Below are 81,051 nucleotides of genomic sequence, written 5' to 3'. Positions count from 1 at the left end.
GGTAGACGTCCTTCATCGACACGGTGGGGAGGTCGTCCCGTTTGCGGACGCGGGCGCAGAACTGGGCCATGACGAGGGAGTCTGCGCCGAGGTCGGTGAAGAAGTTGCCGTCGGCGGGGACCTGCTCGGTGCGCAGGACGCCGGCCAGCACCTCGGCGAGCAGCGCCTCGACGGGCCTGTCCGCGCCGCCTCCGTTGTCGGCCGGTGCCTCCGCCCGGGGTGTCGAGCCGATCCCGGCGGTGGTGGCGGGCCGTTCGAAGCTGTTGCAGGTCACGACAGTTCCTCCCGGATACGGCGGCTGCCGTCGGCCAGGAGCGCCGTCGCCGTGCGGCGGTCCCTGCCGTGCCCGGGAGCGGATGCCTGCGGACTGGACGTCCCAAGGTCATCGGTCGCCGGGCGGTCGTGTATCCATGAATTCATGAGTCGTTCACCTGCGGTCGTGCGACCCTCGCTCTGCCTTCTTCGGGGCTCGCATGTCGGATTCCTGTCGGAGGCGGTGGTGGCAGACGCCACGTTTTGCGTTTCAATCGCCTTCTTATTCCAGTAGGCACGATCGAACGATTTCTGTCCTGCTACTGGAGTTCGTGGCTTGACACGGGTGACGGGATATGTGGCCCCGTCTGCCGGGCGGAACCGCCGGCTTGCGCGACGTGCTGCCCCAGGGCTGTCCCGCAGTCGCCTGCGGGCGCACGACGACAGCTGAGGTGCCTCCCGCCGCGTTGTCGCATCGCCCGACTACACCCGGCATGGGGACGACTCTCCGGCTTGCGATGCACCGGATCCGACGCCGCGCGCTGGTCCCCCGGGATTGCGGGACGGTCCTTACCGGCCGCGCACGGCTCTGGCGAGTCCCGAATTGCGGTGGCATGACGCGGGACTCCCCGCCCCGTTCACTGGTGGCATTCCGAGCCGCCCGGCTCCCGGATTTCCCGCGGCCGTACCGGGGACCCGCCGGTCGGCGGGGGAGTTCCGGCCGACTGCCGGATGGTTGAACCGGCATGTTCCTCGAATTGTGGTGACCAATGGGACACGTATCCGCTCCGGCCGTGCCGTCCGCGACGACCGCGGACGACTCGCCCTTCCGCGCGCCGTCGACGGGCCGGATGATCGGCCTCGACCTCGCGCGCGGACTGGCGATCCTCGGCATGTTCGCCGCGCACGTCGGTCCCGATCCGTCGGTGGGCGGACCCCTGGGGTGGGTCATGGAGGTGGCCCGCGGCCGGTCGTCCGCCCTGTTCGCGTTGCTGGCCGGCTTCACCCTGGTCCTCCTGACGGGCCGCCCCCGGCCGCGCACGGGACGCGGCGGCCGCCAGGCGATCGGCCGCGTCCTGATCCGTGCCGCCCTCCTGATGGCTCTGGGGTACGCACTGGTCCTGCTGGACACCGACGTCGACGTCATCCTGTCCTTCTACGGTCTGCTCCTCGTCCTCGCCCTGCCGCTGTACCGGCTGAGCGCGGGGGCGCTCGCGCTCGTCGCGGCCTCGACCGCCCTCGTTTTGCCGCAGGTGCTGTACCTGCTGAGAGCCGCGGTCGACGGCGGGGACTGGTCCGACGCAGTCGTCGGTCTGGACCCCCTCGCACGGATCACCGGCTCGGACGGCTTCCTGGAACTCTTCGTCACCGGCGAGTACCCGGCCCTGACGTGGTTCCCCTTCATCGTGGCCGGAATGGCGGTGGCCAGGCTCGACCTCTCGCGCCGCGACGTGCTCACGAACCTCGCCTGCACCGGCGGGGCACTTGCCGTGATCGGTTACGGAGGGTCGTGGCTGGCCCTCCACGCGATCCCGGGGGCCCAGGCGGCTGTGAGCGCGGCCACGGACGGAGGCCCCGCCGCTTCGGCGTGGTGGTCCGACGCCGTCGGCGAGGAGTTCGCCCCCGGGCACCCGGCCTGGCTGCTGGTGGCCTCCCCGCACAGCCAGACCACCTGGTCCGTCGTCGGCAACACCGGCGTCGCGCTGGCCGTCCTGGCGGGATGTTTCATCGCCGTGCAGTTCGCGGGCCCCCGCGTCCGGCTGCTCGCACCGCTCGCCGCGGTCGGCTCGATCTCCCTGACGGCCTACGTCGGCCATATTTTCGCCATCCGTCTGCTGGGTACGGTCGACGGTGAGGACTGGGCGGCTCTGTCGGTGCTCCTCGGGTTCGCGGTCGTGGCCATGGCGACGGCCTTCCTGTGGACCCGCTTCTTCCGGCGAGGCCCGCTGGAGTACCTGCTGTACAACGCCACCAAGCCCGCCCGATGGATCGGCTGACCGGGCCGGCCGTGTGCCGTGCCGATCGGAGAAGGAGGCCGGAGTCATGAGTCTGCGCCTGACGTTCCTGTGCGCGTCCTCCGTCGAGGGAACCCGTGGCCCGACGTTCGGGGACGGCTCCCTGGACGGGCGTGCCCGGCGTGCGGCCGCGAACGCGAAGGCGGCCCTTCCGCCGTACTCCCTGGCCCTCAGGGCACCGTCGGCCCGCTGCGCGCAGACCGCCGAGGCCCTCGGTGTGGCGGCGGCGCCCGAGGACGCCCTGCGGGACATCGACCGCGGTACCTGGAGCGGGCGCACACACGCGGACATCCGGGCGGAGGACCCGCACGGCCTCTCCGCCTGGCTCACGGACCCCGATGCCGCACCGCACGGCGGCGAGTCCGTCGGCAGGCTGTGCCGCCGGACCGCGTCCTGGCTGGAGGCCCTGCCGGACGACGCGGGGCGCGTGCTGGCGATCACCGAGGCGTCCGTCGTCCGAGCGGCGCTGGTCCACGCCCTGTCGGCACCCGCCCGCGCCTTCCTGCATCTGGACCTGCCGCATCGGTCGGCGGTCACTCTGACGAGGCGCGACGGCCTCTGGCACGCCGGGCTCGGCGACCCGGAGGTCCCACGACAGCGGGCGTCCGCCGACGGCATCGCCTTCGTCGGCACGACCGCGTACGCCGCTCGCCGGTAGTCCGGGGCGGGCCGCGACACTCGGGCGAGCGTTCGATTTCCGTACCGGCCTCCTGCGCCTCCGTGCCCCGGTCCCGCCGTCCTGCGAGGGCCGACCCCCGACCCGTCAGCCTGCCGGTGGTGCACCTTCCGGCTGTGAACCGCCACGCCCGATCCGCACGCCCAGCCCGTCCAGCAGCACCTCCAGTGCCGCCCGGAACACCCGCTCGCCCGTCATCGTCGCCATGTGCGCCGAGCTGCGCGCGATCGACGGGTAGCGGGACGGGTCGGCGGTCACGTACTCACGGGTCCAGGCGGCCTCGTCACCCGCCTGCGCCGCCGGGTCGAGGGTGGCGAAGGCCGCGTCCATCCCGGACCAGGCCAGGGTGAAGTCGCCGTACACGCGGTGCAGGAGCGCGGACTGCCCGGGGTCGCAGCCAGCCTCGGCGAAGGCGGTCAGGATGTGTTCGACGATCCGCATCTCGGCGGGCCGCCGTGTCGTGCGGTACGTCGCGACGACGGCGGCCGCCGGATGCCGCAGGGCCGTCTCCCGGGTGGCGACCGCGAGGTCGCGCAGCGTCCTCCGCCAGTCACCGGGGGTCGGCGCGAAGGTGTGGAGGATCTCCTCGAAGAGTCGGTCCGCGAGCAGCAGATGCAGTTCGTCCTTGTCCGCGACGTGCCGGTACAGCGACGACGGGTCGACGCCGAGCCGTGCCGCCAGCTTGCGCACGGTCAGCGCCTCCGCGCCCTGTTCGTCGCAGAGTGCCAGGGCCGCGTCGACGATGATCCGCGCGTCCAGGACCACCTTGGGCGGCCGTCCCCTGCCCCGTACCGCCGTGCCGTCCGATGCCATGCGCTCGATCAGACCAGCCGACGGCGCCCCGGGGCAAGCCCGCGCCGTCACCCGGAACATATTTTTCCCACAGTGTTGACTTATTCGCTCGGTGGGCGCTTTCCTTCCCTCACCCCGGACCGAGGAGGACCGCGCATGGACGACGGCCAGATCCCCCGTCATGACGAGTTCCGCAAGTCCCTCCGCACCCGCCACGGCGTGGTCATCGCCCTCGCCAACATCAGCCCCACCGTCTCCATCGGCATCGGGCTGGGCTTCCTCGCCGCCGTCGCCGGCACCTCGCTGCCCGCCGCGTTCCTGCTGGCCGCGCTCCCGATCCTGGCGGTCTCCGGCGGCTACGCCCGACTCGCCGCCCGCGACCCCAACTGCGGGACCGCGTACGTCTGGGTCCGCCGCGCCCTCGGCCCCTGGACCGGCTATCTCACCGGCTGGACCGCGGTCGCGACCAACATCATGTTCCTTTCCTACGCAGGTCAGCTGACCGGGCAGTTCACTCTCCAACTCGCGCATGAGGCAAGGCTGTTCAGTGCGGAGTCGACCCTCGCGGTCACCCTCACCGGGCTGCTGTGGACCGGTCTGATCGTGGTCGGCGCGGTGCGCGGTGTGAAGGGCGCGACCGCCGTGCAGTCGGTACTGCTCGGCTTGTCCGCGGTGGTCGTCCTGACCGTCGTCGTCACCGCCTTCGCCCGCGGGGACGCCGCGCCCGTTCAGCCGTCCTGGTTCTCGCCGCTCGCCTTCCCCGACCCACTCACCCTGCTCGGGGCGACGGTCCTCGCCGCGTACATGTTCTGGGGCTGGGAGAGCGCGTTCAGCGTCGTCGAGGAGAACGCCGAGGCGCGGTCCTCGGGCCGGGCCGGCCTGATCGCGATCGTGGTCACACTGGTGCTGTTCCTGATCGGCGCGACCGGCTTCCTGCACGCCCTCACCCCGGGGCAGCTCGCCGACCCCCTCGCCGGGATCACCGAACTCTCCCGCACCTTCTACGGAACCGGCGGCGCGATCGCCGCCACGACCGCGATGCTCGCCGCCACCGTCGCCTGCATGCAGTCCTCGGTGATCGCCGGATCCCGGCTCACCCTGGCGATGGGCCGCGACGGGGTCCTCGGCCCCGGCTGGGCCCGGCTGCACCCGACCCGCAACACCCCGGTCACCTCCACCCTGCGCACCGCCGGGATCGCCGTCGCTCTCTCCCTGGCCGGACTGGGCGTCGGCGAACTCTCCGAGGTCGTCCTCGCGGTCGTCAACTCGGTCGGCATCCTGGTCTCGTTGATGTACGGCATCGGCGGCTGGGCGTGCGCGGTCACCTTCCGGCACGAACTGCGCGGCGGGCGCCTCCGCGACATCCTCGCCGTGGGCGTGCTGCCCGCGCTCGGCGGGACGACGCTGCTCCTCCTCGGCGGACTGGTCGCCCACCAGCAGTGGACGTCCGTCGACCACATGGCCCTCGACCCGGAGAACGGGCGCTTCCTGACGGCCCTCCCGCTGGGCACCGTCCTCCTCGGCGTCCCCGCCGCGCTCTGGACCCGCTACCGCCGCAGGGCGGCCTACTTCACCCGGCCCGCACCCCCGCTCGCACCCGCGTCGGCGTCCCGGCCCGCACCCCCGTCCCCGCCCGCACCCCTGCCCGCGCACCCGTCCCCGTCCGCACCCCTGCCCGCGCACCCGTCCCCGTCCGCTCCTCCGTCCACGTCCAGCACCCCGCCCCCCGGAGTCTCCGCATGACCACCGCACCCGATCTCGTCCTCCTCAACGGCACCGTCTGGACCGCCGGGCCGGCCCGCGTCCGCCACTCGGCGCTCGCGGTCAGCGGCGACCGGATCACGGCGGTCGGTGGCGACCGCGAGATCCGGGAGCTCACCGGAGCCCGCACCGAAGTCGTCGACCTGGAAGGGCGGTTCGTGCTCCCCGGGTTCACCGACGCGCACGTGCACCCCGTGATCGCCGGCATCGGGATGCTCGGCTGCGACCTGTCGGACGCGCGGGACGCGGACGCCTACCGCAGGATCGTCCGCGAGTACGCGGACGCGCATCCCGAGGAGGAGTGGATCGTCGGCAGCGGCTGGTCGTTCGACGCCTTCCCGGGCGGGCTGCCGCCGCGCGGACTGCTGGACGACGTCGTCCCGGACCGGCCCGCCTACCTCGCGGTCAGGGACGGGCACTCGGCGTGGGCCAACGCCCGCGCTCTCGCCCTCGCCGGCATCGACCGCGACACCCCCGACCCGGCCGACGGCCGGATCGAGCGCGACCCGGGCGGCGAGCCGACCGGTGTGCTGCACGAGGGCGCCATGGGCCTGGTCGGCGACCTCACCCCGCCCGTCACCGCAGCCAGGGCCCGCGCCGGACTCCTCGCCGCCCAGGCACACCTCCACTCCCTCGGCATCACGGGCTGGCAGGACGCCCTGGTCGGCGCGTACGGCGGCTGTCCCGACCCGCTCGGCACCTATCTGGCCGCTGACGCCGACGGATCGCTCACCGCACGCGTCCGCGGTGCGCTCTGGTGGGACCGGGAGGCCGGACCGGAGCAGATCGAGTCGCTCGTCTCCAGGCGGGCGAAGGCCGCCGCGGGCGACGGGAGGCGGTTCACCGCGGGCAGCGTGAAGATCATGCAGGACGGGGTGGTGGAGAACTTCTCCGCGGCCATGCTGGAGCCCTACCTGGACTCCTGCGGCTGCCCCGGCGACAACCGCGGACTGTCCATGGTCGACCCGGCACTGCTGGTCGAGGCGGCGGTCCGCCTCGACGCCGAAGGCTTCCAGATCCACTTCCACGCCCTCGGCGACCGCGCCGTCCGCGAGGCCCTGGACTCCCTGGAGGCCGCCGTCGTTGCCAACGGCCACACCGGCAACCGGCATCACCTGGCCCATCTCCAGGTGGTCCACCCCGACGACATCGCGCGCTTCCGCACGCTGCGTGCCACCGCCACCATCCAGCCGCTGTGGGCCGCCCACGAACCCGCCATGGACGAGCTCACGCTGCCCTTCCTCGGTGCTGAGCGCGGCGCCCTCCAGTACCCCTTCGGCGCGCTCCACGCGGCGGGGGTGACGATCGCGGCCGGCAGCGACTGGTTCGTCTCCAGCCCCGACCCGATGCACGGCGTCCACGTCGCCGTGAACCGCCGGGTCTGGCCCGAGGAACTGGGGGAGCCCGAGCCGCGCCCCCCGTTCCTGCCGCACCAGCGCCTCGCCCTCACCGACGCCCTCGCCGCCTACACGGCCGGCTCCGCCTGGGTGAACCACCAGGACGAGGCCGGCGTCCTCGCTCCCGGGCGGCTCGCCGACATCGCGGTCCTGGACCGGGACCCGTTCGCCGTCGACCCGGCCGAACTGCACGCCGTCCGCTGTGTGACGACGTACGTGGGCGGCGTCCGGGTGCACACCGCGGACTGAGACGGCGGCCGGGCGGGCGACGGGAGGAGCGGGCACGGCCGGCCGTGGATCCCGCCCGGCCGCGATGCCCGGACCGCGCCCGGCCGGACCCGGCGCCCCGGCCGAGCCCGGGGGAAGGGGACCGGACCGCTCCGGCCGACACGGTCAGCCTGCGAACGACTCCGCGTACGCGGCGAATGCGTACGTGGCATCGAGGCTGCCCGGCCGGGGCGGGTCGTCGGGGTCCCAGCCCCGGTCGCGGTCGTCCATCACCTGTGTGAGCAGCGGACGCCACCTCGCTTCCAGGTTCCGGCACGCCCACTCGAGGGCACCGCGCTTCGACGCCACCCTCCCCGTCTGCAGCGAGTACAGCACGCGGCAGTAGGTCGTCACCGTGTAGCGCTGGGTCCACGCCAGATCGAAGGACGCCCAGGTCCTGATGCCCCGCAGCACCTCGGGCAGATCCGCGCGCATGGCGGCGCGCAGTGCGTCCGGCGGCACCTCGTCCACCAGATCCGCGATGGGCGGACCGGCGAGCGTGATGCCGTGGTTTCTGAGGATCCAGCGGGTGTGAAGGTTGTTGCAGTGGGTGTCCCAGATCAGCTCACGGTGCCCGTGGTCGCAGAACAGCCACGGCACGCCGAGCCCACCGGCGTCCCGCAGGGACGCGGTGTCCGCGTACGAGCCCTCGATGTGTTGTGTCCAGAACCCCGGACGGGCCGGGATCCCGTCGTGGAGACGGCGGAGCTCCGTCTCCGCGTCCCCCCGGGGAAGTTCGGTGGTGGCGACGATGAAGTCGCAGTCGCTGTGCGCATCGCCGGCACCCAGCGCGAAGGAGCCCTGGACGTAGGCGCCGACGAACGTGTCGCCGAGGAGGTCGCGTACCGCGTGGGTGAAGCCGGTCAGGAGCGCGTTGAGTTCCGGGAAACGCGTGAACATGGGGGATCTCCGTGCCCGTTGGAAGGAATGGACTGACGGGCGCGGCGAGAGTGAGAAGGCCGTCGCCGCGCTCAGGCGCGGCGGACGCGGTTCGCGGAGAAGCAGTGTGACGTCACGCTGCGGACGGTATCCATCGAGAGCCCGGCGGTCAAAGGGCTTTCCGAGGCCGAAGCCCGGGCCGGGGTTGAAGTCCGCGCTCCGCGCTCCGCGGTCCGCGATCCTGTCCGGAAACCGCCCGTCCGGCCGTTCGCCTCGCCCGGGACACCGCTCACCGCAGCAGGAGGGGCGACGGCCGGAGGAACGACACTCCGAGAAACGGCGGCCGGGCGGCCTGTGGCTGGATATCCACGGCCGCGGTACCCATAGGGTGATTCCATGTCTGACAGGTTGAGTCCCACGAGGGCCCGTGCCGCGCTCGGAACATCGGCCNGATATCCACGGCCGCGGTACCCATAGGGTGATTCCATGTCTGACAGGTTGAGTCCCACGAGGGCCCGTGCCGCGCTCGGAACATCGGCCCGGGTGTCGGTCGAGCTGCTGCTCGTCTCCGTGATGTCGGCGGTGGCCCTGTGGCTGCTGGGCCGGATGTGGTCGATCGTCTGGCCTCTCGTCGTGGGCCTCCTCCTCACCACGCTCACCTGGCCCTCGGCTCGGCTCCTGCGCAGGTACGGGTGGCCTCCCGCCCTCGCCGCGTCGGCCGTGACCGTGCTGTTCCTCCTGGTCGCCGCAGGCGTCGTGGCCCTGATCGCGGTGCCGGTGGCAGCTCAGTCCGGCGAACTGTCGGAAGGCGTCGTCCAGGGCATGCAGAAGGTGCGTGAGTGGGCCGCCGGACCGCCGCTGAACATCGGCGACGACCAGATCACCGGTGCCTTCGACGCCGCGGTGGAACGCATACAGGACAGCGCGGGCAGTATGGCCACCGCCGTCGTCACCGGTGTGGGCACCGTGGTCAACGGTGTCGTCACGGCGGTCCTCGCGCTCTTCCTGATGTTCTTCTTCCTCAAGGACGGCCCCCGGTTCCTGCCGTGGCTCACTCGTCAACTGCCCGGCTCACTGGCCACTCACGTCCCGGTCGTGGCCGCGCGCGGCTGGAACACGCTGGGCGCGTTCGTGCGGTCCCAGGCGTTCGTCGGCCTGATCGATGCCGTCTTCATCGGTATCGGTCTGTGGATCCTGGGAGTACCACTGGTCCTCCCGCTCGCCGTGCTGACCTTCGTGTCCGCGTTCGTGCCGATCGTGGGTGCCCTGTTCGCCGGCATGGTCGCGGTGCTCATCGCGCTGGTGTCGAACGGACCGACGGACGCGCTGATCGTGCTGGCGATCATCGTCGTGGTGCAGCAGCTCGAGGGCAACGTGTTCCAGCCGATGATCCAGGGACGGGGCCTGGGCCTTCATGCCGCGGTGATCCTGCTGGCGGTGACACTGGGCGGCAGCCTGGCGGGCATCGTGGGCAGTCTGCTCGCCGTACCGGTGGCCGCGCTGATCGCGGTGGTCTGGAACTATCTCCGCGAGCAGTTGAGCGAGCCGGACCCGGCCGCGGAGCGGGAACCGGTACCCAAGGCCGCACCCGGGCCGGAGACGGAACCGGGACCCGGCGAGCCGCGGACCGGCGCCGCCGCCGTCGTGTCGTAGCACCTCCGGTCGGCCCGCGTCCGAGCGGGCCGCCGCCACAGGCGCCCGCTCGGACCCCCGCCCCGAGTCCTTCGGGAAGTCCTCCCCGCAGCCGTCTCCGCCGCCCTGTCCGAGACCCCTGCCGAGGTTCGTGGTCCGCTGTCCGTGACACAAACCACAGAGGCCGAGTGACCTCTTTAATGAGAATCCTGAATGCGTATTTGATAGCGTCCTTGGTGTGCGACTCACCAAGTTCACCGACCTGGCTCTCCGGTCCGTCATGCGCCTCGCGGTCTGCGCCGACGACGAGGTGCTCACCACCCGAGAGGTGGCCGAGGCGATGGACGTGCGGCACACCCATGCCGCGAAGGCGATCACGCGCCTCCAGCACCTGGGAGTGGTCGAGGCCCGCCGGGGTCGCGGGGGCGGGCTCGTCGTGACCGACTTCGGCCGGCGGGCCTCGGTGGGCTGGTTGGTGCGCGAGCTCGAAGGGGAGGGGGAGGTCGTCAGCTGCGACGACCCGCCCTGTCCGCTGCGCGGGGCCTGCCGGCTGCGGCGGGCGCTGCGTGACGCCCAGGAGGCGTTCTACGCCACGCTGGACCCACTGACCGTGGCGGATCTCGTCACCTCGCCGACCGGGCCCGTGCTCGTCGCCCTTGCCGGACCTCCGTCGCGGTAGCCGCTTCCATCGGGCCGGCGCCGTCCCGTCGCGACCTCGCGGGCTGAGGCGCACCGCCTTCTAAAACACGAAGATCGTTTACCTATTTAGGAGTCATCTGTGCTCTCGGAACAGGCCACGCCCGTCGTCCGCGCCACTCTGCCGGTGGTCGGAGCCGCCATCGGAGACATCGCCGAGCACTTCTACCGCAGGCTGTTCGACGCCCGTCCCGAGTTGCTGCGGGACGTGTTCAACCGCGGCAACCAGGCCAACGGGGAGCAGCGGAAGGCGCTGGCGGGTTCGATCGCCGCCTTCGCCGGAATGCTGCTGGAGAAGCCGGACGCCCGACCCGACGCGATGCTGGCGCGGATCGCGAACAAGCACGCCTCGCTCGGGATCACCTCCGACCAGTACAAAATCGTCCACCGGCACCTCTTCGCTGCGATGACCGACGTGCTCGGAGAGGCGCTCACGGACGAGGTCGCCGCCGCCTGGGACGAGGTGTACTGGCTGATGGCCAACGCCCTGATCGCCCTGGAGACGCGGCTCTACCAGGAGGCGGGCGTCGCCGAGGGCGAGGTCTGGCAGTGCATGGAGATCACCGAGCGCCACCAGGAGACGCCCGACGTCGTCTCCTTCCTCATCCGTCCCCGCGACGGCCGCCCCGCGGGGCCCTTCCGGCCCGGCCAGTACGTGAGCGTCCAGGTCGAACTCGCCGACGGTGCCCGCCAGATCCGCCAGTACAGCCTCTCCGCCGCCCCGGGCCGGCGTGACTGGAGGATCAGCGTCAAGCGGGTCCGTGACGGGGCCGGACCGGACGGGGAGGTGTCGTCCTGGCTCCATGAGCACGCGCGGCCGGGCGACGTCCTGACCGTGTCGGTGCCGTTCGGCGACCTCGTGCTGCCGGAGGACGACGGGCCGCTGCTGCTGGCGTCCGCCGGGATCGGGAACACCCCCGTACTGGCCGTGCTCGACCATCTGGTGTCCACCGGGGCGGGCCGCGCGGTCGTCACGGTCCACGCCGACCGCACACCCGCCGACCACGCGCACCGCGAGGAGCAAGTCGCCCTGGCGCGAGCCCTGCCGGACGGCCGGCTCCACCTGTGGTACGAGTCCCCCGGCGACGGAACCCCGGAGGCCGCGGTCGGCCGGGCCGATCTGGGCGGCCTGGAACTCCCGGAGGACCTGACCGCGTATCTGTGCGGTCCGCTGCCCTTCATGCGTGCGGTGCGCGGCGAGTTGCTGCGTCGGGGAGTGCCCGCCGAGAGGATCCACTACGAGGTCTTCGGTCCGGACCTCTGGCTCGGCCGGTAGAAGCCGAGCGGTGGAGCCGGTGTTCCGGAGCCGCGGTACACCGGCGGCACGGTACTCGCCTTGCCCTGCCGCGGACGGTCCTCGCCGTACCGCGAAGTCCTCGCCGTACAGTGCGAGGAGAAGCGTACTCCGGCCGGCTCGAGGGCATCGTGAGGACCGTGCCCCATCGGGAACGGCCGCCGGGCGCCGAAGGCGCCGTGCGTCACGAGGCGTCGTGGGGTGTCGGCAAGCCCCCGCAGCCGTCGCCGGTCGCCGGGATGCCTCGGCGTCCGAGGAGTCGCATCGTCCGCGTCGGGCGTGAGAGCAGGAGGAGCCGGGCGCGAGAGTGGAAGGAAGAGGTACGCCGCGTATGAACCCCACCTGGGCGGCCGTGGCCGCCGCGGCCGCCTTCGTCTGGTTCGGAATGGTGCTGGCCATCTCGTTCCTGGAGGCACCGCTGAAGTTCCGGGCGCCCGGAGTGACCCTGCGGATCGGTCTCGGTATCGGCCGGCTGGTCTTCCGCGCGCTCAACCGCGCCGAAGCGGTCCTCGCCGCCGTGCTGGTCGTGGCGGTCGCCGCCGGAGGCCCCGCCGCACCCGTCGTGGCCCTGACGATCGCGGCCGTGACGCTGCTCGCCGTACAGCTCGCCGCTGTCCGGCCCGTGCTGAACCGCCGCTCGGACCGGGTGCTGGCGGGGGAGGACGTCCCACGCTCCCGTGCCCACCTCGTCTACGTCGCCTGCGAGGCGGTCAAGGCGATGACCCTGCCGGCGCTGGGCGTCGCGCTGATGCCGGTCTGAACCCACCCAGGCGTGTTCCGAGTCCGACGGTGCGAGCGGACGTCCGGCCTTAGGTCTCGTACACCGGGGCGGTCGACCTCCGCGACGCCGGAGGGACACTGGGCGGCGACAGTGCATGTCGCACTGTCACGCCGCCGGGGACGTCGAAACGCCCCGGCCCCGCGCGTCGCGTGGCGCGGGCCGGGGCGGGCTGGGTGGGCGTCAGCCGGCGGCGCAGCCGTTGCCGCTGGCCGGGTTGAGCAGGCTGACGACCCCGAGCGTGTTGCCGCAGACGTCTGCCGGTACGTGCACCGGGGCCTGCAGGGCGTTGCCGGACAGGACGCCCGGGCTGCCCACTGCCGCGCCCTGGGCGCCGGAGTCCGCGACGGCGCTGCCGACGCCGGCGACGGCACCGGCCAGGGTGAGGGCGGTCAGGACGGACGCGGTTCGCTTGCTCATGCTCGATCTCTCTCGTTGGGGAGGGGTGGAACAACGGCTCCGATCCCACCGCATTCCGACGGCATATGACGGGCAATTCACCGGATCCCGGGCGTGTCAGCGCGACTGGTGTTGATCTGAATTCTCCCCGTGCCGAGGTGGTTCTTCACCCGTGCCGCCTCTGGAGGGACTCACGGGAGGGACGGGGCGCGGCGGCCGTGCTCCACGACGAAGTCCCGCCCCAGGCACGGGAGTTGTTGGGTGAGTGTGTGGGAGAGCCCTCTGCTCGGTCATCCGCCCGGGTCGTCGCCCGGCTGCCCGGTGACGCGTCAGCGACGCCCGCGCTGCGGGTTCTGCACCGACATGCACGTCAACGACGCCTACCCATCTCGACCCCCTGAACCTCGTCGCGGTCTGGCGGGAGGCGACGGTGTTCACCGACGCCGAGCGTGCCGCCCGGGAACTGACGGAACAGGGCACCGCATCGCCGACGCGGCCGGCGGTGTCACGGACGAGGCATGGGCCGAGGCCGCCAAGCACTTCGACGAGGAGCCGTTCGCCGCCCTCGTCAACGCCTTCAACCGCGGGAACGTCATGGTCCGGCAGCCCGGCGGCGACTACCAGCCGGGCCGGTTCACATAGCCGGAAGCGCCCGGCCGGTATGCCGGGCGACTTCATCCACCTGCTCCGGCACCTGTTCCGGGACCGTCCCGGGCACCCGCCCGTCGGTGCCCGGATTTCCGCTCCCGTACAGCGGTGAACCCCTTCAGCGCGGGACGAGAGGTAGCCGGAGACGGAACGGGAGACCTCGGGGTACCCGTCGTGGCGTCGTTGGTCGACGCCGTGTGGTCCGGCCTCGAACCCCAGTTGGCGGTCACCGCCACGGTCCGCCGTTCACCCGCTGATCAGCCCGGTCGGGCGGCGCGAACACCTCCCCGGCGGCCTGCTCCGGCCACCGCGAAGCACGGGGTCGCTCGCACGAGTGACGATTTCGGCCTCCCCTCCGCTGGGACAACCGTGACCCGAATATCCCTCCGCTCCTGGCTGTTTCTCGCCGCTCCCGTGACCACGCTGCTGCTCCTCGCCGCGTTGCTCATGCTCCCCTCGGACACGTCGCTGCGTCCTCTGGTCCAGCGCCTCGCGCCAGTCGCGACCTTGCACGACGCGCCTCTGCCCGGCGGGGGCACAGCCCAGTTGACGAAGTGCGCGGTGGACGACGGCCCCCGGCCCCGGCCGCGAGGAGAGGGTGAGCGTGGCGACGACCCCACGTTGGTCCTCACGGCCTGGGACGTTCGGGACCCGGGCCCGAAGGGACCCGGCCGCCCCACCTTCACGATTCACCTCGCGATCCATGTCGACGACGAACCGCTCCTCCTGGAAGCGCCGTTGACGAAGGGTAGCGTCACGGTCGACCTCTTCGGTCCGCACGGGGAGGGCCGCCGTGCCAGCGCCCGCGGGCTCACGGCGACCGTCGTCCACGGCGGCTTCGAGGGCAGGCCAGTCGCCGCGCCGCCGTCGGGACGCTTCCGGGTGGCCCCCGGCAAGGACCTGCTCCTCGACGTGGCCCTTCCGGCGGGGGCGATCTGCCCGGGGCGCAGCATGCTCGATGTGGTCAAGTGCAGCCCTGAGACGACGAACGACGCCGCGGACTGCCCTGTCGTCACCGTGACCTTGTCCGACCCGGCCATTCGTGCCTACCGCACGGCTCGGGCGGGCATCCACGCAGAGGACGGAGTGCCTTCCGAAGCTCGGGAGCCCTTCAGTGACCGGCTCGTCGCCGTGTCACTGGAGCCGGACGTCCGCGGCACGTGAGGAGCCCCCGACGGCCCCGGAGACGTCCCTCAGATCGAATCGATCAGCTCCGCCAGCGCCGCGCCCAGGCGCTCCAGACCCGGACCGGCCGGGCCTCCGGGTTCGGTCATGTAGACGTCGCGTCGGATCTCGATCATCAGGGCGCTGACGCGGGGGTCCTTGCCGTGGAAGCCGAGGGGCACGTACGCACCCGCGAAGGGGCTGTCGAACCCGGTGCCGCCGAAGCCCGCGAACGCCCGCTCCGCGGCGGCGAGGAGGTCGGGTGGGGTGTGGAAGGGGTCCGTGCCCAGGCAGATCGGCGGCCGGGGTCCGTCGCCGTGCAGTTCGTAGGGCAGCGGCTCGGTGGGGTACGAGTGGACGTCGATGACCACCGCACGTCCGACGGTTCCGAGACGGTCGGCCACGGCAGCGGTCATGCCCGCCGCGTACGGGTGGAAGTAGCGCTCGACGAGCGGCCGTGGGTCCGTGTCCGCCGGTCGGAGGCGCTCGCGGTGCGTGGTCCTGGTGTAGACCGCGCCCATGCCGACGGCGAGCATCTCCTCGCGCTCGTCGGGGAACCGCTCGGGGTCGATCACCAGCCGGGAGAGCCCGTTGACGAACTGCCACGGCCTGACCGCGGCGGCGTCCGCCCCCGCGGCGGCGAGGGCGGACGTGTGGGAGTCGGTGATGTGGTCGAGTTCGAGTGCCAGCGCGGCGTCGTCCAACTCGATGCCACGACGCACCCACTCCGGGATCTCGCGCGAGGAGTGCGGGACGTGCAGCACGACGGGTGAGTCGCCGGCTCCCGGGACGAGGCGGAAGGAGGACATGGAGAATGACCTTACGGTCGGCGGTCGGCGGAGGGCTCGACCGCGCCGACTTCGGCGCTGTGCGCGACGAGTGTGGGGTCGGTCGCGTACCGGGCCCGGCCGAGCGGGAGGCCATGGGCGCCGGCGGTGTACGAGCGGCGCCCCGGCGTGCCCTCCGGCACGGACCCACGTCTCCCGACCCGTTCCTTGGCTCCTCGCGGACCGCCCTTTAACATCGAACTGATTTCTGACGCAACCTCTCTTTTTTCTGGGTGTGGCTGGTTATGATCGGGCTCCTCATCCTGGTCCCGACCTGGGCCGGAAAGGTGTTTCCCCAGTCCCGGGGCAGCACTCCGGCCCGTCGACGGTCCGTCACGCTGCCCCCGTTTCCGAGGACTGATGTCACCGATACAACCCATCGGATCACGAGGCCCGTCAGCGGGGCGCCGACGGCGCACCCTGCGTCTGCGTACGCTCCTCACCTGGCTCGCGGTCGTCCCCATCGTGGCCCTGGGCGTCCAATCGGCGCTGGCCGCGAACCGGTTGCTGGAGCAGTCGGGACACCTGCGCGCCGACGTGGAGTCCGGTGAACGGCTGGGCGTACCCCTGTACCGGCTCATGGTCGCGATGCAGGCCGAGCGGACGCTGACCGCCGCGCGCTGGGCCGGCACCACGGTGCCCGAGGACGTCATGGGGGAGCGGCGCGCGGCCACCGACCAGGCCGCGACGGGATTCCGCCGGTCGTGGGCGCCCGGCAGCGCGGTGTCCGAGGTGGCGGACCGCCGCCTGCTGGAGGTCTCGCAGGAACTGGACGACCTGAAGTCCTACCGCGAGCGCACGGACAGCGGCATCGGAAGCGCCGACAGCACACTCGTCTACTACAGCGGCGTGATCGGCCAGATGATCCGCTTCTACCAGGACCAGCTGACTCACTCGGAGGACGGCGGGCTCAGCGAGGACAGCCGCGTCGTCACGGCCATGTTCGCGGCGTCCGAGATGGTGGCCCAGGAGGACATGATCCTCGCGCAGGCAGGGCCGTCGAGGACGCTGACCACCTCCAAGTTCGCCGACTTCGTCAACGCCGTCGGTGCCCAGCGGCACCTGTACGACGCGTGGATCGTGCCGTACCTGCCGGACGCGCAGAACGACCTCTACGCGAAGATGGTCCGCTCGGGAGCGTGGCAGACCAAGATCCGCATCGAGAGCGCCGTCCTGGCCGAGCAGTCGATCACCGACGACGGAGTGAAGCTGCCCCGTGACATCAAGGGGTGGAAGGCCGCGCAGGAACAGTGGGGGCCGCAGCTCAGCACGCTGAACGCCGACCGGTCCCGGGCCCTGCTGGCGCGCGCCGACGCCCGGGCGACGGAGCTCGAGGCCGAGGTCGCCTGGCTGATCGCGGGCAGCGCGGCCGCACTGCTGGCCGTCGCGACCGTCGTCGCCCTCACCACGCGGTCGGTGCTGCGCAGGCTGAACCGTCTGCACGACCGGACGGTGACCGTCGCCGAGAGCACGCTGCCGGACGTCGTGGACCGGCTGCAGAGCGGCCGGCCCGTCGACTCCGAAGCGCTGCCCACGGTCCGCGGAGAGCAGGACGAAGTGGGTCGCATCAGTGACTCGTTCGCGCGGGTGGTCGCCGTCTCCGTGAGCGGTCACCGGCAACTCGCCGCCGAGCGCCTGGGCTTCGGGAAGTTCGCCGCGGGCATTGCCTCCCGCACCGGAAACCTGGTCAGCCGCCAGCTGAGCCTCACGGAGGAACTTCAGGACGCCTTCGGGCACGACGAGGCGCTCCTCGCCGAGCTGATGCGGGCCGACCAGCTGACGGTCGGAATGCGCCGGCAGATAGAGAACCTGCTCATCCTGGCAGGCGGCGAGATCCCCGACCCCCACACCGGACCCATGCGCATCGCCGACCTTCTGCGCGAAGCGGCGGCCGAGGTCGAGGACTTCCGCCGCATCGAGCGGCAGGCCCTGGACGAGATCAGCGTCGAAGCAGCCGTGATCAGCCAGGTCAGCCATCTCCTGGCCGAGCTGCTGGACAACGCGACGCGGTTCTCCCCACCGAGGTCGAAGGTCGTCATCCGGGCCGAACTCGTCGCCGACGGGCTCTCGGTGGAGATCGAGGATCGTGGACCGAGGGTGGCACCCGCGACCTACGAGGAGATGAACGGGCGCCTGCACTCGGCGCCGCCGTACGCCGTGCTGGCGGAGAACGCCCACCGGCTGGGCCTCTTCGTGGTCGGCCACCTCGCCGACGGGCTCCGGGCCACGGTCGTTCTGCGCAGGTCGGTGTACGGCGGGACGTCGGCCGTGGTGATCCTTCCCAAGGCGCTGCTCGTACCGACGAAGGGCGAGACGGGAGGTGCGCCGCCAGTGGCGTCGAGGCACGGCGAGTCCGCGCGGACCGAACCCTCCCGGGGCGAGGCCCACACGGTCGAGGCTTCCCGGGGCGAGGCCACTCGTGAGGAGGGGGAGCAGCCGGCGCGTTCGGCCCGGGCCGACGGCGAGACCGGCCGTGTCGAGCCTGCCCGGGAGGCGCAGGCGGGTCCGGAGACCGCGAACATGGTGCCGGCACCCGTGGTGCGGGAGCATGTCGGGCCGGCCACCCTGGTGCAGGAGCATGTGGAGCACGAGCCCCTGGTGCCGGAGCACATGGAAACGGCCCCCGTGGAACCGGAGCGGGCGGACGCCGCACTACTTGGAATCGCCGTCCCCGCGCCGCGCGGCCCGCGCGACGGCAAGGCGGAGACGGAACCGCACACGGGTGCCGGGCTGCCGGTTCGCAGGGCGCAGCAGTGGTCGAACCCGCGCCCGCACGAGGAGGCGTCCCGCGACCAGCCCTCCCGTGAGCGGCCTCCGTCCCACGAGTCCCCGCGTGACCAGGCGCCGCTCGACCGGTCGTCCCGTGACCGAGCCTCGCACGAACGGCCTTCGCACAAGCAGTCGCCGGAGGCGTCGGCACGCCCCGCCCGCCCCGCCGAGCCGGCCCGCGACAGACGTCCGGCGCTGCCCGAGCGGGTCCCGCAGACGCACATGGCCGAACAGCTCCTGGGGCCGTGCCGCCCGACGGAGGCGGCGGCCGTGCGGGATCAGGACACCCCCGAGGAGGTGGCCGACGCCTGGGCCGACTACGAGCAGGGAACCCAGATGGTGGAAGAAGAGCTCCGACAGGATCGGCGATGACGACGACATCCAACGACATGATCTTCAGCGTCCTGGACAACAACCTGAGCAGGATCGCCGGCATCAAGGGCGCCGTGCTGCTGTCCAACGACGGGATCATGCTCAGCTCCTACTTGCTGGACCGCCCCCAGGGCGAGCGTGTGGCCGCGGCGTCCTCCGGGATCGCGTCCACGATGAAGGCCATCTCCCGGGAGGTCGACGGCGGGCGGGTCATCCGCCAGCTGGTCGAGATGGACGACCGGTACCTCTGCATCGTCGGATGCGGTGAGGGCAGCACCCTCATCGTCGTGACGTCCCGCAAGGCCCGGCTCGGCGAACTGGGCGGCGAGGCCGTACGCACCGCGCAGGCGCTCGGGGAGTGGTTGAGCACACCCGAGCGCACCCAGGCGCCGACGTCGTAATGACCGACGCGCCGCGCCGAGGAGGCGGCCGCCGGACGCGGTTGTACGCCCTGACCGACGGGCGCACGACCGCTCCGGAGGACTCGCTGACCATGGACACCACGGTCACGGCGGCGGTCTCCCCGGACACCTACGACGGCCTGCCCAGCGAATGGCAGGCCGTCCTGTCCCTGTGCATGCCTCCGAACGGCCGGGCGGTCGCGGAGATCGCCGCCCGTATGCACATGCGTCTGACGCCCGTGATCCTCCTCCTCGGCGAACTGGAGGACCGCGGGCTGGTACGGCACCGGTCGCCCCTCGAGGAGGCCGAGACCAGCAATGTCCACCTGCTCAGGAGAATCAGGGACAACCTTGCCCGCATATGACACCTCTGCCCAGGAAGTCGCGCCCGTCAAGATCCTCGTGGCCGGAGGATTCGGCGTCGGCAAGACGACTCTGGTCGAGACGATCTCCGAGATCGAGCCGCTGCGCACGGAGGAGCGGCTGACGGCCGCCGGCGTCGGCGTCGACGACCTGGACGGGATCGAGTCCAAGACGGTCACCACCGTGGCGATGGACTTCGGCCGCATCACCCTCACCGACGCCGGAGTCGTCCTCTACCTGTTCGGGACACCGGGCCAGGAGCGCTTCTGGTTCATGTGGGACGACCTGCTCAACGGCGCCCTCGGAGCGGTCGTGCTGGTCGACACCCGGCGCCTCGACCGCAGCTTCCCCGCGGTCGACTTCTTCGAGAGCCGCGGGCTCCCGTTCGTGGTCGGCGCGAACTGCTTCCACGGCGAACAGCTCTACACTCCCGAGGAGATCGGGTCGGCCCTGCACCTCCGCGACCCGGACACGCCCGTCCTGATGCTCGACGCCCGCACCCGTACGGACGTGCGCTCGGCGCTGCTCGCGCTCCTCGACGTGCTGATCGCCAACGCGGGGACGGCGACGCGGGTGTGACGGTCCGGTCGTCCCCCGGGCGGCGTCCCGCCCAGCCGTCACCCTCCCCGCGCCGCGGATTCGACCGGTCGATGTGCCGAGTCCGCAAGCGAGCCGTCGGCTCGCACTTCCCGCCGCCCGGACTCCGCGTGGACCGCGCGGTGCACGACGGGCCAGTCCTGCACCTTGACCAGCAGGCCGACACGTGCGAGACCGCGGAGGATCTGGCACGCCCGCTTCGGCTCCGCCTCATGCCCGGCGTCACCCAGCGCGGTCGGGGCGCGCTGCGTGTCCTACAGGCCGCGGTAGGTTCGGACGGCCGTTTCCGCCCGCACGGGCTGAGGGACGGCCCGGCGACGGGGAGCGCCGCCGCGCCCGGGCCGGCAGACCCCGGCCGGGCGACGCTCCCCGCGCCGTCAGGCTCCCGGCGGTAGGTGTGCGGGGCGGCCGTTGCCGCGAGTGAGGCGGTAGCCGCAGATGCCGGCCAGTGCGGCGAGCACCGCGCCGCCGGCAGTCCAGAGGATGCGGGACGACCACCGGCCCGACGACCAGCCGCCGTCCGGTGCGACCTCACGGCCGGAAGCGGGGACCAGCGGGGTGGCGAGCCGCCCGTCGACGGCCGTGGCGCCGCCGGAGTCCTCCGCCGTGATCTCCACGGACGCGTCGACCGGCTCGCCCAGGTCCTCGGCGGGTGCTCCGACGACGGTCAGGCGTACGTAGTACGTCCCGGGCAGGGGGTCGTCGGCCCATGGCTCCGACCAGGCTCGTACCGTGCGCAGCGCGCAGCTCAGCTCGACCGACGGGGCCTCGGCGGGGGCCGACCGGACGTCGCTGCCGTAGCGGCACGCCTGGCGGCGCCTCAGCCCGTCGTACACGTCGAGCCGCCAGACGTGGGTTCCGTGGCGTGCTTCGGAGCGGGGCAGGTCGACCCTGGCCCTGACGGTGGCCCGCTGCCCGGCGTCGGCCGGGAACTGCCAGTACAGGTAGTCACCGGTCGACCCCTGCGCCGTGGCCCGCTGTCCGGGGCGTACGACGGTGGCGGTACGGAAGGACGTGCCGGCCTCGGTCGGCGCGGCGGCCCCGTCATCCGTGCTCGCGGTCGGCGACGGCGAGTCGGCGGCGGCGACGCCCGGGAACGGCAGTGTGAACAGTGCGGCGGCGGACAGCAGCGCTGCCGTGAACATGCGTACGGTACGCATCAGTTGCTCCTCCAGACGGCGATGCGCCAGCGAGAGACCCAGCCCCACAGCCCGCCCGCGGCGAAGCCGGCGAGCGTCAGCAGGCCGAGCAGCCACCAGCCGTGGCCGAGGCCGAAGAACGCCGCGTCGCCGGCGTCACGGGGTCCGCTCGTGATGTCGATCGTCAGCTCCAGGGGCAGGCCGGGGGTCGTCTTGACGGAGGCGGGGGCGGAGAAGGAGTTGCTCACCCGCAGGCAGACGGTCTCGGCGGCGGGACCGCCGTCGCCGGTCCCCGTACCGTCGGTGTCGCCCGCACCATCCGTGCCGTCTGCGGTGCCGGTGTCCGTGGCGCTGCCGTTGGTCTCGGGCCTGGGGTAGCGCAGGCCCGTGGAGACGACGTCGGTCCGTCCGTCGCCCGCCGACTCGCCGCGAACGATCTCTCGGCCGGCCAGGGTCGAGGCGCGCAGCAGCACACCGTGGTCGCGGTTGACCGGGCGGTCGGCCGCGATGCTGACCGAGGCGCGCAGCTCCTGTCCGGGCAGCAGGTCCACGCGGTACCAGCGGTGCTGTCCGAAGGTCTCGCGGTCGGCGTAGAGTCCGGCCTTCAGCCGCGGCGCGTCGGCACAGCGTACGCCGCCCTGGGTGGCCACCGGAGTGACGACCGGCTCGGCTGCGCGGTCGACCAACTGGCTGACCCGGTCGGACAGTTCCTCCTTGTGCTGCACGGAGGTGTACGTGCCGCCGGTGGCCTCGGCGATGCACATCAGCTGGGCGCGCATCCTGGCGTTGGGGACGAGGCCGAGGGTGTCGACGGTGATGTCGACGCCCTTGGCCGCGATCTCGCGCGCCACCTCGCACGGGTCGAGTGGGGCGCAGGTGTCCTCGCCGTCCGTGATGAGCACGATCCGCCGGGTGGTGTTCCCGCCCTCCAGGTCGTCGGCGGCGCCGAGCAGCGCGGGGCCGATCGGGGTCCAGCCGGTCGGGACGAGCGTCGCCACCGCCGTCTTCGCCTCGGTCCGGTCGAGTTCGCCCACCGGGTAGAGCTGCTTGGTGTCCTTGCAGCCCTCCTTGCGGTCCTTGCCGGGGTAGTCGGCGCCGAGGGTGCGGATACCGAGCCGTACGTCCTCCGGGACCGCGTCCAGCACCTCGTTGAACGCCTGCTTGGCCGCGGACATCCGCGACTGCCCGTCGATGTCGCGGGCCCGCATCGAACCGCTGACGTCGAGGACGAGTTCGACCTTGGGCGGTTCCTTCGCGGTCGCCCGGTCGGCTGTGCCGCCGGAGTCGGCGAGGGCGGCGGAGGGGAGGAGCCCGCCGGTGACGGTGACCAGCAGCGCGCCGCAGAGGGCGGCTGCCAGTCGCTTTCGTATGATCATCGGCGGATCATAGTGAGCCCGAGCGGTCCGGCCCAATTCCGCGCGCACACGCGGGAGCGAAGACGCGCAACAGCGCAGGACCACCGCGGTGTCGGGGCGCAGGCCGGCCCGGGTGGGCAACGTCGCCGGTGCATCCGCTGACGCCACCGCCGCGCGATGGAAGGACTGCTTCGTCCGACGGGGCAGGGGGCATGGCGCATCCATTGAGCATTCGACGTGTACTGGGTGACCGTCCTTTCGCCGAGATCGGCGATCCGAGCGTCGTGGCGGTCGATCCCCGGCACGGCGGCATCGTCGTGGGCGGCGACCTCGGATCGATCCGGTGGCCGCCGCCGGGAACGGCCGCCGTCGACCGCTGGCCGCAGCACCGGATCGGCGTGTTCAGGGCCGGTGATCCCGCCTGCCGTCACCTCCACCTCTCCCACTGGCCGGTGAACTCGGCCGGCATCCATCCGTCCCTTCCGCTCGCGGCCGTCGGAACCGGCCGCTGCGACGGCAGTTGGGACTTCCACGGCGAACTCCTCCTGGTGGACCTGGAGTCGGGTGCGGTCAGGACCGCACTCGAGGAACGACGCGAGGTGCTGGCCGTCGAGTGGCTGGAGGACCGCAGGCTGCGGGTCATGGTGTCCCCGGAGGACCGCGACTCCGACCTTGCCTTCATCCACGCCTTCGAGACGCTGATCGAGCGCGAGGACTGGTCGGCGGCGGGGGACCGCACCATGGGGATCCGTGAGTCGGCCGGTCCGCGCGAGCGGAGGGTACGCCCGCCGGACGCGGAACGGGCACGCCCGTTCCTGCGGGACCGCGGAGCTGCGGCGGGGTCCTCCTGGGAGCTGCGCCGGCAGGTGTGGGCGGCGGAGACGCTGGACGACGGGCGGGTGCCGGCCGCGCTCCCGGGCACACGAACTCGAGTGCCGGCTGCCGTCCGGTGAACTGCAGTGGACGGTTCCGGACCTCCACGGCGGACGGCAGATCCACGTCTGCGCCGACCAGCGCTCCGCCTGGGTCCATGTGCGGCACACCGGGCGGGTCACTGAACAGGGCTGGCGCCGGGCGGGGAATCCGGCCCAGCGCACAGCCCTCGACAGCGGGCGCTCCCTCGACGAGTACGACCCCGGCACGCCGTGACGTCCAGCGGCGGCGCGGTCGGCACGGTGGACGGCCGGATCCTGGACCGCGAGACGTCGGCGGGGTCCTGACCGGTCCCGGGTACCGTCGGTCCGCCGCCCGGGGCCGGGGGCTCCGCGGTGCGGGCCGCCCCGCACGTGGGTGCCGTGCGCAGGGCGTCTGACGTCCGTGCCGATGGCGGGCGGGCCGTCCGAGGTCTCACGTCCGCGTTCGGCGGCGGTGCGGTCGGCGTATGGCACCGTCGGACAGCGCGTTGTCCGACGACGGGACGTCAGGAACGCGGCGCCAACGAGTGGGGCTGGGTGGGGTCGGGCGCGTTCGCCGGATGCCCGATCGCTCCGAAGGTCTGGACAAAGCGAGCTCGCGGTGGTGTCGTAACGAGGCGGTGAGAGCGCTCTCTTCAGCTGGTGCACCACCCCCACCACTCCCGGGACGAGCGAAGCAACTCCGGGACGACCGAAGGGTTCACCGTTGTGAGACACACGACCGGATTACGTCCACGGGGCCGTGAGGCAGCCGGCGCGGCCACCCGCACCGGCCGACCACCCGGCCCCCACCGCCGCGCATGGCGCCGCATCGCCCTGTCCGCCGCGCTCGTACTCGGCACCTGGGGCGGCGCCGCACTTGCTCCCGCGGCCGCCGACACCCCCGTCGAACCATCTGTCCAGGCTCCCGCGTCGCCGGAACTGCTCACCGCCCTGCAGCGCGACCTGGCGCTGACCGAGGCGCAGGCCCGTCACCGGCTTGCCCGGGAGAAGGCGGCCTCCGCCGTCGAGCCGAAGGCGGAACGGGCGGCCGGGTCCGCGTACGCGGGCTCCTGGTTCGATGCCGCCACGGGAAAGCTCACGGTCGCCGTGACGGACCGTCACAAGGCAGCCGCCGTGGCGGCGGTGGGCGCCGACACCCGGCTCGTACGGTACAGCGCCGCCCGGCTCGACGCCGCGATGAAGCACATCGACGGCCTCGGCGCACCCATGGGTGTCGCCAACTGGTACGTCGACCCCCGGGACAACGCCGTCGTCATCGGCGTCGTCCTGGGCGAGCAGTCCGACGCGGCCGTCCGCGCCTTCCTCGACCGGGCCCGCGAGGCCGGTCCGGTGAAGGTCGAGACCGTACGGCAGGCACCCGCCACGCTGGCCGCGGGTGTCGTCGGCGGAGACCCGTACTACACCGGCAACGTCCGCTGCTCCATCGGCTTCTCGGTGCACGGGGGATTCGTCACCGCCGGGCACTGCGGCCGGTCCGGGAGTTTCGTCCGAGGCTGGGACGGCTCCGACATGGGCACGTTCCGGGGCTCGTCCTTCCCCGGCGACGACTACGCCTGGGTGAGCACCGGCCACGGCTGGTGGACCGTCCCGGTGGTGCTCGGCTGGGGGCAGATCCCCGACCGGCTCGTCCGCGGCTCCCGGGAGGCCCCGGTCGGTACCTCGGTCTGCCGCTCCGGCTCGACGACCCGCTGGCACTGCGGCACGGTGCTCGGCAGGAACGAGACCGTCAACTACAGCCAGGGGGCCGTCCACCAGATGACGAGGACCGACGTCTGCGCCGAGGGCGGCGACTCGGGCGGCTCGTTCATCAGCGGTGACCAGGCACAGGGTGTGACGTCCGGTGGCTGGGGCAACTGCGGTACGGGCGGCAACACCTGGTTCCAGCCGGTCAACGAGATCCTCGGCCGGTACGGGCTGACGCTCCACACCGCGTGACCACCGCCCCTGACGCGTTGCGTGCCCCGGCACGTCGTGCACCGCTGCAGCGCATGCAGGAGCGCACACCACGCGATCCGTCCGCCCACCGAGCCGTGAACACCTGCGAACACCCCTGATCCCCGCACTCCGTGGCGCGGCCGCCCCGACCGGGACGGCCGCGCCACCCGCCACCTCCGTCCGCGCACCGGGAGATCGCGTGATCAGGGGATCAGGAGGGTGCGGTCGAGCACGCCGTCCCGGGCGGGCTCCCGAACGGGGCACCCGGCAGGGGCCACGCATCGGCCTCGGGTGTCTGCGGCGGCATGCTCCTGTCCCGGCTGACTCGGCCTCCGGCCGGGGCGGCTCCGAGTGCCGCGAGGCGTCCGCGGTGCCCGCCGGCCGAACGCACCGTCGTCAGCCCGGCCCGGTCGCCGCCGCACCGTCACATCATCTGCCGCCGCACCAGCCCGTGCAGCGGGCCGTCCACGTCCGCCAGCAGCCGGGCCGGCGGGCCCTGCTGCACCACCCGGCCCTCGGACATGACGATCACACGGTCGGCGTCCATCACCGTCGACAGCCGATGGGCGATGACGACCCGGGTGGCGTGCAGCGCGCGCGTGCTTTCGGTGACGATCCGCTGGGTCGCGTTGTCGAGGGCGCTCGTCGCCTCGTCGAAGAACAGCACGCGCGGGCGGCGGACCAGTGCCTGGGCGATCATCAGCCGCTGCCGCTGCCCGCCGGATATGGCGCCGCCTCCGGAGATCACGGTCTGCATGCCCATGGGCATCCGGCGGATGTCCTCCGCGAGCCCCGCCATCTCGGCGGCCGCCCACGCCTCTTCTTCCGTGAACGGTTCCGCGCCCCGGATGCAGTCCAGGATCGATCCGGTGAACGGCTGGGAGTTCTGCAGGACGACACCGCACTGGCGGCGTACGGCAGCCTGGTCCAGGGCCGCGAGGTCCTGGCCGTCGTACAGCACGCTGCCCGAGGCGGGACGGTCGAAGCCGATGAGCATCCGCAGCAGCGTCGACTTGCCGCAGCCGCTGGGCCCGACGACCGCGACGAACTCCCCGGGCCGGACGCTCAGGGACACGTCGTCGAGGACGAGCGGCCCGTCATCGGTGTATCGGAACGACAGCTTGCGGGCCTCGATCGCCCCCGACAGCTCGCCCGGCTGGGTGCTGGTCCCCCGTACCTCCGGGGCCTCGTCCAGGACCGGCTTGACCTGTTCGAGCATGGGTAGCACGGCGGCGGCCGAGACCAGCGCACCGGTCAGCTGGGTCACGGACGTCAGCATCATCGTCACGGCCGTGTGGAACGTCAGGAACTCGCCCGCCGTCAGACTGCCGTTCGCCGGACCGGCCAGCAGCATGAACATGATCAGCGCGCTCAGCGGCAGATAGACCGCGTCGAGGACCGTCGTCAGACTGCGGATCCGGCCCGCGCGCCGGTGCAGCTCCCGGCTGCGCGCGAACTGCTTCGCCCATGCCGCGTACGCGAAGCTCTCCGCCGCCGCGACCCGGAGCTTGGGCAGTCCCCGCAGGGTCTGGAACGCCTGGTTGTTCAGCTTGTTGTTCAGCTCCACCAGCCGGCGCTGCCAGCGCAGCTGCCACAGCCCCATGCCGAGGAACACCGCCGCGATCACCATCAGGATGCCGATCGCCGCGAGCGCCAGCGGAACGCTGTACACCAGCAGCAGCACCATGTTCATCGCGCCGACCGTGCTGGCCTGGACGAGGACCGGCCCCACGCCCGACAGCAGCCGCCGGATGGCGCTGACGCCCATCGCCGCGCTCGCCAGCTCGCCGGTGGAACGCTCGGCGAAGAACCTCGTCGGCAGCCGCAGCAGCCGGTCCCACACCGCGGGCTGCAGAGTGCTCTCGATCCGGCCCTCCATACGGAGCACGGTGAGGTTCTGCATCAGCATGAACACGGCCGAGACGGCACCCGCGACCATCACCGCCACCGACACCTGGACGATCAGGTCCGTCTGGGCGTTCGGCACGTACACCCCGAGCACCTTGCCGGTGGCGATCGGCACCAGTGCGCCCAGGACGACGGCGACAAGTCCCGCGACGCCCAGGTTCCGCACGTCCGTGCGCGAGCCGCGGAGGCTGAAGCGCATCAGCCGCCACAGGCCCAACGGCCGCTCGGGCAGCGGCCGGTAGAACATCACGGCCCGCTGCTCGAACTCCTCGGCGTTCTCCTCGTCGACGCGGATGCGGCTGCCGGTGGCCGGGTTCACCGCCCGGTAGCCGCCGCGCCGCCACAGCAGCGCCACCGGCGCCCCGGACCTGGCCCGGTGACCCACCAGCGGACCGCAGTCCTCCCGCCACCAACGACCGTCGAGCCGTACGGCACGGGTGCGCACCCGGGAGGCGAGGGCGATGCGCTCCACCGGCCCGGTCCGCTCGTCGACCGGCCCGCCCTGCGCGAGTTCGCCGAGCGTGATACCGGCCGCCGAGGCGACGAGCCGGCACACCGCGTACGCCGCGTCGTCGGAGACGGCACCCCGGGAGCGGGCCGAAGAGGCCCTGCGGGAGTGGCCGATGGACGCCAGCAGCGCCTGGTCGGCACCCGCGCGCACCGCCTCCCCGGCCTTGATCCCGGCGGCCGCCCGGTCCTCGTGGGCCTGCTCCATCCGCTCGATCCAGCGGTCGAGTCCCGACAGCAGCCGGTACTGCTGGTTGACCATCTGCTGCCAGAGCGCGCCGTCGACGAGCAGGTCGGCGGCGGCCTCGGCGCTGAACGCGGCGCCGTACTGCACGCAGCCGGGGAAGACCGGCAGCCACAGGACGTCGTCGTCCGCCACCGTGTCGTCGCCCGTCGTCCGTCCGTCCAAAGGCGCCTCGAACAGCACCCGCTGGCCGCGTCCCACGCCGAGCGCGAACGCGTGCTCCAGCAGACTCAGGGTGCCGTCCCTGCTGTCGTACTCGCTCTGGTAGGGGCTCTGGTACGACCAGGCGTCGCCGTAACCTGACTGCTGCCGGTGGAGCTCCAGCAGCGGGATGCGGCGCAGCACGCACCCCTGCAGCGGCCTGCCGACCAGCGTGTGCTGGGGACCCTCCACCGGGCCGAGCAGCAGCGTGCCCTTCTCCAGCCGTCCGAGGAAGTGCCAGTGCCCCTGCCGGGCCGCGTCGACCGCGAACAGGTCGAGCGCGCCGTCGACCAGCAGCCACAGCACCTGCGGGCCCTCCAGCGGCACACTGCGCAGCCCGGTGCAGTCGACGTGCTGCCCGAGCCCGCCGAACGCGGCGAGCACCGCGTCGTCGGGGTGCTCGGACCCGGCGTGGTGACCGGGCTGTACGGGGATCACCTCAGTGCTCCTTGACCAGTTCGGCGTACGCGCCCCCGCGCGCGACCAGTTCCTCGTGCCGCCCGCGCTCCACGACCGTGCCGTGGTCGAGCACCACGATCTCGTCGCTGTCGCGCACGGTGCTCAGCCGGTGCGCGATCACCACGCACGCACAGCCGCGGCGGCGCAGATTGTCGATGATCAGCTGCTCGGTCTCCGCGTCCAGCGCGCTGGTCACCTCGTCCAGCACCAGCACACTGGGCCGGCGCACCAGTGCCCGGGCGATCTCCAGCCGCTGCCGCTGCCCGCCGGAGAAGTTGCGGCCGTCCTGCTCGACCCGGCCGTGGACGCCGCCGGGCCGCCGGGCGACCACGTCGTACAGCTCCGCGTCCTTCAGCGCGTCGACGACGGCCTCGTCGGTGATCGACGGGTCCCACAGGGCCACGTTGTCGCGGACCGTGCCCTCGAACAGGAACACGTCCTGGTCGACGAAGGAGACGGAGGCGGCGAGCGCGCCGCGCGGGATCTCGTCCAGCCGCCGCCCGTCGATGCGGATGACGCCCTCCCAGGGGCCGTAGAGGCCCGCGATCAGCCGGGACACAGTGGACTTGCCGCTGCCGGAGCCGCCGACGAGCGCGACCTGGCTGCCCGGGCCCACCGACAGCGAGAAGCCGGTGAGCAGAGGCTTGTCCAGCGGGCTGTAGCCGAAGGTGACGTTCTCCACGGTGACGTGGCCGCGCAGCCTGCGGGTGTCCGCGGGGGGCTCGGGCCGCGTGTAGAGCCCGTCGGCCGGGAAGTTCTCCACGTCCTTCAGCCGGGCCACGTCGGCGGCGAAGTCCTGGATGCGGGAGGCCATGCCGTTGAGCCGGGTGATCGGTGCGGTGAACCGGGTCACGAGCGCCTGGAAGGCCACGAGCAGACCGATCGAGACATGGCCCTCGACCGCCCGCAGACCGCCGATCCACAGGATCAGCGCGCTGTTCAGCGTGGCCAGGGCGGGTGCCACGACGGCGAGCACGGCGCTCGGCACACCGAGCCGCTGCTGCTCCTCCAGCGTGACGGCGTGCTGCCCGGCCCAGCGGCGGAAGTAGGCGCTCTCGCCACCGGTCGCCTTCATCGTCTCGATGAGCTGGATGCCGGTGTACGAGGTGTTCGTCAGCCGGGCACTGTCGGCACGCAGCTTCTGGGTGCGGGTAGCCCGCAGGCGGACCACTACCCGCATCGCGACCACGTTCAGCAGGGCGATGAGCACGCCGACGACGGTCAGCTGGGGGTCGTACGTCCACAGCAGCAGCGCGTACAGGACGACGACGATGCCGTCGACGCCGAACGCGGTGAGGTCGCGGGCCAGGGTCTCGGCGACCGCGTCGTTCGACTGCAACCGCTGGACGAGGTCGGCGGGACTGCGCTGGCCGAAGAACGTCACGGGCAGTCTGAGCAGATGCCGGAAGAACCGGGCGCTGCTCAGCGTGGACGAGATGACGCGGCCGCGCAGCAGATTGGCCTGCTGGAGACCGGTCAGCACGGCGGTCAGCGCGACCATCGCCGCCATCGAGGCGAAGAGGACCCCCAACAGCGAGGTCTGACGGCCCACCAGGTGCATGTCGATGTACGTACGGCTCAGCGCGGGCAGCGCCGCGCCGACCGCGACCAGCAGCAGGCTGGCGAGCAGCGCGGCGGCCATCGTGCCGGTGGTGCCGCGCAGCCGGGCGGGCACGGAGCGCAGGACGCCGGGCTTGCGGCCCCCGCGGCGGAATGCGTCACCGGGCTCGAGGACCAGCACCACGCCGGTGAAACTGCTGTCGAAGTCCTCCGCGGACACGAACCGGCGGCCCTTGTCCGGGTCGTTGATGTGCACGCCGCGGCGACCGAACCGGCGGCCCATGCCGTCGTAGACGACGTAGTGGTTGAACTCCCAGAACAGGACGGCCGGCGCCCGGACACCGGCGAGTGCGGCCGGCTCCATCTGCATTCCCTTGGCCTGGAGGCCGTAACTGCGGGCCGCCTTGAGGATGTTGCCGGCGCGGGAGCCGTCGCGGGAGACCCCGCAGGCGATCCGCAGCTCCTCCAGCGGCACGTGCCGGCCGTAGTGGGCCAGCACCATGGCGAGCGCCGCGGCACCGCACTCCACGGCCTCCATCTGGAGCACGGTCGGGGTGCGGACGCTCTTCTGCCTGACCGGTGCGGCGGGCTTGCGGGCAGCCCGGCGCGGGTTCGCGCGCCGGGGACCGCCGCCGCGGCGGCCGCCGGTGCGGGCGGTCGTGGGGGAGGGAGCCGTCACGGGAGCAGCCAATCGATCGGACGCTGGTCGGCCAGGCGGATCGCGCCTTCGGCCGGGGTCATGGACTCGACGGCGTACGGCGGTCCGTCGGAGGACGACCAGGCGTACCCGGACTCGGTGCGGGAGGATCGGTCGAGTTCCACCAGGACGGTGACGGGCCGGCCCTGGCGGGAGAACTGCTCGGCGAGCTGGCCGTCGCCGAGGAATCCCGCGATCTGCTGCCTGCTCTGCGAGTTCCGCCCGACGGCCTTGACCCGGCCGCGCAGCACTCCGTACCGCGGGGAGGGCACCGACTGGACGGTGAGGTCGACCCGTGCGCCGACGGGGACGGCCGTGCCGTTGTCGGCGGGGAGATAGAGCATCGCCTTCAGGGGGGACCGGGCGTCGTCCACGCGTTCCAGGACGGCGACATCGGCGCCGGTGGTGACGACGGTGCCGATGGTGGCCACGAGGGACGTGACGCGGCCGGCTGCGAGGGTGCGGACGAGGGCGCCTTCCTTCTTCCTGGAGCCGTCCCGGCTGTCACCGTCCCCGACCGCGTAGCCGGTGCCGGAGTCCGCACCGGAGTCGGATCCGGTGCCGCCCGAGCCGTCGTCCTCGGTGGGCTCCCCGTCGCCCTCGCCCCGGGTACCGGAGGTGCTCACCCGCAGCAGCGGTGCGCCGGCAGGGAGGTTCTTGCCCTCCGCGGCGAGCACTTCGGTCACCTGGCCCGCGACCGGACTCTGCAGCACGTAACTGCCCTGCGCGTGCGTGAGAATGCCCGGTGCGCGCACCGTGGACGAAATGGAACCGTTTATCGCCCAGAATGTGGCCGCCACCATCGCGATCACCGTGACGGTGAGGACGAGCCAGCCCTGCGGGCGGGCGAATCGGACCGGCAGATCGATTTCTTCCGGCGACTGCAGCTTGGAAAGGGCCTGCTGGCGGAACTGCACGTAACTCTTCCCTCGACTGCAAATTTTCCGGGAGTGAAAAGCTTGGGTGAGCCCCGGAACGGGGAAGGCTCCGGGGCTCACTCGGGACGTGCTCAGAGGCCGGCGACGAGACCGGTGACGGCACCGGTGTTCAGGCCGGTCGCGCCCTCGACGGTGCCGACGACGGAGCCCGCGAGAGCGGAAGCCGGGACGATGCCGTCAACGGTGGAGGTCAGACCGGATACCGCACCGGCGGCAACGGCGCTGTGCAGGCCGCCGGAGACGTTGTCGAGGTCGGCGTCGGAGATCTCAGCGGTCTCGACCTGGGGGGTGGGGTTCATGATGAAGCTTCCCTTCGTGTGGATATTCCATAAGTTCACGGCCGGCCCCGCCGGATTACGCACCGGCCGCGTCACGGCGGGCTTGCGGGTCCATGAAACCGGGAACCCGAGTGCAACTCCCGCAGTGCGCAGGATCAAAGCACGTGGACGGACCCAACATCCAATCCCGGGGCGCCCGGTCGGCGCCCGATCCGTCTGGGAATCAATTTCACGTGCAGGCGTGTCCACGCGGCGGTGGCCACTTCTTCACAAGTTTCACCGACCCGATTCCGTCCGGGTGAAAGGGCGGCCTGCCGCGGAATCGGACACTCCGGTCCCAATGGATCAGCGCACCGTCAACCCCGCGGGGCGCACCGGGCGGAGGTCAATCGCCGTGCGCCGGTTGCGTGTTCGGTGTGCAGGTTTGCGGAAGACTCTGTTCCGGTCGGCGTGAGGGGACCTGGGCCGCCGGCGGGGACTGGCGCCGGCCGCCGCCGGTGCGAGGGGTGCGCGGGCCGCCGGGGGGTGCTGCCGCCGGGCGCCGGCACAAGCGTGCGTGGGGCGTAGGAAACGGCGAGGGGTGGGCCGCCCCGGAGGCGGAGGAGGCGGCCCACGAAGGTCAGAGAGACGTGCCGAACGCCTGCGTCCACCACGGCCCGCCGGAGGCGTCGTGGATGCCGACACCGAGCTCCTTGAACGAGCAGTTGAGGATGTTGGCGCGGTGGCCCGGGCTGTTCATCCACGAGTCCATCACCGACGACGGGCTCTGCTGGCCCCGCGCGATGTTCTCCCCGTACGTGCTCCACCGGTAGCCGGCGGCGGTGATGCGGTCTCCGGGGTCGGTGCCGTCCGGGCTGGTGTGGTCGAAGTAGCCGCGGGCCGCCATGTCCTGGGAGTGGCGCTGCGCGGCCGTCTCGAGCTTGTCGTTGCTGCGCACCGGACCGCATCCCGCCTTGGCGCGCTCGGCGTTGACCAGGGCGACGACCTGCTCGACGTCCCCGCTCGGCAGCGGGGGTTTCGGGTCCGGTGCCTTGGGGGTCGGCGTCGGCTTGGGCTTCGGCCTGGCCGTGCTCGGCTTGGGCTTCGGCTTCGCCGCCTTGCTGGGGCTGGCGCTCACGCTCGGACTGGGGGAGGGGGAGGGGGAGGCGGAGCGTGAAGGAGAGGGGGACGCGGACTGCGAGGGGGAGGGCTGCTCGAGGGAGGCCGGGGCGGCCACGGTGGAGGTGGGCTCCTCGGGCTCCTCCGGGCCGAGCAGGAGATGGGCCGCACCGCCCGCGGTGACCAGAGCGGCCACCGCGGCGGCCACGGCCGTGGTGCGGCGGCGCCGCCGTGCGCGCTCCAGACGGGCCTGGGTGCGCGCCCCCCCGGCGGCCGACTCGCCGGAGCCGGGCCGGTCATCCTCCCCTGCTGTACGGGCGGAGCCGGGGGCGTACGGCGCGTGCGGGGCGCCCTGCGCGTGACCGGCGTCGTGGCCGCCGCCCGTGTGCGGCGGTGCGCCGAACGACGCCGTGGCCGCCATGTCCGAGGCCTGCGGGGCGAAGGCCGCCAGCGACGCGGCCACCGGCACCAGGGCCAGCCCTACGAGCAGTCCTTCGGCGGGCACCAGCCCGGACCAGTGGCCCGAACAGATCGTGCAGCCCCGGGCGTGACGGGCGATCCGCTTGCGCCACAGGGCGGAGGGCAGACCGTCCCAGCTCGCGACGATCGGCTCCAGCAGCACGCAGCCGGGTTCGGCGGACAGGGCGCGAACCACCACGCGGGCCGTCTCCAGTTGGGCCTTCATGCGCTGCACCCGTACCGCCGTGTGCTGCGGGGACAGCTCCAGCGCGGCGGCGACCTCCTCCCGGGACAACTCCCCGGCGGCCTCCAGCCACCACAGCGACAGCAGGGCGCGGTCGTCCTCGTCCAGCCAGCGGGTCGCCTCGGCCGTTTCCCGCCGCTGACCGGAGAGGCCGAGTCGGGTGATGGTCAGGTCCACGAAGTCCGCGCCGGGGTCGACGACGTCGTACGCGTCGTCGAGCCCGGCGCCGCCGGGTATCGCGCCCGAGCGGCGCTCCCGCCAGTGGCCGCGTACCTGGTTCATGGTGATGGCGACCAGCCAACTGCGGAAGCTGTCCGGGCTGTGCAGTCCGTCCAGGCCGCCGAGGACGCGGAGCATGGTCTCCTGCACCACGTCGTCCACGTCCGCGTGGCCGTTCATGGCACGGCCCACGATGTTGTAGACCAGCGGAAGGTACTCGGCGACGAGCCGGTCCTGAGCGTGCTGGTCACCGGCCTGCGCCGCCATGATCACCGCGGCTTCGCTTTCGCTGCTCACGCTGTGTCCACTCTCTTCCTGGGCTGGGACGTGTCTTCTCCGACACCTGGGAGACGCCCTGCCTCCGTCCCGATAACAGAAATCGGATAGGAGTACGCAGAAACAGCCGGGAGTGTTAGATCCGCACGCCAGGCGCGCAGGACCGCGGCGGAGGGTTCGAACAGTTCGCCCGGAATGTGAGCCGGATCGTGCCACTGCCAGCGCACGATCTTGTCCGGTTCGGTGACCTCCGGTTCGCCTTCGACTCCCGTGACGAGACCGGCCGCCGAGATCCGGGTCAAACCGCGTTTTCCGTCCACGACCACGGCGACGACGGCCACGTCCTCCTCGCGGACCCGCAGCCCCGTCTCCTCGGCGAGTTCCCTGGCGCCCGCGCGCTCGAAGCTCTCCCCGGGATCGACCTTGCCGCCGGGGAGCTCCCAGTGGCCGCCACGGTCCAGGCCGAGCAGGATCCGCCCGCCGGGCTCGACGACGATCATGCCGACGCCGGTCAGGCCGTTGGGTGCGGGGAACGCGCGTGCGGGCCGCTCGTCGGGAGCGGGGCCGGGGGAGTGGGTCGCCATGCGGGGATCGTACGAGGTTTCGAATCCCGCCCGTGACGGACTCGGCCCGAGTGTGACGGGTGTGACGCGTCGGACCCGGTGCCGTTCGCAGCCCTCCCGCGAGCCGCACGGGAGCGCCGTGGGCCGGGGCGGCGAACGGGGCGGAGGAGCCGCGCCCGGCCGGGACGGCGGTCCGGCAGGGCCGTTCACACTCCCTGTGTGCTCCTGGATCCGCAGCGTGCCCATGCGGGCGCCACGCCCGTGATCTGGCAGACCATGAGGTACAGCGGAATCGGCGGGGTGTAGGGGCTCGCGTCCTCGGGCCAGTGGATCAGCCGGGGCCCCTCGGCCGGTACGTACGCCCCGGGGGAGTAGTACGCGGGCAGCGGCCACGCCAGGTCCTGGTCGGAGCCGGCCGGGACGATCCACCACATCCAGTCCGTGTCCGAGTAGACACAGCCCGTGCGGGGGAGGCGGGACAGCAGTCGGCGGCCGTGCCGTACGGGCAGGCCGACCGCGTCGTGACCGAGCGTGGCCGGCAGTCCCGACGGCACGTCGAGGCGCAGTTGCCCCCCGGTGTCGTCGAGCCCCCGGGGGAGCAGGCCGGCCATCGACCTCAGCACGGCCGTCCCAGCGCCAGCTCGGCCCAGACGACCCGACCCGGACCGGGGTGCGCGTCGTGTGCTCCCCAGGCGCTGCTGACCGCGTCCACCAGCAGCAGTCCGCGCCCGCCCTCCTCGGCGGAGTCCCGGCGCAGTCGCGGCTCACCCGGCGGGCAGCCCTCGTCCTGCACCGCTATGCGCAACTGGCCCGGCACGTCGTGCAGTTCGCACAGGACGCGCTGGCTCGCGGTGTGCACGACGGCGTTGGTGAACAGTTCGGAGGCGACCAGCGCGACCGTGTCGAAGTGGCTGCTGTCGACCCCCCAGCGCATCATCCGCTCCTGGATCAGGTGCCTGGCGCGCGCGACCGAGTCGGCCCGGCCGGGGAGCTCGAACCCGAAGCGGCGGACCGCCGGCACTGAGGAAGCCGGCTGACGCGGCACCACGAGTGCGGGCCTGAGCGTGTTGCCAGGAGCCACGACCAATCCTTAACGGTGGGGAAGCAGTGCCGTACATGCCTCTCCCCGGGCAAGGCGCGGCAGCCTCGTGAACTGGTTCACCGAGTCACTCTCCCTCCGAAGCCGACACTTGGCAAGAGGCACTCTGAAAATTGCAGAGTGCCGGGTTCTGGGACAGGGTGGCATGGCACACTCGTCGTGACACCGAGTCGTGGCGTCGGGTCGTGCACATTCGAGAACAGGGCGCTGGGGAGGTCTGTAGTGAGCGAGCCGCGGTCCGCCCCCACGGTGGGGCAGGTCGTACTGGGCAAGCGACTGCAGGATCTGCGGGAGCGAGCCGGCCTGAGACGCGAGGAGGCCGCCAAGGTCCTCCGCGTGGCCCCCGCCACCATCCGCCGGATGGAGACGGCGGAAGTCGCTCTCAAAATCCCCTACGTCCAGCTCCTCCTGAGGGCGTACGGCATCCCCGAGGACGAGGCCGAGGGCTTCGTCCAACTCGCCGAGGACGCCAACAAGCCCGGCTGGTGGCAGCGATTCCACGATGTGCTCCCCGGCTGGTTCAGCATGTACGTGAGCCTGGAGGGGGCGGCGAGCCTCATCCGCGCGTACGAACCGCACTTCGTCCCCGGGCTCCTCCAGACCGAGGACTACGCCCGCGGTGTCATGCACAGCGGAGCCCTCGGGGCCACCAGCGCCGAGGACATCGAGCGGCATGTCGCCCTGCGCATGGAGCGCCAGGGGCTGCTCAACCGGTCCGACGCACCCAGATTCTGGGTGATCATGGACGAGACGGCGCTGCGCCGCCCGGTGGGCGGGCCGAAGGTGATGCGTGCCCAGATCGACCGGCTGCTCGAAGCGGCCGAGCGGCCCAACATCACCCTCCAGGTGGCGGAGTTCGCGACCGGACCCCACGCCGGCACCTACGGGCCGTTCGTGCTCTTCCGCTTCGCCGTGCCCGAACTGCCCGACATGGTCTACAGCGAGTACCTCACCGGCGCGGTCTACCTCGACGCTCGCCCCGAGGTGGCCTCGCACCTGGAGGTCATGGACCGCATGGCGGCCCAGGCCGCCACCGCACAACGCACGAAGGGCCTCCTCCGGAGCGTCCGCAAGGAGCTGTGAATGGACCGCATATACAACGGCATGCCCGCCCGGGAACTCGGCTCGGAGGGCTGGCACAAGCCGTGGAGCGGTGGCAACGGCGGCAACTGCATCGAGGCCATGAAGCTGGCCGACGGCAGGGTCGCGGTACGCCAGTCCGCCGATCCCGACGGCCCCGCCCTCATCTACACCCACGGCGAGATCGCCGCCTTCATCCAGGGCGCCAAGTCCGGTCAGGCGGACTTCCTCCTGGCATGATCGGCTGAGCAGCCGGGCCCGGCCCGGCCGGTACCTGATTTTGCGTCAGCAGCCTTCGCAGTATGTGCAGTTCGTCCGTCCACCGCCATATTCTCGACCACCTGGAGGCGCCAGATGACCGGGCAAGACCCCGCCGCCGTACGCATCGACACCAGCAAGCCGCACCCGGCCCGGATGTACGACTGGTTCCTCGGCGGCAAGGACAACTACCCGGTCGACGAGGAGATGGCCAAGCAACTCCTCAAACTCGACGCGCGCGGCCGCGACATGGCCCGGGTCAACCGGGCCTTCATGCACCGCGCCACGCGCTGGCTCGGCGGCAACGGCATCCGCCAGTACCTCGACGTCGGCACCGGTATCCCCACCGAGCCCAACCTCCACCAGATAGCCCAGGGCGTCGCCCCCGAGTCCCGCGTCGTCTACTGCGACAACGACCCGATCGTCCTCGCCCACGCCGAGGCACTGCTGCGCAGCACCCCCGAAGGCGCGACCGAGTACATCCAGGCCGACGCCCGCCGGCCGGAGGCCATCCTGGAGGCGGCCGGCAAGCTCCTCGACTTCGACCGCCCCATCGCCCTGTCGCTGCTCGCGCTGCTGCACTTCGTGGACGACGAGGACGGCGCCTACGAACTGGTGAACCGGCTCGTGAGCCGGCTCGCCCCCGGCAGCTATCTCGTGCTGTCCCAGACCACCGGCGACTTCGACCCCGAGAAGGCCGCCCTGGCCCGGGCGATGTACAAGGAGCGGGGACTCACCCTGCGCCCCCGCTCCCGGGAGGAGTTCACCCGGTTCTTCGACGGTCTCGACCTCGTCGAGCCCGGAGTGTCGCTGACCGCCGAATGGCACCCGGAGCTCGGTGAGGCCGTCGCCGTCACGGGCGACGACCCCATCCCGGGCTACGCGGGCGTCGCCCGCGTCCGCTAGGGCGTCACGAGGTGCGGCTGCTACGGCCGAGGCGGCGGTACGGAGCGCGCGACGCGGAATCCCACGTCGGCGATCCGGAGCTCCGGATGGCTGCGCCGCCGCACCCGCTCCCGGCGGCCGGCGCTCGTCGGCCCATCCACCACCACGGAGCACCCGATGGGCGCCGTACACCGCGGTGCCGTGGACGTGGCAGCGCCGGTCCCACACATCGCCCGGCATGTCGTACAGCCCCGGACGGCGGGGTGCTTGCCGCCGACGGAACGGATCCGCCCGCCGGAGTCGCCCTCGTACCGGGCGACCCCGTCGAACGGGCGGTACCCGCACCGCGTGACCGGGAACGCCGACATCCGAAACGGCGCGGCCTGGTCCGGCCGACTGCTCCGCGTCCGCCGGTCCGGCAGCGAAGGGGCGGTCGCGGGGTGGCGGGACGCGGGACGGCCTGCGGTCACGGCGCCTCCCGGCCGGTGCCGAGCTGCTGGACGAACCGGGCCTGGTCCGCGAGGAAGCGGTCGGTGTACAGCCGCCGGGGGGCGAGGACGGCGGTCGCCGTCAGACGCCAGTCCGAGCGCTCCAGATCGTGGTCGACCAGGGAGTGGGCGGCGTCGGGGTAGCGTGCGACCGTCAAGGACTCAGCCGGCAGGGACTTGCGGTAGGCGGCCTCGGTTTCGGCGACGTCCACGTGGACGTCGTGGCCGGCCAGCACCAGCAGCAGCGGCGTGCCGCGCATCGCCCGCAGGTCGGCGGTCGCGTCGGACCGGTGGTTCCTGGCGATGAACGCCCACCGCGCCGGTGTCATGTCCCCGATGTCACCGACCGCGGCCCGGTACTCGGCGAACGACGCCCCACCCTTCAGCAGGCTCAGGGTGGTCTCACGCCTCCGCAGTGCCGCCTCCTCGTCCTGGGCGGTCGCGCCGTCCCTCTCCAGTTCCGCGAGGAGGTTGTAGCGGCCCTGCCGCAACCAATTGACCGCCGGGGAGACGGCGATGACGAACTGCAGCTCCGGGTCCCGGGCAGCTGCCTTGGGCAGGACCCAGCCGGCCTGGCTCGCCCCCCACAGGCCGATACGGCGGCGGTCGATGTCGGGTCGGTTCCGAGCCCACGCCACCGCGGCCAGTGCCTCGTCGGCCCGGTCGGTCATGCTCTGGTCCAGCCAGTCGCCCTCCGATCCCCCGACCCCGGGTTTGCTGAACGACAGCGAGGCGTATCCGGCGCGGGCGAAGGACTCCCACAGCGGCCGGTAGAACGTCTCCTGCGTCGCGTCGACCGGACCGTCGCCGTGGACGAACACCACCAGCCCGAACGGCCCCTCACCCCGCGTCGGCCGGGCCAGCACCCCATCGAGCAGCTTGCCGTCGTGCCGCAGCGACACCTTCTCTTCGCGCAGCCCGTAGCTGTGCTGCCACACCACGACTCCGCCGAGCGTGGCGACCGGCAACAGCACCCCCACCAGCGTCCACAGAGCCCAACGCCATCTGCGCCGTACCGGCGTGCCTCGTGTCCGGAACAACCCGCCCCCAAAAACTATCGCTCAACAAACGGTCGTATCGATAATGAACGTACTACTATCGATCACGCAAGGGTCATCCGACGGAGGAGGGGGCGGCGTGGAGACGACGGCAGGCGAAAAGCACCGGAACCACGGTCCGGTGGTGCGCAGGGGCGTACCCGCAGGCACCGAGGGGCAGGTGGCGGCTCTGTACTGGGAGGCGTTCGGCCGCAAGCTGGCCCCGGCTCTCGGCCCGTCCGAGACCGGGCGGGCGTTCATCGCGGCCCACCTCAACCACGACCGGGGCGTCGTCGCGCTCTCCGGCGCCCGGGTGGTCGGTGCGGCCGGCTACCGGCTGGGCGGCCGTGCCCTGACCGGCGGCGGTGTGCGGGACTTCCTCTCCGCCTACGGCCTGTTCCGCGGCCTGCCCCGACTGGCGGTGCTCGCCCTGCTCGAACGCAGCCCCGCCGCAGGCGAACTGGTCATGGACGGCATCGCCGTCGATGCGGCACACCGCGGCAAGGGCATCGGCAGCTTCCTCCTTCGGGAAATCGGTGCCGTGGCTGCCGAGAACGGCTGCCATCGAGTCCGCCTGGACGTCATCGACGCCAACCCCCGCGCCAGGGCACTGTACGAGCGGCACGGTTTCACCGCCCACCGCACCGAGCGGACCCCCTGTCTGCGCAAGCTGCTGGGCTTCGGCGCGGTCACCACCATGCACCGTTCGGTCACCACGCCTGGAGCAGCGAGCGAACGGAACGCACGATGAACAGCGGTGCCCCGTCCCGTGCCGAGGGATCGGCCGAGCGGCCGGAGATCCCCACCCGGCTGGTCGTGCAGGCCATGGTCCGCGAGGACGGCACCGTCGACGCCGCCGACCTGTACGCCGTCGCCGGCCTGCTCGGCATGAGCGACCAGCAGATCAGGCTCTGCGTCAAACGCCTCGTCACCGAGGGCCGGTTCACTCAGGAAGGCCGGGGCCGCAGAGCCACGCTGCACGCCGTGGCCGATGCGACCGGAGCACTCGCGCCCGACGCCGCCTACGTCCGCCACGCGTACCGGCAGGACGCCGGACTCGCCCCCTGGGACGGCGCCTGGCACCTGTTCGCCTTCGCCATCCCCGAATCCCAGCGGGCCGCCCGTGACGCGCTGCGCGAGCACCTCCTCCACCTCGGCGCCGCACCGGTCCAGAGCGGTCTGTACATCACCGCCAACCCCGTGACCGAGCTCGTCGAAGCCCGAGCCGGGCATCTCGGCGTCATCGAAGCCCTCACCCGGCTGACCACCACCGACCCGAGGATCGGTGACACCGCCGACCCCCGCGACCTCGCCGCCGTGCTGTGGCCGCTCGGCGAGATCGCTCAGAGGCACGAGGACCTCGCCGCCTTCGCCCAGGCCCGCCTGGCCTGTCTCGCCGAGCGGCCGGAGCCGTCGGACGCCGAACGTCTCACCATGGCAGTCGAACTCGCCGCCCGGTTCACCGCCGCGATGAAGCCCGACCCTCTTCTGCCGCCGGAACTCCTGCCACAGCCCTGGCCGGGCAAACGCGCCCGACGTCTGGCAGCCGACTGCTGGAGGCACCTGCGCGAGGCCCGACCGGCAGGTGAGACCCCCACCCTCCGACTGTTCGCGCTCTACGCCGACGTGCTGCCCCCGGCAGCGCTGTGACCGGGTTCGCCGCGGTGGCGTCCCGCCTGGTGGTGTAGCCGATCAAGTCGCCGGAATCCGCAGGCCAGCGACGGTACTTCCGCACAACCGGGCGCTCAACTCGCCCCAGCAGGGCGCCTCGTAGACGGCCGGCTCGGCGCAGATCGCCTGGGGCCTCGTACCGGAACGCGTAAGGCTTGACCCCCTACACCACGACGCGGGACGCGACCTTCGCCGCGAGCCGGTGGACCCGTCCGGTCACGGCACCGGCCGAATCGCCCACCGGCCGGCACCACGCGACGCGTCCGTTCGGCCGGCCCGTCCCGCCGCCGACCCCGGCCGCGCCGAGCCCCGCCCGCCGGCTCAGACCGCCATCGCCTCCTGGATCCAGCGCTTCACCCGGTACGGCAGCCACCAGGCCAGCTCGCCGACGCGCAGCACGAGGTGCTCCTCGGTGAAGTCGGCCAGCGCGTCCGGCGGCACGTCGGCCGCCGGGGCGCCGTGGTCCAGCCGGGCGATGGCGTCGTGGTAATGCGGCTCGTCGCAGGTGAAGCGGCGCAGGTCGCCCCAGCGGCGGTCGCGGATCTGGAGGAAACCGGGGCCCTGCCGCCACAGGCACTTGCACAGGTAGTGGCTGCTCCGCCAGGCGAGCAGCTGTTCCTCCGCCCGGTCCGGACCCTCCAGCCCCTGCGGCGGCTGGAGATGGCTGAGCAGCTTCCACGTCTCCTCGTCGCCGGGCCCGACCCGCAGCCGCCATTCGACGAACACGGCGCGTGCGGTCAGGTCCCGCACCAGGCACAGCGACCGCACCGTGCGGCGTGCGGGGGCGGCCGCGGCGTTGGCCGCAGGGGTGAGGTCGATGGTGCGGGGCACCACGACCCGCCGGGCCCCGAGGCCCCACAGCCGGTCGGTCTCCTCGCTCATCGGGCCCGAGAGACGGTGGCTGCCGAGCGCCATACCGGGCAGGGCACAGGCGTCCGGGTCGTAGTCGCGCCAGGCGGTGACCGTCAGCGGGACGTCGTCGGCGGTGGTGCTCGGGGGGTGGACTGCGCTGGTCATGGGGCCTCCTGGGAGCGCGGGTACCGGGCTGCGGGTCACACCGAGACGGGCGGCTGGACGGTGTCGCGGGGCGCGTCCGCCCTGCCGCGGTCACCGCCGCCCGCCCACGCGTCCCCTTCGGCCGCGCCCCCGCCGGCAGGTTCTGGTGCGGCGGCCCCCGCGGTGTGCAGGTGCCGCATGAAGTCCAGCCGCAGCAGGTCCTCGTTCACCGCGGCCGGGGCGATGTGCACGTACTGGCCGCCGTCGGTGAAGACGATGCCCCGGGTGACCCACTCGTCCAGGATCCGCTCCACCTCCTCCTGGCCGCGCGGGTCGCCCGGGACACGGGCCGCTGCCTTGCGGGCGAGCGCGGCCGGTGCGTGCGGCTGGTCCAGCAGCCGGAACAGCGCGACCTCGAACGGATCGGCCAGTTCCCAGGCGCGCCACGGGAACGCGCGGCGCCGGCTGACGAGCACGATCCGGTCGCCGAGGTCGGTGTGCGTCAGCCTGGCGTCGGTGTGGTGCTTCTTCCAGTCGGCCAGCGCGTCGTTGAGGGCGGAAACGGTCGGCTCGCCGATGCCGCGCGCCGGGGCCTCGAAGACGTAGGCGAGGTCGTACAGCTCCTCCTCGGGCAGGTCGTAGGTGAAGCGGTAGTGCGCCTCGGGGCGCAGCCCCGTGAAGCCGAGTTCGGGGCGGTTGAAGTACGGGCTGAACCGCTCGATCGCGATGCGGGCGGACAGGTCGACGGGCGGGTCGAGGTGCTCCAGGGCGGGAATCTGCGCGATGACCGGCTCGTAGTCCTCCGCGGTCTCACCGGGGAAGCCGTGCAGGTAGTTCCAGGACACCGACAGGCCCGTCTCGGCCCCGTCGCGCAGCATGCGCACGTTCTGGCACCCGCTGACCCCCTTGTCCATCAGGTCGAGCACCCGGTTGTTGAGGCTCTCGATACCGGGCTGGACGTAGATCAGACCCGCGTCGGACAGGGTACGCAGCTGGGGCCGCCGCATGTTGGCCTTGATCTCGATGTGCAGCCGCAGGTCGTAGCCGCTGTCGATGATCCGCGGCAGCACGGTGCTCAGATAGCCCATGTCGAGGATGTTGTCGACGACGTACATGTCCAGGACCCGGTGGCGCCGGGCCAGTTCCATGATCTCCTCGTAGAAGACCTCCGGGCTCTTGCTGCGGAACTGCATGAAGGAACCGTTGAGACCGCAGAACGTGCAGTGGTGCTTCTCGCCCCACCAGCAGCCGCGGGCGCCTTCGACGACCAGTTTCGGCTCCACCCAGTTGCGTGCCACGGAGGCGGCCAGGCACTCGAAGTAGCCGCTGTAGTCGGGCGGGAGGATGCGGGCGGGCGGCAGTGGCGCGGTGGCCATCGGGTTGACGACGCTGCCGCCGTCCGCGGCCCGGTGGCACAGGCCCGGGATGCCGCCGAGGTCGGTCCGCCCCTCGGCCAGTGCCCTCACCAGTTCCGGGAACGCGGTCTCGCCCTCGCCGCGCACGACGTGGTCCACGAACGGGAAGTTCCGGTGGACCGCGGCGCCCTGTTCGGCATCGCAGTTGGCCCCGCCCATGACTGTCACGATGTGCGGCGCGAGCCGCTTGACGTGGCGGGCGGCCGCGAGGGCCGCGGTGTTCTGCTGGAAGGTGGAGGTGAAGCCGGCGACGTCAGGGGCGTGTTCGACGATGCGCCGGGCGATCTCCTCCACGAACGCGGGCACTTCACGGTGCAACTCCCGGGTCATCCGCATCCGCGACCCGCGCAGCTTGCCCTTCATCACCGACGCGAACTCGTCCTCCCGCCACGAAGGGTCGCCGTACAGCGCCGAGGAGAACACCCAGTCGCCGCATCCCATGAAGTAGGAGGACAGGGAGTAGTACTCGTAGTCGTCGGCGGCGAACTCCCGGCGGGCGGTGATCCAGTCGGTGAAGTCCAGGTTGGCGTGCAGGACCTCGGCCGTGGCTCCCGGGACCCGCTCGTCGATGCTGCGCTTGAGGATGCCGAGGGCGAGTGAGGGCAGGTCGATGGGGGACCAGGGCATGTTGACCAGCAGTACGCGCACTTCGGCTCCTTGACGGTCCTCGAACGGTGGGACGTTGGGTGCTGGGGCGGCGGTCCGGGCCGGTCCGCCCGGCGGTCGGTCGTCACGCCGGGCGGACGCGGGGCTTCGGCGGTGCCGGCCGGCCCGGGGCGTGCGCCGGGCCGGCCGGGCCGGGTCAGTCCTCTTCGGAATCCTCGGCGTTACGGAACGGGATCGTGATGGTGATCCCGATGCCCGGCTTGCGGTTCTCCTCGTCACCCGCCAGCGGGTCGTTGTTGATGACGTCCTTCTGCACGGTGTCCTCCTCTCTCGGTGCGCCGATGTCGTGCCTGCCCCGGTGCCGCCGACGTCGGCGGCCGGCCGGGATCCCCCTCCGGTCGGAGCGGGATGTCTAGGTGTGCCCGGCCCTCCGGGCCGGGGCGCGCGAGCCCGGGTGCCGGGCGCGGCGCAGTTCGCGGTCCAGGAAGCCGATGGCGCGGCGCAGCACGGCGACGTGGTCGCGCCCGTCGTAGCCGTCGTGCCCCGTGTCCAGCCACATGGCCGCGTGCCGCACGCCCGCGCCGGCGAGGGCCCGCAGGTAGTCGCGCACCTGCCCCGGCGGGCACTTGTCGTCGCGCTCGGCCGCGACGACGAGCAGCGGGGCACGTACGCGGGACACGTAGCTCACGGGGGAGCTGCGGGCGTACGCCTCGGGCATCGTCTCGGGCGTGCCGCCGAACAGCCGCTCGTCGAGGGCACGCAGCGCGGGCGTGGCGGTCCGGTGGGCGGCCGCGCAGTCGGCGATCGGCTTCACCGCGACGACGGCGTGCCACAGGGCGGGGTCGATGCCGGCCGCGAGAAGCGCCAGGTACCCGCCCCACGAACTGCCCCACAGGGCGGTCGCGTCGGCCCTCACCAGACCGCGGTGGACCAGGTCGGCCCGTACGGAGGCGAGGTCCTGCACCTGGGTCAGGCCCACGCCCGCCGGGTACGCGCGCCGCCAGCGCGGCCCGTAGCCCGTGGAGCCCCGGTAGTTGACGCGTACGACCGCGAAGCCGGAGGCCACCAGGGAGTGCACGACACCGTCGTAGGCGTCGCGGTCGTGGTCCGCCGGACCACCGTGCACCAGGAACACCGCCGGGGCCGGGAGCACGTCGTCCGGCAGCGCGAGCAGGCTGTGCACCGGGCCGTCCGGGCCCGGGGTCCAGACCTCACGGTGGTCGCCGGGTACGGAGCCGTCGACGGTTCCGAGCGGCGGCAGCCGGGTGCCCGCGGACGACAGCATGCGGGGCGGCCGCGAGGCCGACGTCCACAGGCAGTGCACGTCCCCGCCGGGCCGCACGGCCGCGGCCAGCAGGGTGCCGGGCGGCGTCGGCACTGCGGTGACCGAACGCAGACGGGGGTCGGCGCGGTGGAGCAGGCTGCGGCCGTGGCGTTCCTGCCGGACCAGCACGCTGCCGCCGTCGGGGTACCAGGAGGCGGTGATCTCCGTGTCGAAAGCGCACCACTCCCAGGTGCGCACTCCGGATCCGGGGCGCCAGACCGCGAGGACGTAGCGGTCGCGGTGCTGGCGGACGAGCAGCAGTTCGGTGCCGTCGTCGCCGTCGCGGTCGCTGCGGTCGTCCGCGCGGGTGGTGTCGGCGCCGTCCGCCGGCCGGAAGCCGAGCGCCCACAGTTCCCCGCCGTGCCCGCCACCGCGCAGTGCCGCCCGCACCGTGCCGTCCGGGGACAGCACGGCCACCGCGCGATCGGACCCCGCCGGGCCGCCGACGGCGAGGTGCCGCCCGTCCGGTGAGATCCCCGTGAGCACGGCGTGACCCTCGAAGCGTGTCACGGTACGGGCCCGGCCCCCGCGCCGGCCGACGTGGACGGTGGTGCCGTCGTCCGCGGCCGTGGCGACGGCGACCGTGCCGCAGGAGGTGAGGGCGAGCCCCCGTGGGGCGCCGTCCGGAACGCCCTCCAGACCGGGCCGGTCCTCGCCGCCCTCGAAGGGCCGGAACCGCCAGTGGCCGCGGCCCTCGGCGTCCTCGTCGAACCACCACACCCGGGCGTCGTGGTCGATGGCGCAGTGCAGCGTGCCGCCCGGACGGTCCGTCACCTGCTCCGCCGCACCCGTCGTGGCGTCCCAGGTGAAGACCTGGCAGCGTCCGTCGGCGTCGGCCGTGAACGTCATTCGCGTGGGGTCGGTGGGGCAGACGTCCGGCAGCTCGGCACGGTAGGTCCGGAAGCGGGGGGCGGGGCGCTCGCCGACGGCGGTGGCCTCGTCGGGCGCCGCGTCGGCGGGCACCTCGGCGGGGCGGCGCCGGGCGTCGGCGGCGGAGGGTCGGGTCACGGTCGGCCTCCGGGGCGCAGACGTCCGGCCCGAAGACCGGTGAACAGGGCGAGGAGCACGAGCGCCAGGGCGCAGAGCGCCGGGGCTGCCGCGGGCCCGGCATGTGTCGCGAGCGCCCCGGCGACCACCGGTGAACCGGCGCCCGCACCCACGACCGCCGTGGCCAGCAACGCGCCCGTCCTCGCCTGGAGATGGTGCGGGGTCTCGGCGATCGCGGCGGACTGGACGACCACGGTGGCCGGGGCGAGCAGCAGGCAGAACGCCCCGAAGCAGAGCCCGAAGCTCCAGGGCGACCCCGCCACGGCGAGGCCGGCGGCGGGAAGCACCGTCAGCCAGGTCACGGCCACCAGCGTCCGCGTGCCGCCCAGTCGCCGTACGACGGTGGGCGCGGCGAGGGCACCCGCGAGCCCGGCGCCGCCGGACACGGCCAGCACCAGCCCCATCGCGACCGGCCCGCCGTCGTCCTGCAGTGCGAACAGGGCGGAGAAGTAGAGGGCCGCCAGCGCCGCGTTGACCGTCGTGGTCCAGACGAGCACGAGACGGAGGCGGGGTGCGGCACGGAGCAGGGTGAGGCCGGCGACGGTCTCGTGGGCGTACGACCGCAGCGCGCGCAGCGGCGTCGGCGTCCCGGCGGACCGGGCGTCCGGGGCGGGCGCGCAGCCGTCTGCGGCGGGGGCGGCCGGTGCGCCGGGCGGCCGAGGTGCGTCCGGGGCCGGCGGGGACGGGGTGGCATCGCGGGCCTGGGCAGGTACGGGCGCGGCCGCCCGCGCGTCGTCCGCCCCGGGCCCGGGCGCCGTTGAGCCGGCCCGCAGATCGGAGCGCATGGATCGTACGCACAGCGCCGTCACCACGTACGAGAGCGCGTCGGCAGCGAACGGGAGGGGCCGGGAGAGCTGGTACAGCACTCCGCCGAGGAGCGGCCCTGCCACGAGCGCGGCGCGGTCGCCGGCCTCCAGACCGGCCACGACGCGGGGCACCTCGTGCGGCGCGGCGACGAGCGCGACGGTGCCGCGCGCGGCGGCCTCGAAGCACGCGGTGGCCGTGCGCTCCACGAGCAGTGCGCCGAGCAGAAGCGCGAACGGAGGCCGGCCCGCCGCCACGGACAGGGCCACCGCCCCCATGGCCGCCGCGGCCATGGCGGCGGAACCGGCCATCACGGGTTTGCGCAGGCCCCGGTCCGCCGCCACCGCCACGACGGGTCCGCAGACCAGTGTGACGAGCATGCCCGCGCCCGCGAGGAGCCCGACCGTCGTCGGCGGGTGACCGAGTCCGAGGAGAAGCAGCGGGAAGGCGACGCCCGACATCTGGGTGCCGAGGGCGTCGGCGGCGTTGGAACTCCACAGCAGTCCGATGTCACGCGGGGCATCGAGGCGGCCGGCTCTGCCGTCGGGCTCCTCCGGTTCGGGCGGCATCAGGTCCGGAACCTTGCGGACGAGTCCGTCCCGCTCGCTGCGTAGGCCCACGCCCTCGGAGTCGCCGGAAGACGCAGCACGATCCATGCCCTGCCCCCTCGGGCCGTGGTGGTACCTCCCGCCGTCACATCGCCGTTTCTCCCGTGCACGCAAAGAGCGCACAAATGTGCAGGAAATGTGCGGGAAGTGAAATCGAGCGGAGCCTAGCCACGGCGATTCGGCAGCCGCAAGACGTCGAACGGCGACCGATTCTGTCGCAAACCGGCCGTCGGCCATGGCTGTACGGGGCCGGGCGGCGCTTTCGCGGCTTACGTGGCCGGGGGTGTCGCCCGCCGGCTCGGCGGAGGCCGGTACCGCCCTGAACGGCGGCTTCCGTGCCTCCGCTTCACATCGGCGCACCCCTCGTCCGTCCCGGCTGGGCGGAACGGTGTTCTCCGGTACACCGTGTACGCATTCCGGACCTTGCATGGAATGCCGGATTCCTTATCGTCCCGCCGGAAGTGTTTGTGTGAGCAAAGCGCAGCCGGGTGTGAACGCGCCTGGTGTCTGTGTGACGGGTGTGGTGGACGTGTCGAACCGGCCTCGGCTTGTGCGCGGTGGCCGAGTGGTGCGGTCGCGCTCCTCGATTGGCGTGAAACCGCCCCCGGCCGCAGGTCGGGGGATCCGTGTTCAATGCGCTCAATTCGGCCGGGCGGAATGCCGCCACGGGAGTGCCGTACGTGCGAGTGGCCGCTCGCGCGGCGGTGCGCGTCCGCGTCGGTCCGGTCGTCGCCACCGGGTTCGTCCACGCACTCGGGGCGTGCCGGGTGGCCCGACCGCCGTCGCGCCGCAGCGCGTCACGCTCCCGGGGTGCGCCGTCGTGCTCCTGCCCTCCTCGCCGGGCCGGCGGCCGCCGCCTTCCTCGACGGTCAACCGGTCGGGCGAGCCCGCCCGAAGGGCTCGGCGTGAGCCGTCCCGCTCGGGCGGGTCGCACTGCGTCAGGCTCGGGGTGATTGACGTGGCTTGACTGCGGAGGCGAATGTAACAGAAGCTGTTGCAACAAGGAGGAGTGATGGCGGCGAACAGTCGATTGACCATCGCGACGCACGCTCTGGCCTGGCTGGCGCTGGCGCAGCGCCGTGGCCAGGAGGTTCTTACTTCGGAGCAGGTCGCGGCCAGCATCAACACCAACCCCGTGATCATCCGGCGCAGTCTCGGTGACCTGCGGCGAGCCGGACTGGTGGAAGTCCGCCACGGTGCCGGTGCCGGCTGGAGTCTGGCCCGTGAGCCCGAGGCGATCACGCTGCTCGAGGTGTATGACGCCGTCGATGCGCATCCGCCGTTCGGGCTGCACCGCACCGAGCCCAATCCGGAGTGTCCGGTCGGCCGAGGCATCCGGCCCGCCCTGAGCGGGGTCTACGGCCGGGTCGAGCGGGTCATGCGGCGGGAGCTGGCGGACACGTCGATCGCCGATGTGCTTCGCGAGACGCTGGCCAACTAGCCAACTAGTCGATTGGCCAACCCGCCGACGGGCGGACGGCACCGACGCAACTCCCGTTGCAACAAGGGTCGTTCCAACAACTGAACGAGGGGTGAGACCGGTGAAGGGTCCACGGTGTCCAGTCGTCGAACTGCGGCAGTACACGCTGCACCCGGGACGGCGAGACGAGCTGGTCGATCTGTTCGACCGCGAGTTCGTCGAGTCCCAAGAGGCAGTAGGTGCGACCGTCCTGGGGCAGTTCCGCGACCTGGACGACCCCGACCGGTTCGTCTGGCTCCGCGGCTTCGAGGACATGCCGCGCCGCGCCGAGGCCCTGGAGAGCTTCTACGGCGGGCCGGTCTGGCAGGCGCACCGCGACGAGGCGAACGCGACGATGATCGACTCCGATGACGTGCTGCTGTTGCGGCCGGCCTCGGCGCGCGGTGGGTTCCCAGCGCCGGTCGGCGCCCGGCCGGCCCCCGGAGAGCCGGCGCCATCGCCGCCGTCGCTCGTCCTCGCCACGATCTGGTACGGCCACAGCCCGTTCGACACGGCGTTCGTCGAGTTCTTCCAGCAGCGCGTGCGACCCGTACTGACCGAGACGGGCGGCGAGCCATTGGCCTGCCTACGGTCGGAGCACGCCGCGAACACCTACCCGGCGCTGCCGGTACGGAAGAACGAGGAGGTCTTCGTGTGGTTCGCGCGGTTCCCCGACGAAGGCCACATCGACCGCCACCTGAGTCGCCTGCGGCATTCGGAACACTGGCGCGGGGAGGTGCTGCCGACCCTTTCGGAACGGTGGGCCGGGGCCCCGCAACGGCTACGGCTGGCACCCACCGAGCGTTCGACACTGCGCTGAGTCCCGACGGAGCCCGGGGACGGGCCACGACCTGCACGGTGAATCGGTCTCGCGCACCACGCCGGCCGTCGCCGCGACGTCATCCGGATACGACGCCGGCGGGAACCGGGTGGGCGTCGAGGGCACAGGACGCACCCTCGCGCCGCGGTCGTGCCGACTCCGCGTGCCGCCGAGGGCTTGCAGGGAAGCAGCACCTTGATCCCTGCAAGCCCTGAGGGGTGTTGCGGAAGTCCCCCGCCCTGCGCGCGGACGGAGTCTACTTCCGTGACACGCCCCGGGGCGCCGCGGATCCCGCCAGTCCCGCCTCGGCCTCCGCCAGTGCCGCCGGGTGGCCGAAGAGGCCCGGCAGACCGCCGGTGTGGAGGAAGACCGTACGGTCGCCGGGGGCGATGTCGCCGTCCTGCACGGCCGCGATCAGACCGGCCATGGCGCGGCCGGTGTAGACGGGGTCGAGGACGATGCCCTCGGTGCGGGCCGTGAGCCTCAGTGCGGCCGACACCGGTTCGGTCAGCGCGCCGTAGCCCGCACCGACCTGGTCCAGCCTCAGACGCAGGGTCTCCGCGTCGACGTCGTGGTCCGCCAGGCCGGAGGCCAACGCGGCCACGGTGGCGGCCGGGTCGGGTACGGCGCCGCAGTGGACGCCGAGGACGCGGTCCGGGCCGAGCGCGTGCACCAGGCCCGCCGTCGTGCCGCCGGAGCCGAGGGCCGCCACCACGGTGGTCAGGTCGGGTGCCTGGGCGAGGAGTTCGCGTCCGCAGGCCGCGTAGCCGCGTGCGCCGAGGACGCTGGAGCCGCCGAACGGGATGAGTTCCGGGACCGCGCCGTCGGCCCGGAGCCGCTCGGCCACCTCCCGGGCCGTGGTCGCGAGCGCGTCTTTGTGGACGTCACCGGCCCAGACGGCCGTGGCGCCGAACAGGCCGTCCAGCGCGAGGTTGCCGCCGGCCGACGCGTTCCGGGTGCCGGCGAGCACCAGGACGACCTCCAGTCCCAGGCGGGCGCCGGCGGCCGCGGTCAGCCGGGCGTGGTTGCTCTGCGGCGCGCCCGTGGTCACCAGGTGCGTGGCGCCCGCTGCCACGGCCTGCCCGCAGAGCCACTCGAGCTTCCGGATCTTGTTCCCGCCGCCGCCCAGGCCCGTGAGGTCGTCGCGCTTGATCCACAGATCGTCAGGGCCGAGGCCGAGCGCACGGGCGAGCCCGGGCAGGGGGTCGAGCGGGGTCGGCCAGGTGCCGAGCGGGACGGGCTGCGGGGCGCCGCTTGCGGAGGTCATGGTCACCATCGTCGCCCGTGGAGCGCCGCGGGCCGGACCCGGCCCCCGTGTCGCGGCAGCCCGCCCCTGTGGTGCGCGCGGTCACGCCGACCCGGCCCCGACCGCCCTGGGCGCCGCCCCCTCAACCCCGCTCCAGCAACCCCCTGACGAACGCCGCCTGTCCCGCGTGCTGGAGGTCGTCGGAGATGACGCTCACCAGCCGCACGCCCAGCGTCACCGGCGGGGACCACGACGCGTCGACGATCCGGTCGAGAGCGGCGTTGGTCAGGCCCCTGACAAACGCCACCGTCTCGTCGTGGACGGCGTCGTGGTAGCCCAGCAGCAGGTCGGGCGACTCCACCCGCACCCGCGCCACCTGGGCCCGGGTGTGACCGTAGCCGGTCGCATCCGGAGTGAACGGCAGCCCGAAACGGCCCTCCCAGTCCTGGGAGAGCCATACCTGCTCCCGTCCCGCCGCGTCCGCCACATGGTCGTCCTGGACCCGGGTGAGGTGCCACACCAGCCACGCGATGCTGTTGGCGCCGGGTTCCACGCGGGCGTGGAGGAGGTCCGGGGCGCATCCCCCGGCCGCGTCGTGCACCGTCTCCCTGATCCGTCCGAAGGCGTCTTCCAGCAGTTCCGCGCTGTTCATGCGGTGAGTCAATCCCGGGGCCACCCGCCTGTCCGCCCTCGACACGCGGGCGTCCCCGTCGCCGCCCCCGGCGCACCGTCCGAACCGGCCGCCGCGCGGCTTCGACGGCCCGCCGCACCGCCTCGACCGCAGCCGCAGTGCTTCGACCGCGACCGCCGGCCAAGGCGCCTCAGCCGCCCCGGGCCCGGTCTCGGCCGCCCTCGCGCCTCAGCCGCACCGTCACGATCTGGAACGGCCGAAGCACCAGCGCCACTCCGTCGTCCCCCACGGCGAGCGGCGGCCCCTCCAACGGCCGCTCCAGCAGGTCCGTCAGGACCGCGCCCGTGGCCGGGAACCCCGTGCGCAGCACCGTTGCCGCACGGCCGCCGAGCGACTCGTAGAGCCGGACGACGACATCTCCCGAGCCGTCGTCGGCCAGCTTCACGGCCTCCACCACGACAGCGGGACCGTCCGTCGTCACCACCGGCGGCACCGCGGCACCGCCCGGGCCGATCCGCAGCGGCAGGTTCAGCGCGTACCCCTCGGCGATCGCCTCCTCGACCGTCGCGCCGGGCAGCAGGGCGTACGTGAAGCGGTGTTGGCCCTGGTCCGCCCCGGGGTCGGGGATGCGGGGCGCACGGACCAGACTCAGCCGGACGGTCGTGGTCGTGCCGCCGTCCTCCTCCCGCGTCGTGCGCGTCACATCGTGCCCGTACGTGGAGTCGTTGAGGACCGCGACGCCGTAGCCGTTCTCGCCGATGTGCACCCAGCGATGGCCGTAGACCTCGAAACGGGCCGCTTCCCAACTCGTGTTGGTGTGGGTGGGTCGGTGGACGTGGCCGAACTGGATCTCCGCGGTGGAGCGTTCCGCGTGCACGTCGACCGGGAAGGCGGCCTTGAGGATCTTCTCCGCCTCGTGCCAGTCGATCTCGGTGTCGATGTCGACACGGCGGCTGCCGGCCCGCAGGGTGACGGTCTGCACGATCCGCGAGCCCCGGCCGAAGGTCCGCTCCACGCGCAGCGCGCCGAGCAGCGGGCTGTCGTCGGCGATCCTGATCGTGGCTCCCTCCAGCAGGTCGGTGTAGCGGGACAGGTAGTGCTTGTCGATGTCCCAGGCGTCCCAGTGGTTCGGCAGGTCACCGTGCAGCCGCAGCAGGTTGCCCTTGCCGCCGGGCGGCAGCACCTCGCGGCCGGCGACGAGGTCGCGTACGGAGGTGAAGGTGCCGTCGTCGGCGAGTTCGACCCGTACGAGCCCGTTGTCCAGGGCCCGGTTGGTCACCTTGACCGGCGGCTGCGCCGGGGCGTGCGGGACGATCCGGGCCGAGCCGGATGCCGGGACCTGCACGGCAACGGGGGCGGAGCCGTCGGACAGTCTCGGCAGCCCCGGGTCGAGGACATCGGCCAGGACCGACGGCACCCGTACGACCTCGGTCCGGTCCCGGGGCCCCGCGTTGTACGCCCACGGCTCGACCCGGCCCGCTCCGCTCACCGCCTCCAGGGCCTGCGCGGTCAGCGCCTCCAGCTCCTTCGCGACCCGGGCGTACTCCGCCTCGGCCTCGCGGTGGACCCAGGCGATCGACGAGCCGGGCAGGATGTCGTGGAACTGGTGCAGCAGAACCGTTTTCCACAGGCGGTCCAGCGCGGCGTGCGGGTAGGCGTACCCGGGTACGTGCAGCGCCGCCGTCGTCGCCCACAACTCGGCTTCACGCAGCGCGTGTTCACTGCGGCGGTTGCCCTGCTTGGTGCGGGCCTGGGAGGTGTAGGTGGCGCGGTGCAGCTCCAGGTACAGCTCGCCCGACCACACCGGGGCGTCGGTGTGGCCCGCGTACTCCGCCCGCGCCGCCTCGAAGAAGACGTCCGGGTGCTCGACGACGACCTTCGCCGAGCCCTCCAGGTCCGCAAGGCGACGGGCCCGCTCCAGCATCTCCCGGGTGGGTCCGCCGCCGCCGTCGCCGTGGCCGAACGGCGCCAGCGATCGCGTACCGCGTCCCTTGTCCCGGTAGTTGCGCACCGCGTGGGCCACCTCCCGCCCGGAGAAGACCACGTTGTAGGTGTCGACGGGCGGGAAGTGGGTGAAGATCCGCGAGCCGTCGATGCCCTCCCACCAGAACGTGTGGTGGGGCAGCTTGTTGGTCTGGTTCCAGGACAGTTTCTGGGTGAGGAACCAGCTCATCCCAGCAAGTTTCGCGAGCTGCGGATAGGCCGCCGTGTAGCCGAACGAGTCCGGCAGCCACACCCCGTGCGTCTCGATGCCGAACTCGTCGAGGAAGAAGCGCTTCCCGTGCACGAGCTGCCGGGCCAGCGCCTCACCGCCGGGCAGATTGCCGTCCGCCTCCACCCACATCCCGCCGACGGGCGCCCACTGCCCGTTCGCCACCGCCTCCCTGATCCCGGCCCACACCCGCGGATGGTTGTCCCGCACCCACGCGTACTGCTGCGCCTGCGAGCAGGCGAAGACGAACTCGGGGTACTCCTTCGCCAGCGAGGTGACGTTGGAGAACGTCCGGGCCGCCTTCCGCTTGGTCTCCCGGATCGGCCACAGCCAGGCGCTGTCGATGTGGGCGTGCCCGACCGCCGACAGGGTGTGCGCGCTGGCGTGGGCGGGCCGGGCGAGGGCCTCGGCGAGGACGTCCCGTGCCGCGGCCGCCGTTCCCGGCACGTCGTCGAGGTCGAGCACGTCCAGCGCTCGCTCCAGGGTGTACATGATCTCGTGACGGCGCGGCTCGTGCGCGTCGAGCTCCAGCATCAGCTCCTGCAGCACCTGCATGTCCAGCGACAGGTGCCAGACCTCCTCGTCGAGCACGGCGAGATCGGCCCGCGCGAAGGTGTAGAGCGGTGCGCTGCCCGCCGTGCGCCTGTCGCCCATCGGGGTGGGGGAGCGGAAACGGTCCTTGAGGATGTCCGGGTTGGATGCGGCCTCGATCAGCAAGGCGACCCGTTCGCCACCCGCCGCGGGGCAGGCGACCGGCACGTACTGGTTCTGCGGGTTGACGGCCTTCACCGGTGTGCCGTCGGGCAGATGGACGAGAGCCTCGGCCTGGTTGCCCGGCCAGCCGCTGGTGAACCCCAGGTCGAACCAGGCCTCCACGCGCCGGCCCGCCCACTCCGCGGGCACGTCGCCGGCGACCCGGAACCAGGTGGTGCCCCACGGCGGACCCCACGCGGAGCCCGTGGCGAACGGTTCGTAGGGGGCCTCCCGCGCCTCCTCGAACGGCACGGGCTCGTCGGGCACCTGCCAGGCCGCCACGGCCAGCGGCACGGAGTCCGCGTGAATCACCGGCCGGATGCGCTGATCCAGTACACGCGCGACGCGCTGCTCGATCCTGTGCCGTTCGTCGTGCATCTCTCAGCACCTACTTCCGGTTGAGGTGGGCGAGACCGGGGTGTACGGCGGTGTACCCGTCCAGCAGACGGCGGGCGACGGTGACGGAGTCGACCAGGGGATGCAGGGCGAAGGCCCGCACGGCGGCGGAGCGGGACCCGCTCTCCGCGGCCGTCATGACCTCCCGTTCGACGGCCTTCACGGCGGTGACCAGACCGGTGGCGTGGCCCGGCAGCGGGTCGACGGCGTACGGATGGGCGCCGTCGGCGTCCACGAGGCAGGGCACCTCGATCACGGCGTCCGCGTCGAGCACGGAAAGGGTCGTGCGGTTGCGGACGTTGAGGATCAGCGTGGCGCGCTCGTCACGGGCGACCGCGCGCATGACTGCCAGCGCGACCTGCTCGTACCCGCCCGACTCCGCGTCCCCGTCGGCGCGCTCGCCCGCGCCGGACGCCTCGCGGTTGCCGGCCATGTACGTCGCCTCGCGTTCGGCGAGGGCGGACTCCCAGCGCCTCAGGGACGGTTCGGCGTAGAAGCCCGCCTGCTGGTCGCGGAGGTAGGCCCCGCGGGTGCGTTCCGCCTGCCGGTACGCGCGCACGGTCTCGCGGTTGAAGTAGTAGTAGTGCAGGTACTCGTTGGGGATCGCGCCGAGAGAGCGCAGCCATTCCGCGCCGAACAGCCTGCCCTCCTCCAGGGAGCCGAGCGCCTCGGAGTCGTCGAGAAGACGCGGAAGTTCGTCCCGGCCGGCCACCCGCAGTCCGCGCAGCCAGCCCAGGTGGTTGAGGCCGACGTAGTCCATCCCCACCCGGCCGGGGTCGGCGCCCAGCGCCCGGGCCACGCGCCGGCCGAGCCCGACCGGTGAGTCGCAGATCCCGATGACGCGGTCGCCGAGCACCCGGGACATGGCCTCGGTGACGAGCCCCGCGGGGTTGGTGAAGTTGATGACCCAGGCGTCGGGCGCGAGCGCGGCGATCCTGCGGGCGATGTCCGTGGCGACCGGCACGGTCCGCAGCCCGAACGCGATGCCGCCGGCGCCGACCGTCTCCTGGCCCAGCACGCCCTCGGCGAGTGCCACCCGTTCGTCCGCCGCCCGCCCCTCCAGCCCGCCGACGCGGATCGCGGAGAACACGAAGTCGGTTCCGCGCAGCGCCTCGTCGAGGTCGGTCGTGACCGCGACGGCGGGCGCGTCCGGCACTCCGGCGGACTGTTCGGCGAGGACCGCGGCGACGGCGCGGAGCCGGGATCCGTCGAGGTCGTGGAGGGTGACCCGGGTGATCCGGCCCTCCTCGCGGTCGCCGAGGAGCGCGCCGTACACCAGCGGCACGCGGAAGCCTCCGCCGCCCAGAATCGTCAGCCTCATCCCGTGACCTTCCTCGTGCCGTGCTCCCGCACAGCGCCGCCGTCCCTCACCGGCCCTGCCTGTCCCGTCTGCCCCAACGCTGTCACCTCGCGGGCGTTCGCGCGAGAACCGCCCGGGCGGGAACCGGGCCCCACCGGGTACCGGGTCCTGTTGGTACCTGTTGGTAAAAGTTGGATACTGTCGCTGATTCTCGGAGCGCCGTCCTGTCGGGGTCCTCCGGCGGCCTTCAGCCTCGTCGTGGGCCCCGGCCCGTCGACCGGGCGAGCATGGCCGGAAACGCTCGGTGGCCTCCTGGGCCCGCGGCTCGTCGCACGGCCTGGTCTGACCGGTAGGGCTCGCCCCTGCTCGTGTCATCGAAGGGGCGAGAGGTGGAGCCCGACCGCTCCCGACGGACGTCGACCTCAACCTGTGCCGCGGCCACGACGGCAGCGAAACCCGAGCCGCATCAGAGGAGTTCGGCTTCACCGGCGCCGTCGAGCGACCAGGCGGGATCCGTTCCACCACTCGGCGGGATGCCGTCGCGCGCCGGCGCCCCGCCCCTGCGCCAGGCCCTGGTGGATGAGGGTCGGCGACCAGCGCACGCGTTCGCGCCGCACACCGCCATTGGACGAACCTACAAATCCGCGAGGCGTCGCCGTCAACACTTTGTGCATGTCGCCAATTTTCGTGCGGCGCCATACAGGGGTTCTATTCGGACACACGACGAGACGCTGCTGCCGTCACCAGTAAGGCCTCGACGGCGTGACCGCACTGACAACCCTGATTCCGCCGACCGAACGCCGGACCAGGGATAACCAGAACTCTTCCCATCACCACCTCTTGAAGGGCAAGGCAGAGATGGCACGTTTCGCCGTTCAACTCCCGGGTCGCAAGGAGCAGAGCCCCCATCCGGTCGACGAGGTGCTCCCCGTCTCCAAGCTGGCGCTCTACGGGTTCCAGCACGTACTGGCCTTCTATGCCGGCGCTGTGATCGTCCCGATCATCGTCGGCGGTGCGCTGGGACTCAGTGCCGAGCAGCTGGTCTACCTGATCAACGCAGACCTCTTCACCTGCGGTATCGCGTCCATCATCCAGGCGTGGGGAATCGGCCGGGTCGGCGCGCGGCTGCCGCTGATCCAGGGCGTGACCTTCACCGCGGTGTCTCCGATGATCGCGATCGGCATGGGCGCGGGGGGCGGCACGGCGGCCCTGCTGGTGATCTACGGTGCCGTGATCACGGCCGGTCTGGCGACCTTCGCGTTCGCCTGGCTCCCCGCCAGGGCGTTCCGGTCGGTCATGCGGCTGTTCCCGCCGGTGGTGACCGGTACGGTGATCACGGTTCTCGGTATCGTGCTGATCCCGGTCGGCCTGAACGACGCGGCGGGCGGACTCGGCAGCCCGGACTTCGGTGACCCCAGGAACTTCGCCTATGCCGGCGGCACGATGCTCTTCATCCTCGTCCTGATGAAGGTCGGCAGGCAGTTCCTCTCCAGTATCGCGATTCTGCTCGGCCTGGTCGGCGGCACCGCCGTGGCCTTCCTGCTCGGGGACGCGCACTTCTCGGAGGTGGGCAAGGCGAACTGGGTCGGGGTCACGACGCCGTTCCACTTCGGTATGCCTCAGTTCCAGTGGCTCCCGATCCTTCTCATGCTCATCGTCATGCTGATCACCATGGTCGAGACGACGGGTGACACGTACGCGGTCGGTGACATCGTCGGCAAGGAGGTCGACAGTGAAACCGTGGCTCGTGCCCTGCGTGCCGACGGCGCGGCCACGGCGCTGGGAGGTGTTCTCAACTCCTTCCCCTATGTGGCTTTTGCGGAAAATGTCGGACTTGTTCGGATGACCAAGGTCAAGAGTCGCTTCGTCGTGGTGGCCGCCGGTGTGTTCATGATGGTTCTGGGCCTGCTTCCGAAGGCCGCCGCGGTCGTCGCCTCGGTGCCGCACGCGGTACTCGGCGGCGCGGCTACCGTGATGTTCGCGATGGTGGCCCTGGCTGGTATCCAGACGCTGGCCAAGGCCGACCTGAAGGAGGAGAAGAACGCGCTCGTCGTGGGTGTGTCCCTGGCCTTCGCGCTGCTGCCGGCCACCGTCCCGGTGCTCTTCAAGGAGCACATGGGTGCCGACCTCGCCTCTCTGCTCAACAGCGGCGTCACGCTCGGCGCGACGTCCGCGATCGTTCTGAACCTGATCTTCAACGGGCTCGCCAAGGACAAGACGCCCGCGGTAGTCGCCCCCGCCGAGACGGCCGAGGACACGGAGGGCGACACCGCCCCCGCGCCGACCGCCTGACCTCCCAAGGGGTGCCCCGGCCGGACCGCGGTCCGGCCGGGGTCACTGCCGTCCTGGTGGAAGCGCCGCACGGGCCCATTCACCCGGTGCGACACCCAGCGCGACACAATGGCCCCATGGCCCGACGTACCACCCGCTCCCCGCAATCCACCGTCACCGACGGCTCGCCCTGTCCCTGCGGTCTGCCCGCCGTGTACGGAGCCTGCTGCGGCAGGTTCCACACCGGACGGTCCACCGCCCCGACGGCGGAACTGCTGATGCGGTCCCGCTACTGCGCCTTCGTCGTCCGTGACGAGGGGTATCTGCTGCGCACCTGGCACCCCGACTACCGGCCGAGCGGCGTGGAGTTCGATCCCGCGATGCGCTGGACCGGTCTGGAGATCCGCGAGACCACCGAGGGCGGCATGTTCCACGCCACCGGCACGGTCACCTTCGTCGCCCGCTGCACCCACGGCGGGGAGCCCGGACAACTCCACGAGCGCAGCCACTTCGAACGGCACGACGGCGCCTGGGTGTATGTGAACGGCACCTTCATGGAGTGAACGCCGCGGCCGGCCGCCTGCCGGGCGCTCGTCGTCGGGCCCGGCCGCACCACCATCGGCGCGTTGACGACCGCTCACGGCAGTTCGAGGATCCCCGTGTGTGCATCGCGGGCCTGGGTGTGGGTAGTTGGCGTGAAGGAAGTCCCGGTGAGACCGATCTTGGTTGGCCAGCACACCGTCCTGGGGCCTCGCTGAGGTTCACGGAAAGATCGTCGAGCGGGTGTCGGCGCCCCCGCTACGGTCCGGTCGTGCTGGTGGAGTCCTCGACCGATGAGCATGCCGTTGTCTGGATCGACGACCTGGAGTGGAAGACGTGCGCGGTCATCCGGTCAGAGCCGACCGGCTGCGCCTGGCTGATGGTCTTTGCTCATCTCGCATGACCTGGGCGACTGCTTGCTGCCGTCACCGTGTGCCTTGTCTGCCTGTCCGGGAACGGTGGCGGTCGTTGGCGTCGAACACCGCCAAGGAGCGTGCCCCAGGCAGAAGCGCTCGCTCCAGCGGGGGCAGGAGTGTGTCTTCCAGGCCTCCCAGCGCTTCGGCGAGCTCCTCCGAGACATCCCGTGTGATCTCCTCCGCCACAGCATCTGCCGGAGCGCGGGGGCCCAGCTTGCTGACCACGGCTGCCGCACGAGCGGGGGTGAGAAGTGCCGAGGCCTGGGCCAGGAGCCAGGCGGGAACTCCGGCCGCTCCCTGCGGCGGCGGCAGATAGGGACGGGCGCCGCCGAACCGCTCGTCCTCCGCGAAAGACTCTTGCTTCACCTTGACCACAGGACGCATGCCTGTGCCTGCAGCCTTCGTCTCCGTCCATTCGCCGGCCGGCTTGAGGACGTAGCCTTCGGCAAGATTGTCTGCCAACTCGGGCAGTCCGAAGAGGGCTGGGACCCTTGTGGGGAAGTCGCACGGCAGCTCCTGGAGCTTGTTCAGCGCGCCGTGCCCCAGAACGGGAGGACAGTTGAGCCCTGCAGCAGCCGCGATGTCACGCAGAGCACGGTCAGAGATCCAGCAGCGTCCCTCGGCTGTCTCGACCGAGGCATCGAACGGAAGCCAGTGCAGTCCCGGCGCGTACCACACACCCGTCTGTACTGGCTCGGCCCCGGCAGCGGCGCGGACATCCGGGTGTGGGTAGCTTCCACCAGCCAGCTCACCGTAGATCGTCACCACCGGGGCGTCACCCCACGCACTGTGCAGTGCGGAAGCGAAACGGGCCGCCGCTACCGACAGCGCCGGCCAAATTCTGCTCACGCCGAAGAAACCGTCCAGCGCATCGTCGCCCAACAGTTCACGCCGCTTTGCCGGATGAACCCCCGCGCCATCACACACCACCGCAAAGTGTGCTCCATGTACCTTTTCCACCGCGACCCACTCCCGGACCCCGGACACGCCAAGCCCTCCCCTTGCAGAGATCTTGGGATACGGCCGTAGTGCGGGACCCGCAGACGCAGCAGCGAACATGAGGAGGATCATCGCTTCCTGCCCGGCCCCGGGCAACCGGAATTCACCGCGGCAGCTCTGGAAGATCAACCCATGCGAGGCAGCTACAGCTGTCCTCGCAGCTCGACGGTCACCCGAAGATCCAGTGACCTTCAACTGACCTTCGTTCAAGTGGCCTTCGCTTTCCGAAGATCGCCCCGATGGGGCTCCTGAAAGCCCCCAGAGCCTTCAAAACGCCCTCCAGAAACCAGTGTCCGCCCCCGGCGGCCGCCTCGTCCTCCACGCCTTCGCCGCCCTGGCGGAGTTCATCCGCGAGCCCATCGTCATCGGTACCAACGACGGCCTGGCCGCCGCCCGCGCCCGGGTCGGCGGGCGCCGCAGCGTCGCCACCGAGGAAGTCATCCGCGCCGCCCGCGACCTGCTGCCCGACCCGGGCCGCTCCATCACCTCGATCGCCAAGCTCCTCGGCGTCTCTCCGGGCACGCTCTACAACCAATTCCCCCTCCCCGCGAGAACTGCGCGCCGGCGCAGTCCCCCGTCAGCTCGATGCTCCTGCGAGGCAAGCGAACCCCCAGCAAGATCGTTCTCACCGGGTCTCCTGTACCTCGACATGCGAGCCCACGAGTCTCACGTCCGGAGCCGCTTGGTGCCGGCGGTCAGCGGGGCCCTTCCGGCACCGCGGACTGCCGGGGGAGCACCGGTGCGGCCGGCACGGCGGCGGCCCCGGCGCTGAGCACAGTCGAGACGGTCAGCCAGGCGGCGCCGAGCACCCCGAGCTGCCCGGCGGTCGCGAGTCCGTCCTCCGGGTCAGCCCTCCTGGTCCGGGCCGTGCTCGGCCGTGTCCGGCCGGTGCCCGGGCAGTGCGGAGCCGGCCGTGGCCTCGTGGTGCAGGCGCAGGAACTCGAAATGCCTCTCGTACTGGTCGAGCATGTCGCCGATGAGTTGTTCCTCGGTGTACCCCATCACGTCGTAGCCCTGGTTGCCCTCGGCGAGCCGCACCTCGAACCTCAGGTACGTGTCGTGGGCGGAGACCGACCGGGTCGCGAACTGGGGGGTGAGCGTTTCCAGCGGCTCCAGCCCGTAGACGAACTCCTCCTTGCCGCCGATCCGGACCCGCAGCTCCAGCCGGGGAACGCCGGTCGCCTCGTCGGTCTCCTCGGCGACGGACGTCTCCGCTCCCTGGGTGCGCAGTTCATCGGCCACCTTCTCGAACGCCGGGCGGCACACCTCGTCAACGAACCTGGCGGCGGCCTGCGGGCCGGGGAACGACATCGCCCGCGCGATCCGTTGCCGCCAGGTCCGCTCGGCGTGGGGTCCGCGGTGCGTTCGTCCCGACAGCGACCCGGGCAGAGTGGCGATCAGCGCGTCGTCACGCATGCGTTCGAGGCGGAGTGCCTTGTACAGGCCGGCCATGATGAGGAACATCACGAACGAGAACGGCAGCCCCATGACGATGGTCGCGCTGGTGAGTGCCTCCACGCCGCCGACGAGGAGCATGGCCAGGGTCAGCAGTCCCGTCGCGCCGGCCCAGAAGACCCGCAGCCAGGGAGCCGAGTCGCTCACCGGGGTGGGCAGGTGCGAGCAGAGGTTGCCCATCACCAGCGCGCCGGAGTCCGCCGAGGTGACGTAGAGCAGCAGCCCGACGACGGTGGCGAGTCCGGCGCTGAACGCCGCCCCCGGGTACTGCGCGAGCAGCCCGTAGAAGCCTTGCTCGGGGAATTCCATGGCCGTCTCGCCGAACCGGACGTTGCCGCTGCGGATCACCTGCAGCGCGCTGTTGCCGAAGACGGAGAGGAAGATGAGCGTGAAGACGAACGGGATGACCAGGGTCGCCAGCACGAACTGGCGGAGCGAGCGGCCGCGGGAGATCCTCGCCAGGAACAGCCCGACGAAGGGCGCCCACGCGACCCACCAGGCCCAGAAGAAGAGCGTCCAGGCGTTGAGCCAGTCCTTCGGCGGGTCGTAGCCGAAGGTGTTCAGGGTCATCGAGGGGAAGCGGCTGACGTAGTCGCCGATGTTGAGGATGAGCTGGTTGAGCAGCGGGACGGGGCCGCTGACGATCAGCATGTAGAGCAGCAGTACGAGGGCGAGCACGACGTTGAGCTCGGAGAGCCGCCGGATGCCGCGGTCGACTCCCGCCGCCGCGGACACCGTGGCCATGATCACCGCGATGACGATCAGACCGATCTGCGCGGCGATCCCCTCGGGTACGTCGAAGAGGAAGCTGAGGCCGAAGTTCAGCTGCACCACCCCGATTCCGAGCGACACCGAGATGCCGAACACCGTGCCGATGATGGCCGCGAGGTCCACGGCGTCACCGATCCGGCCGTGGATGCGTCGGCCGATGATGGGGTAGAGCGCCGAGCGGATGGCGAGGGGCAGCCGGTAGCGGAAGGCGAAGTACCCCAGCGCCATGCCCATCAGCGCGTACATCGCCCACCCGGTGATGCCGTAGTGGAACAGCGTCCACACCACGGCCTGACGGGCCGCCTCCACGGTCTGCCCCTCGCCCTCCGGCGGCGCGAGGTAGTGGCTGACGGGCCCTGAGACGGCGAAGAACATCAGGTCGATCCCGATGCCGGCCGCGAAGAGCATGGCCCCCCAGGCGAACAGGCCGAAGTCGGGCGTGGAGTGCTTCGGCCCCAGTTTGATGTTGCCGTAGCGGGAGGCGCCGATGAACACCACGAAGGCCAGGTACAGGGTGGCGGCGAGGAAGTAGTACCAGCCGAAACCGGTGGAGATCCAGTCGACCACGACACCGATGACCTGCTGGGCGCCCCCCGGGGTGATGATCGCCCAGATCGAGATCGCGAGGATCAGCCCGGAGGAGCCGAAGAAGACGACAGGTTTGATCCGGGTCTCTCCGGGCGCGGCGTTCGCCGGTGCCGCCCCCTCCTCGTCGGCGCTGTCGCCGCCCGTTCCCTTGGTCGCCACGGTCCCGTCCTTCCTGTTCCGCAGGGCTGCCGACCCCGCACGGTCGGGCGGGCGCAGGAGTGCGGCAGGTCACGCTGTGGTCCAGGCTCCCCTTCTCCGTCCCACCTGCCCGGCACCGACACGGTTCCGATCCGCATCGGTTGTCCCCGGGCCGCTGCGTTCCCGGCTAGCGCGGTCCGCCCGGACGCACCACCAGGCCCGGGTTGTAGGCGGCCAGGATCTTGTTGGACCGGGCCAGCGCGGCCAGGGCGTGCTCGCGGTCCACCTGGTCCTCGGCGCAGAGCGGTCCCCGGAACCGCATGGCCTCGCGCGCCGCGCACTCGGCGTCGATCTCCGCCTGCAGCACACCGAGCGGCATGCAGGATCCGATCAGGGCGGCCACACCGTCGGGGATCGGGACGGGGACGAGGTTGGACGCGGTCACGTGGAGTCCTTTGCTGATGTTGCTCCGGGGTCGCCGGGCATGGGTGGTGTTCTCCTCTATACGTACCTGATGCGCTTCACGGTTCGTCAGCCGGGACGTCTCTGTGCGGAAACCGTTCGGTCGCGATCGTTGATTTGCCCTTACTCCGGAGTAAGTTGCCCCGGGCGGAGTCCGTCCGCGAACTCCGCCTCGCCGCGGGCGAGTTCACCGGAGGAGCGCGGGACGCTGAGGCCGTCGCCCGAGGTCAGGCGGCACGCGGTCGCGGACGTGTACGCCGTGGAGGCCGAGGCGCCGTACCACTGACCCGCGTGCCGGGGCCGGTGCCCGACCAGGGCCCGCCCGGGGCCGCGAGTGCCCCGCCTTCCGGCGGGGCGCGGACGCGCGCTCCGGAAGGAAGCCGAGGTCCGCGGTTCATCCGGACGGTGGCGCCGACAGCACCTCCGAGAGGTCGTAGCGCACCGGCTCCTCCAGCTGCGCGTACGTACAGCTCTCCGGAGTCCGGTCGGGCCGCCACCGCCGGAACTGCACCGTGTGCCGGAACCGGTCGCCCTCCATGTGGTCGTACGCGACCTCCACCACCCGCTCGGGCCGCAGCGCCACCCAGGACAGGTCCTTCCTGCCCGACCAGCGACTCGGCGCACCGGGCAGCCGGGCCGACTCGTGCGCCTCCTCCTCCGCCCAGCGCGCCCAGGGGTGCTCCGACACGTCCGCCAGGCGCAGCGGCTCCAGCTCCGCCACCAGCTCCTCGCGGCGCTTCATGGAGAACGCGGCGCAGACGCCCACGTGCTGCAGGGCGCCCCCGGCGTCGTGCAGACCGAGCAGCAGCGAGCCGACGACCGGTCCGCTCTTGTGGAAGCGGTAGCCGGCAACGACCACGTCCGCGGTCCGCTCGTGCTTGACCTTGTACATCAGCCGGGCGTCGGGTCGGTACGGAAGGTCCAGCGGCTTGGCGATCACCCCGTCGAGCCCGGCCCCCTCGTACTGCTCGAACCACCGCTCCGCGACGGCGGTGTCCGTCGTCGCGGGCGCGATGTGCACCGGTTCGCGTGCCCCTGCCAGCGCCTCGACGAGCCGCGCGCGCCGCTCCGCGAGCGGCGTGTCGAGCAGTGCCTCGTCGCCGAGGGCCAGGAGGTCGAAGACCACGAAACTGGCCGGGGTGCGCTCGGCGAGCATCCGCACCCGGGAGTCCGCCGGATGGATGCGCTCGGTGAGCCGGTCGAAGTCGAGCCGTCCCTCGCGGGCGATCACGATCTCGCCGTCGACGACGCAGCGCTCCGGCAGATTGCCGCGCAGGGCCGTGACCAGCTCGGGGAAGTAGCGGGTCAGCGGCTTCCCGGTGCGGCTTCCGATCACGACCTCGTCGCCGTCCCGGTGGACGATCGCACGGAAACCATCCCACTTGGCCTCGTACTGCATACCGGGCGGGATCTTCGCCACGGACTTGGCGAGCATCGGTTTCACGGGAGGCATCACCGGCAGATCCATAGCGTGATTGTCCGGTATGCACGGAATCCTGGCACGGCCTACGCTGACGGGCATGGCCGGATCGGTGGAGGTGGAAGTGGGAGGGCGGACCGTCCGTGTGTCCAACCCGGACAAGGTGTACTTCCCCGAACGGGGCTACACCAAGATGGACATGGTCCAGTACTACCTCGCCGTCGGTGACGGCATCACCCGTGCGCTGCGGGACCGGCCCACCACCTTGGAGCGTTACCCCGACGGGGTGACCGGCGAGTCGTTCTTCCAGAAGCGCGCCCCGAGGTACCTCCCCGACTGGATCCCCACCGCCCACATCACGTTCCCCAGCGGCCGGTCGGCCGACGAGATGTGCCCGACCGAGCCCGCCGCCGTGGCCTGGGCCGCCAACCTCGGGGCCGTCACCTTCCATCCGTGGCCGGTCCGCCGCGACGACACCGACCACCCCGACGAACTGCGCATCGATCTCGACCCGCAGCCCGGCACCGACTACGCCGACGCCGTCCGTGCCGCCCACGAACTGCGGGACGTCCTCGACGGGGCCGGGCTGCGCGGCTGGCCCAAGACGTCCGGCGGACGCGGACTCCATGTGTTCGTCCCCATCGAACCGCGCTGGACGTTCACCCAGGTCCGGCGAGCCGCCATCGCCTGCGGGCGGCAGCTGGAACGCAGGATGCCGGACCAGGTCACCATCAAGTGGTGGAAGGAGGAGCGCGGCGCGCGGATCTTCGTCGACTACAACCAGACCGCCCGGGACCGCACCATCGCCTCCGCCTACTCCGTGCGGCCCCGCCCCCACGCCCCGGTCTCCGCGCCACTGCGCTGGGAGGAGATCGACGACGCGGTCCCCGAGGACTTCGACATCGTGACGATGCGGACGCGCTACGCCGAGGCCGGCGACGTCCACGCCGACATGGACGACCGGCGCTTCGGCCTGGAGGCGCTGCTGGAGCTGGCCCGCCGTGACGAGGCGGAGCACGGCCTGGGCGATCTGCCGTACCCGCCGGAGTACCCGAAGATGCCCGGTGAGCCGAAGCGGGTCCAGCCGAGCCGCGCGAAGAAGGACGCCCCGGCCGGCCCCGCCGCGAAGCCTGCCGGGCGCGCGCCCGTGAAGGCGCGGGGCGACTCCGCGGAGGGGACGCGGGGGGAGTCGGGACCGGGCGGGTCGGCGGCGCCGGGCGACGGCTGATCCGGCGCGTCGGACCGCCCGCAGCACGAGCGTGCCCCACCGCCCGTTGGGGCGCGGTGGGGCACCACGGCCGCGGGGCCGGGTTCGTCTACAGCTCCTTGATGCGGATGTTGCGGTACGAGATCACATCGGCGGTTCCGTGCACCTGGAGGCCGATGTAGCCCTGGGCGTAGCGCCGCCCGTCCGTGCCCGGGTCGTCGCCGCGCGGCGGGACGAACTCCTGGCCGCCGCTGTTCTCGAACTCGTTGATCAGGACACCGTTGCGGTGGACCGAGTAGTGCTGGCCCTCCACCCGGATCTCGTAGTCGTTCCAGGTGCCCTTCGGGGTGACCCCGGCCCCGCCGAGACCGACGCGGTCGAAGCCGTAGACGGAACCGGTCTTGTACATGTCGCCGTCGGGCCGGTCCAGGACCTGCACCTCATGGCCGTACTTGATGGCCACCCACTCCGGCCGCGGCTCCTCCGGGTTGTCGTGCAGGTAGGGGAAGCGCACGAACACACCGCTGTTGGCGTTGCCGGTCCCCGGGGCGTCGTCCCGCCACTGGAGCTTCAGCGAGAAGTCGCCGTACTGCCGCTGCGGGAACCACAGCATGCCCAGGCCGCCCCTGGTGGTGCCGCTGGTCATGGACCCGTCGACGTTGAGGCCGAACGAACCGCCGCCCACGTGCTGCCACTTGGCGAACGAGGCGGCCGTGCCGTCGAACAGGTCGCGGTAGCCGCTGGTCTGTCCCGGCTTGCCGATGCCGGACTGCTTGGCCGCCCTGTAGATCTTCTTGTGCTCGCGCAGGTCGATCACGCCGTCGGCCAGCAACTGGTCCAGCACCTTGTCGACGTGCTTGAGGAACAGGGCGTGGGAGCTCCAGTCCTTCTCGTCCTCGATCAGCTCGTTGACCGTGCAACGGGAGCGGGTGACCCGGTTCGGCACCCCCGTGTCGACGGTGCCGACGATCACGGTCAGCCGCTCGTCGTACTCCGGGCAGTTCGGGGCGGGGACGCCACCGCTCTCCGCGACCGTGAAGGACTCCTTCCGCGCCTCGGAGGTGTTGCCGGCCCTGTCGGTGGCCCGGTACTGCACGGTGTGGAACCCGACCCGATCGACGATCACGGGCGCGGTGTAGGCCAGATACGGGCCCGCGTCGAGCGAGTACTCGATGCGCTCCACGCCCGAGTCGGTGTCGGCCGCCGCCACCGTCACCGTGGCGCTGGTGATGTACGCGCCGTCCGAGTTCCTGGTGCCGGTCACCGTGGCCGAGGTCTCCGGCGGGGTCCTGTCCTGCGTCGGCGGGGCGACGACGGTGAAGTCGACGGCCTTGTCGGCGGCGGTGTTGCCGGCTTTGTCGGTGGCGCGGTAGCGGACCCTGTGGGTGCCGGTCTCGTGGACCATCACGGGTGCGGTGTAGGGCTGCCAGGCCCCGTCCGCCCCCAGCGCGTACTCGATGGTGTTGACCCCGGAACCCGTGTCGGAGGCGGTCACGGTGACCGTCGCCGTGCCCAGGTACTCGCCCTGCTCGTTCTTCTCGCCGGTCACCGTGGCCGAGGTCTCCGGCGGGGTCTCGTCGTGCGTCGGCGGGGCGACGACGGTGAAGTCGACGGCCTTGTCGGCGGCGGTGTTGCCGGCTTTGTCGGTGGCGCGGTAGCGGACCCTGTGGGTGCCGGTCTCGTGGACCATCACGGGTGCGGTGTAGGGCTGCCAGGCCCCGTCCGCCCCCAGCGCGTACTCGATGGTGTTGACCCCGGAACCCGTGTCGGAGGCGGTCACGGTGACCGTCGCCGTGCCCAGGTACTCGCCCTGCTCGTTCTTCTCGCCGGTCACCGTGGCCGAGGTCTCCGGCGGGGTCTCGTCCTGCGTCGGCGGGGCGACGACGGTGAAGTCGACGGCCTTGTCGGCGGCGGTGTTGCCGGCTTTGTCGGTGGCGCGGTAGCGGACCCTGTGGGTGCCGGTCTCGTGGACCATCACGGGTGCGGTGTAGGGCTGCCAGGCCCCGTCCGCCCCCAGCGCGTACTCGATCCTGTCCACACCCGAACCCGCGTCGGTCGCCGCCACGGTCACCGTGGCGTGGCCGATGTAGGCGCCGTCGGCGTTCTTCTCGCCCTCGACCTTCGCCGAGGTCTCGGGCGCCGTCGTGTCCTCACCGCCCGGGTCGGTCACCGTGAGGATGCCCTGCATCTGGCCGTGGCCGGGGATCGTGCAGTGGAAGCGGTACCGGCCCGGCGTCAGCGTGACCTCGACCGAGTGCTTCCCGCCCTGGTCGTCGCTGGGGTTTGCCAGGATGTTCAGCGGGACGTCGTTGTTGTACTCGGGATCGGACACGTCGAAGGACAGCGTGTGCGGCATCCCGGTGGTGTTGCCGGTCGCCGAGCTGTTCTCGAAGACGATCGTCGTCGGGCCCGCCACCGCGGTCGTCGGGAACGACAGATAGCGGTCGATCGGGTCGCCCGCGGTCCAGGTGAGCGTCTGGGCCGCGGTCGTGTCCGTCTCCCGTTCGCCCGCCCGGCCGTACGCCACGGTCGAGGTCAGCCCGAGCACCATCGCCAGCGCGCCCAGCAGCGCCGTCCACAGCCGGAGCTGTCCCTGCCACAGGAGTCTCAACTCTGTGCCGCCTTCCGCGCGAGCTGATCGGCGGCCGGGGTCGGCCCGCCGCCCTTGTAGGTCACGCGCCACAGCGCGGACCTGGAGTCGGAGGTGAAGAAGCCGCGCCCGTAGTCGAGGACGTACAGCGACCCGTCCGGGGCGAACTTCCAGTCCATGAGGTTGCGGATGCCGTCCGTGCCGACCGGGACGATCTTCTTCAGGGACTCGGCGTGCACGGGCAGTCCGCCCTTGCCGACGGTCTTCGGGTCGGTCAGCACCGCGTGCCGCGGCTGGTCGCCGTCGTAGAAGTCGCCCACGAACCACTTGCCGTCCCAGTAGGCGGGCCAGCGCACGGCCGGGTCGCCCTTCGTGTCGTCGAAGCGGTACACCGGGCCGTTCATCGTCGCCTGGCCGCCGCCCTTCAGCCACGGAAGCAGCAGCTTCTGCTCCTCCACCTTGTAGCTGGGCACTCCGGCCGCGTCGCGCGGGTAGTCCGGGCCGCCGCCCTGCGGCGAGTACCAGATCGTGTTCGGCGTCACCGGCGGCAGGTTCACCAGGCCGTCGTTGTTCGGCGACTCGTTCCTCGGTCCGGAGCAGTCGTACCAGCCGAGCGGCCGGCTCGGGTCGGGCAGATTGCGGTCCCGGTAGGGCTGGTTGTTGCCCATGCAGAACGGCCAGCCGTGGTTGCCCGCCCTGGTGATCGCGGCGAAGGTGTCGTACTTCGCCGGGCCCCACGTCGTCGACGGCGAACCGGCGTCCGGCCCGACCCAGCCCGCGTACAGGATGTCGGTCGTCCTGTCGACGAAGATCCGCGCCGGGTTGCGCACACCCATCACGTAGATCTCGCCCCGGGTCCTCCCACCGCCCTCGTCCTGCTCCGCACCGGTGAAGAGGTTGCCCTCGGGGAGGGTGTACGTGCCGTCGTCCTCGGGGTGGATCCGAAGGATCTTGCCGTTGAGGTTGTTGGTGTTGCCCGCGGTGCGCCGCGCGTCCGCGAACGACACCCCCCTGAAGTTCGGCTGGGGGTTGTTGCCCGAGTAACCGGAGCTGAAGCCGGACGAGTTGTTGTCACCGGTGGCGATGTAGAGGTTGCCCTTGGAGTCGAAGGCCATCCCGCCGCCCGCGTGGCAGCAGCTGTGGATCTGCACCGGCCACTTCAGCAGCACCTTCTCGCTCGCCGTGTCCAGCTTGTTGGTGGCGAGGTCGAAGGTGAAGCGGGAGACGTACCGCTCCGCCATGTGCGTGTCGCGGTTGATCCGCGAGTGCGGTGTGTAGTGCAGATACACCCAGCCGTTGGTCTGGAATTCCGGGTCGAGCTCGATGCCGAGGAGCCCCTCCTCGTTCTTGGTCAGCTCGTCGCCGCCGCCCTTGTTGCCGAAGACCGTGACCGCGCCCGCGAGGGTCACCTTCTCCGTCTTCGGGTCGTAGACGTGGATCTCGCCCTTGCCCTTGCCGATGTCGGGGTTGCTCCAGTCGGTCACGACCGGCCGGGACGAGTCGGCCCCGCCGCGCCCGATGTACAGGATCCGCCCGTCGGGGGCCGCGACCAGGCCGTGCGGCTCGCCGATCTGGTCGTTCCGGCCGGGCTGGTTGGGCTGGGTCACCCGCTGCGCCGTGTAGTTGGCGGAGATGGTGGCCTTGCAGTCCGCCTGCGAGGTGCGGGAGGTCCAGGCCAGCGCGCCGCGCAGATGGTCCCTGAAGTCCGTCTCGGCGAACGAGTCGGCCGTCCCGCCCATACCGGTGTAGAAAGAGCGGCCGCCGTCGTAGTCCCGGCACCAGGACACGGGGTGGTCCCAGCCGTTGGCGCCCTGGCCCGGCTGGTAGGTGCTCTCCTTGACCCGGGCCACGGTGTGGACCGAACCGGAGGGGTTCGCCGCCCAGTTGAGCCACTTGTCGGGCCGCTTCCAGTTCAGTGGAAGGCTCTTGGTCGCCGGGTGGAGCCGATCGCCGACCTCGACGGCGGCGCGCTGGACGGCGGCAGGCGAGGTCGTGGGCCGGGCGCCCACGAGACCGGTGAACCAGTCCGAGTACGGCTCGGTGCGGGCGGCGTCGTGGATGCCGACGAAACCGCCGCCCGCCTCCATGTACGCCTCCAGGCCGGCCTCCTGCTCGGGGTCGAGCACGTCCCCGCCGCCGGTCAGGAAGACCACGGTGTTGTACCGGCCGAGCTTCCTGGCGTTGGTGAAGACGGACGCGTCGTCGGTGGCCTCGGTGCGGAACCTGCCCGCAGCCGGTCCCGTCAGCCCGATCTGCTCGACGGCCGCGATCCCGGCGTCGACGGTCGGCGACTCCTGGCCCGCCGAGGCGTGGAAGACGAGCACCCGCACGTCCGCGCCACCCGGTGGGGACGGCAGGGACAACGTTGTCGCCCCGGAGGGCAGGGGATCCGGCGTGGGCTTCGCCGTCGCGGCGGTCCCGCCCAGCAGCGACGCGGCCATCGTCCCGGCCAGCAGTGCCGCCGCCGTCCCGCGCCGCGTTCTCGACCGGTGATGTGGTGCGCGGTGCATGTGGTCACCCACCCCTCATTGGTCACAGCAACAGCCGTGAAGCTAGACCTCTTTCGGCGAGCCGCCAATAGGTACGGCCGCAATCCGACGAACTTTGTCCTGGGTGTGGAGAAACAAGGGTCGGCCGACTACCGTGTGCCCGGCCCGACCCGATTTTCCCTACGGCACTGGGGAGTTCACATGGACCGACGGAGCTTCAACCGGCGCGTGCTGGCGGGTGGCGCGGTTGCGGCAACCGGTGTGACATCGTTGTCCGTTGCTGCGGCTTCCGCCGCGCCCTCCGTGGAAGGGGCACCGAGGACCGCCTCGGGCGGAGGTGGGGTACGCCATCTCAGGCTGTACGCCGAGAAACTGCCGGACGGCCGGATGGGGTACGGCCTGGAGAAGGGCGAGGCGACCGTCCCCGGTCCGATGATCGAGCTCGTCGAGGGGGACACCCTGCACATCGAGTTCGAGAACACCATGGACGTGCCGGCCGGCCTCCATGTCCACGGCGTGGACTACGACATCGCCAGCGATGGCACCCGGACGAGCAGGAGCCACGTCGAACCGGGCGCCACCCGCACCTACACCTGGCGCACCCACGCCCCGGGCAGACGCAAGGACGGCACCTGGCGAGCGGGCAGTGCGGGCTACTGGCACTACCACGACCATGTGGTGGGCACGGACCACGGCACCGGCGGCATCCGCAAGGGGCTGTACGGGCCGGTCGTGGTGCGCAGGAAGGGCGACCTGCTGCCGGACAAGCAGTTCACGATCGTCTTCAACGACATGACGATCAACAACAGGCCGGGACACCAGAGCCCGGACTTCCGGGCGACCGTGGGCGATCGGGTCGAGATCGTGATGATCACGCACGGCGAGTACTACCACACCTTCCACATGCACGGTCACCGCTGGGCGGACAACAGGACCGGTCTGCTGACCGGTCCCGACGACCCGTCCCGGATCGTGGACAACAAGATCACCGGACCTGCGGACTCCTTCGGATTCCAGATCGTCGCGGGTGAGGGCGTGGGTGCGGGCGCGTGGATGTACCACTGCCATGTGCAGAGCCACTCGGACATGGGGATGGCGGGACTGTTCCTGGTGGCCAAGCCGGACGGCACGATCCCCGGGTACGAGCCGCACCACCCGGCGGCCCCGGCGCCACCCGGCGGGGTGACCGGGGCGAAGGGCGCTTCGGGTTCCAAGGGCGAGGTGGGGGCGTCGGCGGAGCACACGCACTGAACGGCCGAGCGCGCCGACTGCGCGACCGCCGGTCCGGCAAGTCCGCGGCTCCAAGGGGCGGTCCAGCGGGTTGCCCTTCAACGACCCGGTGCGGTCGCGGGGTTCGTCCGAAGGGCCGTGGGGGCGCACGAACGCGGTGAAGCGGGACCGGGCTTCCGGCCGGCGGGCTCTCAGCGCGACGTACTCGGGAACGGCTTCGAGCGGAACGGGTTCGCGCGCAACGGCGTCGTACGGAAGGCGGGCCGGACGGGCGGTACGGCGGGGCGGGCCCCGAGGTCGGCCCGCGCGGGGAATGCGGACGAGGCTCCCGCGCGGGCGTCGCGGACCCGCGCGGCCCGTGGGCCGCGCGGGTACCGCGCGTTCACCGAGTCCGGGCGGGCCCCGACGGGCGCGGCCACGGGCTCTGACGTGGCGGCGAGGGTTCCCGTCCCGCCGGCGCCGGTCGCGGATCGCTCAGCGGCCGTAGCTCGCCCGGCACATGGCGACGAAGGACGGGTCCGCCACGCCGTCCGAGGCCCGACACAGGTCCCCCATGTCGTAGTGCGTCCGCACCCGGGGCGGTCGTACATCCCTGTGCTTCGTGTGCTTGCGCGGCGAACGGGCCTCCTCTGCACGGCCCTTGTCGCCCTGCCGGCCGCGCGCCGGCTTCTCCGGTACCGCCGCACGACGCTCCCGCCCCTGCGGCGCGTCCGCCCCGCCCGGCGCGCGCGCCTCGGCCCGCCGGCCGTCGTCCGCCTCATGGCCGCTCGAAGGCCGTGGCCGCGGTGACTCCTCCGGTCCGGTGGAGGCGAGTTCGGCATGGGTCGGCGCCTGTTCGGCCGCGCGCTCCGGGGAGAGGGACGCGGGCGAGGGGGCGCCGGCCGGCGCGAGGCCGGGCGGCGGGGGCGGCGGCGTCCCGGGCACGGAGACACAGCCGGTCGCGACGAGACCGGTCGCGGCGAGGAGTACGGCGAGGGTGAGGGGCCTGGTGCGGGGGTGCATCCGTCCACCCTGCCGCAACGTACGGCCGCTGAGCGGCGGCCACACGCGCCGACCACCGGCACGAGTGATCGCACGGGACGGAGGGCGACGCCGCAGGACGGCGGATCAACCACGGCGGGATGCCCGAGCACCGCTTCGTCCTGGCGGCGCGACAGTATCTCGCCGATCCCGGCAGTTCGCACGGCGGCGTCCACCCCGTCTCCCCGTGCGCCCACGGGGAGACGGCGCCACCCGGGCGACCGCCACGGAAGGGGTGCTGCTCCCGGAAGGGACGGTGGCCCGGGTGGCCGCCCCGGGTGCGGGGGATCGGGAGCGGGCGCACACTCGGTGGGGTCGGCAGCACAGCCACGAGGGACGAGGCACGACGACGGGTCCCGTCGCCGAGGCCCGGGAGGGTCGCGCGACGTTCCGCGGCGGGTCCGCCCCGGCCGCCCACGAAGGAGCGACGCCCCATGCTCACCACCCGCTATCTCACCGGCTCCCCGAACTGGCTCGACGTCGGCAGCCCCGACCTCGGGGGCGCGGCGTCGTTCTACGGCGACCTCTTCGGCTGGACGCTCCGTTCCCCGGGGCCCGAGGCCGGCGGCTACGGCCTGCTCGAACTCGACGGGAGGACCGCGGCGGGCGTCATGACCGTGCCCCCGGAGCGGGTCGCGCCCGGCTGGACCCTCTATTTCCAGTCACCCAGCGCCGACGACACCGCCGAACGGGTGGCGGACGGCGGCGGCACCGTCACCCACGAACCGGCGGACGTGTGGGACCTCGGCCGCACGGCCCACTTCACCGACCCGGCGGGCGTCGGCTTCGCCACCTGGCAGCCGGGCACCAACAAGGGACTCGACGTCGTGAACGAGACCGGCTCGCTGTGCTGGGCCGAGCTCTGCACCCGGGACCCGGGCGCGGCCCTCGAGTTCTACCGCTCCGTCTTCGGCTGGGACGAGTTCGCCGTGCCCGTCCCCGGTGGTGACACGTACCTCACCGTGAACCCGGCCGGCGCGGGCGAGGACGCGATGTTCGCCGGCCTCGTCCCTCTGGAGACCGACCCGGTGGAGGCGACGGGCGGACCGTACTGGCTGCCGTACTTCGAGGTCACCGACACCGACGCGACGGCTGCGGAGGCGGAGGAACTCGGCGGTACGGTCCGCACCCCGCCGGTCGACCTCGAGGACATCGGCCGCATCGCGAAACTCGCGGACCCGTACGGAGCCCGCTTCGCGGTGATCGAGACCGCGGTGAAGAGCGCGGGCGCGGCGAACGCCGCGTGAACGTGCCGCCGTCGGCCCCAGGAGGCCGGAGTTGGCCGAAACGCGGACGTTGAGCGTTCATTGACATGCCGTTTATCACCACGGGGCAGCCTGTCGACCATGCCCATGAACAGCACCACACCCGCCCCCGGCCAGGCACTCTCCTGGCAGAAGACCGCCCTCTGCGCCCAGGTCGGCCCCGAGTTCTTCTTCCCGGCCCCCGGCTCCTCCACCCGTGAGGCGAAGCAGCTGTGCGGCGCCTGCGAAGGCCGCGTGGCGTGCCTGGAGTACGCACTCGCCAACGACGAGCGCTTCGGTGTCTGGGGCGGTCTCTCGGAGAAGGAGCGCGGAAGGCTGCGGCGCTCCGGGATCCAGCGCCACGGGTAGCGGTCGCGGCGGGCGGGCGAGCCGTCCGGAACGCCGGGGCCGTGCGCGACGGACGGTGACGGAGCGCCTTGGCGGCTCGGGCCACGGCGTCGGCGGAGCCGTACGCCTCCCGGGTGAGTGGAAATCAGGGTGCTGACGCTGACCGGCGCTGGCTACGATCACCTGCGCATGAAGCAGAGATACGCGACGACGCCGGGGCCGACCCCGGCCGCGTCGGACGGTGTGGTCACGGACGAGGAACTGGCGGCTCTCGGGCGCCTGGTGGAGCGGCTGCGCGGCCTTCCGCTGGAGGACCCGGCGCGGATGCGCGGCGAGGAGATCGCCGCCGACTTCGCCCGGGAGAGCCGCAACCGGCGCCGCAAGGCCCGCCGGAAGGCACGTTCCGAGGCCGACGCCCTGCTCACCGCCGCCACCGCGACCGGCGCCCCCGACCGGCGTGCGGACGCCGCGCTGGAGTCGCGCAGCGGCACGGTGGGCACGTACCTGAAGCCCCGTCACTGCTATGTCTGCAAGTCGCCGTACCGACAGGCCGACGCCTTCTACCACCGGCTCTGCCCCGTCTGCGCGAGCGACAACGCCGGTCGGCGGACGCTGCGCACCGACCTGTCCGGCCGGCGGGTCCTGCTCACCGGCGGCAGGGTGAAGATCGGCTTCCAACTGGCCATGATGATGCTGCGGGACGGCGCGCAGGTGCTGGTCACCACTCGCTTCCCGCACGACGCCCTGCGCCGCTTCCACGCCGTGCCGGGCAGCGGGGAGTGGATCGACCGGCTCACCGTCGTCGCGATCGACCTGCGCGACCCGCGCCAGGTCCTCGGACTGTGCGACCGGCTGCGGGCCGACCGCGAACCGCTCGACATACTCGTCAACAACGCCGCGCAGACGATACGCAGGCCGCCTGAGTCGTACGCGCTGCTCGCGTCCGGTGAGGGCGGCGAGCGTCCGGCGGGAGTGCTGACCGCTCCCGGGTACGCGCCGGCGGCTGTCACCGCCGGCCGATCCGCCCCGCTCGACCTCGTGCTCGCCGGCGCCGACGAGGCCGGGCTGCTGCCCGACCTGTCGGCCGCCAACTCCTGGTCCGCGCGCATCGGCGAGCTCGACCCGGCCGAACTCCTGGAGGTGCAGCTCGTCAACGCCGTCGCACCGGCGCTCCTGTGCGACCGGCTGCTTCCGCTGCTGCTCGCCTCGCCGCGCCCGCGCCGCTATGTCGTCAACGTGTCCGCCGTCGAGGGGCGGTTCGCCGTGCGCAACAAGACCGGCGGCCACCCCCACACCAACATGGCGAAGGCGGCGCTCAACATGCTGACCCGTACGAGTGCGCGCGAACTCGCTGCGCAGGGGGTGCACATGTGCAGCGTGGACACGGGATGGATCACCGACGAGAACCCGGCCCCGCGGAAGGCGCGGATCGCCGCGGCCGGTACCCGCACGCCGCTCGACATCGTGGACGGTGCGGCACGTGTGTACGACCCGATCGTGCGGGGCGAGGCGGGCGCGCCGGTGTCCGGGGTCTTCCTCAAGGACTACCGGGTGGCCGACTGGTGACGTCGGGCGCGGCCGGGATGCGGAACCACTCCCCGTACATCCGCCACTCCAACGGCGCGGCCAGCGCCATGTTCCCGTTGCGCAGGAATACCCGCTGCGCCGTGTCGATGCGCGAGGTGTCGCGCGTACCGGGACCGGTCCGGGCCCGCATGGCAGAACGGCTCTCGTCGAGGAAGACGTTCAGGTACCTCCTCTCCGCGCCGCCCTCCGCGGCCGTCCTGGCCTTCTCCATGGCCGCCTGGCGGATGCCGTAGAAGCCGTCGGGCTCGAGGCCCGGGCCGTGCAGCAGCATCGCGTCGTAGTAGATGAACTGGCCGAGCGTGCCGAGGCCGTCCATCTTGGCGAGCCGGACGGCGGGGTCGAAGTAGATCCGGTCGCGGGCGGCGTCCTGCGCGGCGCGGAAGGCCGGCTTCCCGGCCTCCGCGACCCAGGCGTCGGTGAAGCCGGGGTCCAGCCCCTCGTGCGAGTCGGTGCCGTCGACCTCCCTGAGGGCGGGGAGGTAGGGGGCCAGTCCGTTGTCAGGGTGTTCGGCGGTGTACGCCTGGACCAGCTGCAGCATGTCGTTGGTGCCGGAGCAGAAACCGATGATCCCGGCGGTGTAGCCGTTGCCGTCGCCGAGGTCCTCGATGGCGTCGTACTGGCCGCGCCAGTTCAGGGTGGAGTGCTCTGCGGTGGACACCAGCCGCGCGGCGATCTCCTTCTTGGCGGGAGCCGCGAGTCCCGCGGGCATCTTCGCGATCCTGGCCTCCAGCGCCCGCTGCTCGGACGCCGTGCCCGACTTGAGCGGGTTCTGTGCGGGGGCCGTCGTCTTCTGCGCCTCCCGCGGCCGGTCGGCGAGCGGTATCTCGTCCTCGCTGCCGACGCCGAGGATCATGGATACGGCGACGGCCACGGGGGCGGCTATGAGGATGATTCGGGTCGCGGGCTTCACGTCGCACAGATTACGGGGCGCCCCTCGTCCGCCCGACGTCCGTCCCCGCCGAACACGGCGGCCGGACCGCACGGCCCGACCCGTCCTCGTCCCGGACGGGCGGGTCCGTGCGCCGCGACCGCCCCCGTCGCGGAACGCGGCGGGGGCGGTCGGAGGTTCCTCGCGGGCGCCGGCGGGTCGCCCGGGTCAGCCCTTCGCGCGGGCCGCCAGCCGGGCCTTGCGGGCCGCGAGCTTCTCGTCGAACTTGGCGGCCTCGGTGTCCAGCCCGCCCATGTACAGTCCCAGTTCCTCCTGCGCCTTCACGCCCTCGGGGCCGAGCCCGTCGATGTCCATCACCTTCAGGAAGCGGAGCACCGGCTGCAGCACGTCGTCGTGGTGGATCCGCAGGTTGTAGATCTCACCGATCGCCATCTGCGCCGCCGCGCGCTCGAATCCCGGTATCCCGTGCCCGGGCATGCGGAAGTTCACCACGACGTCCCGCACGGCCTGCATGGTCAGGTCCGGCGCGATCTCGAAGGCCGCGCCGAGCAGGTTGCGGTAGAAGACCATGTGGAGGTTCTCGTCGTTGGCGATGCGCGCCAGCATCCGGTCGCAGACGGGGTCGCCCGACTGGTGGCCCGTGTTGCGGTGCGAGATGCGGGTGGCGAGTTCCTGGAAGGCCACGTACGCGACCGAGTGCAGCATGGAGTGGCGGTTGTCGGACTCGAAGCCCTCCGACATGTGTGCCATGCGGAACTGCTCCAGCTTGTCCGGGTCGACGGCGCGCGAGGTCAGCAGGTAGTCGCGCATCACGATGCCGTGCCGGCCCTCCTCCGCGGTCCAGCGGTGCACCCAGGTGCCCCAGGCGCCGTCGCGGCCGAAGAGCGTCGCGATCTCGTGGTGGTAGCTGGGCAGGTTGTCCTCGGTCAGCAGGTTGACGACGAGGGCGGTCTTCCCGACGTCGGTGACCTTGGACTGGCCGGGCTCCCATGCCTCGCCGTCCTCGAAGAGGCCGGGGAAGTTCCGGCCGTCCGACCACGGCACGTACTCGTGGGGCATCCAGTCCTTGGCGACCTTCAGGTGGCGGTTGAGCTCCTTCTCCACAACCTCCTCCAGCGCGTACAGCAGCCGGGCGTCGGTCCACACTTCCGAACTGCCGAGGTGGGGAGAGGTGATCGTCACGGGGGCTCCTGGGGACGGGTGAGGGAGGGACGTCATCGGGCGGAACGCACGACGCCGACGGCAAGGCGCTGGCCGGATCACGGCATGCGTCTTACCTACGGCCTCGTAGGTTACGAGACCGTAGGTTAAAGGCGCAGTAAGCCATCGGCCAAGCGCGCGGTCGTGATGTCCCCTTGCGCTCCGTTATGTGTGCAGGTCCCGGAGTCGTACGGAGAGACACGTCACGCAGCCCTCGAGCTTCTCGAACTCGCTGATGTCCACTGGAACCGGCTCATATCCGAGATCGGCGAACAGCTCCGCCGTCTTGGGGGCGCTCGCCGACATCAGCAGTTTTGCGCCACCGAGCAGCACCACATGAGCCCCGGCCTCCTCGGGTACGGGCAGGAACCCCGGGAACAGCGACGGCTGCTCGACCAGCGGCTCGTAGCCGATCACGGTCCCGTCGGGCAGGGCGGTCACCGCCGACTTCAGATGGAGCACCCGCGACACGGGCACGGCGACGACGCGCGCCCCCAGCGGCTCGAAGGCCGCGCGGAGCTGCTGCACGCCGGCCGCGTTGGTCCGCCCGCCGCGCCCCACGTAGACGGTGTCGCCGATCTTCAGCACATCGCCCCCGTCGAGCGTGCCCGGCTCCCACACCCAGTTCACCGAGCAGCCGAGCCTCGCCACGGCCTCCTCCACCCCGGCCGTCTCCGGGCGGCGGGTCTCGGCCCCGGAGCGGGCGATGAGGGCGACGTTGCGGAACATCACCACGGTGTCCTCGATGAAGACCCCGTCCGGGCAGTCGTCGGCGGGCTCGGCCTCGATCGTCTCCCAGCCGTGCGTACGCAGGGCCTCGCCGTACGCCTTCCACTGGGAGAGCGCCGCCCGGGGGTCGACGGTACGGCGCTCGATGTGAGTGACCAGGCCGTCCGCCACGCGGGGGCTCGGGCGTCGGATCAGTGCTCTTCTGCTCGGCACGGGCTCTCCAGGGACCGAATTGGGGGGTGGCAGGGCCATCATGAGCCCCACCTGCCCGATTCCGTCCCCTCCCACACGGCACGTCGGCCCGCACCGCACCGCGCCCCGGCCCGCACCGCGCCCCGGCCCGCACC

At 72.1% G+C, this 81,051-nt stretch carries 66 protein-coding genes and 1 pseudogene; 32 read left to right on the top strand and 35 right to left on the bottom strand.

Annotated elements, in window-relative coordinates; all coding sequences use genetic code 11:
• On the bottom strand, nucleotides 1–274 hold a 274-nt coding region (locus QMZ92_RS22315), incomplete at its 3' end, for an acyl carrier protein (RefSeq protein ID WP_283299173.1).
• Between the two features lie 748 nt (nucleotides 275–1,022).
• Here QMZ92_RS22315 and QMZ92_RS22310 point away from each other — a divergent pair.
• On the top strand, nucleotides 1,023–2,249 hold the full coding sequence (locus QMZ92_RS22310; RefSeq protein ID WP_283299171.1) for an acyltransferase family protein: 1,227 nt from the start codon (nucleotides 1,023–1,025) through the stop codon (nucleotides 2,247–2,249).
• 46 nt (nucleotides 2,250–2,295) lie between these two features.
• Nucleotides 2,296–2,925 (top strand): histidine phosphatase family protein, encoded by a 630-nt coding sequence (locus QMZ92_RS22305; RefSeq protein WP_283299168.1) that lies wholly within the window; start codon nucleotides 2,296–2,298, stop codon nucleotides 2,923–2,925.
• 105 nt (nucleotides 2,926–3,030) lie between these two features.
• On the opposite strand, the gene QMZ92_RS22300 is transcribed toward QMZ92_RS22305, so the two are convergent.
• On the bottom strand, nucleotides 3,031–3,756 hold the full coding sequence (locus tag QMZ92_RS22300) for a TetR/AcrR family transcriptional regulator C-terminal domain-containing protein (protein WP_283299167.1): 726 nt from the start codon (nucleotides 3,754–3,756) through the stop codon (nucleotides 3,031–3,033).
• A gap of 135 nt (nucleotides 3,757–3,891) precedes the next feature.
• Here QMZ92_RS22300 and QMZ92_RS22295 point away from each other — a divergent pair, with 135 nt between their 5' ends.
• A complete protein-coding gene (locus tag QMZ92_RS22295; protein WP_283299166.1) occupies nucleotides 3,892–5,478 on the top strand; it encodes an APC family permease in 1,587 nt (528 codons plus the stop codon).
• Nucleotides 5,475–7,142 (top strand): amidohydrolase, encoded by a 1,668-nt coding sequence (locus tag QMZ92_RS22290; RefSeq protein WP_283299165.1) that lies wholly within the window; start codon nucleotides 5,475–5,477, stop codon nucleotides 7,140–7,142. The genes QMZ92_RS22295 and QMZ92_RS22290 overlap by 4 nt, the downstream gene beginning before the upstream one ends.
• 144 nt (nucleotides 7,143–7,286) lie before the next feature.
• Here the strand turns inward: QMZ92_RS22290 and QMZ92_RS22285 are convergent, their stop codons facing one another.
• The gene (locus QMZ92_RS22285) at nucleotides 7,287–8,060 is read right to left on the bottom strand and encodes an aminoglycoside adenylyltransferase domain-containing protein (RefSeq protein ID WP_283299164.1); all 774 of its coding nucleotides are present in this window, start codon (nucleotides 8,058–8,060) and stop codon (nucleotides 7,287–7,289) included.
• Nucleotides 8,061–8,525: 465 nt separating this feature from the next.
• Between QMZ92_RS22285 and QMZ92_RS22280 the strand changes: the two genes are divergently transcribed.
• From QMZ92_RS22280 to QMZ92_RS22265, 4 genes are all read left to right on the top strand, one after another.
• Complete coding sequence (locus QMZ92_RS22280; protein WP_283299163.1) at nucleotides 8,526–9,692, top strand: AI-2E family transporter; 1,167 nt, start codon at nucleotides 8,526–8,528, stop codon at nucleotides 9,690–9,692.
• Between the two features lie 217 nt (nucleotides 9,693–9,909).
• A complete protein-coding gene (gene nsrR / locus QMZ92_RS22275) occupies nucleotides 9,910–10,350 on the top strand; it encodes a nitric oxide-sensing transcriptional repressor NsrR (RefSeq protein WP_283299162.1) in 441 nt (146 codons plus the stop codon).
• A gap of 99 nt (nucleotides 10,351–10,449) precedes the next feature.
• The gene (locus QMZ92_RS22270; RefSeq protein WP_283299161.1) at nucleotides 10,450–11,643 is read left to right on the top strand and encodes a globin domain-containing protein; all 1,194 of its coding nucleotides are present in this window, start codon (nucleotides 10,450–10,452) and stop codon (nucleotides 11,641–11,643) included.
• Between the two features lie 349 nt (nucleotides 11,644–11,992).
• Nucleotides 11,993–12,421 carry a hypothetical protein gene (locus tag QMZ92_RS22265; RefSeq protein WP_283299160.1) on the top strand — a complete coding sequence of 143 codons (429 nt, stop codon included), beginning with the start codon at nucleotides 11,993–11,995 and terminating at the stop codon, nucleotides 12,419–12,421.
• Nucleotides 12,422–12,622: 201 nt separating this feature from the next.
• On the opposite strand, the gene QMZ92_RS22260 is transcribed toward QMZ92_RS22265, so the two are convergent.
• Entirely contained in the window at nucleotides 12,623–12,859 is a 237-nt protein-coding gene (locus tag QMZ92_RS22260) for a chaplin (protein WP_283299159.1), read from the bottom strand.
• A 324-nt stretch (nucleotides 12,860–13,183) separates the two neighbouring features.
• Between QMZ92_RS22260 and QMZ92_RS22255 the strand changes: the two are divergent.
• Nucleotides 13,184–13,480: pseudogene (locus QMZ92_RS22255) on the top strand (carboxymuconolactone decarboxylase family protein); the annotation flags it as partial.
• A gap of 375 nt (nucleotides 13,481–13,855) precedes the next feature.
• The gene (locus QMZ92_RS22250) at nucleotides 13,856–14,650 is read left to right on the top strand and encodes a hypothetical protein (RefSeq protein WP_283299158.1); all 795 of its coding nucleotides are present in this window, start codon (nucleotides 13,856–13,858) and stop codon (nucleotides 14,648–14,650) included.
• Between the two features lie 29 nt (nucleotides 14,651–14,679).
• Here the strand turns inward: QMZ92_RS22250 and QMZ92_RS22245 are convergent, their stop codons facing one another.
• The gene (locus tag QMZ92_RS22245; protein ID WP_283299157.1) at nucleotides 14,680–15,459 is read right to left on the bottom strand and encodes an N-formylglutamate amidohydrolase; all 780 of its coding nucleotides are present in this window, start codon (nucleotides 15,457–15,459) and stop codon (nucleotides 14,680–14,682) included.
• An 11-nt stretch (nucleotides 15,460–15,470) separates the two neighbouring features.
• Entirely contained in the window at nucleotides 15,471–15,620 is a 150-nt protein-coding gene (locus tag QMZ92_RS22240; protein WP_283299156.1) for a hypothetical protein, read from the bottom strand.
• 217 nt (nucleotides 15,621–15,837) lie between these two features.
• Between QMZ92_RS22240 and QMZ92_RS22235 the strand changes: the two genes are divergently transcribed.
• From QMZ92_RS22235 to QMZ92_RS22220, 4 genes are read left to right on the top strand one after another with little or no spacing between them, the layout of a single operon-like run.
• Entirely contained in the window at nucleotides 15,838–18,618 is a 2,781-nt protein-coding gene (locus QMZ92_RS22235) for a sensor histidine kinase (protein WP_283299155.1), read from the top strand.
• A complete protein-coding gene (locus QMZ92_RS22230; protein ID WP_138052118.1) occupies nucleotides 18,615–19,019 on the top strand; it encodes a roadblock/LC7 domain-containing protein in 405 nt (134 codons plus the stop codon). Before QMZ92_RS22235 ends, QMZ92_RS22230 begins: the two co-directional genes overlap by 4 nt.
• The gene (locus QMZ92_RS22225; RefSeq protein WP_283299154.1) at nucleotides 19,019–19,384 is read left to right on the top strand and encodes a DUF742 domain-containing protein; all 366 of its coding nucleotides are present in this window, start codon (nucleotides 19,019–19,021) and stop codon (nucleotides 19,382–19,384) included. The genes QMZ92_RS22230 and QMZ92_RS22225 overlap by 1 nt, the downstream gene beginning before the upstream one ends.
• Entirely contained in the window at nucleotides 19,371–19,961 is a 591-nt protein-coding gene (locus QMZ92_RS22220; protein ID WP_283299153.1) for a GTP-binding protein, read from the top strand. Before QMZ92_RS22225 ends, QMZ92_RS22220 begins: the two co-directional genes overlap by 14 nt.
• Nucleotides 19,962–20,356: 395 nt before the next feature.
• Here the strand turns inward: QMZ92_RS22220 and QMZ92_RS22215 are convergent, their stop codons facing one another.
• Together QMZ92_RS22215 and QMZ92_RS22210 are read right to left on the bottom strand one after the other, a co-directional pair.
• Nucleotides 20,357–21,139 carry a hypothetical protein gene (locus QMZ92_RS22215; RefSeq protein WP_283299152.1) on the bottom strand — a complete coding sequence of 261 codons (783 nt, stop codon included), beginning with the start codon at nucleotides 21,137–21,139 and terminating at the stop codon, nucleotides 20,357–20,359.
• The gene (locus QMZ92_RS22210; protein WP_283299151.1) at nucleotides 21,139–22,494 is read right to left on the bottom strand and encodes a VWA domain-containing protein; all 1,356 of its coding nucleotides are present in this window, start codon (nucleotides 22,492–22,494) and stop codon (nucleotides 21,139–21,141) included. The genes QMZ92_RS22215 and QMZ92_RS22210 overlap by 1 nt, the downstream gene beginning before the upstream one ends.
• Nucleotides 22,495–22,697: 203 nt before the next feature.
• On the opposite strand from QMZ92_RS22210, the gene QMZ92_RS22205 reads away from it, so the two are divergent.
• Nucleotides 22,698–23,426 carry a hypothetical protein gene (locus QMZ92_RS22205; RefSeq protein ID WP_283299150.1) on the top strand — a complete coding sequence of 243 codons (729 nt, stop codon included), beginning with the start codon at nucleotides 22,698–22,700 and terminating at the stop codon, nucleotides 23,424–23,426.
• 771 nt (nucleotides 23,427–24,197) lie between these two features.
• Nucleotides 24,198–25,325, top strand: a complete 1,128-nt coding sequence (locus QMZ92_RS22200) for a S1 family peptidase (protein WP_283299178.1) — start codon at nucleotides 24,198–24,200, stop codon at nucleotides 25,323–25,325.
• A gap of 424 nt (nucleotides 25,326–25,749) precedes the next feature.
• Here QMZ92_RS22200 and QMZ92_RS22195 read toward each other — a convergent pair whose 3' ends face one another.
• The 8 genes from QMZ92_RS22195 to QMZ92_RS22160 form a co-directional block, all read right to left on the bottom strand.
• Nucleotides 25,750–28,623: an NHLP bacteriocin export ABC transporter permease/ATPase subunit gene (locus tag QMZ92_RS22195; RefSeq protein ID WP_283299149.1), complete on the bottom strand. Its 2,874-nt coding sequence runs from the start codon at nucleotides 28,621–28,623 to the stop codon at nucleotides 25,750–25,752.
• Nucleotide 28,624: 1 nt separating this feature from the next.
• Nucleotides 28,625–30,895, bottom strand: coding sequence for an NHLP family bacteriocin export ABC transporter peptidase/permease/ATPase subunit (locus QMZ92_RS22190; protein WP_502962109.1), 2,271 nt, complete (start codon nucleotides 30,893–30,895; stop codon nucleotides 28,625–28,627).
• Complete coding sequence (locus tag QMZ92_RS22185) at nucleotides 30,880–31,818, bottom strand: HlyD family efflux transporter periplasmic adaptor subunit (protein ID WP_283299148.1); 939 nt, start codon at nucleotides 31,816–31,818, stop codon at nucleotides 30,880–30,882. Before QMZ92_RS22185 ends, QMZ92_RS22190 begins: the two co-directional genes overlap by 16 nt.
• A 92-nt stretch (nucleotides 31,819–31,910) precedes the next feature.
• Entirely contained in the window at nucleotides 31,911–32,138 is a 228-nt protein-coding gene (locus QMZ92_RS22180) for a type A2 lantipeptide (protein ID WP_283299147.1), read from the bottom strand.
• 598 nt (nucleotides 32,139–32,736) lie between these two features.
• Nucleotides 32,737–34,434 carry a sigma-70 family RNA polymerase sigma factor gene (locus QMZ92_RS22175; RefSeq protein ID WP_283299146.1) on the bottom strand — a complete coding sequence of 566 codons (1,698 nt, stop codon included), beginning with the start codon at nucleotides 34,432–34,434 and terminating at the stop codon, nucleotides 32,737–32,739.
• A complete protein-coding gene (locus QMZ92_RS22170; protein ID WP_283299145.1) occupies nucleotides 34,431–34,997 on the bottom strand; it encodes a nucleotide triphosphate diphosphatase NUDT15 in 567 nt (188 codons plus the stop codon). The genes QMZ92_RS22175 and QMZ92_RS22170 overlap by 4 nt, the downstream gene beginning before the upstream one ends.
• Nucleotides 34,998–35,182: 185 nt before the next feature.
• Nucleotides 35,183–35,587, bottom strand: a complete 405-nt coding sequence (locus QMZ92_RS22165; RefSeq protein ID WP_283299144.1) for a hypothetical protein — start codon at nucleotides 35,585–35,587, stop codon at nucleotides 35,183–35,185.
• Nucleotides 35,588–35,592: 5 nt separating this feature from the next.
• A complete protein-coding gene (locus tag QMZ92_RS22160) occupies nucleotides 35,593–36,057 on the bottom strand; it encodes an ATP-binding protein (protein WP_283299143.1) in 465 nt (154 codons plus the stop codon).
• 240 nt (nucleotides 36,058–36,297) lie between these two features.
• Between QMZ92_RS22160 and QMZ92_RS22155 the strand changes: the two genes are divergently transcribed.
• From QMZ92_RS22155 to QMZ92_RS22145, 3 genes are all read left to right on the top strand, one after another.
• Nucleotides 36,298–37,158: a Sco1979 family transcriptional regulator gene (locus QMZ92_RS22155; protein WP_283299142.1), complete on the top strand. Its 861-nt coding sequence runs from the start codon at nucleotides 36,298–36,300 to the stop codon at nucleotides 37,156–37,158.
• The gene (locus QMZ92_RS22150; RefSeq protein ID WP_283299141.1) at nucleotides 37,159–37,395 is read left to right on the top strand and encodes a DUF397 domain-containing protein; all 237 of its coding nucleotides are present in this window, start codon (nucleotides 37,159–37,161) and stop codon (nucleotides 37,393–37,395) included. It begins immediately after the preceding gene.
• Nucleotides 37,396–37,509: 114 nt separating this feature from the next.
• Nucleotides 37,510–38,319, top strand: coding sequence for an SAM-dependent methyltransferase (locus QMZ92_RS22145; RefSeq protein WP_283299139.1), 810 nt, complete (start codon nucleotides 37,510–37,512; stop codon nucleotides 38,317–38,319).
• Between the two features lie 445 nt (nucleotides 38,320–38,764).
• Here the strand turns inward: QMZ92_RS22145 and QMZ92_RS22140 are convergent, their stop codons facing one another.
• A complete protein-coding gene (locus tag QMZ92_RS22140) occupies nucleotides 38,765–39,760 on the bottom strand; it encodes an alpha/beta hydrolase family protein (protein WP_283299138.1) in 996 nt (331 codons plus the stop codon).
• Nucleotides 39,761–39,923: 163 nt separating this feature from the next.
• Here QMZ92_RS22140 and QMZ92_RS22135 point away from each other — a divergent pair, with 163 nt between their 5' ends.
• Together QMZ92_RS22135 and QMZ92_RS22130 are read left to right on the top strand one after the other, a co-directional pair.
• A complete protein-coding gene (locus QMZ92_RS22135) occupies nucleotides 39,924–40,574 on the top strand; it encodes a GNAT family N-acetyltransferase (RefSeq protein WP_283299137.1) in 651 nt (216 codons plus the stop codon).
• On the top strand, nucleotides 40,571–41,473 hold the full coding sequence (locus tag QMZ92_RS22130; RefSeq protein ID WP_283299135.1) for a PaaX family transcriptional regulator C-terminal domain-containing protein: 903 nt from the start codon (nucleotides 40,571–40,573) through the stop codon (nucleotides 41,471–41,473). Before QMZ92_RS22135 ends, QMZ92_RS22130 begins: the two co-directional genes overlap by 4 nt.
• 342 nt (nucleotides 41,474–41,815) lie before the next feature.
• Here the strand turns inward: QMZ92_RS22130 and QMZ92_RS22125 are convergent, their stop codons facing one another.
• The 4 genes from QMZ92_RS22125 to QMZ92_RS22110 all read right to left on the bottom strand — a co-directional run bounded on the left by QMZ92_RS22125 (nucleotide 41,816) and on the right by QMZ92_RS22110 (nucleotide 48,342).
• The gene (locus QMZ92_RS22125; protein ID WP_283299134.1) at nucleotides 41,816–42,511 is read right to left on the bottom strand and encodes a DUF5825 family protein; all 696 of its coding nucleotides are present in this window, start codon (nucleotides 42,509–42,511) and stop codon (nucleotides 41,816–41,818) included.
• A 35-nt stretch (nucleotides 42,512–42,546) separates the two neighbouring features.
• Nucleotides 42,547–44,553, bottom strand: a complete 2,007-nt coding sequence (locus QMZ92_RS22120) for a RiPP maturation radical SAM C-methyltransferase (protein ID WP_283299133.1) — start codon at nucleotides 44,551–44,553, stop codon at nucleotides 42,547–42,549.
• Between the two features lie 370 nt (nucleotides 44,554–44,923).
• A complete protein-coding gene (locus QMZ92_RS22115; RefSeq protein WP_283299132.1) occupies nucleotides 44,924–46,843 on the bottom strand; it encodes a S9 family peptidase in 1,920 nt (639 codons plus the stop codon).
• Nucleotides 46,840–48,342 carry an MFS transporter gene (locus QMZ92_RS22110; protein ID WP_283299131.1) on the bottom strand — a complete coding sequence of 501 codons (1,503 nt, stop codon included), beginning with the start codon at nucleotides 48,340–48,342 and terminating at the stop codon, nucleotides 46,840–46,842. The genes QMZ92_RS22115 and QMZ92_RS22110 overlap by 4 nt, the downstream gene beginning before the upstream one ends.
• Before the next feature lie 964 nt (nucleotides 48,343–49,306).
• Between QMZ92_RS22110 and QMZ92_RS22105 the strand changes: the two genes are divergently transcribed.
• Entirely contained in the window at nucleotides 49,307–49,735 is a 429-nt protein-coding gene (locus tag QMZ92_RS22105) for an Rrf2 family transcriptional regulator (protein WP_283299130.1), read from the top strand.
• 100 nt (nucleotides 49,736–49,835) lie between these two features.
• Nucleotides 49,836–50,573, top strand: a complete 738-nt coding sequence (locus QMZ92_RS22100; RefSeq protein WP_283299129.1) for an NIPSNAP family protein — start codon at nucleotides 49,836–49,838, stop codon at nucleotides 50,571–50,573.
• 256 nt (nucleotides 50,574–50,829) lie between these two features.
• Here QMZ92_RS22100 and QMZ92_RS22095 read toward each other — a convergent pair whose 3' ends face one another.
• From QMZ92_RS22095 to QMZ92_RS22080, 4 genes are all read right to left on the bottom strand, one after another.
• Nucleotides 50,830–51,840 carry a D-cysteine desulfhydrase family protein gene (locus tag QMZ92_RS22095; RefSeq protein ID WP_283299128.1) on the bottom strand — a complete coding sequence of 337 codons (1,011 nt, stop codon included), beginning with the start codon at nucleotides 51,838–51,840 and terminating at the stop codon, nucleotides 50,830–50,832.
• A 121-nt stretch (nucleotides 51,841–51,961) separates the two neighbouring features.
• A complete protein-coding gene (locus QMZ92_RS22090) occupies nucleotides 51,962–52,471 on the bottom strand; it encodes a mycothiol transferase (RefSeq protein ID WP_283299127.1) in 510 nt (169 codons plus the stop codon).
• Nucleotides 52,472–52,640: 169 nt separating this feature from the next.
• Nucleotides 52,641–55,793: an alpha-mannosidase gene (locus tag QMZ92_RS22085; RefSeq protein WP_283299126.1), complete on the bottom strand. Its 3,153-nt coding sequence runs from the start codon at nucleotides 55,791–55,793 to the stop codon at nucleotides 52,641–52,643.
• Nucleotides 55,794–55,803: 10 nt separating this feature from the next.
• Complete coding sequence (locus tag QMZ92_RS22080; protein WP_283299125.1) at nucleotides 55,804–57,132, bottom strand: 6-phospho-beta-glucosidase; 1,329 nt, start codon at nucleotides 57,130–57,132, stop codon at nucleotides 55,804–55,806.
• Between the two features lie 819 nt (nucleotides 57,133–57,951).
• Here QMZ92_RS22080 and QMZ92_RS22075 point away from each other — a divergent pair.
• The 3 genes from QMZ92_RS22075 (at nucleotide 57,952) to QMZ92_RS22065 (ending at nucleotide 60,325) form a co-directional block, all read left to right on the top strand.
• On the top strand, nucleotides 57,952–59,403 hold the full coding sequence (locus tag QMZ92_RS22075) for a nucleobase:cation symporter-2 family protein (protein ID WP_349307749.1): 1,452 nt from the start codon (nucleotides 57,952–57,954) through the stop codon (nucleotides 59,401–59,403).
• Nucleotides 59,404–59,519: 116 nt separating this feature from the next.
• Nucleotides 59,520–59,945: a YchJ family protein gene (locus QMZ92_RS22070; RefSeq protein ID WP_283299124.1), complete on the top strand. Its 426-nt coding sequence runs from the start codon at nucleotides 59,520–59,522 to the stop codon at nucleotides 59,943–59,945.
• Nucleotides 59,946–60,193: 248 nt separating this feature from the next.
• A complete protein-coding gene (locus QMZ92_RS22065; RefSeq protein WP_283299123.1) occupies nucleotides 60,194–60,325 on the top strand; it encodes a hypothetical protein in 132 nt (43 codons plus the stop codon).
• Nucleotides 60,326–60,347: 22 nt separating this feature from the next.
• On the opposite strand, the gene QMZ92_RS22060 is transcribed toward QMZ92_RS22065, so the two are convergent.
• Nucleotides 60,348–61,397 (bottom strand): RNA ligase family protein, encoded by a 1,050-nt coding sequence (locus QMZ92_RS22060; RefSeq protein ID WP_283299175.1) that lies wholly within the window; start codon nucleotides 61,395–61,397, stop codon nucleotides 60,348–60,350.
• A 229-nt stretch (nucleotides 61,398–61,626) separates the two neighbouring features.
• On the opposite strand from QMZ92_RS22060, the gene QMZ92_RS36080 reads away from it, so the two are divergent.
• Nucleotides 61,627–62,109, top strand: coding sequence for a hypothetical protein (locus QMZ92_RS36080; RefSeq protein WP_349307748.1), 483 nt, complete (start codon nucleotides 61,627–61,629; stop codon nucleotides 62,107–62,109).
• Between the two features lie 74 nt (nucleotides 62,110–62,183).
• Here QMZ92_RS36080 and betT read toward each other — a convergent pair whose 3' ends face one another.
• The 3 genes from betT to QMZ92_RS22040 all read right to left on the bottom strand — a co-directional run bounded on the left by betT (nucleotide 62,184) and on the right by QMZ92_RS22040 (nucleotide 66,219).
• A complete protein-coding gene (betT, locus tag QMZ92_RS22050; RefSeq protein ID WP_283299122.1) occupies nucleotides 62,184–64,310 on the bottom strand; it encodes a choline BCCT transporter BetT in 2,127 nt (708 codons plus the stop codon).
• Between the two features lie 166 nt (nucleotides 64,311–64,476).
• Nucleotides 64,477–64,734 (bottom strand): hypothetical protein, encoded by a 258-nt coding sequence (locus QMZ92_RS22045; RefSeq protein WP_283299121.1) that lies wholly within the window; start codon nucleotides 64,732–64,734, stop codon nucleotides 64,477–64,479.
• 411 nt (nucleotides 64,735–65,145) lie between these two features.
• Entirely contained in the window at nucleotides 65,146–66,219 is a 1,074-nt protein-coding gene (locus QMZ92_RS22040) for an ATP-dependent DNA ligase (RefSeq protein ID WP_283299120.1), read from the bottom strand.
• A 52-nt stretch (nucleotides 66,220–66,271) separates the two neighbouring features.
• Between QMZ92_RS22040 and ligD the strand changes: the two genes are divergently transcribed.
• Nucleotides 66,272–67,399 (top strand): non-homologous end-joining DNA ligase, encoded by a 1,128-nt coding sequence (gene ligD / locus QMZ92_RS22035; RefSeq protein WP_283299119.1) that lies wholly within the window; start codon nucleotides 66,272–66,274, stop codon nucleotides 67,397–67,399.
• 88 nt (nucleotides 67,400–67,487) lie between these two features.
• Here the strand turns inward: ligD and QMZ92_RS22030 are convergent, their stop codons facing one another.
• Together QMZ92_RS22030 and QMZ92_RS22025 are read right to left on the bottom strand one after the other, a co-directional pair.
• Complete coding sequence (locus QMZ92_RS22030; protein ID WP_502962110.1) at nucleotides 67,488–69,929, bottom strand: OmpL47-type beta-barrel domain-containing protein; 2,442 nt, start codon at nucleotides 69,927–69,929, stop codon at nucleotides 67,488–67,490.
• A gap of 56 nt (nucleotides 69,930–69,985) precedes the next feature.
• The gene (locus QMZ92_RS22025) at nucleotides 69,986–72,478 is read right to left on the bottom strand and encodes a ThuA domain-containing protein (protein WP_283299117.1); all 2,493 of its coding nucleotides are present in this window, start codon (nucleotides 72,476–72,478) and stop codon (nucleotides 69,986–69,988) included.
• A 180-nt stretch (nucleotides 72,479–72,658) separates the two neighbouring features.
• On the opposite strand from QMZ92_RS22025, the gene QMZ92_RS22020 reads away from it, so the two are divergent.
• Complete coding sequence (locus tag QMZ92_RS22020) at nucleotides 72,659–73,708, top strand: multicopper oxidase domain-containing protein (protein WP_283299116.1); 1,050 nt, start codon at nucleotides 72,659–72,661, stop codon at nucleotides 73,706–73,708.
• Nucleotides 73,709–74,161: 453 nt separating this feature from the next.
• Here QMZ92_RS22020 and QMZ92_RS22015 read toward each other — a convergent pair whose 3' ends face one another.
• Entirely contained in the window at nucleotides 74,162–74,689 is a 528-nt protein-coding gene (locus QMZ92_RS22015) for a hypothetical protein (RefSeq protein WP_283299115.1), read from the bottom strand.
• Between the two features lie 452 nt (nucleotides 74,690–75,141).
• Between QMZ92_RS22015 and QMZ92_RS22010 the strand changes: the two genes are divergently transcribed.
• The 3 genes from QMZ92_RS22010 (at nucleotide 75,142) to QMZ92_RS22000 (ending at nucleotide 77,865) form a co-directional block, all read left to right on the top strand.
• Nucleotides 75,142–75,954, top strand: a complete 813-nt coding sequence (locus tag QMZ92_RS22010) for a VOC family protein (RefSeq protein ID WP_283299114.1) — start codon at nucleotides 75,142–75,144, stop codon at nucleotides 75,952–75,954.
• A 99-nt stretch (nucleotides 75,955–76,053) separates the two neighbouring features.
• Nucleotides 76,054–76,320 carry a WhiB family transcriptional regulator gene (locus tag QMZ92_RS22005; protein ID WP_283299113.1) on the top strand — a complete coding sequence of 89 codons (267 nt, stop codon included), beginning with the start codon at nucleotides 76,054–76,056 and terminating at the stop codon, nucleotides 76,318–76,320.
• A 168-nt stretch (nucleotides 76,321–76,488) separates the two neighbouring features.
• A complete protein-coding gene (locus QMZ92_RS22000; RefSeq protein ID WP_283299112.1) occupies nucleotides 76,489–77,865 on the top strand; it encodes an SDR family NAD(P)-dependent oxidoreductase in 1,377 nt (458 codons plus the stop codon).
• Here QMZ92_RS22000 and QMZ92_RS21995 read toward each other — a convergent pair.
• From QMZ92_RS21995 to ddaH, 3 genes are all read right to left on the bottom strand, one after another.
• On the bottom strand, nucleotides 77,837–78,739 hold the full coding sequence (locus QMZ92_RS21995; RefSeq protein WP_283299174.1) for a chitosanase: 903 nt from the start codon (nucleotides 78,737–78,739) through the stop codon (nucleotides 77,837–77,839). The genes QMZ92_RS22000 and QMZ92_RS21995 overlap by 29 nt on opposite strands.
• 243 nt (nucleotides 78,740–78,982) lie before the next feature.
• A complete protein-coding gene (locus tag QMZ92_RS21990) occupies nucleotides 78,983–79,957 on the bottom strand; it encodes an acyl-ACP desaturase (protein ID WP_283299111.1) in 975 nt (324 codons plus the stop codon).
• Nucleotides 79,958–80,140: 183 nt separating this feature from the next.
• On the bottom strand, nucleotides 80,141–80,917 hold the full coding sequence (ddaH, locus tag QMZ92_RS21985; RefSeq protein WP_283299110.1) for a dimethylargininase: 777 nt from the start codon (nucleotides 80,915–80,917) through the stop codon (nucleotides 80,141–80,143).
• Between the last annotated feature and the right edge of the window lie 134 nt (nucleotides 80,918–81,051).

The sequence above is a fragment of the Streptomyces sp. HNM0645 genome (assembly GCF_030056615.1).
Lineage (GTDB): Bacteria > Actinomycetota > Actinomycetes > Streptomycetales > Streptomycetaceae > Streptomyces > Streptomyces marianii.
The sequence above is the reverse complement of the archived record's forward strand: the minus strand, read 5'-3'. Positions and strand labels throughout refer to the sequence as shown.

Excerpts from the sequence above, each read along its gene's own strand:
- QMZ92_RS22245 (WP_283299157.1), bottom strand. The coding sequence starts at position 15,459 with ATGTCCTCCTTCCGCCTCGTCCCGGGAGCCGGCGACTCACCCGTCGTG.
- QMZ92_RS22260 (WP_283299159.1), bottom strand. The coding sequence starts at position 12,859 with ATGAGCAAGCGAACCGCGTCCGTCCTGACCGCCCTCACCCTGGCCGGT.
- ligD (WP_283299119.1), top strand. The coding sequence starts at position 66,272 with ATGGCCGGATCGGTGGAGGTGGAAGTGGGAGGGCGGACCGTCCGTGTG.
- QMZ92_RS22180 (WP_283299147.1), bottom strand. The coding sequence starts at position 32,138 with ATGAACCCCACCCCCCAGGTCGAGACCGCTGAGATCTCCGACGCCGAC.
- QMZ92_RS22225 (WP_283299154.1), top strand. The coding sequence starts at position 19,019 with ATGACCGACGCGCCGCGCCGAGGAGGCGGCCGCCGGACGCGGTTGTAC.
- QMZ92_RS22110 (WP_283299131.1), bottom strand. The coding sequence starts at position 48,342 with ATGGATCGTGCTGCGTCTTCCGGCGACTCCGAGGGCGTGGGCCTACGC.
- QMZ92_RS22145 (WP_283299139.1), top strand. The coding sequence starts at position 37,510 with ATGACCGGGCAAGACCCCGCCGCCGTACGCATCGACACCAGCAAGCCG.
- QMZ92_RS21995 (WP_283299174.1), bottom strand. The coding sequence starts at position 78,739 with ATGATCCTCGGCGTCGGCAGCGAGGACGAGATACCGCTCGCCGACCGG.
- QMZ92_RS22010 (WP_283299114.1), top strand. The coding sequence starts at position 75,142 with ATGCTCACCACCCGCTATCTCACCGGCTCCCCGAACTGGCTCGACGTC.
- QMZ92_RS22025 (WP_283299117.1), bottom strand. The coding sequence starts at position 72,478 with ATGCACCGCGCACCACATCACCGGTCGAGAACGCGGCGCGGGACGGCG.
- QMZ92_RS22090 (WP_283299127.1), bottom strand. The coding sequence starts at position 52,471 with ATGAACAGCGCGGAACTGCTGGAAGACGCCTTCGGACGGATCAGGGAG.
- QMZ92_RS22070 (WP_283299124.1), top strand. The coding sequence starts at position 59,520 with ATGGCCCGACGTACCACCCGCTCCCCGCAATCCACCGTCACCGACGGC.
- QMZ92_RS22290 (WP_283299165.1), top strand. The coding sequence starts at position 5,475 with ATGACCACCGCACCCGATCTCGTCCTCCTCAACGGCACCGTCTGGACC.
- QMZ92_RS22235 (WP_283299155.1), top strand. The coding sequence starts at position 15,838 with ATGTCACCGATACAACCCATCGGATCACGAGGCCCGTCAGCGGGGCGC.
- QMZ92_RS22130 (WP_283299135.1), top strand. The coding sequence starts at position 40,571 with ATGAACAGCGGTGCCCCGTCCCGTGCCGAGGGATCGGCCGAGCGGCCG.
- QMZ92_RS22095 (WP_283299128.1), bottom strand. The coding sequence starts at position 51,840 with ATGACCTCCGCAAGCGGCGCCCCGCAGCCCGTCCCGCTCGGCACCTGG.
- QMZ92_RS22020 (WP_283299116.1), top strand. The coding sequence starts at position 72,659 with ATGGACCGACGGAGCTTCAACCGGCGCGTGCTGGCGGGTGGCGCGGTT.
- QMZ92_RS22015 (WP_283299115.1), bottom strand. The coding sequence starts at position 74,689 with ATGCACCCCCGCACCAGGCCCCTCACCCTCGCCGTACTCCTCGCCGCG.
- QMZ92_RS22150 (WP_283299141.1), top strand. The coding sequence starts at position 37,159 with ATGGACCGCATATACAACGGCATGCCCGCCCGGGAACTCGGCTCGGAG.
- QMZ92_RS22230 (WP_138052118.1), top strand. The coding sequence starts at position 18,615 with ATGACGACGACATCCAACGACATGATCTTCAGCGTCCTGGACAACAAC.
- QMZ92_RS22170 (WP_283299145.1), bottom strand. The coding sequence starts at position 34,997 with ATGGCGACCCACTCCCCCGGCCCCGCTCCCGACGAGCGGCCCGCACGC.
- QMZ92_RS22030 (WP_502962110.1), bottom strand. The coding sequence starts at position 69,929 with ATGGTGCTCGGGCTGACCTCGACCGTGGCGTACGGCCGGGCGGGCGAA.
- QMZ92_RS22040 (WP_283299120.1), bottom strand. The coding sequence starts at position 66,219 with ATGGATCTGCCGGTGATGCCTCCCGTGAAACCGATGCTCGCCAAGTCC.
- QMZ92_RS22105 (WP_283299130.1), top strand. The coding sequence starts at position 49,307 with ATGGCGGCGAACAGTCGATTGACCATCGCGACGCACGCTCTGGCCTGG.
- QMZ92_RS22125 (WP_283299134.1), bottom strand. The coding sequence starts at position 42,511 with ATGACCAGCGCAGTCCACCCCCCGAGCACCACCGCCGACGACGTCCCG.
- QMZ92_RS22060 (WP_283299175.1), bottom strand. The coding sequence starts at position 61,397 with ATGTTCGCTGCTGCGTCTGCGGGTCCCGCACTACGGCCGTATCCCAAG.
- QMZ92_RS22210 (WP_283299151.1), bottom strand. The coding sequence starts at position 22,494 with ATGATCATACGAAAGCGACTGGCAGCCGCCCTCTGCGGCGCGCTGCTG.
- QMZ92_RS22295 (WP_283299166.1), top strand. The coding sequence starts at position 3,892 with ATGGACGACGGCCAGATCCCCCGTCATGACGAGTTCCGCAAGTCCCTC.
- QMZ92_RS22085 (WP_283299126.1), bottom strand. The coding sequence starts at position 55,793 with ATGCACGACGAACGGCACAGGATCGAGCAGCGCGTCGCGCGTGTACTG.
- QMZ92_RS22080 (WP_283299125.1), bottom strand. The coding sequence starts at position 57,132 with ATGAGGCTGACGATTCTGGGCGGCGGAGGCTTCCGCGTGCCGCTGGTG.
- QMZ92_RS22165 (WP_283299144.1), bottom strand. The coding sequence starts at position 35,587 with ATGGCCGGCCTGCTCCCCCGGGGGCTCGACGACACCGGGGGGCAACTG.
- QMZ92_RS22265 (WP_283299160.1), top strand. The coding sequence starts at position 11,993 with ATGAACCCCACCTGGGCGGCCGTGGCCGCCGCGGCCGCCTTCGTCTGG.
- QMZ92_RS22215 (WP_283299152.1), bottom strand. The coding sequence starts at position 21,139 with ATGCGTACCGTACGCATGTTCACGGCAGCGCTGCTGTCCGCCGCCGCA.
- QMZ92_RS22005 (WP_283299113.1), top strand. The coding sequence starts at position 76,054 with ATGCCCATGAACAGCACCACACCCGCCCCCGGCCAGGCACTCTCCTGG.
- QMZ92_RS22300 (WP_283299167.1), bottom strand. The coding sequence starts at position 3,756 with ATGGCATCGGACGGCACGGCGGTACGGGGCAGGGGACGGCCGCCCAAG.
- QMZ92_RS22285 (WP_283299164.1), bottom strand. The coding sequence starts at position 8,060 with ATGTTCACGCGTTTCCCGGAACTCAACGCGCTCCTGACCGGCTTCACC.
- QMZ92_RS22000 (WP_283299112.1), top strand. The coding sequence starts at position 76,489 with ATGAAGCAGAGATACGCGACGACGCCGGGGCCGACCCCGGCCGCGTCG.
- QMZ92_RS22305 (WP_283299168.1), top strand. The coding sequence starts at position 2,296 with ATGAGTCTGCGCCTGACGTTCCTGTGCGCGTCCTCCGTCGAGGGAACC.
- QMZ92_RS22280 (WP_283299163.1), top strand. The coding sequence starts at position 8,526 with ATGTCTGACAGGTTGAGTCCCACGAGGGCCCGTGCCGCGCTCGGAACA.
- QMZ92_RS22310 (WP_283299171.1), top strand. The coding sequence starts at position 1,023 with ATGGGACACGTATCCGCTCCGGCCGTGCCGTCCGCGACGACCGCGGAC.